This window comes from Parvivirga hydrogeniphila (genome assembly GCF_023371205.1).
GTDB lineage: Bacteria > Actinomycetota > Coriobacteriia > Anaerosomatales > Anaerosomataceae > Parvivirga > Parvivirga hydrogeniphila.
In genome coordinates this window covers 113408-228750 of sequence record NZ_JAMCCO010000001.1, presented here as the reverse complement: position 1 = coordinate 228750, position 115343 = coordinate 113408, and the positions used below count along the sequence as shown (strand labels likewise).

110 protein-coding genes, 3 tRNA genes and 2 pseudogenes (1 of these 115 cut by a window edge) are annotated in these 115343 nt (G+C 68.8%); 77 read left to right on the top strand and 38 right to left on the bottom strand.

Annotation, left to right across the window (positions count from 1 at the left end; all coding sequences use genetic code 11):
* A protein-coding gene (locus MX659_RS01115; RefSeq protein WP_267191648.1) for a 4Fe-4S dicluster domain-containing protein crosses the window boundary here: on the top strand, positions 1-585 show its 3' portion. Its footprint begins 255 nt before the window's first position; the window shows 585 of its 840 coding nt (coding positions 256-840); the start codon falls outside the window, past its left edge; the stop codon is at positions 583-585.
* Positions 586-598: 13 nt separating this feature from the next.
* On the opposite strand, the gene MX659_RS01110 is transcribed toward MX659_RS01115, so the two are convergent.
* The gene (locus tag MX659_RS01110) at positions 599-2635 is read right to left on the bottom strand and encodes a sensor histidine kinase (RefSeq protein ID WP_267191647.1); all 2037 of its coding nucleotides are present in this window, start codon (positions 2633-2635) and stop codon (positions 599-601) included.
* Between the two features lie 37 nt (positions 2636-2672).
* Here MX659_RS01110 and MX659_RS01105 point away from each other — a divergent pair, with 37 nt between their 5' ends.
* Positions 2673-2945 carry an acylphosphatase gene (locus MX659_RS01105; RefSeq protein WP_267191646.1) on the top strand — a complete coding sequence of 91 codons (273 nt, stop codon included), beginning with the start codon at positions 2673-2675 and terminating at the stop codon, positions 2943-2945.
* Here the strand turns inward: MX659_RS01105 and MX659_RS01100 are convergent.
* From MX659_RS01100 to MX659_RS01085, 4 genes and pseudogenes are all read right to left on the bottom strand, one after another.
* Entirely contained in the window at positions 2932-3825 is an 894-nt protein-coding gene (locus MX659_RS01100; protein WP_267191645.1) for a DMT family transporter, read from the bottom strand. The genes MX659_RS01105 and MX659_RS01100 overlap by 14 nt on opposite strands.
* A gap of 83 nt (positions 3826-3908) precedes the next feature.
* A tRNA-Ala gene (locus tag MX659_RS01095) sits at positions 3909-3984 on the bottom strand.
* Between the two features lie 345 nt (positions 3985-4329).
* A pseudogene (locus tag MX659_RS01090) lies at positions 4330-4557 on the bottom strand (thioredoxin family protein); the annotation flags it as partial.
* A 12-nt stretch (positions 4558-4569) separates the two neighbouring features.
* Positions 4570-5091 carry a rhodanese-like domain-containing protein gene (locus MX659_RS01085; protein ID WP_267191643.1) on the bottom strand — a complete coding sequence of 174 codons (522 nt, stop codon included), beginning with the start codon at positions 5089-5091 and terminating at the stop codon, positions 4570-4572.
* A 151-nt stretch (positions 5092-5242) separates the two neighbouring features.
* Between MX659_RS01085 and MX659_RS01080 the strand changes: the two genes are divergently transcribed.
* The gene (locus MX659_RS01080) at positions 5243-14005 is read left to right on the top strand and encodes a GH36-type glycosyl hydrolase domain-containing protein (protein WP_267191642.1); all 8763 of its coding nucleotides are present in this window, start codon (positions 5243-5245) and stop codon (positions 14003-14005) included.
* Positions 14006-14011: 6 nt separating this feature from the next.
* On the opposite strand, the gene MX659_RS01075 is transcribed toward MX659_RS01080, so the two are convergent.
* Positions 14012-16192 carry a S8 family serine peptidase gene (locus MX659_RS01075; RefSeq protein ID WP_267191641.1) on the bottom strand — a complete coding sequence of 727 codons (2181 nt, stop codon included), beginning with the start codon at positions 16190-16192 and terminating at the stop codon, positions 14012-14014.
* 121 nt (positions 16193-16313) lie between these two features.
* Here MX659_RS01075 and MX659_RS01070 point away from each other — a divergent pair, with 121 nt between their 5' ends.
* The 3 genes from MX659_RS01070 to MX659_RS01060 are packed head-to-tail and all read left to right on the top strand — an operon-like array spanning position 16314 to position 18673.
* Positions 16314-16973: a YbhB/YbcL family Raf kinase inhibitor-like protein gene (locus MX659_RS01070; RefSeq protein WP_267191640.1), complete on the top strand. Its 660-nt coding sequence runs from the start codon at positions 16314-16316 to the stop codon at positions 16971-16973.
* A 27-nt stretch (positions 16974-17000) separates the two neighbouring features.
* Positions 17001-18149, top strand: a complete 1149-nt coding sequence (locus MX659_RS01065; protein ID WP_267191639.1) for a baeRF7 domain-containing protein — start codon at positions 17001-17003, stop codon at positions 18147-18149.
* Positions 18150-18163: 14 nt separating this feature from the next.
* A complete protein-coding gene (locus MX659_RS01060; protein WP_267191638.1) occupies positions 18164-18673 on the top strand; it encodes a hypothetical protein in 510 nt (169 codons plus the stop codon).
* A 14-nt stretch (positions 18674-18687) separates the two neighbouring features.
* On the opposite strand, the gene MX659_RS01055 is transcribed toward MX659_RS01060, so the two are convergent.
* Positions 18688-18764 (bottom strand) — tRNA-Ile (locus MX659_RS01055).
* A gap of 54 nt (positions 18765-18818) precedes the next feature.
* On the bottom strand, positions 18819-19214 hold the full coding sequence (locus tag MX659_RS01050; RefSeq protein ID WP_267191637.1) for a secondary thiamine-phosphate synthase enzyme YjbQ: 396 nt from the start codon (positions 19212-19214) through the stop codon (positions 18819-18821).
* A gap of 74 nt (positions 19215-19288) precedes the next feature.
* On the opposite strand from MX659_RS01050, the gene MX659_RS01045 reads away from it, so the two are divergent.
* Positions 19289-19786 carry a bifunctional nuclease family protein gene (locus tag MX659_RS01045; RefSeq protein ID WP_267191636.1) on the top strand — a complete coding sequence of 166 codons (498 nt, stop codon included), beginning with the start codon at positions 19289-19291 and terminating at the stop codon, positions 19784-19786.
* A 38-nt stretch (positions 19787-19824) separates the two neighbouring features.
* Here the strand turns inward: MX659_RS01045 and MX659_RS01040 are convergent, their stop codons facing one another.
* From MX659_RS01040 to MX659_RS00985, 12 genes are all read right to left on the bottom strand, one after another.
* Positions 19825-21018, bottom strand: a complete 1194-nt coding sequence (locus MX659_RS01040) for an ABC transporter permease (protein ID WP_267191635.1) — start codon at positions 21016-21018, stop codon at positions 19825-19827.
* Positions 21015-21779, bottom strand: a complete 765-nt coding sequence (locus tag MX659_RS01035; RefSeq protein ID WP_267191634.1) for an ABC transporter ATP-binding protein — start codon at positions 21777-21779, stop codon at positions 21015-21017. Before MX659_RS01035 ends, MX659_RS01040 begins: the two co-directional genes overlap by 4 nt.
* Before the next feature lie 5 nt (positions 21780-21784).
* A complete protein-coding gene (locus tag MX659_RS01030) occupies positions 21785-23305 on the bottom strand; it encodes an efflux RND transporter periplasmic adaptor subunit (protein ID WP_267191633.1) in 1521 nt (506 codons plus the stop codon).
* Positions 23306-23343: 38 nt separating this feature from the next.
* Entirely contained in the window at positions 23344-24054 is a 711-nt protein-coding gene (locus MX659_RS01025) for an HAD family hydrolase (RefSeq protein WP_267191632.1), read from the bottom strand.
* Complete coding sequence (gene gyrA, locus MX659_RS01020) at positions 24041-26617, bottom strand: DNA gyrase subunit A (protein ID WP_407674444.1); 2577 nt, start codon at positions 26615-26617, stop codon at positions 24041-24043. Before gyrA ends, MX659_RS01025 begins: the two co-directional genes overlap by 14 nt.
* 3 nt (positions 26618-26620) lie before the next feature.
* On the bottom strand, positions 26621-27154 hold the full coding sequence (locus MX659_RS01015) for a hypothetical protein (RefSeq protein WP_267191630.1): 534 nt from the start codon (positions 27152-27154) through the stop codon (positions 26621-26623).
* A 29-nt stretch (positions 27155-27183) separates the two neighbouring features.
* Positions 27184-29097 (bottom strand): DNA topoisomerase (ATP-hydrolyzing) subunit B, encoded by a 1914-nt coding sequence (gyrB, locus tag MX659_RS01010; RefSeq protein WP_267191629.1) that lies wholly within the window; start codon positions 29095-29097, stop codon positions 27184-27186.
* 100 nt (positions 29098-29197) lie between these two features.
* Positions 29198-29716 carry a DUF721 domain-containing protein gene (locus tag MX659_RS01005; protein WP_267191628.1) on the bottom strand — a complete coding sequence of 173 codons (519 nt, stop codon included), beginning with the start codon at positions 29714-29716 and terminating at the stop codon, positions 29198-29200.
* Entirely contained in the window at positions 29709-30821 is a 1113-nt protein-coding gene (gene recF / locus MX659_RS01000; RefSeq protein WP_267191627.1) for a DNA replication/repair protein RecF, read from the bottom strand. The genes MX659_RS01005 and recF overlap by 8 nt, the downstream gene beginning before the upstream one ends.
* A 3-nt stretch (positions 30822-30824) precedes the next feature.
* Entirely contained in the window at positions 30825-31922 is a 1098-nt protein-coding gene (dnaN, locus tag MX659_RS00995; protein ID WP_267191626.1) for a DNA polymerase III subunit beta, read from the bottom strand.
* Positions 31923-32138: 216 nt separating this feature from the next.
* Positions 32139-33515: a chromosomal replication initiator protein DnaA gene (gene dnaA / locus MX659_RS00990; protein WP_267192480.1), complete on the bottom strand. Its 1377-nt coding sequence runs from the start codon at positions 33513-33515 to the stop codon at positions 32139-32141.
* Positions 33515-34345: an ATP-binding protein gene (locus MX659_RS00985; protein ID WP_267191625.1), complete on the bottom strand. Its 831-nt coding sequence runs from the start codon at positions 34343-34345 to the stop codon at positions 33515-33517. The genes dnaA and MX659_RS00985 overlap by 1 nt, the downstream gene beginning before the upstream one ends.
* A gap of 727 nt (positions 34346-35072) precedes the next feature.
* Here MX659_RS00985 and rpmH point away from each other — a divergent pair.
* From rpmH to MX659_RS00930, 11 genes are all read left to right on the top strand, one after another.
* Positions 35073-35216: a 50S ribosomal protein L34 gene (gene rpmH / locus MX659_RS00980; RefSeq protein WP_267191624.1), complete on the top strand. Its 144-nt coding sequence runs from the start codon at positions 35073-35075 to the stop codon at positions 35214-35216.
* Between the two features lie 25 nt (positions 35217-35241).
* Positions 35242-35577 (top strand): ribonuclease P protein component, encoded by a 336-nt coding sequence (locus MX659_RS00975; RefSeq protein WP_267191623.1) that lies wholly within the window; start codon positions 35242-35244, stop codon positions 35575-35577.
* Positions 35574-35795 (top strand): membrane protein insertion efficiency factor YidD, encoded by a 222-nt coding sequence (gene yidD, locus MX659_RS00970; RefSeq protein ID WP_267191622.1) that lies wholly within the window; start codon positions 35574-35576, stop codon positions 35793-35795. The genes MX659_RS00975 and yidD overlap by 4 nt, the downstream gene beginning before the upstream one ends.
* Before the next feature lie 88 nt (positions 35796-35883).
* Positions 35884-36597, top strand: coding sequence for a YidC/Oxa1 family membrane protein insertase (locus tag MX659_RS00965; RefSeq protein ID WP_267191621.1), 714 nt, complete (start codon positions 35884-35886; stop codon positions 36595-36597).
* Positions 36594-37319, top strand: coding sequence for an RNA-binding cell elongation regulator Jag/EloR (gene jag / locus MX659_RS00960; RefSeq protein ID WP_267191620.1), 726 nt, complete (start codon positions 36594-36596; stop codon positions 37317-37319). The genes MX659_RS00965 and jag overlap by 4 nt, the downstream gene beginning before the upstream one ends.
* A gap of 56 nt (positions 37320-37375) precedes the next feature.
* A complete protein-coding gene (gene rsmG / locus MX659_RS00955; RefSeq protein ID WP_267191619.1) occupies positions 37376-38110 on the top strand; it encodes a 16S rRNA (guanine(527)-N(7))-methyltransferase RsmG in 735 nt (244 codons plus the stop codon).
* 67 nt (positions 38111-38177) lie between these two features.
* Positions 38178-38984 (top strand): ParA family protein, encoded by an 807-nt coding sequence (locus tag MX659_RS00950; protein ID WP_267191618.1) that lies wholly within the window; start codon positions 38178-38180, stop codon positions 38982-38984.
* Positions 38977-39846 (top strand): ParB/RepB/Spo0J family partition protein, encoded by an 870-nt coding sequence (locus tag MX659_RS00945; RefSeq protein WP_267191617.1) that lies wholly within the window; start codon positions 38977-38979, stop codon positions 39844-39846. The genes MX659_RS00950 and MX659_RS00945 overlap by 8 nt, the downstream gene beginning before the upstream one ends.
* Positions 39843-40145 carry a YtxH domain-containing protein gene (locus MX659_RS00940; RefSeq protein ID WP_267191616.1) on the top strand — a complete coding sequence of 101 codons (303 nt, stop codon included), beginning with the start codon at positions 39843-39845 and terminating at the stop codon, positions 40143-40145. Before MX659_RS00945 ends, MX659_RS00940 begins: the two co-directional genes overlap by 4 nt.
* Positions 40146-40187: 42 nt before the next feature.
* The gene (locus tag MX659_RS00935; RefSeq protein WP_267191615.1) at positions 40188-42995 is read left to right on the top strand and encodes a PD-(D/E)XK nuclease family protein; all 2808 of its coding nucleotides are present in this window, start codon (positions 40188-40190) and stop codon (positions 42993-42995) included.
* The gene (locus tag MX659_RS00930) at positions 42992-46438 is read left to right on the top strand and encodes a UvrD-helicase domain-containing protein (protein ID WP_267191614.1); all 3447 of its coding nucleotides are present in this window, start codon (positions 42992-42994) and stop codon (positions 46436-46438) included. Before MX659_RS00935 ends, MX659_RS00930 begins: the two co-directional genes overlap by 4 nt.
* On the opposite strand, the gene rlmN is transcribed toward MX659_RS00930, so the two are convergent.
* On the bottom strand, positions 46392-47423 hold the full coding sequence (gene rlmN, locus MX659_RS00925) for a 23S rRNA (adenine(2503)-C(2))-methyltransferase RlmN (protein WP_267191613.1): 1032 nt from the start codon (positions 47421-47423) through the stop codon (positions 46392-46394). The genes MX659_RS00930 and rlmN overlap by 47 nt on opposite strands.
* A complete protein-coding gene (locus MX659_RS00920) occupies positions 47420-47929 on the bottom strand; it encodes a ferritin family protein (RefSeq protein ID WP_267191612.1) in 510 nt (169 codons plus the stop codon). Before MX659_RS00920 ends, rlmN begins: the two co-directional genes overlap by 4 nt.
* A gap of 98 nt (positions 47930-48027) precedes the next feature.
* Between MX659_RS00920 and MX659_RS00915 the strand changes: the two genes are divergently transcribed.
* A complete protein-coding gene (locus tag MX659_RS00915) occupies positions 48028-49374 on the top strand; it encodes a multiheme c-type cytochrome (RefSeq protein ID WP_267191611.1) in 1347 nt (448 codons plus the stop codon).
* Positions 49375-49431: 57 nt separating this feature from the next.
* Here MX659_RS00915 and MX659_RS00910 read toward each other — a convergent pair whose 3' ends face one another.
* Positions 49432-50745, bottom strand: coding sequence for a S1C family serine protease (locus tag MX659_RS00910; protein ID WP_267191610.1), 1314 nt, complete (start codon positions 50743-50745; stop codon positions 49432-49434).
* A 160-nt stretch (positions 50746-50905) separates the two neighbouring features.
* On the opposite strand from MX659_RS00910, the gene MX659_RS00905 reads away from it, so the two are divergent.
* Positions 50906-51277, top strand: a complete 372-nt coding sequence (locus MX659_RS00905; RefSeq protein WP_267191609.1) for a hypothetical protein — start codon at positions 50906-50908, stop codon at positions 51275-51277.
* 23 nt (positions 51278-51300) lie between these two features.
* On the top strand, positions 51301-52257 hold the full coding sequence (locus tag MX659_RS00900) for a D-alanine--D-alanine ligase family protein (RefSeq protein ID WP_267191608.1): 957 nt from the start codon (positions 51301-51303) through the stop codon (positions 52255-52257).
* On the opposite strand, the gene MX659_RS00895 is transcribed toward MX659_RS00900, so the two are convergent.
* The 4 genes from MX659_RS00895 to sdaAB all read right to left on the bottom strand — a co-directional run bounded on the left by MX659_RS00895 (position 52224) and on the right by sdaAB (position 58864).
* Positions 52224-54353, bottom strand: coding sequence for a sensor histidine kinase (locus MX659_RS00895; protein ID WP_267191607.1), 2130 nt, complete (start codon positions 54351-54353; stop codon positions 52224-52226). The genes MX659_RS00900 and MX659_RS00895 overlap by 34 nt on opposite strands.
* Before the next feature lie 66 nt (positions 54354-54419).
* On the bottom strand, positions 54420-57161 hold the full coding sequence (locus tag MX659_RS00890; protein WP_267191606.1) for a calcium-translocating P-type ATPase, PMCA-type: 2742 nt from the start codon (positions 57159-57161) through the stop codon (positions 54420-54422).
* Between the two features lie 126 nt (positions 57162-57287).
* Positions 57288-58178, bottom strand: a complete 891-nt coding sequence (sdaAA, locus tag MX659_RS00885; protein ID WP_267191605.1) for an L-serine ammonia-lyase, iron-sulfur-dependent, subunit alpha — start codon at positions 58176-58178, stop codon at positions 57288-57290.
* 14 nt (positions 58179-58192) lie between these two features.
* Complete coding sequence (gene sdaAB, locus MX659_RS00880) at positions 58193-58864, bottom strand: L-serine ammonia-lyase, iron-sulfur-dependent subunit beta (RefSeq protein ID WP_267191604.1); 672 nt, start codon at positions 58862-58864, stop codon at positions 58193-58195.
* A gap of 117 nt (positions 58865-58981) precedes the next feature.
* Here sdaAB and MX659_RS00875 point away from each other — a divergent pair, with 117 nt between their 5' ends.
* Positions 58982-59518, top strand: a complete 537-nt coding sequence (locus MX659_RS00875; protein WP_267191603.1) for a hypothetical protein — start codon at positions 58982-58984, stop codon at positions 59516-59518.
* An 80-nt stretch (positions 59519-59598) separates the two neighbouring features.
* Positions 59599-62469: a helicase C-terminal domain-containing protein gene (locus MX659_RS00870; RefSeq protein WP_267191602.1), complete on the top strand. Its 2871-nt coding sequence runs from the start codon at positions 59599-59601 to the stop codon at positions 62467-62469.
* On the opposite strand, the gene MX659_RS00865 is transcribed toward MX659_RS00870, so the two are convergent.
* Both MX659_RS00865 and MX659_RS00860 read right to left on the bottom strand, forming a co-directional pair.
* Positions 62466-63401, bottom strand: coding sequence for a helix-turn-helix transcriptional regulator (locus MX659_RS00865; protein ID WP_267191601.1), 936 nt, complete (start codon positions 63399-63401; stop codon positions 62466-62468). The two genes, MX659_RS00870 and MX659_RS00865, sit on opposite strands and share 4 nt — an antisense overlap.
* The gene (locus MX659_RS00860) at positions 63394-64359 is read right to left on the bottom strand and encodes a helix-turn-helix transcriptional regulator (protein WP_267191600.1); all 966 of its coding nucleotides are present in this window, start codon (positions 64357-64359) and stop codon (positions 63394-63396) included. Before MX659_RS00860 ends, MX659_RS00865 begins: the two co-directional genes overlap by 8 nt.
* 126 nt (positions 64360-64485) lie before the next feature.
* Here MX659_RS00860 and MX659_RS00855 point away from each other — a divergent pair, with 126 nt between their 5' ends.
* From MX659_RS00855 to MX659_RS00845, 3 genes are read left to right on the top strand one after another with little or no spacing between them, the layout of a single operon-like run.
* Positions 64486-66015, top strand: a complete 1530-nt coding sequence (locus MX659_RS00855; protein WP_267191599.1) for a sensor histidine kinase — start codon at positions 64486-64488, stop codon at positions 66013-66015.
* Entirely contained in the window at positions 65994-66914 is a 921-nt protein-coding gene (locus tag MX659_RS00850) for a hypothetical protein (RefSeq protein WP_267191598.1), read from the top strand. The genes MX659_RS00855 and MX659_RS00850 overlap by 22 nt, the downstream gene beginning before the upstream one ends.
* Before the next feature lie 37 nt (positions 66915-66951).
* A complete protein-coding gene (locus tag MX659_RS00845) occupies positions 66952-67701 on the top strand; it encodes a hypothetical protein (RefSeq protein ID WP_267191597.1) in 750 nt (249 codons plus the stop codon).
* A gap of 18 nt (positions 67702-67719) precedes the next feature.
* Here the strand turns inward: MX659_RS00845 and MX659_RS00840 are convergent, their stop codons facing one another.
* On the bottom strand, positions 67720-68424 hold the full coding sequence (locus MX659_RS00840) for a Crp/Fnr family transcriptional regulator (protein WP_267191596.1): 705 nt from the start codon (positions 68422-68424) through the stop codon (positions 67720-67722).
* Positions 68425-68526: 102 nt separating this feature from the next.
* On the opposite strand from MX659_RS00840, the gene MX659_RS00835 reads away from it, so the two are divergent.
* The 15 genes from MX659_RS00835 (at position 68527) to MX659_RS00765 (ending at position 80646) form a co-directional block, all read left to right on the top strand.
* Positions 68527-68982 (top strand): nitrous oxide-stimulated promoter family protein, encoded by a 456-nt coding sequence (locus MX659_RS00835; protein WP_267191595.1) that lies wholly within the window; start codon positions 68527-68529, stop codon positions 68980-68982.
* Positions 68979-69362 (top strand): ATP-binding protein, encoded by a 384-nt coding sequence (locus MX659_RS00830; protein WP_267191594.1) that lies wholly within the window; start codon positions 68979-68981, stop codon positions 69360-69362. Before MX659_RS00835 ends, MX659_RS00830 begins: the two co-directional genes overlap by 4 nt.
* 17 nt (positions 69363-69379) lie before the next feature.
* A complete protein-coding gene (gene hcp / locus MX659_RS00825; RefSeq protein WP_267191593.1) occupies positions 69380-71017 on the top strand; it encodes a hydroxylamine reductase in 1638 nt (545 codons plus the stop codon).
* Positions 71014-71328: a hypothetical protein gene (locus MX659_RS00820; RefSeq protein ID WP_267191592.1), complete on the top strand. Its 315-nt coding sequence runs from the start codon at positions 71014-71016 to the stop codon at positions 71326-71328. Before hcp ends, MX659_RS00820 begins: the two co-directional genes overlap by 4 nt.
* A 108-nt stretch (positions 71329-71436) precedes the next feature.
* Positions 71437-73116 carry a hypothetical protein gene (locus tag MX659_RS00815; RefSeq protein ID WP_267191591.1) on the top strand — a complete coding sequence of 560 codons (1680 nt, stop codon included), beginning with the start codon at positions 71437-71439 and terminating at the stop codon, positions 73114-73116.
* 42 nt (positions 73117-73158) lie between these two features.
* Entirely contained in the window at positions 73159-74406 is a 1248-nt protein-coding gene (locus tag MX659_RS00810; RefSeq protein ID WP_267191590.1) for a GGDEF domain-containing protein, read from the top strand.
* A complete protein-coding gene (locus MX659_RS00805; RefSeq protein ID WP_267191589.1) occupies positions 74403-75089 on the top strand; it encodes a lipoprotein intramolecular transacylase Lit in 687 nt (228 codons plus the stop codon). The genes MX659_RS00810 and MX659_RS00805 overlap by 4 nt, the downstream gene beginning before the upstream one ends.
* 115 nt (positions 75090-75204) lie before the next feature.
* On the top strand, positions 75205-75351 hold the full coding sequence (locus MX659_RS00800; RefSeq protein WP_267191588.1) for a DUF5679 domain-containing protein: 147 nt from the start codon (positions 75205-75207) through the stop codon (positions 75349-75351).
* Positions 75352-75505: 154 nt separating this feature from the next.
* Positions 75506-76147 carry a potassium channel family protein gene (locus MX659_RS00795; protein WP_267191587.1) on the top strand — a complete coding sequence of 214 codons (642 nt, stop codon included), beginning with the start codon at positions 75506-75508 and terminating at the stop codon, positions 76145-76147.
* 1 nt (position 76148) lies between these two features.
* Positions 76149-76814: a potassium channel family protein gene (locus MX659_RS00790; protein ID WP_267191586.1), complete on the top strand. Its 666-nt coding sequence runs from the start codon at positions 76149-76151 to the stop codon at positions 76812-76814.
* Positions 76815-76819: 5 nt separating this feature from the next.
* Positions 76820-76978, top strand: a complete 159-nt coding sequence (locus MX659_RS00785; RefSeq protein WP_267191585.1) for a hypothetical protein — start codon at positions 76820-76822, stop codon at positions 76976-76978.
* The gene (locus MX659_RS00780; RefSeq protein WP_267191584.1) at positions 76978-78477 is read left to right on the top strand and encodes a TrkH family potassium uptake protein; all 1500 of its coding nucleotides are present in this window, start codon (positions 76978-76980) and stop codon (positions 78475-78477) included. Before MX659_RS00785 ends, MX659_RS00780 begins: the two co-directional genes overlap by 1 nt.
* Before the next feature lies 1 nt (position 78478).
* Positions 78479-79057 (top strand): hypothetical protein, encoded by a 579-nt coding sequence (locus MX659_RS00775; RefSeq protein WP_267191583.1) that lies wholly within the window; start codon positions 78479-78481, stop codon positions 79055-79057.
* Complete coding sequence (locus tag MX659_RS00770; protein WP_267191582.1) at positions 79054-79701, top strand: lysoplasmalogenase family protein; 648 nt, start codon at positions 79054-79056, stop codon at positions 79699-79701. Before MX659_RS00775 ends, MX659_RS00770 begins: the two co-directional genes overlap by 4 nt.
* Before the next feature lie 93 nt (positions 79702-79794).
* Complete coding sequence (locus MX659_RS00765) at positions 79795-80646, top strand: VanW family protein (RefSeq protein ID WP_267191581.1); 852 nt, start codon at positions 79795-79797, stop codon at positions 80644-80646.
* Here the strand turns inward: MX659_RS00765 and MX659_RS00760 are convergent.
* Positions 80625-81323: an SdpI family protein gene (locus tag MX659_RS00760; RefSeq protein ID WP_267191580.1), complete on the bottom strand. Its 699-nt coding sequence runs from the start codon at positions 81321-81323 to the stop codon at positions 80625-80627. The genes MX659_RS00765 and MX659_RS00760 overlap by 22 nt on opposite strands.
* Positions 81320-81604, bottom strand: coding sequence for an autorepressor SdpR family transcription factor (locus MX659_RS00755; RefSeq protein WP_267191579.1), 285 nt, complete (start codon positions 81602-81604; stop codon positions 81320-81322). The genes MX659_RS00760 and MX659_RS00755 overlap by 4 nt, the downstream gene beginning before the upstream one ends.
* Before the next feature lie 116 nt (positions 81605-81720).
* Here MX659_RS00755 and MX659_RS00750 point away from each other — a divergent pair, with 116 nt between their 5' ends.
* From MX659_RS00750 to MX659_RS00675, 16 genes are all read left to right on the top strand, one after another.
* On the top strand, positions 81721-82212 hold the full coding sequence (locus MX659_RS00750) for a GNAT family N-acetyltransferase (protein ID WP_267191578.1): 492 nt from the start codon (positions 81721-81723) through the stop codon (positions 82210-82212).
* A gap of 76 nt (positions 82213-82288) precedes the next feature.
* Positions 82289-82364 (top strand) — tRNA-Gly (locus tag MX659_RS00745).
* Between the two features lie 172 nt (positions 82365-82536).
* Positions 82537-83520 (top strand): M23 family metallopeptidase, encoded by a 984-nt coding sequence (locus MX659_RS00740; protein WP_267191577.1) that lies wholly within the window; start codon positions 82537-82539, stop codon positions 83518-83520.
* 141 nt (positions 83521-83661) lie between these two features.
* Positions 83662-83955: a 30S ribosomal protein S6 gene (rpsF, locus tag MX659_RS00735; protein WP_267191576.1), complete on the top strand. Its 294-nt coding sequence runs from the start codon at positions 83662-83664 to the stop codon at positions 83953-83955.
* A 55-nt stretch (positions 83956-84010) separates the two neighbouring features.
* Positions 84011-84418 carry a single-stranded DNA-binding protein gene (locus MX659_RS00730; RefSeq protein WP_267191575.1) on the top strand — a complete coding sequence of 136 codons (408 nt, stop codon included), beginning with the start codon at positions 84011-84013 and terminating at the stop codon, positions 84416-84418.
* Positions 84419-84507: 89 nt separating this feature from the next.
* Positions 84508-84768, top strand: a complete 261-nt coding sequence (rpsR, locus tag MX659_RS00725) for a 30S ribosomal protein S18 (protein ID WP_267191574.1) — start codon at positions 84508-84510, stop codon at positions 84766-84768.
* Positions 84752-85726, top strand: a complete 975-nt coding sequence (locus MX659_RS00720) for a DUF2232 domain-containing protein (protein ID WP_267191573.1) — start codon at positions 84752-84754, stop codon at positions 85724-85726. Before rpsR ends, MX659_RS00720 begins: the two co-directional genes overlap by 17 nt.
* A 108-nt stretch (positions 85727-85834) precedes the next feature.
* Complete coding sequence (rplI, locus tag MX659_RS00715) at positions 85835-86386, top strand: 50S ribosomal protein L9 (protein WP_267191572.1); 552 nt, start codon at positions 85835-85837, stop codon at positions 86384-86386.
* Between the two features lie 18 nt (positions 86387-86404).
* Positions 86405-87805, top strand: a complete 1401-nt coding sequence (dnaB, locus tag MX659_RS00710; protein ID WP_267191571.1) for a replicative DNA helicase — start codon at positions 86405-86407, stop codon at positions 87803-87805.
* 28 nt (positions 87806-87833) lie between these two features.
* The gene (locus tag MX659_RS00705) at positions 87834-89219 is read left to right on the top strand and encodes an NAD(P)/FAD-dependent oxidoreductase (protein ID WP_267191570.1); all 1386 of its coding nucleotides are present in this window, start codon (positions 87834-87836) and stop codon (positions 89217-89219) included.
* A 76-nt stretch (positions 89220-89295) separates the two neighbouring features.
* Complete coding sequence (ord, locus tag MX659_RS00700; RefSeq protein WP_323745439.1) at positions 89296-90315, top strand: 2,4-diaminopentanoate dehydrogenase; 1020 nt, start codon at positions 89296-89298, stop codon at positions 90313-90315.
* A 5-nt stretch (positions 90316-90320) separates the two neighbouring features.
* Positions 90321-90647 carry a 2-amino-4-oxopentanoate thiolase subunit OrtA gene (ortA, locus tag MX659_RS00695; protein ID WP_267191569.1) on the top strand — a complete coding sequence of 109 codons (327 nt, stop codon included), beginning with the start codon at positions 90321-90323 and terminating at the stop codon, positions 90645-90647.
* 1 nt (position 90648) lies between these two features.
* Positions 90649-92061: a 2-amino-4-oxopentanoate thiolase subunit OrtB gene (ortB, locus tag MX659_RS00690; protein ID WP_267191568.1), complete on the top strand. Its 1413-nt coding sequence runs from the start codon at positions 90649-90651 to the stop codon at positions 92059-92061.
* Between the two features lie 167 nt (positions 92062-92228).
* Positions 92229-93416, top strand: a complete 1188-nt coding sequence (locus MX659_RS00685; RefSeq protein WP_267191567.1) for an MFS transporter — start codon at positions 92229-92231, stop codon at positions 93414-93416.
* A 102-nt stretch (positions 93417-93518) separates the two neighbouring features.
* A complete protein-coding gene (locus MX659_RS00680) occupies positions 93519-94484 on the top strand; it encodes a cation diffusion facilitator family transporter (RefSeq protein ID WP_267191566.1) in 966 nt (321 codons plus the stop codon).
* Between the two features lie 7 nt (positions 94485-94491).
* On the top strand, positions 94492-95340 hold the full coding sequence (locus MX659_RS00675; protein ID WP_267191565.1) for a metallophosphoesterase family protein: 849 nt from the start codon (positions 94492-94494) through the stop codon (positions 95338-95340).
* A gap of 11 nt (positions 95341-95351) precedes the next feature.
* On the opposite strand, the gene arsB is transcribed toward MX659_RS00675, so the two are convergent.
* Positions 95352-96428: an ACR3 family arsenite efflux transporter gene (arsB, locus tag MX659_RS00670; protein WP_323745437.1), complete on the bottom strand. Its 1077-nt coding sequence runs from the start codon at positions 96426-96428 to the stop codon at positions 95352-95354.
* Between the two features lie 5 nt (positions 96429-96433).
* Positions 96434-96748 carry an ArsR/SmtB family transcription factor gene (locus tag MX659_RS00665; protein WP_267191563.1) on the bottom strand — a complete coding sequence of 105 codons (315 nt, stop codon included), beginning with the start codon at positions 96746-96748 and terminating at the stop codon, positions 96434-96436.
* 145 nt (positions 96749-96893) lie between these two features.
* Here MX659_RS00665 and MX659_RS00660 point away from each other — a divergent pair, with 145 nt between their 5' ends.
* The 11 genes from MX659_RS00660 to MX659_RS00610 all read left to right on the top strand — a co-directional run bounded on the left by MX659_RS00660 (position 96894) and on the right by MX659_RS00610 (position 104829).
* Positions 96894-97208: an ArsR/SmtB family transcription factor gene (locus MX659_RS00660; protein ID WP_267191562.1), complete on the top strand. Its 315-nt coding sequence runs from the start codon at positions 96894-96896 to the stop codon at positions 97206-97208.
* Positions 97209-97244: 36 nt separating this feature from the next.
* Positions 97245-98222 (top strand): permease, encoded by a 978-nt coding sequence (locus tag MX659_RS00655; protein WP_267191561.1) that lies wholly within the window; start codon positions 97245-97247, stop codon positions 98220-98222.
* 13 nt (positions 98223-98235) lie between these two features.
* Positions 98236-98478, top strand: coding sequence for a thioredoxin family protein (locus tag MX659_RS00650; protein WP_267191560.1), 243 nt, complete (start codon positions 98236-98238; stop codon positions 98476-98478).
* Entirely contained in the window at positions 98475-99002 is a 528-nt protein-coding gene (locus tag MX659_RS00645; RefSeq protein WP_267191559.1) for a thioredoxin family protein, read from the top strand. The genes MX659_RS00650 and MX659_RS00645 overlap by 4 nt, the downstream gene beginning before the upstream one ends.
* Positions 99002-99706, top strand: a complete 705-nt coding sequence (locus MX659_RS00640; RefSeq protein ID WP_267191558.1) for a cytochrome c biogenesis CcdA family protein — start codon at positions 99002-99004, stop codon at positions 99704-99706. Before MX659_RS00645 ends, MX659_RS00640 begins: the two co-directional genes overlap by 1 nt.
* Positions 99707-99722: 16 nt before the next feature.
* Positions 99723-100184 (top strand): DUF2703 domain-containing protein, encoded by a 462-nt coding sequence (locus tag MX659_RS00635; RefSeq protein WP_267191557.1) that lies wholly within the window; start codon positions 99723-99725, stop codon positions 100182-100184.
* A 93-nt stretch (positions 100185-100277) separates the two neighbouring features.
* Entirely contained in the window at positions 100278-100499 is a 222-nt protein-coding gene (locus MX659_RS00630; protein WP_267191556.1) for a hypothetical protein, read from the top strand.
* A gap of 119 nt (positions 100500-100618) precedes the next feature.
* Positions 100619-100981, top strand: a complete 363-nt coding sequence (oraS, locus tag MX659_RS00625) for a D-ornithine 4,5-aminomutase subunit OraS (RefSeq protein WP_267191555.1) — start codon at positions 100619-100621, stop codon at positions 100979-100981.
* Positions 100978-103230 carry a D-ornithine 4,5-aminomutase subunit OraE gene (gene oraE, locus MX659_RS00620; RefSeq protein WP_267191554.1) on the top strand — a complete coding sequence of 751 codons (2253 nt, stop codon included), beginning with the start codon at positions 100978-100980 and terminating at the stop codon, positions 103228-103230. The genes oraS and oraE overlap by 4 nt, the downstream gene beginning before the upstream one ends.
* A 196-nt stretch (positions 103231-103426) precedes the next feature.
* On the top strand, positions 103427-104176 hold the full coding sequence (locus MX659_RS00615; protein ID WP_267191553.1) for an MBL fold metallo-hydrolase: 750 nt from the start codon (positions 103427-103429) through the stop codon (positions 104174-104176).
* A gap of 233 nt (positions 104177-104409) precedes the next feature.
* On the top strand, positions 104410-104829 hold the full coding sequence (locus tag MX659_RS00610) for an ABC transporter ATP-binding protein (RefSeq protein ID WP_323745436.1): 420 nt from the start codon (positions 104410-104412) through the stop codon (positions 104827-104829).
* A gap of 33 nt (positions 104830-104862) precedes the next feature.
* On the opposite strand, the gene MX659_RS00605 is transcribed toward MX659_RS00610, so the two are convergent.
* On the bottom strand, positions 104863-105486 hold the full coding sequence (locus MX659_RS00605) for a hypothetical protein (RefSeq protein ID WP_267191552.1): 624 nt from the start codon (positions 105484-105486) through the stop codon (positions 104863-104865).
* 181 nt (positions 105487-105667) lie between these two features.
* Between MX659_RS00605 and MX659_RS09130 the strand changes: the two are divergent.
* The 7 genes and pseudogenes from MX659_RS09130 to MX659_RS00570 all read left to right on the top strand — a co-directional run.
* A pseudogene (locus tag MX659_RS09130) lies at positions 105668-105976 on the top strand (glutamate mutase L); the annotation flags it as partial.
* Between the two features lie 431 nt (positions 105977-106407).
* Entirely contained in the window at positions 106408-106734 is a 327-nt protein-coding gene (locus MX659_RS09125) for a hypothetical protein (protein ID WP_407674461.1), read from the top strand.
* On the top strand, positions 106735-107868 hold the full coding sequence (locus tag MX659_RS00590) for a chorismate-binding protein (protein ID WP_267191551.1): 1134 nt from the start codon (positions 106735-106737) through the stop codon (positions 107866-107868).
* 34 nt (positions 107869-107902) lie between these two features.
* Positions 107903-109249 (top strand): glutamate mutase L, encoded by a 1347-nt coding sequence (locus tag MX659_RS00585; RefSeq protein ID WP_267191550.1) that lies wholly within the window; start codon positions 107903-107905, stop codon positions 109247-109249.
* Between the two features lie 92 nt (positions 109250-109341).
* Entirely contained in the window at positions 109342-110421 is a 1080-nt protein-coding gene (locus MX659_RS00580; RefSeq protein ID WP_267191549.1) for an alanine/ornithine racemase family PLP-dependent enzyme, read from the top strand.
* Between the two features lie 117 nt (positions 110422-110538).
* Positions 110539-111201, top strand: a complete 663-nt coding sequence (locus MX659_RS00575) for a pre-peptidase C-terminal domain-containing protein (RefSeq protein ID WP_267191548.1) — start codon at positions 110539-110541, stop codon at positions 111199-111201.
* Complete coding sequence (locus MX659_RS00570) at positions 111141-112100, top strand: cell wall-binding repeat-containing protein (RefSeq protein ID WP_267191547.1); 960 nt, start codon at positions 111141-111143, stop codon at positions 112098-112100. Before MX659_RS00575 ends, MX659_RS00570 begins: the two co-directional genes overlap by 61 nt.
* 165 nt (positions 112101-112265) lie before the next feature.
* On the opposite strand, the gene MX659_RS00565 is transcribed toward MX659_RS00570, so the two are convergent.
* The 3 genes from MX659_RS00565 to MX659_RS00555 form a co-directional block, all read right to left on the bottom strand.
* On the bottom strand, positions 112266-112595 hold the full coding sequence (locus tag MX659_RS00565; RefSeq protein WP_267191546.1) for a hypothetical protein: 330 nt from the start codon (positions 112593-112595) through the stop codon (positions 112266-112268).
* Between the two features lie 213 nt (positions 112596-112808).
* Positions 112809-112949, bottom strand: coding sequence for a hypothetical protein (locus tag MX659_RS00560; protein WP_267191545.1), 141 nt, complete (start codon positions 112947-112949; stop codon positions 112809-112811).
* 35 nt (positions 112950-112984) lie between these two features.
* Positions 112985-114436, bottom strand: a complete 1452-nt coding sequence (locus tag MX659_RS00555; RefSeq protein WP_267191544.1) for a DUF2779 domain-containing protein — start codon at positions 114434-114436, stop codon at positions 112985-112987.
* Between the two features lie 122 nt (positions 114437-114558).
* Here MX659_RS00555 and MX659_RS00550 point away from each other — a divergent pair, with 122 nt between their 5' ends.
* Positions 114559-114957, top strand: a complete 399-nt coding sequence (locus MX659_RS00550; RefSeq protein ID WP_267191543.1) for a DUF7670 domain-containing protein — start codon at positions 114559-114561, stop codon at positions 114955-114957.
* Between the two features lie 6 nt (positions 114958-114963).
* Positions 114964-115266: a hypothetical protein gene (locus MX659_RS00545; protein WP_267191542.1), complete on the top strand. Its 303-nt coding sequence runs from the start codon at positions 114964-114966 to the stop codon at positions 115264-115266.
* The last annotated feature ends 77 nt before the right edge of the window (positions 115267-115343 follow it).

The following is a 115343-nucleotide window of genomic DNA, read 5'->3' as shown; positions in this document are numbered from 1 at the left end:
CTTGAGGACTGCGCCGCGATCCTCGACATCGCCACGAGCGTCGTCCGTGTCCCGTGCGTGTGCCGGCACTTCGCTCGAACGCCCGACGACGGCGTGTGCCTGGCGATCACCACCCGGCCGACGGACGACGTCATCGAAGAGGCGTTCGCGGGCCACCTGTCGGAACCGGACACGCCCGGGCTCCAACGCCTGTCACGAGCCGAGGCGCTCGCGCTCTTGTCCCGCTGCGAAGAGCAGGGGCTCATGCACTCCGTGTGGACGTTCAAGACGCCGTTCATCGCAGGCATCTGCAACTGCTCGCTTCAAGCCGGATGCATGGCGATGCGCAGCACGCTCGAGCTCGGCGTGAAGGTGATGTGGAAAGGCGAGCGCATCGCCCGCCTGGACGCCGACGCGTGCACGGGCTGCGGAGCATGCGCCCAGCGCTGCCCCTTCGTGGCCCTCTCGCTCGACCGCGCGCGCCGCGTCGCGGTGCTCGACGCGGCGCGCTGCTACGGGTGTGGGCTGTGCGCTGGCACGTGCCGACCGAAAGCGATCGGCCTCGTCGACCGGAGCTCGGTGCCCGCCTTCGCGAACGACTGGTAGGCCGCGCACGCTGTCACGCGCCCGCCTCGTAGCGGACAGGGAACCAGACCCGGAACGTGGATCCCTTCCCGCGGGTGCTTTCCACCTCGATCCGCCCGCCGATGGTCTGCGCCAAGCGCTTGCACAGCGCGAGGCCGAGCCCGGTCCCGACGTGCGCGCCTCCCTCGCCTTCGCGCAGGTGCCGGAACTCCTCGAAGACGTGGGGCAGGCTCTCTGGTGAGATGCCCACGCCCGTGTCGGCGACCTCCACCGCGACCTGGCCGCCCGTCGGACCGACGACGCGCACCGTGATCCCGCCCGTCTCGGTGTACTTGAGCGCGTTGGCGAGCAGCTCAGCGAGGATCTGCTCGACCTTCGTGCGGTCGGTCTCGACGCCGACCGGTTCCCCAGGAACCTCGGTGCGCACGGACAGGCCCTTCGTAGACGCTTCCGCCTGCACGCTCACGGCAACGGACTCCGCCAGCTGACGCAGGTCGAACGGCTCGAGGCGCAGGTCGACGGCGCCGGACTCGAGACGCGTGAGCTCGAGGATGTCGTCCACGAGCTCGTTCAGGCGCTTGGCCGCTTCCCCGATCATCGCGACCTGCCGCATCTGCTCAGCGCTCAGCTCGCCCGCAAGCCCCGACGCGAGCGCCTCCGAGAAGCCGAGAATCGTCTGGAGCGGCGTCCGGACTTGGTGGCCCATGTCCCGGTACAAGCGCGACCGCCGCTCGCGTTCCTGCTCGAGCGCGCTCGTCGCGTCCAGCAGATCGGCCGTGCGGCGCTGCACCACCGTCTCGAGCTCTCGGCGATACCGGGCCACCTCGGCTTCTGCCCTGCGCTTCTCGGTGATGTCGTGCAGCACAGCGTACACGAGCGTGCGGCCGCCCATGGAGAGCGGTCCCGCGAAGACCTCGACGTCCCTCACCTCACCTCCCGCGACGACCTGCCGGGCGATGAAGTAGTCTCGATGCCCCCGCGCAACTGCGCGCAGATCCGTGTGAAGCGCCTCTGGCGATTCGGCAGCAAGCTGCAAGAAGCTCATCGTCGTGAGCTCGCGCTCGTCGAGCCCGTACAGGACGCACGCCGCTCGATTCGCTTCGACGATCTGCGTCGAGTCCGGCTCGATCAGCACGATCGGCATGTGCCCGTGCGCGAACATCGCCGCGTAGCGCTCCTCGCTCTCGCATAAGGCCCGCTGCGCCTTCAGGGCGGCGATCGACGGAGCGACCGTCGCCGCGAACAAGCGCAGCATGCCTCGCACCGCGGGCTCGCGTTCGATGGGATGGGCGAAGTACGCTCCGATGACACCGATGCGCTCGCCCTCCTCGTCGAGGAGCAAGGCCCCGGCGAACGCGCGATATCCATGCCCCGTTGCCACGGGGTCATCGCTGAACCGCTCTGCGAGGCCATCGCGCACCACGACGATGGGTTTCGCGGGCGCGATCGGCGCAGGCGAGGTGCCAAGGTCCCAGTCGCGGTCCGGCCGTTCCTCTCCCTCGATGATTGCGGCCAGCGTGCGAGAGAGACGCGGCCGGTCGGGCTCGATCTCGGCGATGAACACGCTCCCAGCCCCAGCGGCCTCAGCAAGCTCTCGGGCCGCTCTCGCGAACGTCCTCGGTTCGACGGGCAGCGCAGAGCTCGGCCGGCCCCCTGCAAGGCGCTCGTCGGAAGCGTCGTACACCAGGACCACCGCGCCCGTGAGCGCCCCGGCCTGCGTGGCGGCGGGAAAGCCTGCGTACCAGATGAGGGCCGCCGCGCCATCAGAGAGACGCACCTTCGCGCTCCCGTCCAGAAGCGAGCCCCCGATCGCCGCCTCCGCGCACAGCGCCTGCCAGAAGTCGCCTCCATCGGCGAGCAGCACCCGTGGCGTTCCGTCAGGAGCGCTTCGGCTCACGAGCAGATCGGCCCGCGCGTTGGCAATGACCACGCGACCGTCGCCGCCGAACTGCACGACAGGGCACGGCATGCTCTCTGCGAGCATCGCGAAGTAGCGCGACACCTCGGACGCTTCGTCGTGCCGCGTGTGCATCAGCTGCTGCTCCGTTCCTCGCTCGTGCGGTATCTTCATGATGATGCCCGTTTTCCCGTCCGGCAATGGAGCGCCTATGGAGACTGTCCACGTCCACGTATGGGTCTCGGGCGTCGTGCAAGGCGTCTTCTATCGCGCGGCGACCGTCGAGCAGGCGCGCGCGGCCGGCGTCGCCGGGTGGGTCCGCAACCTGCCCGACGGACGCGTGGAGGCCGTGCTCGAAGGGCCGCGCGACGCAGTAGAGCGCGTGCTCGCATGGATGCGCATCGGCCCTCCCCGCGCCGTGGTCGACCGCGTCGAAGTCGCGAGCGAGCCGGTCGAAGGGCTCGCGGGCTTCAGCGTCCGTTGAGCTTCGGCTGTCTTCCTTTCGTCGTCACGAGCGTCACACCGGCGAGCGCCACCGCCCCTCCGACGACGGTCAGCGCTTGCGGCACCTCTCGGATCCACGCCCATGCGATGACCGCCGCCATGACCGGCTGGACGTACAGGAAGCTCGAGGCGACCGAAGCCGGCAGCTTCGCGAGCGCGCGAGAGTACAGCAGGTACGCGATGGCTCCTGGAAAGACGCCGAGGTACAGCACGGCGAGAAGCGCGGAGCGCGGAGCGGAGCCGATGCTCGCCGCGAGCCCGGGCGCGAACACGAGCATCGGGAGGGTGCCCAGCCACATCGAGTACGCCGTGTACTCGAGCGGGGTGTAGCGGACGAGCAGCGGCTTCGTGACCACGAAGTAGCCGGCCGTGGACATCGCGGCGGCGACGACGAGGGCAGCGGCCGGCTCGAACGAAAGGCCCCCGCCTTCCGCCAGGGTGATGATCGCGACGCCCGAAAAGGCGATGGCGATGCCGAGCCATCCCCACCGCGTCAGCCGCTCGTCGAGGAAGATGCGTGCGAGGATCGCCGTGAAGACCGGGCCGGAAGCGATGATCAGGCTCGCAGCGCCCGCCGAGACCGCCGTCTCGCCGAAGTTCAGCGAGAGGTGATAGATCGTGATGCCGAAGAGCCCACCGAGCGCGATGCGCCCGACGTCCTCGCGGCGGGGCAGCCGCATGCGCGCGCCAAGGGCATAGATGCCGAGGGAGGCCGAGGCCGTCAGGAACCGCAGCAGCGCGAGCTCTCCCGGTCCGAACCCACGGAGACCGGCCTTGATTCCCGCGAACGCGGAGGACCACAGAAGCAGCGCGGTGCCCACAGAAAGGAGCGTGCCCGCCTCGATCCTCTCACGCGACACCGGCCATCTCCCTCATGGACTGCGGCCGCAACCGCCCGTAACCACGACGGAGCGGGCCTTCCGGCCCGCTCCCGCTTGCGCTTTGGTGGAGACGAAGGGGCTCGAACCCTCGACCTCAGGCTTGCAAAGCCCGCGCTCTCCCAACTGAGCTACGTCCCCGCAACCGCGCAGTATAGCATCGAAACGAGAGGCCCGCATGCGCGGACCTCTCGAAGCCGTGGCCGGGACGACCTTCGCACCGCCCGAGCCGCCCCTCCATAGGGCTATCCTCGGAAGCTCTTGGCCGACTGAGCGTTCCCTGTCGGCCGCACCTCCCGGATCGCCAGGGGCTTATGCCCGGCCGCCTGTGCCCGCACCGTCGCGATCGGCGAAGGCACCGGCGCCTTCATCTGCCGCCCCGACCGAAGCCTGGGATTCCATCTCTGCCACCGGTATACCCTCACCTCCGTCGGTCAGGCTGAGAGGAGAACGCTCCTCTCGACTTCTTATACCCTCGGGACCGCGTCACTTCAAGGAGTCGAGGATCTCCCGCATCTTCGCTTCTGTCATCTCGCCGACGACCTTCTGGACGATCGAGCCGTCCGAGGACACGAACACGAACGTCGGCACGTACTGCAGACCCAAGGAGTCAGCGAGGCGCGAGCCCTCCTGATCCTTCTCCACGTCGTAGAGCTTGAACTCGACCTTGCCTTCGTACTGGCCCTTCAGCCCGTCGACCACGGGCGCCATCTTCCGGCAGGTGGGTCACCAGTCGGTGAAGAACTCGTACATCGCCGGCAGGCCGCTCGCAAGCGGCTGGAGCCCATCGGCCGTCTTCGTCGACGAACCGGAGTCCACGTCGCCGTCCCACGCGACGATCCCCGCCTTCAGGTTGTACAGGTGCTGGAACCCCGCCTGCGAAAGTTGCTGGAACACGTATGCAGAGCGCTCGCCCGTGGCGCAGTACAGGAGCACCGGCTCGGTCTTGTCCCACGACTGGGCCTGCGCCACGACCCGATCCATCGGGACGTTCTCGGCGCCGGGGATGTGCGCCGCCGCGAACTCCTCGGGGGTGCGCACATCGACGATTCTTGCCCCGCGCTTGATCAGGGACTTCGCCTCGACATTCGAGACGTCTCCCGAGGCAGGCAGCGGCCCCGAGCGCCCGAGCGCTCCGATCGCCACGATCGCCGCCAGCGCGAGCAGCACGACGCCCGCGACGATCCACCGGGCCTTCGGGCTCCGCTGCGTCTGCGTGCTTCCCACCGCCTTCTTGCCGTTCGCCATGGATGGCTCCGTCCTCTCGCTATCGTGCTAAGTATACCCCGTTGGGTATGCTATAGCAATCTCCATGCCGTCGTCGTGCCCCTGTCGTATGCAAACGCCATGCCGTCTGCGTGCCCGTTTCGTGGCAGAATACAAGGGATCGGCCATGTCGATGAGCGGTGGAGACGATATGCGCGACGCGCGGTCGGCCCTGTGGGAAGCGGTCGAGAAGGGGGCGCCGCTCCGCATCGAGCTCATGAGCGCGCAACGCCTTGCCGACGAGGGGCGGGCGCTCGCTGCTGCGCAGTCATGGGAGTCCAAGCGGCTGGCCGTGCGCACCCCGCTGCTGGGCCTCCTGGACGAAGCGGAGCGCTCGGTGGCCGCGACGCATCGCCGGCTCGCTGAAGACGCCCACGCGCAGGTCTCGGTCTCCGTCGCAGCGGAGTGGCTGCTGGACAACCACTACCTCGTCGAGGAGCAGATCCGCGTCGCCCGCCAAGACCTTCCGGCGGCGTTCGGCGCAGAGCTGCCGCGGCTGACAGAAGGGCCGCTTGCCGGTCTCCCGCGCATCTTCGAGGCCGTGGCGCTCCTCGTGGCTGGCACCGACGCGCGGCTGGACAAGGGGCTGCTCGAGCAGTTCGTCATGGCGTACCAAGACGTCTCGCCGCTCACGATCGGCGAGCTGTGGGCCGTCCCCATCGCCTTGCGGATCACCCTCGTGGAGAACCTCGCACGGCTCGGCCGCCGGGTGCTCGCCGCCCACGTCGCGAGCGTCGAAGCCGACGAGTGGGCCAACCGCGTGATCGAGGCCGCGATCCGGTCCGGCGAAGGAGTCGGGTCCGTCGTCGAGGAGCTCGCCTCCTCTGTCCGCAGGCCTTCGGCGTCGTTCCTGCTGCGATTCTTGCAGCGCCTGCGCGACCAGGACCCATCGGTGGATCCGGCCGTTGCGTGGGGAGACGAGCGGCTAGCGGAGCTCGGGGTCTCGTTCGAGGAGCTCGCGCACGAAGAGCAGCACCGCCAGGCGGTCGACCAGGTCTCGGTCGCCAACACCATCACGGCGATGCGCTTCTTGTCGGCCCTCGAATGGCGCGACTTCTTCGAGGACTGCTCGGTCGTCGACCACGTCTTGCGGCAGGACCCGGCAGGCGTGTACGACCGCATGGACTTCGCGTCGCGCGACCGCTACCGCAAGGCCGTGGAGCAGATCGCCAAACGAAGCCCGCTTACCGAGATCGAGGTGGCGGAGGCGGCCGTGAGCCACGCGCTCACGGCCCTCGACGACGACCCGACCGACGCTCGGGGAGCGCACGTCGGCTACTACCTCATCAGTCGCGGCCGGTACCGTTTCGAGCAGAGCGTGCAGTACCGGCCCCTTGTGCGCGAGCTCATGTATCGCGGGCCGCTCGCGAGCAAAGGCGTCATCTACTGGGGGCTCATCGCCCTGTTCACGGTGCTCCTTTCGTGCGGATTCGCGCTTGTTGCGACCGGCCTCGGAGCGACGGGGTGGCGCGTCGTCGCGGCCACCGTGCTCGCTCTCATTCCTGCATCCGACCTCGCGCTCAACCTCACGAATCGCATCGCAGCGTGGATCTGGCCGCCACGCGTGCTGCCGAAGCTCGACTTCCTCAGGCCGCTCCTCCCTTCGCACAAGACGCTCGTCGTCATCCCCGCTCTGCTCTCGTCACCGGAATCGACGCAGCGAGTCATCGACAACCTCGAGGTCGCATACCTCGCCAACACGGACGAGAACCTCACCTTCGCCGTCCTCGGCGACCTGCCGGTCGCGCCCGAGCAAACGATGCCGCGCGACGCTGCCATCATCGACGCTGCGCGCAACGGCATCGCGGTCCTGAACGCACGGCACGGGGCTTCCGGGCGCGCGCCGTTCGCGCTCCTGATCCGCCAGCGGGGCTTCAACGAGCGCGACGGCGTGTGGATGGGCCGCGAGCGCAAGCGAGGAGCGATCGAGGACCTCGTCAGGTTCGTGCGGGGCGGGAACGGAAGCGGCTTCATCGTGAAGGAAGGGCCCCTCCACGAGCTCGCTGACGTGGCCTTCGTCATCACGCTCGACGCCGACACCGTCCTGCCGCGAGACGCTGCCCGCAAGCTCGTGTGCACCATCGCCCACCCGCTCAACCGGGCCGAGGTGGACGTCTCGCGGCGAGCGGTGGTGCGCGGGTACGGGCTCGTGCAGCCGCGCGTCGGCATGTCGCTCGAGGGGTCGCTACGCTCGCCGTTCGCGTGGCTGTACTCCGGAGCCACCGGCATCGACCCGTACGCGGGCGCGGTGTCTGACACGTACCAAGACGTCTTCGGCGAGGGCTCGTTCACGGGCAAAGGCGTCTTCGAGGTGGACGTCTACCACGCGGTGCTCGCCGACAGACTGCCCGAGAACCTCCTGCTCTCGCACGACCTGCTCGAGGGAAGCTACCTCAAGACCGCGCTGGCGAGCGACATCGAGGTGCTGGACGACCAGCCCTCGACGTACATCTCGCACACGGCGCGCCTGCATCGATGGGTGCGCGGCGACTGGCAGACCATCTTGTGGCTGCTCCCACGGGTGCCGTGCAAGGGCGGTCACGAGCGAACGCCGCTTAAGGGCCTGCATCGCTGGAAGATCGCCGACAACCTGCGGCGCAGCCTGTTCCCGCCTGTCATGGTGGCGCTCGCGGCAGGCGGCGCGGCGCTGCTGCCGGGCCCGGACTGGGCGCTTCTTTTGGTCGTCCTCGGCGTCGTGTTCTTCCCCGTGTACTTCAGCGTCGCGGACTCGCTCTTGTTCCGGCCTCGCGGCGCAGACGTCCGCGGCGACGTCCCCTCCATCGTCCGCGACTTCTGGCGCGATTCCGCCCGCGCGCTGTTCAGCCTCGCTGTCCTGCCGCACCAAGCGTGGGTGATGCTCGACGCCATCGGCCGTGCGGTGTGGCGACTGTTCGTCTCGAAGCGCGGCCTTCTCGAGTGGGAGACCGCCGCGGAGTCAGAGCGCCGTGCAGCGCGCGACCTTCCCGGCCACCTGAAGCGGATGCTCCCGGCGCAGGGCGGCGCCGTCGCGCTCCTCGCCGCGGCAGCGGTCGCGGACCCGGCGTCGACCGGCTCGCTCGTTCCGCTCGCGCTCGCGTGGCTGGCCGGCCCCTACGCCGCGTGGCGGATCAGTCTACCCGCGCGTACGGCCGCGCTGCCGCTCGACGAGCCGACGAAGGCGTCGCTTCGCAGCATCGCACGCAGGACGTGGCGGTTCTTCGAGACCTTCGTGACGGCCGAGGACCACTACCTCGCTCCGGACAACTTCCAGGAAGACCCGGCACCGACGGTCGCGCACCGCACCTCGCCGACGAACATGGGGCTCCAGCTCCTGGCGACGCTCACGGCCCACGACCTCGGCTACGTCACCACCTCGCAGGCCGTCGACCGCACCTCGCGCACGCTCGCCACCATGGTCGGCCTCGAGCGGTTCCGGGGCCACTTCTACAACTGGTACGACACGCTCACGCTCCAGCCGCTTCGCCCCACCTACGTGTCCACTGTCGACAGCGGCAACCTGGCGGGACACCTCATCGCGCTCGGCGTCGGGCTTCTCGAGATCTCAGAAGGCCCGATCGTCTCGCCCCGAACGCGCGCGGGGATCGCCGATACCGTCCGCGTCGCGCTCGAAGACGTGATCGACGCGCGCCACGCGTACGGCGATGCGCGCGCGGCGACGGCGGTACGAACGACGCTGGAGGAGCTCGCGCGACGCATCGAGCTCGACACGGACCCGCGCGACCTGGCCGAATGGCGCTCGACGCTCGCAACGTGGCGCCCGCTCGCGAAGAAGGCGTCCGACCTCGCCTCCGGCCTCGTTCCCGCGGACGACGCCCGCTGCGAGTGCGAGGCGGTCCGCGACGCCGTCTCCGCCGTCGTCCGGCACATCGATGCAGTGCTCGCGGAGATCGACGCCTTCGCACCGTGGGCGTCGCTGCTTGGCTCGGCCCCGGCGTCGGTGCGCGAGGACGAAGCGCTCGCACCCATCGTGCAGCACGTCCCGAGCCTGGTCGGCCTTGCCGAAGGGCTCGACGTCGTCGAGCGCAGGCTTCAGGAGCTCGCCTCCGACGGCACGGCCGGCGCGTGGGCATCCGCTGTCCTCGCGGCCCTGCGAACGGCGCGCCCTGAGTGCTCCCGGGTCTTGGCGGAGCTCAGGCTAGATGTCGACATCTCGCAGCAGATGTGGCAGAAGATGGACTTCCGCATGCTTTTCGACGAGAACCGCAAAGTCTTCTCGATCGGATTCAACACCGCGGAAGGCCGCCTCGACGCGTCGTTCTACGACATGCTCGCGAGCGAGTGCCGCCTGGCGAGCTTCGTGGCCATCGCGAAAGGCGACGTGCCGCAGGAGCACTGGTTCCGCCTGAGCCGCGCGATCACCGAGACCGGCGGCGGCAAGGCGCTCGTCAGCTGGAGCGCGAGCATGTTCGAGTACCTGATGCCGCTTCTGGTGATGCGCTCCTATCCCGGAACGCTGCTCGACCTCACCTGCCGTGCGGTGGTGCGGCGGCAGGTCCAGTACGGCCGGCAGCGCGGCGTGCCGTGGGGCGTGTCGGAGTCCGCCTTCGCGGCGCGCGACGCGAACATGACCTACCAGTACCAGGCGTTCGGCGTTCCAGGCCTGGGCCTCAAGCGCGGGCTTTCCGACGACGTCGTCGTCGCTCCGTACGCCTCGATGCTTGCGCTCCTCGTCGACCCGCTCGCGGCCGCGCAGAACCTCGCTGTGCTGGCGGACCAGGGCGCACGCGGTCGCTTTGGGTACTACGAGGCGATCGACTACACCCCCGGGCGCGTCCCGCCCGGACAGGAGCGCGCGATCGTGCGGGCGTACATGGCGCACCACCAGGGCATGGGTCTTGTGGCGCTCGGCAACGCCCTCACGAACGGCGCGATGCAGGAGCGGTTCCACCGCGACCCGGTGGTCCAGACGGCCGAGCTCCTGCTGCAGGAGCGCGTGCCTCGGCGTGTCCAGACCGCCAAGCCGCACGTCGAGGAGGTGGAGTTCGTCCGCTCCGTCCGCGAGGTGCCGCCGCCCGTCGCCCGCTCGTACCCGACGCCGCACACGCCGGTGCCCGCGACGCACTTCCTGTCGAACGGCTCGTACTCGGTGATGGTCACGAACGCGGGCGGCGGATACTCCCGCTGGCGCGACCGCACCGTGACGCGCTACCGCGAGGACCTCACGCGCGACTGCTGGGGCTTCTTCGTGTACCTGAAGGACGTTGAGAGCAAGCGGGCGTGGTCGGCGGCATACCAGCCGACCTGCACGGAGCCCGACGAGTACCACGTCGTGTTCTCGCCGGACAAGGCGGAGTTCCGCCGCATCGACGACGGTATCGAGACGCACACCGAGATCGTCGTCTCGCCGGAAGACGACGTGGAGGTGCGCCGCCTGACGGTGACGAACCGCCGCCGAGAGCCCGCGTACCTCGAGATCACCTCGTACGCTGAGATCACGCTCGCGGTGCGGGGGGCGGACCGGGCGCACCGCGCATTCAGCAACCTGTTCGTGGAGACGGAGGCGCTCGACGAGCTGGGCGCGCTGCTCTTCTCCCGCCGCCCGCGCTCTTCTGAAGAGCCGCGCGTCTGGGCGGTCCACACGATCGCGTGCGACCTCACGTCGCGCTGCACGTGGTCGTACGAGACCGATCGGGCCGCGTTCCTCGGGCGCCTCGGGACGCCCGCCGCGGCGCAGGCCATCGTCGGCGATGGGCGCCTGACGGGCGCCACCGGCGCGGTGCTCGACCCGATCTGCGCCATCCGCCAGACGCTGGTGCTGGAGCCCGGGCAGTCCGCCCGGCTTGCGCTCGCGCTCGGGGTCGCGGACAGCCGCGAGAGGGCCGTCGCGTACGCGGAGAAGTACCGCGACATCCGGAGCGCCCAGCGGGCGCTCGACTTGGCGTGGTCGACGAGCCAGATCGAGCTTCGGGACCTGGGCATCACGCCGCAGGAGGCCGTCGTGTACCAGCGGTTGGCGTCGCGGCTGCTGCTCACCGACCCGTACTCGCGCCTGAAGGTCTACACCGAGACGGAGAACCGCCTCCCGATCTCCGCGCTGTGGTCGATCGGCATCTCGGGCGACTACCCGATCCTGCTCGTCGAGATCGAGCGGCTGGAGGACACGCCGCTGGTGCGCCAAGCGCTGCTCGCCCACCAGTACTGGCGGAGCCGGGGCTTCGAGTGCGACCTGGTCGTCCTCAACACCAAGCCGAGCGCGTACTCGTCTGCCCTCGACGGCCGGCTGCGCGCGCTCGTGCGCACCGGGCATGCGCTGCAGATGCTCGACCGGCCCGCCGGCGTGCACCTGCGCGCCGCCGACCAGATCGCGCCGGAGATCGTGGACGCGCTGCGCAGCGTGGCCCGTGCCGTGCTCAAGGCCGATGCGGGACCGATCGCGCTCCAGCTCGAGCAGCGCGCGCTGCGCCCGCTCCCGCCGAATCCGCTCGTGCCGACAGACCCGCCCGCGAACGACCCGCTGCCGCCCTTCGAGCGGCCACGGCTTGTGCTCGACAACGGCATCGGCGGGTTCGACCCGGCGACCGGCGAGTACGTGATCGTCCTGGAGCCTGGGCGGACGACCCCCGCTCCGTGGATCAACGTGTTCGCGAATCCGGCCTTCGGGGCGTACGTCTCGGAGGCCGGCGTCGGGTGCACATGGGCGCTCAACAGCCACGAGAACCGCATCTCCACGTGGAACAACGACCCGGTGAGCGACGGCACGGGCGAGCTTCTGTACCTGCGCGACGATGCGACCGGCGAGTACTGGAGCCCGACCCCGGCGCCGGCTCGGGCGGACGCGCCGTATGTCGTTCGGCATGCGCCCGGGTGCACCTCGTTCGAGCACGAGAGCCACGGGCTCGCTCAGCGCGTCGCGTACTTCGTCTCTGCCGACAGGCCCGTGCGCATCGTGCGGGTGAGCGTCGAGAACCGCTCCGGCCGTCCGCGACGCATCTCCCTGTTCCACGTGGTCGAGTGGAGCCTCGGCGACTCCCGGAGCAAGGCGCAGCAGCGCGTCGTGACGTGGTGGGACGACCAGGCCCAGGCGCTCATGGCGCACAACTGGTTCAACCTGGACTTCCCGGGCCGCCCGGCGTTCTTGGCTGCCGATCGCAAGGTCGCGTCGTTCACCGCCGACCGGACCGAGTTCCTGGGCCGGAACGGCCACCCCGCCTGGCCTGCTGCCATGCGCAACGAACGCCTCGCGGGGACGACCGGGCGGTTCCTCGACAACTGCGGCGCGCTGCAGGTCTCGTTCGACCTCGCTCCCGGCGAGCGCGCCGAGACGGCGTTCTTCCTCGGACAGACGGAGACCGTCGAGGACGCGCACGCGCTCCTGCACGCCCTGCGCGAGCCCGGCTCGGTCGAGCGCGAGGCCGAACGCGCGCGCTCCTTCTGGCGCGACCTCCTCGGCCGCCTCGAGGTGCGCACGCCCGACGAGACGCTCGACCGCCTCATCAACGGACCCGTGCTGTACCAGGCGCTCGCGTGCCGCTTCTGGGGCCGCACGGCGCTGTACCAGTCGAGCGGCGCGTTCGGCTTCCGCGACCAGCTCCAGGACTGCCTCGCGCTGCTGTACGTGCGCCCGGACCTCGTGCGCGAACACATCATCGAGGCCTCGCGGCGCCAGTTCCGCGAGGGCGACGTGCTGCACTGGTGGCAGCCCGTGAGCGGCCGCGGCGTGCGTACGCGCTTCGTGGACGACCGACTGTGGCTGCCGTTCGTGGTGGCCGAGTACGTGAACGCGACCGGCGACGAGAGCGTGCTGGATGTGGAGACGCCGTTCGTGGAAGGGCCACCCGTGCCTCCCGAACGCGAAGACCTGTACTTCGAGCCGAAGCCGTCGGTGGAGGTCGCCACCGTCTACGAGCACTGCGTGCGCGCGATCGAGGCAAGCGCGGGCACCGGCCCGCACGGCCTCCCGCTGATGGGCGGCGGCGACTGGAACGACGGCATGAACCGCGTCGGTATCGGCGGGAGCGGCGAGAGCGTGTGGATGGCGTGGTTCCTCGACGTCGTGCTTCGCTCGTTCGCGAACGTGGCCGATGGGCGCGGAGACGTCGAGGCCGCCGAGCGCTGGCGACAGCGCGCCCGGGACCTTATCGCCGCCGTCGAGCGCGAGGCGTGGGACGGCGCGTGGTACCGCCGCGCGTACTTCGACGACGGGACGCCGCTCGGCAGCCGCTCGTCGGAGGAGTGTAAGATCGACGCGATCGCGCAAGCGTGGGCGGCCATCTCCGGCGCGGGCGACCCCGCTCGCATGCAGCGCGCCCTCGAGAGCGTGGAAGAGAAGCTCATCCGGTGGGACGACGGGCTCGTGGCGCTGCTCGCTCCGCCGTTCGACCGCATGCCGCACGACCCCGGCTACATCAAGGGATACGTGCCAGGAGTGCGAGAGAACGGCGGGCAGTACACCCACGCCGCCGTGTGGGTCGCATTGGCGTACGCTGCGCTCGGCGACGGTGACGAGGCGGTGGCGATCCTCGACCTCATCAACCCGCTCTCGCACGCCGTCGATGCAGAAGCGGTGGCGCGCTACAAAGTCGAGCCGTACGCCCTGGCGGCGGACGTGTACTCCGTCGAACCGCACGTCGGTCGTGGCGGCTGGACGTGGTACACCGGCTCAGCAGCCTGGTACTACCGGGTCGCGGTGCGTGACGTCTGCGGGCTTCACCTGCTCGCGCGCGACGGAACGCGCTTCTTGGCCTTCGAGCCATGCGTCCCGAAGTCGTGGAGCGCCTGGACGGTCACCTACCGATTCGGATCGAGCAGCTACGAGATCTCGTTCGAGAACCCGCGGGGCGTCAACCGCGGCGTCGAGCGGGTCGAGTGCGATGGCGTCGTGACTGCTGACGGGCTCGTGCCGCTTCTCGACGACGGGAAGGCGCACCTCGTCCGCGTCGTCATGCTCGGCGGCTGAGAGCGCTCACGGCATCGCGCGGATGAGGTCGGCCTGCACCGTCCACGAAAGCGCCGAAGCCCCTCCGAGCACCCATCCGGCGCTCGCGGGCCCAAGCGAGCGGGACACGAAGCCGCGCGCGTCCTCAGACAGCGACAGCGGCCGCGACAGCACGACCGCGCCCCGCCGCGCCCCCGCGGCCGTCCCGCCCGACAGCGCGTCGGGGAAGTCCACGCCGCTCGCGACAGCCACGAGGTCGGTGCCGCACAGGCCGCTTTCGACCGCTCCTGTCGCGATGGCGGCGGCGGTGGCGTAGCGGTCCACGCCGCCCCAGCGCGTGACACCGATGACGCCCGGAATCGCGGCGATCTCGCGGCGCACCGCCTCGCTCACCGCGGCCTCGCCGCCGAGCACGACCACCGAGCACGGCGCCGCGGCGGCGATCGCGTCTTTCGCAGGCCCGGGAAGCGCTGCAGTCCTGACGAGCACGAGCGGGCTTCCCGACGATGCCGCCGGCCCAGAGGCCGCCACTCCGTCGGGGAATTCGTCTCCGCGCGCGACGAGCACGGTGATGGTCTCCGCACTCGACGCCAGCACCCGGCGCGCGACGAGCGCCGCGGTCTCGTAGCGGTCGGCACCCCCTATGCGCTCGACGGCAAGCCCGGCGCCCTCGAGAGCCGCGACCGTGCCGCTCGCGACCGCTGCGGGTCCGCCGACGACGACCACGCGGGTCACGCCGAGCCGTTCGATCTCCGCGAGCGTCACGTCAGGCACCGCGTCCCGCCTCACGAGCAGCACCGGCGCATGGAGAGCGCCTGCCAGCGGAGACGCCGCGAGCGCGTCCGGGAAGCGCTCGCCGCTCGCTATGACGACCGTGGCGCACTCGCCCGAGCCGAAGACCGCCTTCGAGGCGGCGACCGCCGTGGCGTAGCGGTCTGCGCCCCCGATGCGGAAGACGCGCCCGAGCCTGTTCACGGCGGCGTCGGCCTGCACGAGCCCGTAGCCGGACTGGGCGTCGACCCCCGGGGCGCCGACGTCCTTGGCGCTCGCTTCGAGGGCCGCCTCGAGCTCCGCTGGGCTCGTGCTCGGCTTCAGTGCCAGCAGCAGCGCTGCGACGCCCGCGACGTGCGGCGAGGCCATCGAGGTGCCCTGCGCGTAGGCGTATCCGCCGCCGTTCCAGGTCGAAAGGATGCCTTCGGCCGGCAGCCTCGCCTGGTCAACCGCCCACCCGCCGGGAGCTGCCAGATCAACCTGAGGCCCGGTGCTCGAGTACGGAGCGAGCGAGCCATCGCGGGCCGTGGCGGAGACTGCGACGACCCCATCGCACGCTGCCGGGTACCACACCGGCGGGCCGCTGCCGTTTCCGGACGCGGCCACCACCAGCGCGCCCTTCGCCCGGGCGTAGTCCACCGCTTCTTGCAGGACTGCGATCTCCGCAGCATCGTCAGGAACCGCAGGATCCAACGCCTCGCCGAGGCTCGCGTTGACGACCCTGGCGCCGACGTCGGCAGCGTAGCGAAGCGCATCGACGAAGTCGGCCGTGCTGGCGACGCCGCTCCTCCCGATGACTTTGAGCGGCAGGACCTTCGTGGACGGAGCGACGCCAGCAACGCCAGTGGCGTTGTCGGCAACCGCCGCCACGATGCCGGCGACGTGCGTGCCGTGCGGGTACTCCTCGTCCGCTACAGCGTCGTTGTTGACGAAGTCCCAGTCGTGGGCCGTATCGAGATTGGCCGCCAGATCCGGGTGCGACAGGTCGACGCCGCTGTCGATCACCGCGACCGCCACGGAGGCCGAGCCGCGGGTGAGGTTCCACGCCGCAGGGACCCGGATCGACGCGAGCGCCCACTGCTGCGGGTAGAGGGGGTCGTTCGGCACCCACGCGGGGCGCAACATGCCGTTGGGCGCGACGCGGCGGACCGCCCCGGAGCGCGTCAGCCGCTCGCCGATCGCGCGCATCGTCGCCCGTTCCGGGAAGACCACGAGCGCGTCGTGCCCGCTGCGCAGCAGACGGAGCACGCGCCCGCCTTCCGCACGCACCGACGCGAGCGCCTCGCTTTGCTTGGCAGGGTCGAATGAGACGATCGCTTCGGCCCCACGCTCCGCTCCCGCGCTGGACGGCGTCGCGAGCACGGGCGACGCTCCCGCGCACACGAACGCGGCCACGACCGCCGCCGCGACCCATCGCCGAACCGCTCTTGCCGACACCAGCCGCTCCTTCCTAGGCGTGTGTGGAGCTTGGCACGCACCGGCACGCCGCGCAAGCCGCGCGGTGTCCGTTCGTCCGGTCCGTCGTCGAGTCTCCGCTCGAACGGGGTATCAAGTCGGTATGACTCCGCGCACCTATGACCGACGGAGGGCCGTCAGCGCCGTCCGGCGCGCGGCGGCCGTGTGCGCTGCGTTCGTGCTGGCGTGCGTCATCGCGGGGTGCGCCGACCAGGCAGGCAAGGCCCCGGCCGGGGCCCCGGAGCGGCCCGGCCCGCAGCAGGCCGCCCCCGTGCAAGAAGGAGGTGCCGCGACGATGGTCGTCACGTCTCCAGCGTTCACCGACGGCGGCAGGATCCCGGTCGAGCACTGCATGGAAGGGGTCCCCGGCGGCAAGAACGTCTCGCTCCCCCTCTCCTGGAGCGATGCGCCGCCGGGAACGGCCTCGTTCGCCGTCTTCGTGATCGACCGCCACCCCGTGGCCCGGAACTGGGTGCACTGGGCGGTCGTGGACCTCGCGCCGTCGACGACGAGTTTGCCGGCCGGCGCCTCCGGCTCGCTCGCATCGCCCGCGCGCGAGCTCGTCAACACGTTCGGCGACCGCGGCTACGGCGGTCCGATGCCGCCGCCAGGCACCGGCGACCACCCGTACGAGGTCACGGTGTACGCCCTCGACGTCGCGCGGCTCGAGGTGCCTGTTGCCCCGACCGCGGCCGACATCGAGCGCGCCGTCGAGGGCCACGTGCTCGGAAAAGGCGTCATCACCGGCGTCTTCTCACGCTAGGTCCTGCGCTTCACGAAAGGAGCACTCATGGACGTCTTGTCGTCAGAGACCGTGCGAGAGCTCGCTTCTGCACATGGCGGGATCCGCGTGTCGCTGTACATGCCCACTAAGCGCTTCTCCCCCGACGCGGTTTTCGAGAACGCCACGCGCCTCAAGAACCTGCTCAAGGAAGCACGCGCCGAGCTCATCGCCCGCGCGGTGCGCCCCGCTTCTGCAGACGAGATGCTCAAAGACGTTCATGCGCTGGCAGACGACCGGCAGTTCTGGCTCGGCGCTCGCGATGGGCTCGCCCTGTTCATCGACGGCGGCACCCGCGCGTTCAGGCTTCCCGTGGCGTTCGAGGAGTCGGTGTACGTCGGGGAGCGGTTCCGCGTCCGTCCCCTTCTTGCCGCGCCTCGAGCAGACCAGCGCTTCTACGTCCTGTCGTTGTCGCTGAAGCGCCCGCGCCTGCTGCTCGGTGGGCCGGACGGGCTGCGCGAACTCACGGTCGAGGAGATGCCTGAGGGCCTCCAAGACGCGCTCCGGTGGGACGACTTCGAGAAACGCTCGCTGCAGTTCCATACGCGCACCGCAGCGGCGCCGGGCGGACGGCGGCCTGCGGTGTTCCACGGCTCCGGCGAACCGGACCCGAAAGAAGAGATCGCGCGCTACTTCCGCGGCATCGACCGCGTGCTCGTCGAGCACCTCGACGAACGCACGCCTGTTGTGCTTGCTGCGGTGGACTACCTCGTACCTCTCTACCGCGAGGTGAGCGGCCTGAAGACGCTTGCCTCTGAGGCCGTGACTGGCAGCCCGGACGAGATGGCGGACACCGAGCTTCACGCTCGAGCGCTCGCCATAGCCGAGCGGGTGTTCGACCGGGAGAAGCGTGCCGCGCTGGAGCGCGTCGTCGAACAGTGGACGTCTCCGAAGGTGGTGACCGACCCGCTCCAGCTTCTCGAGGCCGCATCCGAGCACCGGGTGGACACGCTCTTCGTGGCGACCGACGCCGAGCTCTGGGGCGCCTGGCGCAACGGCGGGCCCGTGCCTGAGGTCCATCCCGTGCAGCAGCCAGGCGACGAGGACTTGCTCGACGTCGCAAGCGTGCTTACGCTGCGGAGCAACGGTGCGGTGCACGTCCTTGCGGCCGATGAGATGCCGCACCAGGAGCCTGCCATCGCGATCCTGCGCTACTGAACGAAGGAGATCCAGTGACCCCTCGGCGCTTCCTTGACCTGGTCATCACGATCTCGATCGGCGTCGCGATCGTGGTGGGCCTTCTCGCTGGGATCCGCGCGCTCGTGGGCACGACCGGGATAGGGCTTCCCGCGATCGACGTGGTGTTCGTCCCCGGCGACTGGTTCACGCCGACGCGCGTCACGCTCATCGATGAGACCACTGTCCAGGTCGAGGGCGTCACGTCTCCCCTTTCCTGGTCGTCCGAACAGCGCGAGTTCGGCGTCTCGGGCGGGACGCTCGTCCTGTGGGAGGGCACGGGGGAGTCCTACCCGGCGTCGGACGGCGGCACGCTCGCGGTGCGGCACGCCTTCAGCAGCAGAGGAGGGCTGAGCCGGCCGGTGGGATGGCGCGTCGTTCGGATCGAGCGGCGGGACGGCGGCACGACGGTCGAGGCGGCCTACGTGCTGATGGACCTCACCAAGATGGTGTGGCTGAAGCGGACCGGTCCGCTCGAGTGGCGGAGATACGCGATCGAGCAGTGAACGCCTGAGGATGCTGGTGGGCCCGAGTGGATTCGAACCACTGACCTCACGGTTATCAGCCGTGCGCTCTAACCGACTGAGCTACGGGCCCCTGGACAGCCACGATACCATAGCCCAGCCCTTCGCGAGCGTCAAGACGCGGGCCTCATCCCGCGAGCACCGAGATCGCCATCCGCCGCTGTCTCGGCCCGTCGAACTCGCAGAAGAACACCGCCTGCCACGTCCCGAGCGCAAGCGCTCCGTCGTGTACGGGGATCGCCACGCTCGATCCGACGAGCGTCGCTTTGACGTGCGCGTCGCTGTTCCCCTCGCGGTGCTCCCACGCCGACGAGAGCGGTGCCAGCCGCGCCAGAGCAGCAAGCAGGTCGCGAGCAACGGACGGGTCGGCTCCCTCGTTCACCGTCACGCCGGCGGTGGTGTGCGGCACCCAGACGACGGCGACGCCTTCGCGGATCCCGCTCCGGGCGACTGCCACCTCCACGTGCTCGGTGACGTTCACGAGCTCTTCGCGCCTGGTCGTGCGTACCAGCACGGTGTCCACCGCTGCCTCCTCGCGATGCGCCGGTTAGAGTGCACGCAATCGTGGTACCGTAAGCGTGAGGAGATGTGCAAGCCATGATCGAGGTCCGCATAGCCAGCCTGAACGCCGACGCCGCCACGGGGCAGCCGATCGTGCTGCTCAAGCCGCTCGAAGACGAGCTGCTGGGTTTCGATGGCCGGCTGCTTCCCATCTGGATCGGCCACCCTGAGGCCACCGCGATCCTGCTCGCGCTCGAAGGCGAGGAGTTCCCGCGGCCGCTCACGCACGACCTGCTCAAGAGCGTGATCGACGCATTCGGCGCGCGCGTCATGCGCGTCGCGGTGACGCGGCTCGAGGCCGGCACATACTACGCCGAGATCGTGCTCGCGACCGACGAGGGCGAAGTCGTTGTCGACGCACGGCCCTCGGACAGCATCGCGCTTGCGGTCCGGTGCGGCTGCCCCATCTACGTCGCTGAGGACGTGTTCTTGGAAGCAGCGGTCCACATCGAGACGGAAGACGACGTCGAGGAGGAGCTCAGGCGCTTCCGCGAGTTCCTCGACCACGTCGACCCGAGCGATTTCACCTCGTAACGCGTCTCGCGCCGCTGGCCCCTGCGGAGGGCGCAGGCTCACTCGTACCTCAGCGCCACGATCGGGTCGAGGCGGCTCGCCTTCCAGGCCGGATAGACGCCGAAGAACACCCCGACGCCCGCGGAGAAGAAGAACGCCAGCGCCACGGCCCACGGCGTGACGTCGGTCGGAACAGGCGTGAACCGCGCCATCGCAACCGCGCCGCTCCACCCGAGCGCGATGCCGATCGTGCCGCCGAGCACCGACAGCGCCACCGCTTCGATGACGAACTGCGACAGGATGTCGTAGGTCCTCGCGCCGACGGCCTTGCGGATGCCGATCTCGCGCGTGCGCTCGGTGACGCTCACGAGCATGATGTTCATGATGCCGATGCCGCCGACAAGAAGCGAGATTGCCGCGATGCCCGCGAGCATGTAGGTCAGCGTCCCCAGCAGGTCGGAAAGCAGCCCGAGCGTCTGCTCCTGGGTGAAGACAGTGAACTCCTCGCCGTAGCGGGGCGTGAGCACCCGGCGGATCTCCGCTTTCACCCGCTCCACGTCCTCGGCGGTCGCCGCCTTCACGACGATGGTGTTGATGAAGTTCACGCCGAACAGGCGCTGTGCTGTGGTGACCGGAATGTATACCTGGCTGTCTTGATCGCCCGACAGGCCTCCGCCGAGCGACTCGTAGTGTCCGATGACCGTGAAGCGCTGCCCGTTGATGCTCACCCGCTGCCCCACCGGGTCTTTGCCCGGGAAGAGCGTCTCGGCCACTCGCGACCCGAGAGCGCACACGCGGGCCGCTACTTGCACCTCGCTGCGGCGATAGTGGCGGCCGCCGGCGAGCGTCGAAGCGAACACCTCGGTGCCCTGCTCGTTGCCCGCGGCCACGACGACACGCATCGAGCGGTTGCCGGCCTTGATGGTCGCCCCGCCCTGCAGCACGGGCACCACGGCCGAGAGTCCCTCGACCTTGCGCGCGATGAGGTCCGCGTCCTCCAACGTGAGCCGCCGGGCCGGCGGCGCCTGGTCTCCGCCCATGCCGCCGCTGTACTGACCGGGCACGATGAACAGCAAGTTCGAGCCGAGGCCCTCGATCTGCCCGGTTATCTCGCCTTGCACGCCCGTTCCGATGGCCACCAGCAGGATCACTGCGGCGACGCCGATGATGACGCCGAGCATCGTGAGCGCGCTTCGCGCCTTGTTGGCCGCGAGCGCTCGCATCGCGATGCGGAACGCCTCTGGGAAGTTCACCCCGCCACCTCCTCAGGAGGCATCGCGCGCAGCTCCTCGGCGGCGAGCACGCGCTCGGCCACGATCTCCTCGCTTCGGACGCGGCCGTCGAGGATGTGGACGATCCGCTCAGCGTGCCGCGCGATGCGATCGTCGTGGGTGACGACGACGACCGTGATGCCTTGCTTGTTCAGGTCCTGCAGCATCGCCATGACCTCCACGCCCGAGCGCGAGTCGAGGTTGCCCGTCGGCTCGTCGGCAAGGACGATGCTCGGGCGGTTCACGAGCGCCCGCGCGATCGCCACGCGCTGCTGCTGGCCGCCCGAGAGCTGGCTCGGGAAGTGGCCGATGCGGTTGCCAAGCCCCACCCGTTCGAGCGCCTCGAGCGACCGCTTCGCGCGCTCGGCGCCGCTCACGCCACCGTACACGAGCGGCAGCTCGACATTGGCCTGGGCGGTGGTGCGAGGAAGGAGGTTGAAGGCCTGGAACACGAAGCCGATGTGCTTGTTGCGCAGCGCTGCGAGCTGGTTCGGCGACATGCGCGAGACGTCTTCGCCCTCGAGCAGCACCTGGCCGCTCGTCGGCGTGTCGAGCAACCCCACGATGTGCATGAGCGTCGACTTGCCCGAGCCGGACGGCCCCATGATCGACACCATCTCGCCACGATGGATGCGCAGGTCCACACCGCACAAGGCGTTCACGACGACGCCTTCCAGCGGGTAGGACTTCGAGACGCCGACCGTCTCGAGCACGACCTCGCGCGCCGCTGCTGGAGCGCTCACGGCAGTCACTTCACCTTGACGGCGGCGCCGTCTTTGACGGAGGACAGCCCGCCGACGATGACCTCGTCGCCGGCCGTGAGGCCCGAGACGATCTCCGCCCGCGTCTCGGTCATGCGCCCGGTCGTGACCTCGACGCGCTTCGCCTTGCCGTCCCGGACCGTGTACACGTAGCTCGTCCCAGCGTCGTCGAGCACCGCTTCGATGGGCACGCTCAAGACGTCCTGCAGCGACTCGACGACGATCTCGGCGGTGCCGTTCATGCCGAGCAGCACCGTCTCCTTCGCGTTCGCCAGTCGGAAGACCACGGGGAAGGCCGTTCCGCCCGTCGGTGTCACAACCGACGCCGTGCCGATGCGTTCGACCGTGGTGGCGAACGAACGGCCAGGCAGCGAATCGAGCACGACTGTCGCCTTCATGCCCGGCTTCACGTTGACGACATCAGCCTCGTCTACCTGCGCCTCGAACGTCAGGTCGTCCAAGGCGACCACGGTGAACGGCGCCGACGCCGGCGACACGGCGCTGCCGACGACCGGTTCGCCTCCCGCCGCGCCCCCGCCCGAACCACCGAGCGCGCTTGCGGGCAGTGCGGCCGTCGCGCTGTTGAAGAGCACGGTCCCGTCGATGGGTGCGCGAAGCGTCGCCCGCTCGAGCACGCCAGCGGCGTACTCCAGCGCCTGCCGGGCCGCCTCCACCCCGGCCGCCGCAGAAGAGCGGGCCTTTCTCGTGTCGGCCCTGGCGAGCTTCTCCTGCTGCGCGAGCGCCGCCTGGTATGCCGCCCACGCCTGGTCGCGTGCCGCTTTGGCGCTCGCCACGGCCGTCGGGTTCGCGCCAGCGGACGTCAGCGCCGCGAGGTTGGCCTGCGCTGCCGCCAGCGCGTCGGCCGCCTGCTGCTTCGCGGACTCGAGCGCTTCGAGGGCCTCGACGATCGTCGGGTCCTTCGGCTCGGGGGCCGGATCGTACACGCTCGCCTTGTAGGCGTCGTAGGCTGCTGCGGCTGCGTCGTAGGCGGCCTGCGCGAGCGTGACCGCGGTCTGCGCCTGCTGGAGCGCCGCCGGGTCGCTCACGCCGCCAGAGCTCACGAGCTCGTACTGCTTCGCTGCCGCCTGATAGGCCGACCACGCTGCGGTGACGGCCGCCGACGCCGCCTTCTCGTCGGCCGATGAGGGCTGCTGCTGGCCGACCGCGTCGGCCTGCGCGAGCGCGGCGTCGTATGCCGCCTGCGCCTGGGCGACCTGGAGCTCGAGCGGGCGCGTGTCCATCACCGCGATGACGTCGCCGGCCTTCACCTGCTGGCCTTCGGAGACTTCGATGGAGGCGAGCGTCCCCGCGGCCGGCGGGAAGATGTCGGCCTTCGTGCCAGGCGCGACCGAACCGGCTGCGCTCACCGTCACCTCGAGCGGCCCTCGCGCGGCCTTCTCGACAGAAACCTCTACGGCCCCCGCGCCACGGCCGACGACGGCCCAAGTCACGCCTGCCGCGACGAGCACCACGGCCGCGGCACCGACGAGCGCCTTGTTCTTCGACATACGAGCCTCCGTAACGGTCTTCGGTCCTGTGCGGATTCCTACCCGTCCGTACCGTCGCTCTCGCAGGCGACCGCTTCGAACCCGAGCGCAGCAAGGAGCTCGTCCAGCGAGTCCACGATGAGGTCCGGCTCCGCTTCCATCAGGCGCTCGCGCGGCGCGACTCCCCAGGTAACGGCCACGGCGAGCACTCCGGCCGCCTTGGCTGAGGCGACGTCTGCGGAGCTGTCGCCGACGTAGGCAGCATCCGAAGCGTCCACCCCGAGCCCGGCGAGCGCGTGGAGGACCGGCGTCGGGTCCGGCTTGTGAGCCGCCACGTCGTCCGCTGTCACCACCACGTCGAACGCGTCGCGCATGCCGAGAAGCTGGATGCCGCGCTCTGCGATCGGCCTGCTCTTCGAGGTGACGAGCCCGAGCCGCGCCCCTGTCGACCGGATGGCCGCTAGCGCTTCGTGCGCGCCAGGGAACGCGCGCACCATCTCGTCGTGCGTCGCGTGGTTGTACGCGCGGTAGGCGTGGAGCAGGCGCTCGGCGACCTCCTCGTCGTCTGTCAAGATCCGCATCTGCTGCGCGAGCGGCATCCCGACGTTGCGCAGCAGCACCTCGTCGGGGATCTCCTCGCCGAGCACCTCGCGTACGGCGTGCTGGAACGACGCGCGGATGTGCGGGATGCTGTCGGCGAGCGTCCCGTCGAAGTCGAACAGGACCGCCTGAAGCGGGCCGTCCGGGGCGCCAGCGTCACTCCTCTTCATCGAATTCTTCGCCCACGAGCTCCTCGGCCTCGGCCTCACGGTCGTCTGCGGCCGGCGCAGCAGGGCCCTCCACCAGAAGCGACTGCTGGCCTTCGGGAACTGGCTTGCGCTTCGCCTGCGTGCGCACCCGCGCGATGGCCGACACGCGGTCCGTCTCGCCCACGTTCATGACCTTCACGCCTTGCGTGGACCGCCCGAGGCGGCTGATGTCCTCGACCTTCACGCGGATGACGACGCCTTCTTCGGAGATGAGCATGAGCTCGTGGTCGCGGCCGACGACCTTCATGCCGGCCAACCGGCCCTTCTTCGGTGTCACCTGGATGGTCTTCACGCCCATGCCGCCGCGCTTCTGCACCGGGTACTCTGCAAGCGGCGTCCGCTTCCCGTAGCCGCGCTCCGTCACGACGAACAGGTCGCTGCCCTCGGTGGCGATCTCCATGCCGAGCACCTGATCGCCCTCTTTCACCGACATCCCGCGCACGCCGGTCGTGCCCCGGCCCATCGGGCGGACGTCGGACTCGTCGAAGACGATGGCCTTGCCCTCAGCGGAGACCATCACCACTCGCTGGCCCTTCTGCACGCGGCGGACCGCGATGAGCTCGTCGCCCTCGCGGAGGTTGATGGCGATGATGCCGTCGCGGCGCGAGCGGTCGTAGGCCTGCATGGCGGTCTTCTTCACGAGCCCGCTCGCGGTGGCGAACAGCAGGTACTCGTCGTCGCGGAACTCGCGCGTCGTGATGACGGCCGCGATGCGCTCGTCTTGCTCGAACGGCAGCAGGTTCACCACGGCGGTGCCACGGGCGTGCCGCGAGCCGAGCGGAAGCTCGTGCACCTTCATCCGGTAGACCTTGCCCTTGTTCGAGAAGAACAGCACGTAATCGTGCGTCGAGCTGATGAAGAGGTGCTCGACGAAGTCGCCGTCTTTCAGGTTCACGCCGCTGATGCCCTTGCCGCCGCGACGCTGCTGGCGGTAGGTCGCCACCGGCAGGCGCTTCACGTAGCCGCGCTTCGTGATGGTGACCACCATGTCCTCTTCGGCGATGAGGTCCTCGACGTCGAGGTCTTCGACGGTGCCGGTGATCTCGGTGCGCCGAGGATCGGCATGCTTCGCCTTGATCTCGGCGAGCTCGTCTTTGATGATCTGCAGCACGAGGCGCACGTCCGCGAGCACCTTCTTGTACCACGCGATCTTCTCGCGGAGCTCGGCCAGCTCCTCTTCGATCTTGTGGCGCTCCAGGCCGGTGAGGCGGCGCAGGCGCATCTCGAGGATGGCCTCGGTCTGCGCCTCGGAAAGCCCGAACCGCTCGATCAGGCGCTGCTTGGCCTGCGCGTCGTCTTCGCTCGACTTGATGATCGCGATGACCTCGTCGATGTTGTCGAGCGCGATGATGTAGCCCTCGAGGATGTGCGCCCGCTCTTCGGCCTTGCGCAGGTCGTACCTGGTCCTGCGGGTGATGACCTCCTTCTGATGCTCGATGTAGTAGTGGAGCATCTCTTTGAGAGTGAGCGTGCGCGGCACGCCGTCAACGAGCGCGAGCTGGATGATGCCCATCCCCGTCTCGAGCGGCGTGTGCTTATAGAGCTTGTTGAGCACCACCTGCGGCACGGCCGACTGCTTGAGCTCGATGACGACCCGCATGCCTTTGCGGTCGGACTCGTCGCGCAGGTCTGAGATTTCCGGCAGCTTCTTCTCGCGCACCAGGTCGGCGATCTTGGTGACGAGCTTGCTCTTCTGCACGCCGTACGGGATCTCCGTGATGATGATCCGCATCTTTCCGGTCGAGGTCTGCTCGATGTGCGCCTTGCCCCGGACCTTGATGCTGCCCCGACCCGTCTCGTACGCCTGGCGGATGCCGTCGCGGCCCATGATGATGCCGCCGGTCGGGAAGTCGGGGCCGGGCAGCACCGCGAGCAGGTCGTCGACCGTCGCGTCAGGGTTGTCGATGAGCAGCGTCGTCGCGTCGATGACCTCGCCGAGGTTGTGCGGCGGGATGTTGGTGGCCATGCCCACCGCGATGCCGGCGCTGCCGTTGACGAGCAGGTGCGGGAAGCGGCTCGGGAGCACGAGCGGCTCTTGCAGCGACTCGTCGTAGTTGGGGCCGAAGTCGACCGTCTCCTTCTCGATGTCGCGCAGGAGCTCCATCGCTGCCCGGTGCAGCCGCGCCTCGGTGTACCGCATCGCCGCAGCGCTGTCACCGTCCACCGACCCGAAGTTCCCGTGTCCGTCGATGAGCGGGACGCGCATCGCGAAGTCCTGCGCCATGCGCACCATCGTGTCGTACACGGCCTGGTCGCCGTGCGGATGGTACTTGCCGATGACCTCGCCGACGGTCCACGCGCTCTTCTTGTACGGCCGCGTGGGTGTGAGCCCCGACTCGTTCATCGCGTACAGGATCCGCCGGTGCACCGGCTTCAGCCCGTCGCGCACGTCGGGAAGAGCGCGCGCCACGATGACGCTCATCGAGTACTCGAGGAACGACGTCCTCAGCTCTTCTTCGATGTCGACGGGAAGTACGGTCCCGGCGCCCGGAATCTCGTCAGACACGCTTCCGCTCCTCACCATCTGTCATCGGACGTTGTGCCTCCTCCAGAGAAGCACGCCGCCCCCGATCATCATGAAGCCCCACAACATCATCAGAAGCGACGCGATGGTCGTGACCAGCGGAGATGCCGCCGCCACCGCGTCTGATGCCCGCGTCCGTGCGAACAGCACGGCCGACCACACCACGAACCCGAGCCCCGCTGCCGCCATCGCCGCTGCGACCACCGTCGCGACCGCCGATACGTGCTCGGAGGCCCGCGGCTCTTCGAGCGAGAGCTCGATCAGCATCCGCTCGATCTGCCGCTCGTCGATCTGCCCCGCCGCCGGAACGGCAGGCGCCGCTTCGGGCCGCTCCGCTTCGGGCCGCTCGGCCGCGGGTTGGCCTTGGGCCGCCTGCTGCGCCTGCTGCGTTGCAGAGAGCCGCGCCCGCTCGAGCGCTTCTTCCAGCTCGCGTTCCGCCCGCTCCTGCTCCTTGCGGCGCCGGAGCTCCTCGAACGCGTCGCGCTCCCAGGGAGGCGGCTCGAACTTCCGTGGCTCTCTGCGCGGGACATCGCCCATGTCGTGTCGCCCGCCTCCGCGTGCCGGCCTCACACATCCAGGAACCTGACGTTCTTGGCGTGCCTTTGGATGAACTCCTTGCGCGGCTCGACCTGCTCGCCCATGAGATCCACGAACGCTTCTTCTGCCGCAAGAGCGTCGTCGAGCGTGACCTTGAGGAGCGTCCTGCGCTCCGGATCCATCGTGGTCTCCCACAACTGCTCGGGGTTCATCTCGCCGAGACCCTTGTAGCGCTGGAGCGTGTACTTCGTGCCTTCAGGCAACCGCGCCAGGATCTCTTGGAGCTGCTTGTCGTTGTACGCGTACTCGTGCTTCTTGCCGATCGTGACCTTGTACAGCGGCGGCTGCGCGATGTAGACGTACCCGCGCTCGATCATCTCGCGCATGTACCGGTAGAAGAACGTGAGGATGAGGCACCGGATGTGGCTGCCGTCCACGTCGGCGTCGGTCATGATGATGGCCTTGTGGTAGCGCGCCTGCTCGATGTCGAAGTCGTCCGCGACGCCGGTGCCGAGCGCCGTGATGAGCGCTTGGATCTCCTCTGAAGCCAACGCGCGGTTGATGTTGGCCTTCTCGACGTTCAGTATCTTGCCTCTGAGCGGCAGGATCGCCTGGAACGACCGGTCGCGTGCCTGCTTGGCAGACCCGCCCGCCGAGTCGCCCTCCACCAAGAAGATCTCCGTGAGCTCGGCTTCCCGGATCGAGCAGTCTGCGAGCTTTCCGGGCAGCGTCGTCGATTCGAGCAGCCCCTTGCGCCGCGTGAGCTCGCGGGCCTTTCGGGCCGCAGCGCGCGCCTTGGCGGCCTGTGCCGCCTTCGTCACGATCAGCCGTGCCGGCTTGGGGTGCTCCTCGAGGTAGTCTGTGAGCGCCTGAGTCACCGCGGTCTGTACGAACGAGCGCATCTCGGTGTTGCCGAGCTTGGTCTTCGTCTGCCCCTCGAACTGCGGTTCGCGCAGCTTCACGGAGATGATGGCCGTCAACCCTTCGCGGATGTCCTCACCCGCGAGGTTCTCATCCTTCTCTTTCAGCAGGCCCTGCTTGCGCGCGTAGTCGTTGATGGTGCGCGTAAGCGCGTTCTTGAAACCCTCCAGGTGCGTACCGCCCTCGTGGGTGTTGATGTTGTTGGCGAACGCAAGCACCGTCTCCGTGTAGCCCGTCGTCCACTGCATCGCTACCTCGACCGCGCCCTCCGGCCCTTCGGTCTCGAAGTAGATCGGCTTGGCGTGGAGCGCCTCGCGCTTCTCGTTGAGGTAACGCACGAAGTCGACGATGCCGCCCGCGTAGCGGAACTCCTCGCGCCTCGGCTCGAGTTCCCGCTCGTCGACGAGGGTGATCTTCAGGTTCTTGTTCAGGAACGCCGTTTCGCGAAGCCGTGTCGCCAGCGTGTCCCATGAGAACTCCGTGGTCTCGAAGATCTCGGGGTCCGGCCAGAACGTGATCTTCGTGCCGGTGGCCCTGCTCTTCCCCACCGCCCGCAGCGGTCCGGTGGGCTTGCCGCGCTCGAAGACCTGCTGCCAGACCTTGCCGTCGCGCTTGACCTCGACCTCGAGCCGCTTCGAGAGCGCGTTGACGACGGACACGCCGACGCCGTGCAGACCGCCTGAGACCTTGTATCCCTCGCCGCCGAACTTGCCGCCTGCGTGCAAGATGGTGAGCACCACCTCGACGGCCGGCTTGCGGTACTTCGGAACGTTGTCGACCGGGATGCCGCGGCCGTTGTCGATGCAGGTGACGGAGTTGTCGGGGTGGATGATGACCTCGATCGTGGTGCAGAAGCCCGCGAGGGCCTCATCGACCGAGTTGTCCACCACCTCGTACACGAGGTGGTGGAGCCCTTTGGGGCCGGTGGAGCCGATGTACATGCCCGGGCGTTTCCGGACCGCTTCAAGGCCTTCGAGGACCTGGATGTCCTTGCCTGAGTACGAGCTGTTCGAGACTGCCACGAAGGTCCCTTCTTCGCACGCATGCGGAACCACGACATGTTGAATGTGTCGGTACATTCTAGCACAACCGGTAGTGCTGGCGCGGCTTCGCGCGGACGCATCACCGCTGGTCGCGGGCCGTGTCGGCACCGTTCAAAGACCCCGCCTTGCGGAGCGCGGCCAAGGCTCGCGCGATCGCCTCTTTGAGCGCCGGATCCGAGATGCTCTCAGGCACCTCCGTCAGCGCTGCCCGGACCTCCTCGTCCGACGGCAGGGCCACAGGCTGCCGGTGCCGCCGCTCTGGTTTCGTGCTGGTGCGGGACCGCGCGCTTCGAGAGACAGTGAAGCGGATCGCCCTTACTGAATCCTTGCCGACCCGCCGGTGTAGCTCGGTAAGATACGAGCCGCTCATCAGCGCCAGCTCGTTCGCCCACGCCGGGGAGTCTACAGCGACGAGGAGCTCGCCTTCTGTCACCCGGACGGCCCGGGAATGGGCGGCCACGGCAGGCCCCGCCACACTTTCCCAGGCAGCGCAGACCCGTGCGCCAGCGAAGCCGCCGCTCCGGTCGCTGCGCCGCAACACCTCCTCGGCGAGCTCTCCGATGCGCGCCACCGACCCGATGCGCTTCTTCCTAGCCATCGCTTCTTCCCAGGTCGACCACGCTGACCGCTTCTCCTGTTTCCGGGACGTGCGACCTGTCTGTCGTCGTGATCATCGTCTGCACCGCTTCACCGATGCACGCCTGCAGCGCTGCTCGCCTTCGCTCGTCGAGCTCGGACATCACGTCGTCGAGCAGAAGGATAGGCTCCGCCCCTGACACGTCAGCGATCGTCCGCATCTCGCCGATCCTCCACGCGAGCGCGATGCTCCGTTGCTGGCCTTGTGACGCGAACCGCCTGGCCTCTCGCCCGTCGAGCAAGAGCACGAGGTCGTCTCTGTGAGGCCCGACGACGGTCGTCGCCCTCTCTCGCTCGTCGCTCTCGCGGTTCACGAACTCGGCCGCGAGCGCGGCCTTCGCCTCGTCGAGAGAAACCTCGACGTGCGGGTCTGTGATCCCAAGACCGCACCGGTCGTGGTACTCGACTGACAGCACAGCAGCCTCACTCAAGTTCTCGTGCTGTGCCGCCACGTGATCGAACAGCCGCGCGACGAGCCTCCGCCGGTGCACGAGCAGGCGAGCGCCGAGCATGACGGCCTGCTGCGTCCACACCGCGAGGTCGGTCTTGGTGGCCTTCCACTCCCGAAGCAGCGCATTCCTGTGACGGACGACCTTCAGGTACTCCCGCCGCGTGTGCGCGTACGCGTCCGACAGGCGGCCTCCGAGCGCGTCGATCGCGTCGCGCCGTACGTCTGCGGAGCCCTTCACGAGATCGAGGTCGTCTGGGCGGAACACGACCGTGTGCGTGCCTCGCAAGGCCTCGCTTCTGCGCTTCTTCTCGATCCCGTCGATGAGAAGGCGTCTGTCGCCGTCGAACGCGATCCTCTCTTCGACCTCGGTCTGTGCACCGTCGCGCGTTCCGAACAGGCGCACCTGCGCGCTGGCTTCCCCCCATTCGACGACGTCTTCGAGGCGCGCTTGCCGGAAGGACCTCCCGCTTATCACAAGGTCGATAGCCTCGAGCACGTTCGTCTTCCCTGAGCCGTTCGGCCCGATGAAGACCGCCGTGCGTGCAAGCGTCCCGGAATCGAAGAACCGGTGGTTCCGGAAGTGCTCGAGCGTGATGCGGCCAATGTGCAGCGGCACGTCTCACCCGAGTCGAACAGGCATGAGCAGGTAGGTGTAGGAGATGTCCTCCCCTGCGCGGATCACGCCGGGTTTCATGGGGCTCACGATGTCGAGCGTGATCTTCTCCGAATCGGCGCCGGTGATGCCGTCCGTAAGGTACGCGTGGTTGAAGGCCATCTCGACTGGCTGGCCCTCGACGTCGGCCTCGACGACCTCGGTCGCATCGCCGACGTCGTGCGTCTGTGCCGAGAGCACGAGCGTCCGCTCCTCTGGAGACACCGTCACTCTCACAGGTGCACTGTGCTGCGCCATGAGAGACACACGGCGCACGGCGGAGAGCATCTCTTCTTTGTTCACAGTGACGCGCGTCTCGTACTCGGAGGGCAGAAGCTGTTTGTAGTTCGGGAAGACGCCTTCTATCCTCCGTGTGACGAACGTCGTCCCTCCGAACACGAACACGATCTGATTCTGTGCTGAGGCGATCGTGACGCCCTCGGATCCGGCGACCAGTTTCGACACGTCGTCGAGTGCTCGACCTGGGATGACTGCGCTGAACTGCCGTGACTCGTTCTGTCCGCTCGCTTCTGCTAGACACAACCGGTACGAGTCGGTCGAGACCATGGTCACGTTCCCGTCGCTCACTTCGACGAGGGCTCCTGTCAACACAGGTCGCGTCTCGTCCTTGCTCACCGCTCGGGCCACCTTCTGCACCATCGTCGTGAACAGCCCGACCTCGAGCGTCACTTCGTTCTCGGAATCGACCTCTGGGAAGCGCGGGAACTCGTCCGGTGAGAGCGTCTTCAGCGTGAACGAGCTCGTGCCAGACACGACACGTACGCTCGTTCCTTCAGTCTCGACGCTCACCGCGCCTTCAGGAAGGCTCCTGATGATGTCCCCGAACAACCTCCCCGGTACGACGGTGCTGCCGGCTTCATCGACTCGTGCTTTGACTCCGGTCTTCACCGACACGTCGAGGTCTGTCGAGTTCAACACGAGATCGTCGCCCTTGGCTGTGAGCAGCACACCCGAGAGGATCGGGAGCGTGGTTCGAGAAGAGAGACCACGGTTGATGATGAAAAGCGCGTCTGCCAGTTCGGTTCGGGCGAGCGAGACCTTCATGGTTATTCCTCTCTTCTCTCAACAAACCTCATCGTAACAGTCAGGGCTGTGGATAGTGTGGAAAACCACGGTCTTTCGAGTTCGGAGCGGGTGTGTCCATGAGGACGGCACCTGTGGATAGAACAGAGGTTCTCCCACAGGACGTGTACACACCGACACCTGTCAACACATCAGACGTGTTATCCACACCTCCCTCACCTGTTCTCCACACGGTTATCAACTCCGTTTCTTGATCTGGTTCGTGAGCGTCTGCACTTGATTGTAGACTTCGCGCTGCTCGTTCATGAGTTTGCGGATCTTCGCAGTGGCGTGGATGACGGTGGTGTGGTCACGCCCACCGAACTCCTGTCCGATGCGAGGAAGCGAGAAGTCAGTGAGCTCGCGCGCAAGGTACATGGCGATCTGACGAGGGTACACGTAGGCCTGCGAGCGCTTGCTTCCTGTGAGATCGGCCTTCGAAATCCCGTAGAACTTGCAGACCTCCTGCTGGATCGTCGCGATGGAGATCGGTCGAGCGGAGCGCTCAGGGAAGATGTCTTTCAAGACCGCCGAAGCAAGGTCGAGATCGATCGGCGCGCGCGTAAGCGAGCTGAAGGCCACGATTCTGATGAGTGCACCCTCGAGCTCGCGGATGTTGCTCGCGATGCGCTCTGCGATGAATGAAAGGACCTCGTCGGGCACGAGCAGGCGCTCGGCTTCCACCTTGCGCCGCAGGATGGCGATACGCGTCTCGAGCTCAGGCGGCTGGATATCCGTGATAAGGCCCATCTCGAACCTGCTGCGCAGCCGGTCTTCGATGTTGCCGATGTCCTTCGGGGGCTTATCTGAGGACAAGACGATCTGTTTTCCTGCCTGCTGCAACGCGTTGAAGGTATGGAAGAACTCTTCTTGGGTCTGCTCCTTGCCCGCGATGAACTGGATGTCGTCAACGAGCAGCACGTCGTTGGTGCGGTACTGTCGCCGGAAACCGTCGATGCGGCTCTTGTCGCGATCACCGATGGAATTGATGAAGTCGTTCGTGAACTGCTCGCTTGACACGTACTTGACACGTTTGTGGGGAAAGCTCGCTGAGACGTAGTGGCCGATGGCTTGAAGCAAGTGCGTCTTGCCAAGGCCGACCCCGCCATAGATATACAAGGGGTTGTACGCGCCGCCCGGCGTCTCCGCGACTGCGAGCGCTGCGTGGTAGGCGAATTCGTTCGACGAACCGACGACGAACGAATCGAAGGTGTACTTCGGGTTGAACTCGACCTCGTCTGTGTGCCGGGAGCGGCGCCCATCCGGGCGATCCGGTTCCGCGGCCTGCTGCTCGACGACCGCGCGCTCCACCACGACGGCGGGGCTGTCCGAGACCTCGAAAGAGACCCGAAGCGGCCGGCCGGCGACCTGGCTCAGTGCGGCAGCGAGCAGCCCGGAGTAGCGAGAATCCAGCCAGTCGCGAGCGAACTCGTTCGGAACGCCCACGACGAACACGTCCTCATCGAGGCGGAGCGGCGCCGTGTGCTCGAACCACGTCTTGAATGTGGGTGTGTTGAGCTCTGAGCGCACGATCTCGAGCGCGTCTGTCCACAGAGCGGCGGTGCCAGCGACCATCACAGCCCTGCCCCTCCGTCCAGCAGCCGGACCAGCACCCGTTCTCCGAGAGGTGTCAAGGAGCGCTTACCGGTGTCGTCGCTCGCGAGCAACGAGAGCCGCTCGAGCGCCTCAAGGTCGCGGTACGCCGTGGACAAGGCGATGCCAAGCTCGCGGGAAACAGACGATGGGCCGATCGAGCCGAGTTCGAGCGTGAGCGACAAGATCTGCTTCTGCCGGGTCGAGAGCCGTGGAAACGACGAGGCATACGGTTCTTCACGCGCAGACGCGTGCCCGTGGTCGCCGGAGACCGTAAGCGTCACGACGGTTCCGTGCCCGAGGTTGTCTTCCAACGACAGCGAACCGCCGCTGAATGACAGGCATTCCCGGGCGACCGGAAGACCAGAGCCGACCCCGCGGATGATCGACTTCATGCTGGCAGACGCCGTGGAGAAGCCTGGAAGAACCGCGCGGTCCTTGTCGCGGATGCCGGGGCCCTGATCGGAGAAGCGGATGGTGTTGCCGCCATCGGTGATGGTGACGACGGCCTCCCGGAAATCGGCGTGAATCAGGTTCTCGGCGATCTCGCGAATCACGACGAACGGGATCGACCCGCCTGCTTGGTGAGCGAGCTCGTACACGGTAGACGAAAGCGTGTCGATGAAGGCGCGCGCCCCCTGAGCGACGACGTCTTCCACGCGGGGAGGAGCGGCCGGGGAGTCGTAGACCGCGATCCGGGCGCGAAGTGCGCCGAGGTCGTCGTGGGCGTCCGCAGCTGTCTGGGCGGACGAAGGGTAGTCCACAACGGCACCGCCAGAGGCGGTCTCAGTGGCCGCGTAGAACTGCCTCATCACACCCCCTCTCGCCCGGAAGCGCGGAATATCCACATCGTCGTCCACAACGCCGTCCACACCCCTTCGCGCCGAAGCGAGCGACAGTCGTGGCGCAGCGTCTGCCCGCTTTCAGCTTCCGGCATCAGCCAAGACACCAGCCAGCGAGCGGTTTTCCGGGAGTATCCACAGACCTTTCCACATCTGTGGACAAGCCCGGAATCCTGTCTTCGAAAAGCCCCGATCGGCACGCACACGAGATGGGTCCCCGTGGAAAACGGGCGTCGGAGTCGTCCGCGCCGCCGATCCTCGAGGCCAGCGGTGTGGATACGCGAGAAAACCCGTTCCGTACGATCTCGCTGGTGGCGTCGGCGGTGCGGCATCCACCTGTGCGAGATTGCACGAACCGACACAATCAGGGCTTCTACCTGCGGTTTTTCAAGGTCTTGAGCCAAAGACGGTCGGCTCGGCGACAGCGGCGATTCTACCAGAGGGCCGACGGGCCCAACAATCGAGCGAAACGCGTTATCCACAGGTTCCACACGAGAGAATCCTGCGTTTTCCCCACTATCCACAGATTTCGAAGAATTTGTTTCCGGGGCTTTGTGTGCAGAGGTTGTCGAAACGCCGAAGCCTGCCACGGGGTGCGATCGCGCCGCCGGTCCTTGACCACGAGGAGGCCAGACGGGTAGTATCATGCGGCTTACTACTGTGCCAGCCATGTGCTCGGCGTGAACGGAGGATCACTGTGAAGCGGACATACCAGCCGAACAATCGCAAGAGGGCGAAGACCCACGGGTTCAGGGCGCGCATGTCCACCAAGGGCGGGCGTGCCGTTCTCGCGGCGCGACGTCGGAAGGGCCGGAAGGTCCTCGCTCCGAGCGCGGCCTGACGGCGAGGATCAGGCGGTGCCCGCGATGCGGGGCACGCTGACCAAGAAGGCGGATATCGAACGGCTGTTCGATGAAGGCAGGGCCGCGAGAACCCATTTTCTGACAGTAATTGTGCGCGAGTGCGGCGGCGAGTCCGCCCGAGACGGGCGCCTCATGATCGTGGCAGGCCGAAGTATAGGGAACGCGGTGCGTCGCAACCGGGCGAAGCGCGTCTTGCGAGAGGCGGTGCGCCGCGCCGGCGGTCCGTGGCCAGGACACCACGTGGCTGTGATCGCCCGACCCAGCGCGCTCTCTGCCAGCCCAGCGGACCTGGATGAGGCCCTCAGCAGCGCGCTCGACCGAGCGGGTGTGAAGCGATGAGGTCGCCGGGCGCACAGCTCGCCATCTGGGTCGTCCGGGCGTATCAGAGGGTCGTCTCCCCTGCCCTACCGTCTTCGTGCAGGTACTATCCGACGTGCTCCCAGTATGCAGTGGAGGCGCTCGAGCGGTATGGGCTCGTCAAGGGCTCGTGGCTCTCGCTGAAGCGGATAGCACGGTGCCACCCATTCCACCCAGGCGGGTTCGATCCAGTGCCATGAGCGACAGAGCCAATACAAAGAGCGCGCGTTTCCGCGCAGACCGGAGATGCTTCGCGGCAGCAGGCCGTGACGGACAGAGGAGTGAACAGTGCAGGCCTTAGAGAACGCGCTCTTCGCAATCCTCAACTACTTCTACGGGTGGGTGCACGACTACGGGTTCGCCATCGTGTTGCTCACCGTGGCGGTGCGCGTCGTGCTCCTGCCGCTCACGGTCAAGCAGATACGGTCGATGCACGAGCTGCAGAGGATCCAACCGAAGCTGAAGGCGCTGCAGGAGAAGTACAAGAACGACAAGGAGAAGCTGCAGGCCGAGACGCTCAAGTTCTACGAGGAGCACAAGGTCAATCCATTTGGCGGATGCCTGCCTACGCTCCTGCAGTTCCCCATCTTGATCGCGCTGTACCGAACCCTCGGCGGTACACCGGAGAAACCGGGCCTCTTCTTGAAGCACATCGCCTCCATGGGGCCCGCGCAGGCGGAGGCCGCGAAGCGCTTCTGGGTGATCCTGCCCGACCTTACATCGACGCCGAAAACCGTCTTCGGTGAAGCCGGCTTGGTCGGTGCACTCCCCTACATCTTGCTCGTCGTGCTCTTCGGACTCAGCGTGTATCTGCCGCAGGTGACGCAGTCGAAGGACCGTCAGCAGCGGATGATCGGGCTGTACATGGCGGTCATGATGCTGTTCTTCGGGTGGAGCGTGCCCGCCGGCGTCCTCGTCTACTGGGTGACGTCGAGCGTTCTTCAACTCGTCCAGCAGTATGCACTGACGCGTGCGTATTCCGAGAAAGAGGTCGAGAAGTGACGGAACGAGAAGTGATCCAAGAAGGCCCGTCCGTGGCGGAGGCGATCGATGCCGCGCTTGAGCGTCTCGGGGTCCAGCAAGACGCCGTGCGCTACGAGGTCCTGGACGAAGGCGCTCACCGCGTGATCGGTCACGACCGGCCGGCGAAGGTGCGCGTCTGGCTCAAAGACCCGGTACCTGTGTCGGAATCGCACGATGCGGAGGTTCCTGGCGACGTCGTCGAAGATCAAGGTGACGAACTCGAGCTGTCCCCAGAGGACGAGGAGCTGGACGCTCTGGCCGACACCGCAAGCGACGTCATCACGCGCGTATTGGGATTCATCGGGATGTCCGCCGAGATCGAGGAGTACGAGGGCGACGAGGGTGAGCTCATCCTCGACGTCGTGGGAAGCGACGACCTTGGCGTTCTCATCGGACGGCACGGCCGGACGCTCGATGCGCTCCATGTCTTGGTCGCGGCCATCGCACACCGCGTGAGCGAGGTCCGGCATCCGCTGATGGTGGACGTGTCCGGCTACCGGTACCGCCAGCGCATGAAGATCGAAGAGATCGCGAAGCGGGCGGCCGAGCGCGTAGCTCGCACGGGACGCCCCGTGACCCTTCGGCCCATGTCGGCGTTCGAGCGCAAGGCCGTGCACGTCGCGCTGCGAGACGACAAGCGCGTGACGACGGCGTCCGAAGGCGACGAGCCGGCCCGCCAGGTGGTCATCTCTCCGCGCTAAGAGCTTCGCCGGTGTTTCACGTGAAACACCTGGGTGCAACGAACGGACGGTTTCACGTGAAACATGCAGAGCGCTGGCCGACGACGGTGGATGCGGAAAGCGTGCGCTCCGCACTCGACGCGGCCGGCGTTCCCGTTTCTCTCGAACAGGCAGAGGCGCTCGCGCATCACGCCGATCTCGTGCTTGCTGCGAACGAGCGCATGAACCTCACCGCGATCAAAGACGTTCAGGAGTTCGTGGAGCTCCACATTGTCGACTCGGTTGCGGCCGTCCACGAAGCGGTCGGGGGACCTGAGGGCCCGATGGTCGACATCGGCACAGGCGGGGGGTATCCGGGAATACCGCTCGCCATCGTGACGGGACGCCCGTGTGTCTTGCTGGAGGCCACGCAGAAGAAGGCAGGTTTCCTCGAAGAGGTCGTCGAGACGGTCGGACTCCCAGGCGTGAGCGTCGTGAACGCGCGCGCAGAGGAATACGCCGATGCGAGCCTTGGCCTCTTCTCGCTCGCAGTGGTGCGCGGAGTAGGGGAGCTTGCCACGGTGGTGGAGCTCGCGGCTCCGCTGCTGCGCGTCGGAGGCTGGCTGCTCGCGTACAAGGGCCGACCGACGACTGACGAACTCGACCGGGGCGCGCGCGCTGCGAAGCTGTGTGGGATGGCGATCCGCTCGGAACGCCGGTACGAGCTTCCCAGCGGACACCAGCGGGTCGCGATCGTGTACGAGAAGATCGCCGAGCCGACGGTTCGCCTGCCGCGCCGACCAGGAATGGCGGCCAAACGCCCGCTCGGATGACGGCGCCTTCTTCCCTGCCCCCACGCCGTAGCATATACTGCGGAGGGGTTCGTGAAGAGGAGCGTCCATGGGAGCAGATCTGGGAACGGAAGCGACGGGCGGGGAGTCTCGCAAGGCTCGCGTGCTGGCGGTGGTGAACCAGAAGGGCGGCGTCGGCAAGAGCACGACCGCGGTCAACCTCGCGGCCGCCCTGGGCGACATGGGCAGGGGGGTCCTACTGGTCGACCTCGATCCGCAGGGAAACACGACTTCCGGCTTCGGGCTGGACAAGAACCAGCGCCAAGAATGCGTGTACAACGCACTTCTGTCAGGAACGCCCGTAGAGACGCTGATCGAGCCGGTATCTGTCGAGAACGTCTTCGTCGTGCCGGCGACCATCCAGCTCGCGGGGGCCGAGATCGAGCTCGTTTCTGCATTCAGCCGGGAGACCAAGCTCAAAGGCGTGCTCTCCCCCATCCTGCACGACTTCGACTTCGTACTCATCGATTGTCCGCCGTCTCTCGGTCTGCTCACGGTGAACGCGCTCACGGCCGCAGATGGTGTGATCATCCCCGTCCAGTGCGAGTACTACGCGCTCGAAGGCCTCAGCAAACTCCTGGAAAGCTTCAAGCTTGTGAAGACGCACCTCAACCCCGGCCTGGAGATCTTCGGTGTCGTGATGACCATGTACGACTCGCGGACGAAGCTCTCGCAAGCCGTCTTAGAGGAGGTGCGGGACTTTTTCGGCGACAAGGTGTTCGAGACGGTGATTCCGCGAAGCGTGCGGGTGTCAGAAGCGCCAAGCTTCGGGCAGCCGGTGACGGTGTTCGATCCCACTGGGCGCGGTGCCGAAGCGTACCGGTCCTTGGCTGCGGAGGTGTTGAGCCGTGTCTAAGAGAGGTCTCGGCAAGGGTCTGTCGGCGCTGATTCCGGGGGCCGGGCAGGAGTTCACGGGTACAGAGCCGCAGGAAGTGGCGATCGAGCTGATAAGCCCGAACCCCAGCCAGCCGCGGACAGCCATCGACGAGCAGCAGATCGACGAACTTGCGGACTCCCTGCGGAAGGTCGGCCTGCTGCAGCCCATCGTCGTGCGTCCGCACGCCGAGGGCTACCAGATCATCGCAGGGGAGCGCAGGTGGCGCGCGGCGCGGGCAGCGGGCTTCGACAAGGTCCCGGTGCGCATCATCGCGTGCTCTGAGACCGAGGCGCTGGCGCTGGCGCTGATCGAGAACCTGCAGCGCGAGGATCTGAATCCCATCGAAGAAGCGAGAGGTTATCGCCAGCTGTTGACCGACTACCAGATGACGCAGGCAGAGCTCGCCGACAAGGTCTCGAAGTCCCGCTCGGCAGTCACCAACGCGCTGCGATTGCTCGACCTTCCTGACGAGGTGCAAGAGATGGTCTACGACGGACGCCTCACGGCAGGCCACGCCCGGGCCATTCTCTCCGTTCCGAACGAAGAGCAGAGGATCGCGCTGGCGCACCGCATCGTTCAAGGAGGGCTCTCTGTCCGCGAGGCCGAGAACCAGGCACGGCTGATGGCGGCCGGCCAGGCCCCTCGCGAGCCACGGCCGCCGATGCCGAGGACGTTCAAGATCATCGCGCGCAGGTTGCGCCGCATGCTGGGATCGCCCGTGCGCGTCAGGCAGGCGAGAGGGAAGTGCAAGATCGAGATAGAGTTCCAAGACGAGAGCGACCTGGAACGCATCACGAGCATCCTGTTCGCGGGCGAGGAAGGGAAGAAGACTACACCATGAGCGGCCGGAGAGTAACATATTTTGCTATAGGTGCAGCGGCCGGGCTGGCGGCGGGCGTGATCATCGGGCTGATGGTCGCGCCAGACAGCGGGGCCCGAACCCGCAGGCGTCTCGCCAACGAGGCCATGCGCGCAGCGGACCTCGCTCGTTCGGTCGCCGATCGGGCAGAACGCGTGGCAGCGCTCATCGGGACGCAGGTGGATCACGCCCTCGGTCGCGAAGAAGAGGCGGCGTGGAGGCGGGTGGCTCGGCTGCGCGACGGTGTCCAGCGCTACTCCCGGACCGTGATGGCGCCATGATGTCAGGGCCCCGTGCTATCGTCCCTCGGTAGAGGAGGCGGCATGGGGCTCACGATAGTCATCGGCGATCGCAGCGCCGGCAAGACCGGCGTCCTGTACGAGCGGGTGAGAGACGCGGCGCGCCGCGGGCTGAGCGCTGCCGTCCTGCTGCCTACGATCCCTGAGCGCGAGCGGGCGCTGCGCGAGCTGTGCACGTCGCTGCCCGTCGGCGTCTCGATCGAAACGATGGACGCGTTCCTCGACGGGCTCTGGAACACCCTGGGAGACGGTCGGCGGCGTATCAGCGAGATCGAGAGGCTCGTCGTGCTTGAAGAAGTCGTCGACCGCCTCGGATCCCTGGTAAGCGAGGCGATTCCGAGAAGCGCAGCGATGCGCATCCTCCCGGTGCTCGTGCAGCGGGCAGCTGAGCAGCCGACCGGCGTGCAGCACGCTGCTGCGAGCGACCCGCAGGCCCGCGCGCTCGCCGCTGCGATCGCTGCGTACCACGAGGAGATAGCCGCCCGAGGGCTCATCGAGGCGGCGGCGGCCCGCACGGCCGTCGCACAGGCCGTCACGCGCGATGCGCTCCCGGACGTGGTGTGCATCAACCGGTTCGAGACCTTCACGCCGCCGCAGATGGCGTTCATCGAGTCGGCCGCACGGGCGGACACCGACGTGATGGTCGCGCTGACGTACGTGCCCGGCTCGGACGCGACCAGGGCGGTGACGGGGCTTCTGGAGCGGCTCCAGCGGTTGCCCGCCACACAGACAGTCGAGGTGTCCGGCTCACCGCCCGGCTCGGCAGAGGAGATGCGGGCGCTGCAGTCGTCGCTCGCACGAGGCTCGCGAGACGCGATCGCGACAGGAGCGGTGCGCCTGGTGGCGGCTCTGGGGCTGCGCGGGGAAGCGGAGGCCGCAGCCGCCGCCGCAGCAGAGATGGTAGATACTGGCATTCCAGCAGAAGAAATCGCCGTGGTGGCGCGGGGCATGAGTCGACGCGCGCGACGCCTGGGAGCGGCGCTGGAGGCTGCTGGGATCCCGTGGTGCTACGAAGGCACGTGGCACCTCCGCGACAGCGGCCTTGGGCGCGCCGTCGTCTCGCTCGTGAGGCTGGTGGCGGAGGGGAGGCGAGAACACCTCGCCAGCTTCCTGCAAAGCGGCTACGCAGGGCTGAGCCACGAAGAGGCGGACGGGTACCTGAGAGACGTGCGAACGCGGCGCACGCCTCACGGGGTCGAGATGCGGCGGGAAGCGGAACGGGCGCCCGACGAAGCGGGACGGCTCCTGCGCGAGGCGTTCGCTGCGTTCGAGGCACTCGATGAGGCTACCGCCGTCGAAGCGCTTCAACGGATCGCCGACCGGATGCTGCGCAACCGGCACGGGGTATCTCCCGTGCTGGATCGCGACGGCCGGCTCGACGCGCGTGCGCGGCAGGCGGTCCTGGACGCCGCCTCCGCCGTTCTGGAAGCCAAAGGCCGCCTCGATGCCGCCTCGCTGGCGCGCGTGCTGGAACAGGCGCGGATCCCCGCGGACGAAGGCCTGGCTGCGGGCGTCGTCGTGACTTCCACGGAGCGCGTGCGGGCTCGCCGGTTCGACGCCGTGATCGTGCTCGGCATGACAGGCGACGAGTTCCCGCGCGTGGACGCGGGGCTCGGCCTCCCGCGCCGGACCACGCACGACTTGGAGCGTCTCGGTATCGACGCGGCCCCGCGTGCCGGGTTGGACGACGAGCGCCTGCTGTTCTACCAAGCCGTCACGGGAGCGCGGCGGCGGCTCGTGCTCGTGTGGCAGGCGGTCGACGACGACGGCAACGAGAAGGACCCCTCGCTGTTCATCGACGAACTCCTGGACGCCTACGAACCAGGCCGTGGCCCGCAGATCGTCCAGTCTCGAGCGGACGCGCCGGCGCTGGCGCCCGGGACAGAGGCCTTGCGGTCGCAGGCCGGCACGCGCGGGAGCGCTCCGCACGCGGTCCTCCACGAGAGTGGCCGCGGCCTGCCCGAGGACGTCGCGGAAGAGCTCGCGCGCCGAACGGCGTTCTCCGCGAGCGAACTCGAAGCGTACTTGAGGTGTCCTCGGCGCTGGTTCTACGAACGGGAGCTCAGGCCTGCGGGCATCGACGTGGCGATCGACGCGCGCGAGAGGGGTCGCGTGGCGCACCGGATCCTGCAGCGGTTCTACGAGGCATGGCAAGAAATGGGAAATGCACGCGTGACGCCCGCGCTCCTTGCGCGAGCACTCGAGGTGCACGCCAAGGTCGCAGACGAAGTCGTGCAGTCCGAGCCGCCGCCGGAATCGCTCGACGAGCAAGCGGAGATGGACCGCGCGGTCGTCGGGACGCGGCGGGTGCTCGAGCGCGACGCCGTCAGCTTCGAGGGGTTCGCTCCGGTGGCTCACGAGATCGCCTTCGGCGTGGGGGAGAGCGGCGCGGTCGAGCTCGACGGATGGCAGCTCAGGGGCAGGATCGACCGTATCGATGCGGGCGAGGCCGGTCTCATCGTGTGCGACTACAAGACCGGAGGCGGCGTGAGCGCAGCGCGGTTCGAGGAGGACCGCATCTTGCAGGCACCGCTGTACTCGTACGCGGCCGCCAAGCTGTACGACCAACCGGTGGTCGGGATGATCTACCGTACGATGTCTGTGGGGCAAGACCGGGGCGCGTACCTCCCCCTCGTCGTGAGCTCCCCGTGGCTTGCTGCCGGCGACGCGCGTGACGCCGAGGGGATCGAGGCGCTCATCGCGAGGGCCGTCGAGCGGGCAGCCGAAGCGGTGAAGGGCATCCGGTCGGGGAACGTGAAGCCCGAGCCGTACCAAGACCAGGCGTGCGCGAGCTGCATCGCGCGGACGTGGTGCGAGGGAAGCAGAGCATGAGGATCGAGCTGTCAGACGAGCAGAGAGACGCCGTCGAGGCCGAAGCGCCGCGCGTCGTCGTGTCGGCCGGCGCGGGCGCCGGCAAGACGCGGGTGCTCACGGCGCGGTTCCTCCGCCGCCTCGAGCAGGGGCTCGACCTCGACAACATCGTTGCGGTCACCTTCACCGAGAAGGCGGCCGGCGAGCTGAAGCGCCGGATACGGGATGCGTTGGTGGCCGAGGGAGACCGGGCCGCTGCGCGGCGGGTCCCAGACGCGTGGGTCTCGACGATACACGGGCTGTGCCGCCGGATCTTGCGGGAGCACGGGCTCGAGATCGGCGTCGACCCGGGCTCCCGGGTCCTTTCGGAGCACGAAGCGCTCATCCTCGCGGCCCAGGCGATGGAGACAGCGATCTCGTCGTGCGCGGACGAGGGCGACCCCGACGTGCTGGCCGTGCTCGACGTGTGGGGCGTCGCGACCGTTGCGCGCACCGTCAGGAGCGTGCACGACCAGGTCGCCTCCGCAGGGCTCGACCCGCGCAACGTCGTCGCGCACAATCCGCCGGCTCCACTTCACGTCGAGCGCATGGCCGAAGGCCTGCGCGAGCTCGGCACGTACATGGAGCGATTCAGGCAGACCGCGACGAGGGACGCGAACGTCGAAAGCGCGCGGCGGGCAGCAGAGCTCCTGGAAGCAGTTGCCAGGAGCGCTCGCTTCGGCGATCCGAGGCAAGCGCTCGATGCGCTCGACGAACTCGAGGAGTGTCGAATCGAGGCCCGCGGAAACGAGGAGTTCAAGGAAGCCGCGCGCGCGGCGAAAGACCTGCTCGGGTCGGCGAAGGCGCTCCTGGCGCAGATCGCGTGCGCGCCGTACGAGCGCGGCATCGCCACGCTGGTGGCGCGGTTCGCCGAGACGTATGCGAGCGCGAAACGCGCGGCCTCGGCGGTGGACTTCGAAGACCTGCAGACACTCGTCGCGCGGCTCTTGAGCCAGAAGCCGGACGTCGCCGACGAGCTCCGCGAGCGGTTCGTGGAGGTCATGGTCGACGAGTTCCAAGACACGAACCGCCTGCAGAGCCGCATCGTGAGCGCCTTGCCAGGCCGCAGCCTGGTGGCGGTGGGGGACAAACGGCAGTCGATCTACCGGTTCCGATTCGCCGACGTGACGGTCTTCGACGAGCTCGCGAGAACGGGCGTGGTGAAGACGCTCACCGAGAACCGGCGGTCGCACCCGGACGTTCTGGCGGTCGTGAACCACGTGTTCGGCGCCCCGGCGCTGTTCGGCCCAGCGCACGACAGGTTGCGTCCCGCACGCCAGCAGGAGCGGGTCTCGTGGCCTGCGCACGAGCCGCGCGTGCGCGTGCTGCTCGCGGTGGGCGAGGGCGCTCGAGCGCACGAAGCGCGGCGTGCAGAGGCCGCGCTCGTGGCCGAGGAGATCGCGCGGCTGTGCGACGCGGGCATCGTGAAGCCCTCCGACGTGGCGATCCTTTCGCGGCAGCTGAGCGGCCGGGCGCGCGTGTTCGAGGAGGCGCTGAGGCGGCGAAGCATCGAGTCGGTGAGCACGGCCGGCGACTTCTTCGCGACGCCAGAGGCGCAAGACGGCGTGATGCTGCTGAGGGTCATCGACAACGTGCACGACGACGAAGCGTGGGTGCACGTGCTCGCGGGCGGTCTCGGCGGGGTCAGCGACGGCGGGCTGTACCGTCTCCGCCACGCCTCTGGGAAGGCCGGCCTGTGGTCGGCTGTCCGCGAGGCAGAATCCGTGCTCGCAGGGACGGATCTCGAGCGGGTCCGCCGGGTGCGCAGCGCCGTCGAGTCCGCTCGATCGCGGCGCGGCGCGCTGTCTCCAGGCGACGTCCTCGTGCACGCCCTTGTGGCGATGGGGCACGACGCCCGCCTCGCCGAGCAAGGTGCGGCGGGCGCGCGGGCCTGGCAGAACCTGCTCTTGCTTGCCCGGCTCGCCGACGAAAGCGACGCGTTGTCGGGGCGCGGCATCCGGGGGTTTCTGGCCGACCAGAAGGACCTCGCCGCGCTCGGCGTCGCGCAGGCTCCGGTCCCAGAGGGCACCGAGGCCGTTCGCATCATGACTGTGCACGGAGCCAAGGGCCTCGAGTTCCCCGTGGTGTTCGTCGTGGGCATGACCGAGCAGGAGAAGTCCGACAGCCCTGACGCGATGGTGGACTGCTCGGGGGAGGTGGCGAGGGTCGCGACCAGGATGCCGACCGAGCTGCTGAGCGGGACAGAGACGCTGTCGAGAAGCTCCAAGAAGCCGAAGCCGTTCGCGTACGCCTTCCTCGAAGAGAAGGAGAAGAAGGAGCGCGAAGAGGAGGAGAAACGGCTGCTGTACGTGGCGTTCACCCGTGCGGAAGAAGCGCTCTTCGTGGTCGGCGCGGCGCCAGGGCGTCCCGGGGGCGCGCGGCGGGCCGTGCTCGAAGCGCTCGGCATCGAGCTGGAGGCGGCTTCCGACCAAGACTCAGTCGTCGCCGGCGGGGTCGCGGTTCCCGTCGTGCGCCGAGCGCTTCAGACAGCAGGAGGGCCGGCACCGAACGGGCGGCAGGATGACGCCGCGGCCCGAGGCGCTCGTACGGTCCCGGATGCGGCCGCGGAGCGCAACGCCGACGGTGCGCGGGACTTCGATGCTGCGCCTCTCAGGAGCGGCCCGCTCGAGAAAAAGCGCAGCCCACGGCCGCCGCTCGAGCAGGCGGGCCACGCGCCGCGCCGCGTGTCGCCGTCGGGGCTGGAGGACTTCGAACGGTGTCCCTACCGCTACTACGCAAGCCACGTGCTCAGGCTGGCGGATCCGCACGCCGACCGCGGCGCGACCGAGTTCGGCACGATCGTCCACGAAGCGCTCCGCTACGCGGTGACAGGCACGTGGAACGCCGACAGGCGTGCGGCCGTAAGCCGCCGGCACCGCATGTCCCACGAGGACGAAGCGCGCCTCGTCGAAGCGGTGCAGACCTTCGACCGAAGCGAGCTTGCCGCAGCGCTCCGGGCGCACGAGCGCGTGCTGGCAGAAGCGCCGTTCGCCTTCGCGCTCGGTGAGACGGTGCTGTCGGGACGCATGGACGTGTTCGCCACATCCGACGACGAGGCCCTCGTCGTGGACTTCAAGTGGCATGCGAGGCCGGCGTCAGGCTCTGGGCGCGACGACGCGCAACGGTATCGCCGACAGATGGGCTGCTACGCCCTCGCGGGGTTTGCAGCCGGAGCGAGGAGCGTCGAGGCGCTCGTCTACGACGTCGGCTCAGGCAGCGTGAGCGCTTCCTGGTCGTTCGGGGCCGCAGACGCTGCCGCTCTGGACGCCGAGGCGCGCGACCTCGTAGGGCGGATCGCCGCGGGCGGGTTCCGGCCGCTCGGGGCGTACCGGCACGACGCGTGCGTCGGCTGTCCGGCTCTCGGGGGCCTGTGCTCGGTCAGGCCCCCGAGACGCGTTGCCGGAGCTGGCCGCACGCAGCGCTGATGTCGGCGCCTCGCTCGGCGCGCACCGAGGTCTCGATGCCGGCATCCGAGAGCGCGTGCAGCACTTTCCGCACGCGCTCGTCGCTCGCGCGCGAGAACGGCGAGCCCTCGACGGGATTCATCGGGATGAGGTTCACGTGCACGGGCATTCCTGTGCAGAACGCGACGAGGGAGTCGATCTCCTCGTCGGTGTCGTTCACGGCTGAGATGAGCGCGACCTCAAGCGTCGGGCGGCGGCCGGTCGCCGCGAAGTACCGAAGGAGTGCGTCCTTGAGCGCGGCAAGCGGGTAGCGACGCACGCCGGGCATCAGGCGGTCGCGCGTCGTCTGGACGGCCGAGTGCAGCGACACTGCGAGCGTGAACTGCTCCGGCTCGGCCGCGAAGCGCTCGATGCCGGGAACGATGCCGCAGGTCGACACCGTGATGTGCCGTGCGCCGATGCCGAGCGCGTCCGGGTCGTTGAGGATCCGGAGCGCGGCAAGCGTCGCGTCATAGTTCGCGAACGGCTCGCCCTGACCCATCGCGACGGCGTTCGACACCCGCGCGGAGAAGTCGCGCGCAACGCCGGCGACCTGCGCGGCCATCTCGCCAGCGGAGAGGTTGCGTGTGAATCCTGACGCGCCTGTTGCACAGAACGCGCAGCCCATCGCGCACCCTGCCTGCGTCGAGAAGCACACCGTGAGCCGGTTTCCCGAAGGGATACCGACCGATTCGACCGTCGCTCCGTCGGCGAGGCGCCACAGGTACTTCCTGGTGCCGTCCGAGGAGACCTCGCGTGCGACGAGCTCGGGCCGGCCGATCGTGAAGCGCTCAGCCAGCGTCTGGCGCAACGACGCCGCAAGGTCGGTCATCTCCTCGAAGGAAGATGCGCCGCGCACCCACAGCCAGCGCAGGACCTGCCGGGCCCGATAGCGCGGCTCGCCCATCTCTGAGAACAGACGCTCGAGCCCGGCACGGTCGTACGCTGCGATGTCAGGAAGGCTCACTCGCCGCCTTCCTTTTCGAGCACCTCGTGGTAGCGGTCGCGGTGCTTCCGCTCGAAGCCGCCGACCGCCCGGAAGTACTGCGCGATCTCCGGGAAGCCCTCCTGCTCGGCGATCTCGGCGAAGGACGGGTACATGTCGACCGTCTCGTAGTTCTCGCCCTCGGCTGCGGCTTTGAGGTTGTCCGCCGTGGAGCCGAACGCGCGCATGTACGCGAGGTGGCCGAGGGCGTGCGCGGTCTCCTCCTCGGCCGCGTGCTCGAACGCAGCGGCAGCTCTCTCGTCGCCCTCAAGGCGGGCGATGCGCGCGAAGAGCGTGTAGCGGCGGTTGGCCTGCGACTCGCCGGCGAACGCCGCCTTCAGGTTCTCGAGCGTCTTGGTGCCAGCAAGGTCGCCGGGACCTTCGTACGGCACGAAGAACGACTGGGGCGCGCCGCACACCGGGCAGCGCTCCGGTGCGGGTCCGACGTGGTAGTAGCCGCAACCCTTGCAGCGATAGCGCTCGACCATGGCGTCTCCTTCCGATTGTAGGGAATAAACGGTCACGACAGATGATACCCGCGTCCGTACCATCGCGGCCGCCAAGGGAGAGCGAAGGGAGCGAGCCTATGAGATCCAAACAGGCGCTCGTCGGCGCCGCAGCAGCGCTGCTGCTGGTCGGCGCAGCGTCGGCGGCGTGGGGCCTGCCCTCGATACCGAGCAGCAAGTTCCAGCCGGCGGAGGGGTGCGGGTGCCACGCGGGGCTCTACGACCAGTGGCAAGCGTCGATGCACGCGAAAGCGCTCACGGACCCGCTGTACCTCCACAAGGTCGCGGAGGCCGACAAGGCGACCAAGGGCGCTCTCGGCCCCTACTGCACCGGATGCCACGCACCCGTGGCCGTGATGGGGGGCGAGATCTCTGGGCTTGACATAAGCAAAGTCTCGCCGCAGGGCAAGCAGGGGGTGGGCTGCGACCTGTGCCACCAGGTCGTGGGAACCGAAGGCGCGCTTGGCAACACCTCGCTCAAGGTGCAGGCCGACGGAGCGAAGCACGCGCAGCTCAAAGATGCCGTGTCACCCGTCCACGCGACGGCGTACTCGGCGTTCCATGAGTCGGCGGAGTTCTGCGGCAACTGCCACAACGTGGATCACCCGGTGAACGGCATGCACCTCGAGATGACGTACTCCGAGTGGAAGAAGGGCCCGTACGCCAAGGAAGGGATCGTGTGCCAGGACTGCCACATGACCCCAGGCCCTGGCGTCACCAAGCCGAACCCCGGGAAGGCCGCGGCGGGCGGCCCTGAGCGCGAGCACATCTACACGATGACGTTCGCGGGCGGCAATGTCGGACTCGGCGATGCGGCGAGGGCCGAGGAGCGCCTGAAGGCGGCGGCGAAGGTCGAGATCGACGTTCCTGACGTGGTGGAGCCCGGGAAACAGACGAAGGCCGTGGTGACGGTCACGAATGTGGGCGCCGGCCACTACATCCCGACGGGGCTCACCGAGGTCCGCCAGATGTGGCTGGAAGTGAAGGCGCTCGACGCTGCCGGCAAACAGATCGCCAGCACGAAGCACGAGTTCGGCACCGTCCTTGAGGACGCGAAGGGCAACCACCCCGTGGAGCTGTGGGACGCCGTCGGCATCTACAAGGACGACCGCATCCCGCCGCGCGGCTCGAGCACCGACGAGGTCGCTTTCACGATGCCGGACGGCGCGGTGACCCTCAGCGCGGTCCTGTACTACCGCTCTGCGCCCGAGGAGATGGCGAAGGCCGCAGGCGTGGAGATCCCGACCACCGAGATGGCGAAGGCCGAGAAGGTCGTCTACACGTCCGCAGAAGAGAAGTCGAAGGCCGCGGTGCCCGCGCCAGAGGGCGACGGCGGCATGGGCGGTCTAGCCACGTGGATTGCGGCGGCCGTCGTGCTTGCTGCGGGCGTCGCAGCGGCGATCGTCATCGCTCGGAGGAAGGCGTAGGCAAAACGCCACAAGAAGCGCGAAGGGCCGGCAGCGCAGCGGTGCCGGCCCTTCTGCTTAGAGGTTCTTCGGTTTGACGCCGACTTTCATCGTGACCTCGATCTGCTTGCCGTTGCGCCACACCGACAGCGTGACCGTGTCGCCGATGGCGTGCCGCCGCACGGCGAGCAAGAGGTCGTCCATCGAGCGGATCGGGGTCTCGTTGAGCTTGACGATGACGTCGCCGGGCTTCAGGCCGGCCTTCTCGGCTTCGGTGCCCTTCGTCACGTTCACGACGTACGCGCCTTCCTCGACAGGCAGCTTCTTCTCGGCGGCGAGGTCGGCCGTCACGGTCATGCCCTCGATCCCGAGGAAGGGGTGCTTCGCGGAGCCGGTCTCGATGATCTCGGTCGCGACGCGCACGGCGGTCTTCACGGGGATCGCGAAGCCGACGCCGTCATCGGCGCCCGTGTCGGTGAAGATCGCGGCGGGGATCCCGACGAGTGCGCCGGTACGGTCGACGAGCGCGCCGCCGGAGTTGCCCGGGTTGATGGCGGCGTCGGTCTGGATGACGTCGACGAGCGGGTAGCGCTTCGCGTTCTCCGCGAAGTCAGGAAGCGAGCGGTGGATGGCCGAGACCACACCGGCCGTCACGGAGTGCTGCAGCCCGAAGGGCGAGCCGATGGCCACCACGAGCTGCCCCACGACGAGCTTCTCGGAATCACCGATGGTGATGAGCGGGATCTCGGCGTCGATCTTCACCACCGCGATGTCGGTCTCCTCGTCCGCGCCGACCACGACGCCTTTGATGCGCTCGCCGGTCGAGTCCGTGACGACGATCTTGTCGGCATCGGCGACGACGTGCTGGTTGGTGACGATGTAGGTCCCTCCGTCCTCGGCGCGCTTGAACGCCACGCCCGAGCCGTTGCCGGTGACGGGCACGGCCGGGTGGTCCTTCGGAAGCCCGCTCCCGGAGTCTGAGGTCTCGTTGGTCGTGACGTCGATGTTGACGACGCTCGGCACGGCAGCAGCAGCCGCCGCCGCGACCGCCTCCTCGGTCGCGCCCGACACCACGCGCACGGTGCCGGTCGCCGGGGCTATCCGCGCCTCTCGCGCGAGGAGCCACCCGCCATAACCGCCCGCGACGCCGAAGAGGGCCGAGACGAGCGCCGTGACGACGAGGATGCGGCCCCATGGGGTCCGCGCTCGCTCGAGCGGCGCCGGCGGTGGCGGCAGGACGGGCCCTGCTGGCAAGACGGGCTCTGCTGGCGGCTCGTCGCTCGTCGGTCCAGCGGCGGCGTCCTGCGAACGCAGGGCCTCCTCCTCGGCCGAGGTCTCAGCGGGCGCCACGTCCGCGCCGCGTTCGTCAGGCAGGCGAGGGTCGAGTTCCATGGCTGTCCTCCCTATCGTTCAGCCCTGCCACTAGACTACACGACGGACGGCCTGCCCGTCCGGGCCGGGCGCTCGAACGCACAGGATTCTCACAGGTGCCCGCGAGTTGTGCGTCGAGCCAGCGCTCCTCTAGACTGGCTCAAGCAAGAGGAGGCCCGTGATGTTCGAAGACGAAGTCGCTTCGCCTGCTGGCCCGCGCGGCGTGAGCCTCGTGCCGTTCTCGCTGTACCTCCTGGCGTGGGTGGTGCTTGCGATCTCGTCGTTCGTGCTGCTGAAAGACGATGCGGCCGCAGGCGCGGTGCTGTGGTCGGTAAACTACGGGCGCGTCGCGGCCGCGGGGCTCGTGCTGGCGGCGATGGGGCCGGCGCTCGCGCTCGCCGTGTGGATCGTGACGCGCGCGGTGCGGCCCCCGGAGCACCGGAGGGGGCTGCTCGCAGACGCTCTGCTCAAAGGCGGCGGGGCTGCGCTCGTGGGAGCGGTGCTTTGGCTCGTCGCGTTGTTCGCGCTCGACATGTGTTGCAGAGGCGCGTGAGCGCTCGTTCGAGGAGGGTCCTTGTGCAAGCGCCTGACATAGCGGGTGTGCGGGTGGCGGTGCTGATGGGCGGGCGCTCGGCCGAGCGCGAGGTGTCGCTCAACACGGGCGAGCAGGTGGTGGCAGCGCTGCTCGAGCGGGGAGCGGACGCGTTTCCCATCGACACCGCGCAGCCGTCGTTCATCGACGAGCTGCGGGTCACCAAGCCAGACGTCGCGTTCATCTGTCTGCACGGCAGGTACGGCGAGGACGGCACGGTGCAGGGGCTGCTCGAGCTTCTCGACCTTCCGTACGTGGGGTCAGGAGTGCTGGCAAGCGCGCTCGCGATGGACAAGGTCGCGTCCAAGCACGTGTTCTCCGCGTGTGGCGTGCCGACGCCCCCGTACGTGGTGGTGCGCGAGGGCCGGCCGTGGAGCGACGAGGAGGTGGTCGACGCCGTCGGGCCTCGGTGCGTCGTCAAGCCAGCGTCCGAAGGCTCCGCGATCGGCGTGACGATCGTCCACGACCCGTCGGAGCTCGCCCCGGCTATCGCGGAGGCCTTCCGGCACGACAGCGTGGTGCTCGTCGAGCGGTTCATCGACGGGACCGAGGTGACTGTCGGGGTGCTCGGCGTCGATCCGCCGTTCGCGTTGCCGACGCTCGAGATCGTCCCAGCGCACGAGTTCTACGACTACGAGTCGAAGTACGTGCCCGGCATGAGCCGCCACATCATCCCCGCACGCGTGCCCGAGGAGGCGCGGGAGCTGTGCGCCAAGCTCGCGGTAGCCGCGCACGAAGCGCTCGGGTGCAGAGGCGTGTCGCGGACCGACATCATCGTCGAGCCGAGCGGCGAGGCGTGGGTGCTCGAGGTGAACACGATACCGGGCATGACGCGCACGAGCCTGCTGCCGGACGCGGCGCGGGCCGCCGGCATCGAGTTCCCCGAGCTGTGCGCTCTGCTCGTGGGTTACGCGCTCGGGGACTCGTCTTCGGAAGCCTGAGCCGAGCGGGGCCGGCGGGCCTTCTGCGCGAGCGGCAGCTCGATCACGAATCGCGCCCCGCCTCCGGGGGCATCGTCGACGTACGCGCGACCGCCGTGCGTCTCGGCTATCGTCTTGACGATGTACAGGCCGAGTCCCGCGCCTCCGGTACCCTCTTCCAGTTGCGCGAAGCGCTCGAAGACCGCCTCGCGCGCGTCCGGGGGCACGCCAGGGCCGGTGTCCTCGACGGCGAGCAACGCCCGGTCCTGCGCACGCTCGACGACGATGCGGACCTTCGCCTCGGCTGATGTGTGCTTGATGGCGTTGCCGACGAGGTTGTCGAGCGCTTGGCGGAGCCGCTTCGGGTCACCGTCGGCCTCCACCTGCGAGCGCGCGACCACCGTCACCTCTCGTCCGAACGCCACCCGCGCGGCCTGGGCGGCCTGCGCGGCGAGAGCGGCCAGGTCGACCGGCTCGACCGTGCTAGGACCGAGCGCCTGCTGGGCTCGCGCCGAGTCGAGCAGGTCTTCCACCAGCGACCGCATCCGTTCGGTCGACTCGCGCATCGAGGCGACGATGCGCACGCGCTGCTCGTCGGTGAGGTCGCGCTCAAGCATCTGCACGTATCCGGAAAGCACCGTGAGCGGCGCTCGCAGGTCGTGCGACACGAGCGAGAGGATCTCGGAGCGCAGCTTCTCGAGCCGGTACTGCTCGGTGATGTCTCGCACAGAGAGCACGAACGCATCAGGCGCGGCTGTCACGTCAGCGCGCACCTCCATCCAGCGCTCGCCGTGGCTCGGGGCGTTGCAGCGCACCACGACCTCGTTCTCCAGCGCGCGCTCCACGAGCTCGGCAGGCGAGAGCGGCTCGCCTTCGGGCGTGGCGATGTCCATCGCTGCGAGCAGATCCTCGAGCGGTTTGCGGAGGATGAAGCCGAGGGGGCGCCCGACGCAGACCGCGAAGGCGGGGTTCGCGACCTCCACGACGCCTCGCTGCACGAGCAGCTTCGCCTCTGCCGACTCGTCGAGCACCGTCCTGAGCGCCTGTTCGGCTGCCAGCGCCTGGTCCGTGGCTGCGGCAAGCTCGCGCTCACGGACGGCCAGCAGCCTGACGAGCTCGCGCACGGTTTCCGCGAGCTCGCGGAACTCGGCGGGAAGCGCGGGGTCGATCGGCGGCGTCTCCGCGGGCGGCTCGCCGTGCACCGCGCGCAGCCCTTCGTCCCGCAGCACGGCGAGCGTCGCATCGAGCGGGCGCACGACCGTCCGGGAGAGCGCTGTTCCGAACGCCAACCCGAAGAGCAGCGATACGAGGCCCATCGAGAGCGGGAAGGTCCAGCTGGCCAGGACGGGGTCGCCGCGCAGTGGCTCGGTGAGGACGAGCGTGCCTGCGGGCCGGCCGTCGAGCCCGGCGAGCGTGCCGCGCGCCTCGAATGCATCTCCGCGAAGCCACGCCGCAGCGGAGACGAACCCCGGCACCGTGCCGAGCGCGCCCTCGCCGGTGACCCGTTCGCTCACCGGCTCGAAACCGGCCTGGACGCCGAGCGTCTTGCCGAGCTCGGCAAGGTCGAGGTGACGGGCTACGACGAGCCACCCTGCGGGACTCGCGGTCGGCGACCCTCCGACGATCGGGCGGACGGCCGCGATACCAGGCCCGGACGGAAGGAGCACGACGCCGGCGCGCGGGCCTGTGGTGCCCGAAGCGACCGACCGAAGCGCATCGAGGTCTGGTGCGTCTCCGTACGAGAAGACCGGGACCCCCGACGAGCGTACCCACAGCACGTCATCTGCGCCGGACTTGTCCCGCAGCCACGGGTCGAATTCCTCAGTGATGAACGCGTCGCTCGGACGGAGCGTTCGCTCGTAGAACTCGTCCCACTCCGTATAGGCCACGACGTAGGAGTCGAGCACGTCTGCCTGCGCGTCGAGGATCGCGTGGGCGGTGACGAGGGTGCGGCGTGCGTCGTGGGTGACGGTCGCGCGCGTGAACGCCGCTGTGGCGACGCGCGTCGCGCCGAAAACGACGAGGAACAGAAGCAAACTCCCCAGAACAAGGGAGCCGGAGAGCCGCGCCTGCAACGTGGCAGGCAGAAGCGGAAGCCGTGTGCGGAGACGAGCCACGGGCAACTCCCGATAACCGGTCGTATCACGCCGATTATCGGCGCATTCGCGCAGTCAATCAAACGGTCAGGCCGAAACGGGCTCCGTCGGAGCCGAGCGGGCGGACGACCGCGCGACCAGGCGCTTCGTGATGTCGATGAGCACCGTCGGCACGATCGCGGCGGCGATCACCGCGAGCCAGTCCGAGACCGAGAGCGGCTGCGTCTTGAACACGCGCTGCAGCGGCGGCAGGTAGACGACACCGAGCTGCAAGAGGAGCGAGCCCGCGAAGGCGACGTTCAGCCACCGGTTCTTGAGCGAGTACGCGCTGAATATGCTGCGGCTCTCTGACCGGAACGAGAACGCGTGGACGAGCTGGGCCAGCACCATCGCCGAGAAGAGCATCGTCTGCGCGCGCTCGAACGAGTGGCCGGGCATGAACAGGTCGGCCCACACGTACATGATGAGGCCGGCGACCGTGATGAGAGCGCCCTGCCAAAGCACCTGCGCCTGACGTTTGCGGGCGAGCACCGACTCGCTCGCATCGCGGGGAGGCCGCTCCATCACCCGCGGCGAGGCCGGATCCACGCCCAGCGCGAGCGCGGGGAAACCGTCGGTGATGAGGTTGATCCACAGGATCTGCAGCGGCAGGAGCGCCGGCCGATCGGCGAAGAACGTCGTGACGAAGATGATGAGGACCTCAGAGACGTTGCACGAGAGCAAGAAGAGGATGAACTTCTTGAGGTTGTCGTAGACGGCGCGGCCCATGCGCACCGCCTCCACGATCGTCGCGAAGTTGTCGTCGGCGAGCACCATGTCGGCCGCCTCGCGCGAGACGTCCGTTCCGACGCGGCCCATCGCCACACCGATGTCGGCCCGCTTGAGGGCAGGCGCGTCGTTCACGCCGTCGCCGGTCATGGCCACGATGTGCCCGTGCCGCTTCAGGGCCTCGACGATGCGCAGTTTGTGAGCGGGGTCGACGCGGGCATAGAGGCGCGTCCGAGCCACCGCTTCATACAGCTCGTCGTCGGACATGCGTTCGATCTCGACACCGGTGAGCACCTCGCCATCGTCGCTGAGGCCGACCTGTTGAGCGATGGCGCGTGCGGTGAGCGCGTGGTCGCCGGTGACCATCGCGACCTCGATGCCCGCGCGGCGGCACGTAGCGATGGCCTCGGCGGCCTCGGGGCGAGGGGGGTCGACGAGGCCCACGATGCCGACGTAGGTGAGGTCGCGCTCCACCGCGCTCGGCTCGTCGACTGTCGCGTCGTCGAGCTCGCGGAACGCGATGGCGAGCGTACGGAACCCAGACGCGGCGAGCTCCGTGTTGATAGCAAGGATGCGGTGGCGCATGGTCTCATCGAGCGCGACGCGCTTCCCGCGAACGAGCGCGTGGGTGCACAGGCCGAGCACGACGTCGGCGCCGCCCTTCACGTACGCGACTGGCCTGCCATCGACGACATGCACGGTCGTCATGCGCTTGCGCTCGGAGTCGAACGGGATCTCCGCGACGCGGCGGGGTCGCCGGCGCGACTCGGCGAGCGCGTCGGCGGCCACGACGAGCGCCGTCTCGGTGGGGTCTCCTACGAGCGTGCCGTCGGCCGTGAAGTGGGCATCATTGCACGACGCCGCGATCTCGAGGAGCAGGTCGAGGCCGGCGGGGTCCGGCGTCAGGTCGTCTGGCTGGAGCGCCCAGTCGGGCAAGATGTCGGCCCCATCCAACCCAACGACGACGCGCCTGACGGCCATCTCGTTCCTCGTGATGGTGCCGGTCTTGTCCGAGCAGATGAAGGTGGTGGACCCGAGCGTCTCCACCGCGTGGAGCTTCCGCACGATCGCGTTGTGCTCGGCCATCTTGCGGACCCCGAGCGAGAGAGCGACGGTCACAATCGCGGGAAGCCCTTCCGGGATGGCCGCGACTGCGAGCGAGATCGCCACGAGCAACGCCACGGTCAGCCGTGCGCGGAAGGCCTCGTGGGCGAGCGCGGCGAAAAGCGATGTCTCGCCCGACGCGTTGTAGGCCTGCCACGCGCCGACGGCGAAGACGATCGTTGCGATGGCGAGGATGAGCGTGGCGATGCGCTTGCCCACGCCTTTGAGCTCGCGCTGCAGAGGGGTCGCCTCCTCCTCCTGCTGCGCGAGGAGGTCGGCGATGCGGCCCATCTCGGTGGCCTGACCGGTCTCGGTGACGATGAAGCGGCCGCGTCCGACGGCGACCGTCGTGCCCGCGTACACCATCGTCGAGCGGTCGCCGAGCGCGCAGTGCAGCTCGCACTCCGCATCAGCGTGCTTGGAGACAGGGCGGCTCTCGCCTGTGAGGGAGGACTCGTCCACCTTGAGCGAGGCCGCCTCGATGAGCCTGCCGTCGGCCGGCACCTTGTCGCCGGCCTCGAGGATCACGACGTCGCCCGGCACGAGCTCGGCAGCGGGCACCTCCTGCTCGACGCCGTCGCGCACCACGGTCGCCGTCGGTGCCGCCATCTGCTTCAGCGCCTCGAGCGCCTGCTCGGCGCGGTACTCCTGGATGAAGCCCAGAAAGCCGTTCAGAAGCAGGATCGCGGTGATGGCGAAGGCCTCGAGCAGCTGATGCTCGATCGCCGAGATCACGACCGCTGCCATGAGGACCCAGATCATGAAGTCGTTGAACTGCGCGAGGAACTTCTTCCAGGCGGGGACCTTCACCGGCGGTGCGAGCAGGTTCTGCCCGTGCTCGGCCAGGCGTCGAGCCGCCTCCTCGGCCGAAAGGCCGCACTCAGGGTCGGTCCCGAGCGCGGCGGCGACCTCGCGCACCGGCATCACGTGCCACGCGGTCTCGCGGCTCTCGTCCATCAGCGCCTCCTCAAAGGAAAAGACCTCCGGCGTCATCGCCGAAGGTCTTGCGTCGCTTCTCGCGTCGGCAGGACCGGGGCCGAAGCCCGGGATTGTCGGCCTGCCTCCCTCGCACGGGCGAGGTCGCTACTCCCCTTCGTCACTGTGCGGACGATACCCGCTGGCAAGCGAGGATGCAAGGGTGCGCCCCGTCGGCGTCGCCGCCAGGCCGCCGAGCGCGGTCTCGCGAAGCGAAGGGGGAAGGCTGCGACCGACATGCCCCATCGCATCGATGACCTCGTCGACAGGAATCGGGAACGCCAGGCCGCCGAGCGCCATCTCGATCGCGGCCAGTGCCACGGCCACCGCAGTCGCGTTGCGGGCGACGCAGGGCACCTCCACGAGCCCGCCGACCGGGTCGCAGACGAGCCCCAAGAGCCCTTGGAGCGCGAACGCGGCCGCGTGTCCGGACTGCTCCGGCGTGCCGCCCGCGAGCTCGACTGCGGCCGCCGCCGCCATTGCTGCCGCGGCCCCGGTCTCGGCCTGGCATCCACCGGCGGCTCCCGAGAGAGTGGCCCGCGCCGCGATCACCCCGCCGACGGCTCCGGCGGCAGCGAGCGCGGCCACCACCCGCTCGCGCGGCGCGCCCAGCCGTTCGGCAGCGGTGAGCAGCACGGCCGGCAGCACGCCCGAGGCGCCGCCGGTTGGCGCGGCGACCACACGCCCCATGCACGCGTTCACCTCTGCGCCTGCGAGGGCCCGCGACAGCGCGGTCGCGAACGTCGCATCGGTCAGGCGCGGCGCGGATGCTGCGAGCGCGCGCCCTGATCTGCCGACAAGGTCGGAGCGGGAGCGCAGCTCCTCGCTAAGCCCGCGCTCGACTGCCGCTTCCATCACCGCGAGCGCGTCCGACAACCGGGCGATCACCTGTGCTTCGTCAGCGCCCGTCTCCTCGCATTCGAGCGCGATGGCTGCCGCAGAGATCGAGCCGTGGTCGTCGGCCGCAGCGAGGAGTTCGGCGAAGGACGCGTACGACATGCGGGAACCTTCCGTCACACGGCCGGCACGGAGCGCACCTCGACGACGCCGTCGATGGCCGCGATGCCGGCGATCGCCTCGTCGGGGACGCGCTCGTCCGTCTCGATGAGCATGAGCGCACGGGCGCCGCGCCGCTCACGGGAGACCTGCATGGACGCGATGTTGATGACGTCGGCCGCCAGGCGAGCGGTCACGGCCGCCACCACGCCAGGCTGGTCGTGGTGGACGACCACCAGAAGCGGCAGCTCGCCGGTGACTTCGACGGGGAAGTCGTCGATGAGCGTGACGACCACATCGCCGCCGCCGAGCGACGAGCCCTGCACGAGGTGGGCACGCCCGAAGGCGTCGGTGAGCTCGAGCCGTGCGGTGTTCGGATGCACGTCGCCGAGATCGCCCGATACGAACGTGACCTCCAGCCCGGACGCGTTTGCGAGCTCGAGCGCGTCCGGGAGGCGTTCGTCGTCGGGGCGCATGCCAAGCAGTCCTGCGGCGAGTGCTCGGTCGGTGCCGTGGCCACGGCCGGTCGTGGCGAAGGAGCCGTGCAGCGTAACCCGGGCCCGCCGCGGCGTGCCGCCGACGATGGCGCGCGCAAGCGCACCCAAGCGCGCAGCACCCGCGGTGTGGCTGGACGAGGGTCCGATCATCACGGGCCCGATGATGTCGAACAGGCTGCGTTGGCGTGGCATGTGCTGATTGTACTCGCCGAGCGCGGTGTGCGCGCGTGGTTGCCCGGATGCAGCCAGGGGCGTATGCTCGTGCGGCGCGTCTCGCGCTGTTCAGGCAAGCGATCGAAAGGAACGCACATGTCAGAAGCACCACAGGCCGCCAGCGGCGGTCAGAGCAAAGTCGTCATTGCGCTCGCTGCGGTGGTCGTCGTGCTCGTCGGGGTCATCGTCGGACTGGTGGTGTTGAACAAGCCGGCCGCGCCGGCCGCGCCCGCCAACGGCACGGCGGCCAACGGCACGAGCGGCATGCCGGCTGGCATGCCTGCCGATGTGCCGTTCGATCCGAAGACCGCGACCAAGGTCGTAGCAGGCAAGACCCCTGAGGACCACGTGAAGGCGTACTTCGACGCAGTGGTGAAGGGCGACTTCGCGACTGCCTACGAGCTGCTTCCTGCCGACAAGAAAGCCGCGCAGGACGAGGCCGCGTTCGCCGAGCAGCTCAAGGGCTACGGCATCAGCTCGTACACGATCGACAACGTGACGGAGAAGGACGGCGAGACCCAGGTGCTCGCCACGGCCTCGATGGCCGGGGGCAGCTTCCAGTACTTGTGGACGTTCGTGAAGGACGGGAACGACTGGCTGCTCAAGTCGCGCACGCTTCCCGGCATGAACTAGCTACGGACCGCATCGCGCGCATCACGGGGCGGCGCCACGCGCCGCCCCGTTGCGTCAGACCGGCGTGATACCCTTCGGACATGAGGACCGAGGCGCTTCTCGAACTGCTCCAGCCCGGCACCGATCCGGACGTCGCTGCCGCGTACGCGTCATACGGGGAGCGCGCCCGCGACGCGGTTTTCGGCTTCGAGGACGAAATCGCGTTCCTCGACGTGGAGACCACGGGATTCGATCCAGGGCGCGACGAGATCATCGAGGTCGCTGCCGTCGTGGCGAAAGGGCCAGAGATCCGCGCCCGCTTCTCGACGCTCGTCAGGCCCGAGCGACCCGTGCCGCTCGAGATTGCAGAGCTCACGGGAATCGACGACGCGATGCTCGCCGACGCTCCTCGCGTCGACGAAGCGCTTGCAGGCGTTGCCGAGCTCGTCGGCGACCGGGATGTCGTCGCGCACAACGCAATCTTCGATAGGACCTTCACAGAGGCCGCCGGCTGGAAACACCCACGCGGCGAGGCTGCGTGGCTGGACAGCCTGGACCTCGCGCGGATCGCCCTTCCCCGCATGCGGAGCCACCGCCAGACCGACCTCGCTCGCGCGTTCGGGCTTCTCGTGGAGCCGGTGCACCGCGCGGTGGGGGACGTCGAGACGCTCGCACGGCTGTGGCGGGTTCTGCTGGTGGCGCTCGACGACTTGCCGCCTGGCGCGCTGGCGGGCGTGCTCGGACTCTTCACGGGCTCCGGGGATTCGCTCGCGCGCGTGCTCGCGCACGTGGCGGCCGCGCGCCCGCAGACGAGCTTCGACCTCAAGCGACTACGCCAGGAACGGTTGCGCGCGGAGCGTCCGAGCACGCTCAAAGACGCGCGCGAAGCCGAGATCGCGTCGCTTTCCGTGGACGAGATCGCCGCTGAGTTCGACGCGGCGGGCGCGGTGGGCCGCATGTATGCGGACTACGAACGGCGTGCGGAGCAGGTCGAGATGGCGCGCGCCGTGACCGAGGCGCTGAACGAGGGCCGGCACCTGGCCGTCGAGGCAGGTACTGGCGTCGGCAAGTCGGTGGCGTACCTGGTCCCGGCCGCCCGGTTCGCGCTCGAGAACAGCGTGCCTGTCGGCGTCGCCACGAAGACGAATGCGCTCATGGACCAGCTGCTGTACCGCGAGCTGCCGGCGCTTGCGAGAGAGATGCCGCGCCTGCGGTACGTGGGGCTGAAGGGATACGAGCACTACCTGTGCCTGCGCAAGTTCCGACGCCTGATCGGCGCGGGCGGGCCCGCAGAGGCGGAGGCCCGTGCCGTTGCGGCGATGCTCGTCTCGTGGGTCGCCTCGACGTCATGGGGCGATCTCGACGCGGTGAACGTCCACTGGCGGCAGGATATCAGGCGGGCGGTCGCGGCGAGCGCGCCGGAGTGCACGAAGAAGCGCTGCCCGTACAACGCCGTCTGCTACATCCACGGCCAGCGCCGGCGTGCACGAGACGCGCACGTGGTCGTGACGAACCACTCGCTCCTGTTCCGCGACGCGGTCTCAGGCAACCAGATCCTGCCACCGATCCGCCACTGGGTGGTCGACGAGGCGCACGGCGCGGAGGCCGAGGCCCGGGAACAGCTGTCGAACGCCGTATCGTCGTCCGCCTGCACCTCGTCGCTCTCTGCGCTCTCGACGCGAGGTCGAGGAGGGCTGCTGGAGTCGGTCCGGGCGCAACTCGACGCCGGGGACGACGCACGCGCGCGAGCTGACGCGCTCATCGCGCTCGTCCACGAGGCGACAACGATCGCGGAGTCGTTCTTTTCCGAGCTCAAAGAGATCGTCGTGCCCGGGGAGTACGGGCGCGAAGCCGAACGCATCACGGCACGCGAGCGCGCTGAAGGGCCGTGGAGCCGTGCAGCAGCGGTGGGCTGGTCGCTCGTCAAGCGGCTCGACCGGCTGCTCGCCGAAGGCGCGGCGGTCGTCACCGCCCTCGAGGCCGCCGAGGACGACAGCGAGCTCAAGGCCGATCTGGTCGGCCAGCTTACGGCGCTCGCCGATGCGAGGGAGGCGCTCGTGCTCATCTTGGAGGGGGACGACGAGCGCTTCGTGCACGTCGTGCGGTCCGAACGTCGGGGCGAGTCTGTCGAGGTGACGGTCGAATCGCTCCTGTACGATGTGGGAGAAGCGCTCGCCGAGCTGTTCTACCCCGAGGTGATGAGCGTCATCTACACCTCTGCCACCATCGCTGCGGGCGACGACTTCTCGCACTTCGAGCATGCGGTCGGCCTCGACCGGCTGCCGGATGGCTCGTACACGACGTTGCGTCTCGCCTCATCGTACGACTTCGACCGGCAGATGACCGTGTACGTTCCGACAGGCATTGCCCCACCCCGCTCGTCCCGCTATCTCGAGGACCTGGAACGCGTGCTCTTCGACGTCCATGTGGCCATGGGCGGCTCGGTCCTCACGCTGTTCACGAACACCAAGGACATGCGCACACTGTATGGGACGCTCGCCGAGCGGTTGCGGAGCGAGGGCCTGCGGCTCATCGTGCAGTCACGCGGGACCTCCGCGAAGCGCGTGGCAGACGAGTTCATCGCTGACGAGCAGCTGTCGCTGTTCGCCACGAAGTCGTTCTGGGAGGGCTTCGACGCCAAAGGCGACACGTTGCGCTGCGTGGTGGTCGTGCGCCTGCCGTTCGCGCAGCCCACCGACCCGCTCATGGAAGCGCGCAAGGAGCGTGAGCGCTCAGTGTGGTGGGACCGCTACTACCTGCCGGAGGCGATCATCGAGCTCAAGCAGGCGGCGGGCCGTCTGATCCGGTCGTCCACGGACACCGGCTGCCTCGTGCTCGCGGACAGCCGGCTGTCCACTGACGTGCCCTACGCGCGCCGCTTCCTCTCCGCGCTTCCCGTGAGCGATGTCGAGCGCGTGCCGGTGGAGCGCTTGCGGGAGACCATCGCAGCGCGGTTCGGGAAGGGGTGCTAGGCGGTCAGATCGGCCAGCAGCCGCTCCGCCATCGCCCGCACCTCAGCACGGACGTCCGCCGGCTCCACGACCTCGATGGCCCCGAGGCCGGAGCAGACCTCGCGCGCGATCCAGTGGGCGGATGCGAACGGGAGGCGGACGACGAGCGATCCGTCCGGCTGTGGCTCAACCACCGCACCCGGCCAGTCCCGGTTCTCGATGGAGCACCCGGGCGCGACGCGCAGCGTAGCCACCGGCTGCGCCGCCAAGTCCGGGACGACGCTCCGCGCCGCGGCTGCGGGCCGGGCGAAGCGCTCGGCGAGCCCCTCGGCGTCGCGGATGCGGTCGAGGCGGAAGGTGCGTTCGGCTCCGGCGGACTCGCAGAACGCGATCAGGTACCACACGCCGTTGCGGTTCACGAGTTCGAGCGGTCGCACCACCCGCTCACGCGGCGTCTCGTCGTGCGCCGAGAGGTACGCGATGCGCACCTTGCACGACGACTCGATCGCGTCGGCGAGCGTTGCGTAGGTCTGCGCGGCACCGACCGCAGGGCTCGTGCACAGCGTCTGGGCGAGACGCTCAAGCGACCCGGCTGCTGCGGCTGCTCCTGCAAGCTTCGTGGCAAGCGGGTCGTCGGCGTCCGCTCCTGCTGTCTCGAGGGCCGCGATGAGCGCTCGCAGCTCCGCATGCGTGAGTCGGAGCGGTCGGTCGAGCGCCGGCGGGTCCGCAAGCACGGTGACGCTGTCGGTCTGGATGTCGAGGTCGATGAGCGCGTCGGGGCTGAACGGCGGGACGCCGCAGAGCACGATGTCTTCCAGCAGGCCGGCGACCTCCTCGGTAGAGGCGCCGAGCGTCGCTGCGAGGTCCGAGAGCCGCAAGGTCGCGCCGCGGCGAAGGTGCGGGATGAGCGCAAGCATCATGCGCGCCCGCTGCGAGGACGAAGCTCTACTCATGGCGCGCAGCCACCTCCTCAAGACCGACGCGGTACGCGCGGACCGCCGACGCTGGTGCGAGCGGGACGATGCCGGGGCCGTTCGCGATGCACCAGGAGGCGAATGCGCGCGGCGAGGCGATCTCGACCTCCCACCGGAGGCCGCCGTCCGCGTCGGCGTTCAGGCGCCCCTTGCCCTCCGTGAGATGCGCGGCTCGCCACGCCGCATCGGGCTCGAAGCGCGCCGAGCCCTGAACGCGGTCGCTCCCGATCTGGAACGGCAGCACCAGGCAGTCCTCGATGCGGAAGCCCGCAGGCGGCTCGAAGTCAGGGTTCTTGGGGCTTGCGGCGTTCACCTCGAGCCCGCTCGCGCGCACGAGCGCGTAGATGCGCACCTCGCCGATTGCGACATCGCGTCCGACGAGGTACCAGCGCCCGCGACGGAACGCGAGGCCGTATGGCTCGACCTCGTGAAACTTGCTCTCGCCGCGCGCGTTGGTGTAAGCGAACCGCACGCGCTTGCGCCGTGCGACCGCGTCAGCTGCGGCGCGGGCCAGCGAAGATTGCCGCTCCGGATCCTCCAGCGCGAGGGTCGAGCGTGCCGGCTCGTCGGGGAACGGGCCGAGGTCCATCTTCGCCACTGCCAGGGCGAGGTCGTCGCCGAAGGGGAAGGAAGGATCGTTCACGAGTGCTGCAGCGAGCACCCGCACCTCCGCGCACTCCGCGTCTGTGAGATCGACCTCCGCGGCGAAGCTTTGCGCGGCGTCTATGGAGTAGCGGCCCTCCTCGTCAACGACGATAGCGATGCCGGCTGCCCGAAGAGCGTCCTTGTCGCGCTCGAACATGCGTTGGAACGCGGCATCGTCGGCGTCGTCCGGATACCCCAGGCCCGCTTCGCGGCACTGCTGGATAGTGACGGGACGCGCGCGCGACGCGAGGTACAGCGCCAGATTGACGAGCCGTTCGTGAGCTGCAGTCATGGCCCTCCCTTCGTTTCTGCGATTGTACGACGAGAGCCGAGCGGGAGGCTCGCCAGGCGACGACGCTATCCTGTGCTTGCCCTCGAGCCCCAAACGGGATACAACAGGCCAGGACGAGGGAGCGACATGGCGAACGTCATCAGGCGAGTGCGCGGAAGACCCACGGGCGCATCCGGAGCGCTTGCAGACGGCGTGCACCGGCTCGCGCGCGCGTACGGGTGCGCGTCGGTGTTCGGCTTCCTGCTTGGCCGAGACGGCAAGCTCCGGCTCAAAGCGACGCTTCCGCCTGCGACCGCAGCGCCAGGCGCTCTCGGTCCGGACGAGGCGCCAGAGCTGTTCGAGGCGCTGTACGCCGACGCGCCCGCGCGCCTCGATCCGGGCGCGTGCGCGGCGCTGCCGCGGAGAGGGGCCGCCTGCGTGGCGATCCCGCTTCGAGGTCCCGACGGACCGGTCGGCGTGGCGGTCGCTGCGTTCGACCGCGAGGTGGACGAGCGCGCCCTCGCACAGCTCGCGTTCGCCGGCGAGGCGATCGCGTCCGACATCCATTCCGCCCGGAGGATCGAGGCCCTGGAGCGCAGGCTTCAGGCGAGCGAACGCACCGCGCGGCGTCTCGTGTCTGGCATGATCGGCAGCGGGGCCGCGTGCTTCGTCGTCGACCTGGACGGGCGCGTCGTGCGGTGGGGCACAGGGGTGGAGGAGCGCTTCGGCTACCGCGAGCAGGACCTTCGCGGGCGGAAGCTGCCCGTCGCGGACAACGCGATGGAGCGCGTGCTCCTCGACCTTCGGACCGGCGCAGCGACGGAGGAGCCGTTCCCGCTTCAGATCGACCTCGCGTGCGCGGACGGAAGCGTTGTGCGATCGCAGGGGGTCGGGCTTGCCGTCGCGAGCGAGGAGGAGAGCGCGACTGCGGTGCTCGTCGTGTGCCAGCACGCGCAGGCCGCCGAGCAGACCGGCTCGCTCCGGCAGGCGTACCTCGCGTCGCTCGTAGAGCGCGAGCTCGCAAGCCCGCTCACTGCGATCAAAGGGTACGCCGAGCTCCTGTCGCGAACGTCGATAGCAGAAGACCCGGCCCAGCGCGACCGCGTGTGCCGGGCGCTTGCCGACCGCGCTCGAGAGATCGAGCGCCTCCTGAAGGACCTCTCCCTCCTCGCCGGGCTCGAGCGCGCGAGCGGGCTCATCGTCGAGACCGCCGACCTGCGTGAGATCGTGGCGCAGGCCGCGTCGCGCGTGAACGCCGAGCATGGGTCGGCGGTGCTTCGCGTGGAAGAGACGGGCGAGAGCGGCAGCGTTCTCGTGGATCGGCTGTGCGCGACCCACGCCTTCGAGAGCTTGTTCCGCTGCATCGCGCGGGCCGCGGACCACGGCGACCCTGTCCGCGTGGGCGTCCGCACGGAGCAGCAGTCGGTGGTCGTGACGCTCGATCCGCCGGCCGGCGTCACGGAGGAGGCCGGTGTGCGGACGGTGCGGCAGGCGGGTCTTCCCGAGCAGGTGCTTTCCGAGTCAGGCGTCGGGTTCCACCTCGCCCGCATAGCAGTCGAAGCGCACGGCGGCGACCTGCGGCTCGAACCTGCCGCCGCGATCGTCCCGCGCATCGAGCTGCGCCTGCCGTTGCACGATGGGCACGAGGAGGCGGCATGGCTGGTACCGATGATGTGAGCCGGACGCGCTGGCGGCGGGTGCTCCTGGCCACTGTGGTCGTGGCGCTGGTGGCGGCGGGGGTCGTCGCGTACCGCGCTGCGACCGCTTCGAGCGCCGCACGCACGATGCTCGCGGACGCTTCGGGGCTGATCTCGCAAGCGGAGCCGGCGGTGCTCGCCATCGACCAGGCGGTGCGGAGCGAAGTGACGACGGCCGCTGCCGAGACGGCGCGCGACGCCATCGACAGGATCGACGCGGCCGCGAGCACGCTCCGCGAGGCGCAACAGACGGTGCGACGCGCGCGGCCTCGCCTTGCCGAACGCGACGTCGCGCTCGCCGACGCGCTCGAGGACTCGATCGAGGCGCGGCTGGCGATGCTGGAGCGCGCACGCCCCATCCTGGAGACGGACGCGAAGGTCGCTTCGGCGCTCCAGGCAGCGACGGAGTCCTGGGCCCTCGTCGCGCAGGCGGAGAAACGGGCGGACGAGGCAGTCGCCGCGTTCAACAAGCACACGAAAGACGGCGTCACGCGCTCGACGCAGCTCACCACGGAAGCAGACAAGCTTCTCGCGCGCGCCCGTTCGTTGCTCGAGACGGCGGCGGCCGACGTGCCGGAGGCCGATCTCGCCCCGTTCGTGGCGTACATCGATGCCAAGCGGGCGCTGCTCGCGGAGTCGCGGAAGATCGACGCTGCCTGGCTGGCCGGGAAGGTGGCCGACGCGAACGCCATGCTCGGAGCGTACAACACCAAGGAGAAGCAGGTGGCCGAGCAGGCCAAGAAGCTGCCCGGCACGCCGGCCTCTGCGCTCGCGAACGCCTACAAACGCATCGTGGAGCCGGACGTGACGGCCTACTTCGAGGCGCGCGAACGTGCTCGGTCGGCGGACGCGAAAGTGCGCTCGCTCAGCGGGGAGTGACGGCACGGTCAACGGTCGGCTGGCGAAGGAGGCGCAGATGTCGGAGGCGTTCTGGTCGGGCTGGTGGTGGCCCGCGGCGACAGGGCTCATCGGGTTCGTCTACGTTGCGTTGCTCGTGAGGCAGTGGCTCCAGCGCAGGAAGCCGCACCAGCTGGCCTGGGCGATCGGCTTCCTGTTCTACGCCGTCGCCGCCGTCATGGAGGCGTGGTCGGAGCGGACAGGCGCGTGGGACCCGACGGTGTACCGCATCTACATCGTGCTCGCTGCCTCGCTCGTCGGATTCCTCGGGCTCGGTACGCTCTACCTCATCAGCAAGCGTCCGATCTGGGGGCACGCCTACCTGGCGTTCCTCGTCGTGTGCCTGGCGGTCTTCTTCTACGGCACCTTCACGACCGAGCTCCTGTACGACAAGCTCATCCCCGGCATCACGGTCGGCGGCACGGCGCTCGGTCCCGGCGGCTCGTTCCCGCGCGTGATGTCGCTGCCGTTCAACATCACCGGAACGCTCCTTCTGCTCGGAGGCTCGACCCTTTCGGTGATCCGGTTCCTCCCGAAGCGCGAGTACCGCTACCGGGTGTGGGCGAACGTCCTCATCATCGTCGGCACGCTGGTCATCGCGGGTGCGGGCTCGATGGCGCGCGCCGGGCGGACGGTGGGGCTGTACCCCGCTGAGATGATCGCGAGCGCGATCCTCCTCGCGGGCTTCCTGATGGCTGGAACGCTCGAGAAGGGCGCGCAGGCGGTCAAGCAGCGTCTTTCGGAGGAGCAGGCGGCCGGACGCTCCTGACGCGCTGCCGGCGGCCGATCACTCCTCGTATCGCGAGCCGAGGCGTGCGAGCGCGCCCACGTCGTGCACGACGACCTCGCTGCCACGCACGGTGATGACACCGTCGTCGCGCAGGCGCGCGAACGCGCGCGAGAGCGTCTCGGGCACCGTGCCGAGCGAGGCCGCGAGCTCGCTCTTGGTCATGCCGAGCGGCACGCGAAGCCCCTCCGGCGTGGCTTCGCCGACGGCGAGCGAGCGCTGGAAGAGATAGCGCGCGAGGCGTTCCGGGACGTCGAGCGCGAGCGTCTGCACGACGGACGTGAGGTCGACCACCCTGGCGGCGAGGTCCGCCACGAGCGAACGGAGCACGTGCGGCTCGGTCTCGAGCATCGTGAAGACGCTCGCAGGCTCCACCCACGCGATCGTGACAGGGGTGGCGGCCTCGACCGTCGCAGGATAGCGGCCACCAGCAAGCGCCGAGACCGCGGCGAACGCCCCGCCGGACTCGACGGTCTCGAGGACGACGGTCCTGCCGTCGGCCTGCACGTGGCACACGCGCGCCTTTCCGGCGACGACCACCCCGAAGCGGACGGCCGGCTCCCCCTCGGTCACGAGCACTGTGCCGCGCGTGGCGTCCGTCACGCGAGCGGACGAAGCCAGGCGCTCGATCGCCTCGGTCGAGGCGCCACGCCAGAGGCGGCACGCGCGCATCGCTGCGACGACGTCTGGTCGGGTCCCTGCCACGAGCCTCCTTCGTTCGATCCGGACCGGCCGATTTTGACATGAGTCAAGGAACCGCGCGAGCACGGGCGGTACGGTCGTGGCGTCGGAGACGAAGGAGGCACGATGGCTGACGCCCTGACCGTGCGTGAGAGGATCGCGGCGCGGATGCGCGACCGGAAGGTCGCTCACGACGTCCGCACGCTCGGAGACTTCATCGAGATCTTCTGCGCCGGCACCCACAAGGACCGCGATCGGCGCCCGGCGGCGACGCTCGCAGCCGAGCTGGGCGTGTACGGCGCGCGACCGCCGCGGCTGTGCGAGGAGTGCGAGGCGCACCTCGCGTACGGCGAGAAGCGGCGCGCGCTCTGCCCGAAAGACCCGAAGCCGTTCTGCGCGCACTGCGACACGCACTGCTACAAGAGCGATGAGCGCGAGTGGCAGCGGCAGATGATGCGCTACAGCGGGCCGCGGTCGGTGCTCAGGGGGCATGCGATCGATGCGATAAGACACGCGCTCGAATCGCGAGCGCACCGCGCGGCCCAGCGCCGGGCGACATCGGCTGGAGAGGACGCGAGATGAACACGGTACGGCGGCAGATCGTGCGGATCGACGAGGAGCGGTGCACCGGGTGCGGGCTGTGCGTGAGCCCGTGCGCTGAGGGCGCCATCGAGATCGTGGACGGAAAGGCGCGCGTCGTGCGCGAGGAGCTCTGCGATGGGGCGGGGTTCTGCCTCGGCGTGTGTCCGACGGGGGCGCTCACCATCGAGGTGCGCGAGACGGTCCCGTTCGACCACGAGGCCGCGGAGCCTGTAGCGGCGGCCAAACAGCAGGAGTACGTCCCGCAGACCTGCTTCCGCTGCGGGACGGACGAAGACGCCGCGCCCCTGCTTCCCGTCCGGCATCAGGGTCGCAGCGAATGGGTATGCACGCATTGTCTGCCGGCGCTCATCCACGGCTGAGAGAGGGAGCGAGAGCGATGTTCTGCAACCAGTGCGAACAGACGTCAGGCGGAACAGGGTGCACGCGCGTCGGCGTGTGCGGCAAGACGCCGGAGGCAGCGGCCCTCCAGGACCTGATCATCCATCAGCTCAAAGGCATCGCTTCGATCGCGATGGCCGGGTACGAAGCGGGCGTGTCTGACAGGACGGCCCAGATCTTCACGGCAGAGGCGCTGTTCTCCACGGTCACCAACGTCGATTTCGATCCCGAGCACCTCGCCGAAGTCATACACGCGGGGGATCGCATCAAGCGCGCGCTTCGCTCCGCGGTCGAAGCGGCAGGCGGTGTGGTCGACGACGCGAAGCCGGGCGTGGCGTTCACGCCGGCCGGCAGCCTCGCTGAGCTCATCGAACAAGGCGAGGAGGTCGGCCACTTCCCGGACGCAGAGCGGGACGAAGACGTCCGCGCGCTGCAGCAGACCGCCGTGTACGGCCTCAAGGGCATTGCAGCGTACGCGGACCACGCGCACATCCTGGGCCACGAGGACGAATCGGTGTTCCGGTTCATGCACGAGCTGCTCGACGCCATTTCGAACCGCTCGCTCGGGCTTGAGGACTGGGTCGCGCTCACCCTCAAGACAGGGGAAGTCAACTTGAAGGTGATGGAGCTGCTCGATGCAGCGAACACCGGGGCATACGGCGACCCCGTTCCCACGACCGTCCCGTTGGGCCATCGACCGGGCAAGGCCATCCTGGTGTCCGGGCACGATCTGAAGGACCTCAAGGACCTGCTCGAGCAGACTGCAGGTCTCGGCATCGACGTCTACACGCACGGCGAGATGCTGCCGGCTCACGGCTACCCCGAGCTCAAGAAGCACCCTCACTTCTACGGCCACTACGGGACGGCTTGGCAGAACCAGCGCAAGGAGTTCGATGCATTCCCGGGCGCGATCCTCATGACGACGAACTGCATCCAGGCTCCGCGCGAGAGCTACGCCGCCAACATCTTCACGACCGGCCGCGTCGCATTCCCTGGCACGACGCACGTCGCGAACGGCGATTTCGGCCCGGTCATCCAGCGGGCGTTGAAGCTGCCGGGCTTCACGGACGAGGTCGACGGCGGAACCGTCACGGTCGGCTTCGCGCACGAGGCTGTGCTGTCTATCGCCCCCAAGGTCGTAGAGGCGGTCAAGAGCGGCGCGATCCGGCACTTCTTCCTCGTCGGCGGGTGCGATGGGGCCAAGCCCGGGCGGAGCTACTACACGGAGTTCGTCGAGGGAGCGCCGCATGATACCGTCGTGCTCACGCTCGCGTGCGGGAAGTTCCGCTTCTTCGACCGAAAGCTCGGCGACATCGACGGTATCCCGCGGCTCATGGACGTGGGGCAGTGCAACGACGCCTACTCCGCGATCAGGATCGCACTCGCGCTGGCCGACGCGTTCGGCATGTCGGTGAACGAGCTGCCGCTCTCGCTGGTGCTGTCGTGGTACGAGCAGAAGGCCGTGGCGATCCTGCTCACGTTGCTGCACCTTGGCATCAAAGACATCAGGCTCGGTCCGACGCTTCCAGCGTTCATCACCCCCGCCGTGATGGACGTGCTCGTGAAGAGCTTCGGCATCCGGCCCATCGGGGCGAGCGCGAACGACGACCTGCGCGAGATACTGGGGGCAGCGTGAGCCAGCGCCCAGGGACGCTGACCGGCTCCGCTCCAGCACCCTCACGGCGCCGCCGCTGGCCGCGGATCGTCGGGTGGTCGGCCCTCGCCCTCGTCCTGGCCGGCGTCGTCCTGTACGCGTTCGGCGGGATGTGGGTGAGGACGTCTGAGATGCGTGCCGCGTACCAAGCGATGGTCGAGCGCCACGAGCAGCCGGCCCTTCCCGCGCGGTTCGTCGTGCCCGTCCCGGGCTGCGTCTGCCACAGCAACGACCCGGTCCTTCAGGCCCAGCACGCGCGCAGGCGGCTCCGGGAGTGCTCCTCCTGCCACTGACCGCTGCGTTCAGCGCGCACGTGCGCGGTATACTGGCAGGCGACCGCGCACAGCGCGCGGCCGCCGGCCTGCGCGCCGGCTCGTTGCGAGCGACGTTGGGGAGGCTCGATGTCGCAGCTTGCTGAGCACGTGCGAGAGCTCGCGGGCGAGATCGGCCCGCGGCCAGCGACCACAGACGCCGAGGCCCGAGCGGCCGACTACCTCGAGCGCGTCATGCGCACGCGCGGTCTTGACGTGGAGCGCCAGGAGTTCGACGCGCCGCGCAACGACGCGCTGGCGTTCGCGGTCGAGCACCTGCTCTCGATCGTCGCGGCCGTGCTCGTGCGCTGGGCGCCGTGGGCGAGCCTCCTTGTGGGGACCGTTGCGGCAGTCGCCCTCTGGCTCGACCTCGACCTTCGCCGCGGCGTCGCCCGCTTCCTCCCGAAAGGCCCCAGCCAGAACGTCATCGCGCGTCACGTGCCGAAGGCCCGGCGCGGCGAGCGTCCGCGCAAGGTCGTGATCGTCGCGCACTACGACACCGCATTCGCGACGCTGGACGCGCGGCCGGCGCTCGTACGGAGAGCGAACGGGCTTCGGGCCCTCACGCTCGGGGCGACGGCGCTCGTCCCCCTCGTCGCGCTCCTCGCCGTGCTGCGCGTGGCGGCGGGGACCATGGCGGTGTGGTACGCGGCGCTCGTCGTCGGAGCGGCGCTGCTGCTCCCGCTCGCGATCCGCGCCCACGCGCTTGTCGCGCCGCCCGTGGACGGCGGGAACGACAACGCGTCGGGCGTCGCGGCGATGCTCGGCGTGCTGGAGCGCATCGTGCCGGAGCCGGACGCCACGACCACGATGGCGATGGACACCGCGCCGATGCGACGCACGCCGGAGGCGGCGAGGGAGGCCGACGTCGTCATCGACGAGGCCCTGCTCGAGTACACGCCGGTGTCGCCCGCGCCCGCGCCGTTCGGCGGCTTCGGCGACGTCGACTGGGACGAGGCCCGCGAGCCGTCAGGGCCTGCTTCAGGCCAGGCGTCGCTCGACTTGGACGCCGCGTGGGGCGGGGAGCCGGCCGCTCAAGCCCGCCCGCAGGCCGAGGAGCCTGAGCGGAAGCCGAGGCGGCTGTTCGGGAAGCGTCGCGAGGACGGCGAGCGAGCGCATCGCGTGAGCGACTGGCTCGGCCTGCGCGGAGAGTTCGATCCGCGTCAGGAAGGCAAGAAGATCAAGAGCTGGGACCGGCTCGAGCTCGAGGACGAGGACGACGAGGACGGCTTCGGGTTCCGAGGCGGCACCGCTGGCGGCGACCCGTTCGCGGCGGAAGAGGCGGCCCGCATCCGCCGCAAGGTGACGGCCGGCGTGGACCGCGCGCTCGCGGAGAAAGAGGTGTGGTTCGTCGCGACCGGCGCCAAGGAACCTGGGGGCTGGGGCATGTGCGCGCTCCTCGACGCGTACGGCCCAGACCTGCGCGACGCGCTCATCATCAACCTCGACAGCGTCGGCGCAGGCTCGCTCGCGTGGCTGGAGCACGAGGGCGACGCCCGGACCTACCACGGCGACAGACGTCTCGGCGCGATCGTCAAGCGTGTCGTGCGCGAACGCGAGCTGCCCATGAAGCCGCGCAGCGCGCCTGTCGGCATGACCGACGCGACGGTCGCGCTCGCGCGCCGCTTCCGGGCGCTCACCCTCATGGCGTTCGACATAAACGGGCGCGTCGCCAAGCGCCATACGCTCGGCGACACCGCGGACGCCGTGAGCGAAGACGCTCTTCTGGCGGCCGTCGATCTCGTCACCGAAGTCGTGCGCGAGCTGTAAGAAAGCGCCGACGCCGCACCTCTCTGAGACAGGAGACGACGCTTGGGCACCGGCAGGATCGTGAAGCGCATCGCTCGCGCGGCGAAGGTCGCGTGGCGCGAGCAACCGACCCAGTACGACATCGAGGCCATCCGCGCGAACATCGAGCGCGTCGGCACCGTCATCCGCGTGCGGTGGGCGATCGTCGCCGCGCTCGCGACATTCTCGATCGTCGCAGCATTCGTGTACACGCGCGCGGTTCGGATCGACGTCTTCCTCGACAACATGGTCGTCCCGGCGATCGCGCTCGCGTTCGTGGTCGCGTACAACGCGATGTACCAGGCCACGTACCGGAAGCTCGGCAACGTCGCCTTCCTCAACCACGCGCAGCTTTTGCTCGACATGATCGTCGTCACCGTGCTGGTGTACTACAGCGGCGGCGTGTACTCGTGGTTCACGACGATGTACCTGCTCTTCGTCCTCGAGGCCGCGTTCATCCTGCCCCGCCGCAGCGACGTGTGGTTCGTGGTAGCGGCCGCCTCGGCGATGTACGGCGGCGTGCTGCTCGCCGAGTGGGCGCGGTGGCTCCCGCACATCCAGATGCCGTTCGTGGAGAACGACCTGTGGCATCACGGCACGTACGTGCTCGTCCGCTACCTCTGGGAAGTCACCATGCTGTGCGGAGCGGCCACCGTCGGCATGCTCATGATGCGCCGCATCCGCGAGCGGGAGCTGGAGCTGCAGGAGTGCTCGTTCACCGACGAGCTCACCGGCCTGTTCAACCGGCAGTACTTCCATCGCGTGCTCGACGCCGAAGTCGAGCGAGCGAAGCGGAGCGGGCGCGAGCTCGCGCTCGTCCTCGCGGACGTCGACGGGCTCGCGGCGATCGACGGCCGCTTCGGCATCGACATCGGCGACGAGGTCATCGCGCGCGCAGGCGAGCTGCTGCGCGCGGCGATTCGCACCGGACGGCCCGACGCGCCGCCCGGTCCGGAGGTCGCCTGTCGCGTCGGTGGCGACGAGCTTGCTGTCGTCGTCCCATCGGTGGCGGCCGAGGACGGCGACGCGCAGAGCGGCGCGACGAGCCGGGCCGTCGAGATCGCGGAGGGGTTCCGGGCGGCCATGGAGCGCGCTGTGACGCACGGTGTGACGGCCACCGTATCGGTCGCGGTCGCGGTGCTGCCACGCGACGGGCTCACGGCCGACGCCCTTCTCGATGCGGCGGACGAGCTGCTCGCCGAGGCCGTACGCTGCGGCGGCAACCGCGTCGTGCTGCCTGACGCGCAGTGCGACGAGGAGGGCGCTTCGTGAGCGGGCAGCTGCGTTCGCTGCTGACGGCGGTCTCTGCCGCGGTGGCGGCCGCTGGCCTGGCGGTCGCCGTGTTGCTGATGCCGTGGTTCACGAGCGTGGGGGTCCGCGTCGCGGGCGCCCCTGCGGTCGTCCAGCTCGGGAAGGGCGCCGCACTGGAGGCAGCGGAAGCGGCGCGCCGGTACGCGACAGGACGCACCGACGTCCTTCCGGAGCGCATCGGCGAGTCCCTCGCGTTCGACGTTGCGACTGCGAAGCACCTCGATGACGTCAGACGCGTTGTGGCGACGGTTCGCTGGGTCACTATCGCCGCACTCGTGGCGTTGTCGAATCTCGTGGCGCACGCGGTCGCGCACGGGACGCAGGCGGAGCTTGCGCGCGGGCTGAAATGGGGCGGTCGCGCGCTGCTTGTCGTGGCGGCAGCGCTGGCGTCTGCGGGTCTCGCCGATTTCTCCTCGGCGTTCGTGGCGTTCCACAAGGTCTTTTTCCCGCAGGGCGGGTGGCTGTTCCCTGACGACGCGCTCATCATCCGGCTGTTCCCAGAGCGGTTCTGGACGATGGCAGGGGCTGCGTTCGCCGTGCTGGTCGCGGCGGGCGGCGTCGTTCTGCTGCTCGTGTCCCGGTTCGTGCGGAGGCTGTTCGATGAGCGTCCCGCCCGTGCGGGGCATGCGCCGTTCGGCGATTAATATTCACAAATCGGCAAGAACATGTACACTTGCTTCGGGATGTCCGTTCGAGGAGGTCCCGAGCGGTACGGGGGATCGCGTCGGGTGTCAACGGAACAAGGAGGTGAGCGGTCGAGTGGCTGCGAAGGAAGGGTACTGCGTCAAGTGCAAGGCCAAGCGTGAGATCAAGGACGCGCAGGAGATCACCATGAAGAACGGCCGTCCGGCCACGCAGGGCGTCTGCCCCGTGTGCGGGACGAAGATCTTCAAGATCGGCAAGTAGCGCAACGCTTGCAGACAGCGGCGGGCGTCGACCGGAAGGCGGCGCCCGCCGTCCTGTTCCGTGGCCCGGTACCGCTATTGACGGAGCATGTGGGCAGGGCTAGTCTGCGGGAATGTCCGAGGCGGAAGCGCATCGTAGGCGGAGGTAGCGCGAGGTGAACATCATCGTCGTGGGGTGCGGACGAGTGGGTTCGCAGTTGGCCACGATGCTCTCGGTCGAAGGTCACAACGTCACCGTCATCGACCGGGACGAGGCGGCGTTCAAACGGCTCGGAACCACCTTCAACGGCATCAGTATCCGCGGGCTCGGCTTCGACGAGGAAGTCCTCGAGGAGGCGGGCATCCACGAAGCGGACGTGTTCGCGGCCGTCACCAACCTCGACAACACGAACCTCATGGCAGCCGAGGTCGCGCGCAAGCTGTTCGGCGTTCGACACGTCGTCGCGCGGTTGTACAACCCGGTGCGCGAGCGCACGTACCAGCAGCTCGGGCTCGATTACGTGTGCGGCACCACGCTGGTGGCCGAATCGCTCGTCGAGAAGATCAAGGCCGGCCACGGGCACCACCTGAACGCGGTCGGCGATATCGAGCTCGTGGAGTTCAAGGCGAGCGCCGAGGTGGACGGCAAGCGCGTTCGCGACGTCGAGGTCGCTCGGGGCTTCCGCGTCGCGGCGATCCTGCGTGGCGCCAATAGCATCGTTCCGGACGAAGACACGCAGCTCAAGGCGGGCGACATCCTGGTCGGTGCCGTGCACACCGACCAGTATCAGCGCATCCAGCCCTACATGGAGGACTGACGTGTACGTGGTCATCAACGGCGGCGGGAAGGTCGCCTCGTACCTCGCGCGGACGCTCCTCGAGCGCGGGCACACCGTCGCGCTCATCGAGAAGCGGCGCGAAGTCGCAGAGAAGCTGGCCGGCGAGCTTCCCGGGGACCCGCTCATCATCCTCGGCGATGGCTGCGACTCGGTGTACCAGGAAGATGCGGGCGTCGGCCGAGCGGACGTCTTCGTGGCCGCGACCGGGGACGACGACGACAACCTCGTGTCCTGCCAGCTCGCCAAGACCGCGTTCGGCGTGCCGCGCACGGTTTCGCGTGTCAACAACCCGAAGAACGAACGCATCTTCAACGCGCTGGGCATCGAAGGCATCTCCTCGACGACGATCATCTCGCGGATGATCGAGGAAGAGGCCACCATCGGAGACATCCGCACGCTGGCGGCCCTGCGCAAGGGCAACATGGCGGTGGTGGAGATCGAGCTGCCGACCGACCGGTGCGTCGTGTGCGACAAGGCCGTCGCCGAGCTCAAGCTGCCCGTGGACTGCATCCTCGTCGCGTTGATCCGCGAAGACGAGGTCATCACCGTCCACGGCGATACGACGCTCAAGCCCGGCGACGTGGTCATCGCCTTCACGCGTGTAGAGCACGAGGCGATCCTCAAGCGAGCGCTGACGGGGGCGTGAGCAAGGTGGCTGCTGATCGCAGCAGCGAGATCCCCCGCAGCCTGACCGACCCTCGGCGCTGGCCGGGATACCTGGCGGGGATGATGACGGAGGCGGCGTACGTTCTGGCGCTGACCGTCGCCGCGTTCATCATCGCGCTTGTCGCGAAGGTGATCTGGCCGTGATGCTCAAACCGCGTCTCGAAGACCATCTCGTCATCGGGCGGTACACGGGCAAGGTCATCATCGGCGTGGGCCTGCTGATGACGATCCCGCTTCTGACCTCTCTCGCGTTCGCGGAGTGGGACACGGCGCTCGACTTCGTCATCGGCATGGCAGCGTGCTTCATCTTCGGGTTCGGGACGCAGCTCGTCTGCCGCACGGACAAGGACCTGGAGTGGAGCCACGGTCTCGTGGTGGCGTCAGGCTCGTGGATCGTCGCGACCGCTCTGGGCGCCTTGCCGCACTTCCTGTCAGGTCACGAGGGCTCCTACCTCGACGCGATGTTCGACGTCATGAGCGGCTACACCACCACGGGGCTGTACCTGCTGCAAGACCTCGACCATGCTTCCTTCGGGCTGAACATGTGGCGGCATCTGCTCACGTACGCAGGCGGCCAGGGCATCGTCGTTATCGCGCTCACATTCCTGTTCCGCGGCACGGCCGGCGCGTACAAGGTCTACGTCGGCGAGGGTAAAGACGAGCGGCTGCTGCCGAACGTCATCAACACGGCGCGGGCGATCTGGCTGGTCTCGCTCGTGTGGCTGGCGTTCGGCTGGATCGCGCTCGCTATCACGGGGGCCGCGCTCGGGCAGAGCCCTGTGCGTGCGCTCCTCCACGGGCTGTGGGTCTTCATGGGAGCGTGGTCGACCGGCGGGTTCGCGCCGCAGTCGTACAACACGATGTACTACCACTCGATCGTCTACGAGGTGCTCTGCGCGATCATCTTCATAGCCGGCTCATTCAACTTCGCGCTGCACTGGGCGGTCTGGACCGGCAAGCGAACGGAGATCCGGAAGAACGTCGAGACGGTGTCGTTCGCCATCACGCTCACCTCGCTCGTCCTGCTCGCGACGTTCGTGCTCGCACGCGCCCGCGTCTACACGGATGCCGTCATTGTGGTGCGAAAGGTCTTCTACCAGTTGGCGTCGGGCCACACGACGACCGGCTTTTCCACCATCTTCTCCCGTGCGTTCGTGACCCAGTGGGGTCCTGTCGGGATGCTCGCGACGACCATCGCCATGGCGATCGGCGCATCGGCGTGCTCCACGGCGGGCGGCATCAAGGGCATAAGAGTCGGCGTCATCGCGAAGGCGTTCTTCCACGACGTCCGCACGATGCTCTCGCCGGAATCCGCGGTGGTGCGCACGAAGTACCACCACGTGCGCGATGTGGTGCTCGAAGACGCGGTGGTGCGCACCGCGATGACCATCACGCTCGCGTACGTCGTGCTCTACCTCGTCGTCACGGTCGCCGGCGTGCTCTCGGGCTACCCGGTGGTCGAGGCGGCGTTCGAAGGGGTGTCTGCTGCGTCGAACACCGGGCTTTCGTGCGGCGTGACGCTTCCGAACATGCCTGCGGCGCTCAAGGCGCTCTACATCGTCGCGATGTGGCTCGGCCGCCTCGAGTTCATGTCGGTCTTCGCGCTCGTGGGATACGGCATCTCGATGGTGAGGGGGAAGTAGCGTGAGGCTCCGCCACGCGTTCTTCGGTGCGGTCGCGATCCTGCTGATCGCGCTCGCTGCCGGTTGTGTCGAGCGGCCTCAGGGCGGCGCAGCGCCTGACAGCCCCAACCGCCTCTCGAGCGGCGATCTCGTCGAGCACATGAAGGAATACGACGGCATGACCGTCACCTTCGAAGGCGAGGCGGTCGGCGAGGCCATGGCGCGCGGCAGCCATGCGTGGATCCACCTCAACGACGACGCGTACTTCGAGAAGAACATCGAGGAGGGCGCGCCGCTCGGCGGACAGAACAGCGGCATGCCGGTCTGGGTGAGCGCGGACCTGGCTCGGAAGATCGGCACGTTCGGCGACTACAAGCACGAAGGCGACATCGTACGCGTGACCGGCGTGTTCCATGCAGCGTGCCCGGACCACGGCGGCGACACGGACATCCACGCCCAGACGCTCGAGATCGTGCGCCGGGGGCACGCGGTGGTCGATCAGCCGAAGCCCGCCAAGCTCGTGTGGGCGATCGCTCTCTCGCTCGCTGCGGGCGCGCTGTTCGTCGCGGATCGTGCGATCACGGGCGGCTTGAAGGCGTGATCCCGCTTGCGGCAGGGGCCGCGGCGATGACGGCCGCGGGCACTGGCGCCGCGCTCCTCGCGGCACGCGCCGGGCGGCCGCTCGCGTACGGCATCGCGAAGGCGCTCGCGAGCGCGGGCTTCGTCGTCGTGGGCGTGTCCGCAGCGGTCGGCGCGCACCTGGAGGTGCCGGCGGCCCTGGTCGCGGCCGGTCTTGCGGTGGCGGCCGTCTCCGACGTGGCGCTCGCCGTCCCCGGTCGCACCGGTCTCGTCGCCGGCATGGCCGGCTTCGCGCTTGCGCACACGCTCGCGGCGAGCGGCTTCGCCGCGAGGGCAGGGCAGGCATGGCTCCTGCCCGCAGCCGTGCTCGGAGCTGCCGGCGGGATCGCTGTGCGGCGCTGGCTTTCTGGGCGCGCACAAGGAGCGCTTCCGGTCGCTGCGGGCGCGTACGCGTGTGTGGCGATCGCCATGGCTGTGGCGGCGGCAGGCGCGGCGCGTGCTGCAGGCGTCTGGCAGATCGGCCTCGGCGCTGCGCTCGTCGTCGGGTCGGACCTCGCCGTCGCGGCGGAGCGCTTCTTCGGCCGCGGTCTGGCGGCGAAGGCTATCGGGCTTCCGGCGTACTATGCAGGGCAGATCCTGGTGGCGTTCGGGATCGCGTCTCTGTAACGTTGCCGACCTGTGCTTCTTCCGTCGGCCGGATGTCGCCGGGCCCGCGTATCCTTCGCTCTCAAGGCGTGCGGCGAGGCAGAGGGGGCATCGATGCCATCGGATCGGTTCGCGGGGGGCAGCGGTCTTTCAGGCGCCGTCAGGAAGGTGGCGAGCACGACGGTCGGTGCGGCCGTCCGCCGTCTGCGGCGCGAACTGCAGTGGCGCGACAGACGCGTGGATTTCGAAGTCGTCCACGGTGCAGCGCCGTTCGAGCACGTCGTGGCCGAGCACGCGACCCCGCTCATGCGGCGGCTGGCGGGCGTCGACGAACGGTTGCAGCGCAACAAGGCCGTCAATCTGAGGATCGCGGCCGCGTGCCTCGACGGCGTGGTGCTTCAACCGGGGCAACGCTTATCGTTCTGGCGCGAGGTCGGCAAACCGACCGCTCGGCGCGGGTTTCTCGAAGGGCTCGTGCTGCGTCAGGGGCGGCTTGGGACGGGCGTGGGCGGCGGGCTGTGCCAGATGTCGAACCTGTTGTTCTGGATGACGCTGCATACGCCGCTCACCGTCGTCGAGCGGTGGCGGCACAGCTACGACGTCTTCCCCGACGCGGCCCGGACGCAGCCGTTCGGGAGCGGCGCGACGGTGGCGTGGCCGATGCTCGACCTGCAGATCGAGAACCGGACCTCTGTCCCGTACCAGCTCTCGCTTACGGTGACCGACACGCACCTCGTCGGCGCGTGGACGGCTCCGGAGCCTGCGTGCGCGCGCTACCGCATCGAGGAGCGCAACCACCGCATCACGCACGAAGGGCCCGGCGTCTACGTACGGCACAACGAGCTGTGGCGAGAGGCGGTCTGCCCCGACGGGCGCACTGAGATCGAGCTGGTGGCGGTGAACGATGCGCGCATGATGTACGCGCCGTTCCTGCCGGAAGCGGCTCAGTCCTCGCCGGTCGCCTGACTGCCGTCGGCCTCTGGGGGCGCCATCTCCTCCGGGTGGCGCTGCTTGTACAGGCGCATCGAGTACACGTACGTCACGGGCAGGATGCCGAGCACCCATCCCAGCATGATGACCACGTTGGCGGGCGGCGGCACGAACGCGCAGGCGATCGTCAGCAGGCCGCCTGCTGCGAACAGCCGCCCGCCCAGCCGGTTCGTCTTCACCCACACGACCTCGTCTGAAAGCGTCCACGAGTAGCGGACGCCCATCGTCCAGTTGGGCTTGACCCGGCCGAGGTGGTTGCCGAGCACGACGAACATCACCCCGGTCCCCACCAAGACCAGGCGGTCCATCCGGAAGGTCGGGTCGAACGCTGCAAGGACGGTGCCGGCGAAGATGGCGGCGAGCAGGCCCGTCACCAGTTCGAGCACGAGGAAGTACACCTGTTTCGAGCGCAGGACGTTCCGCCGGCGCGGGTCGAAGTACGGCATCACCATGAACAGCACGTACATGCCGAGCGCAAGGAGCGGCTCAGAGAAGACGCTTGCGAACGAACGCTCGGCCCACGCATCGATCCGCCCTGCAGCGTTCCAGTGCGTGGGGATGCGCGCTGGCAGGTGCGGGTAGGCGATCGCGCCTGCGACGAACATCGCGGCGATCAGCACGAGCGGGAGTCTCGGCATCTCTTTCGGGTTCACGGTTCGACTCCTCGTTCTCGGCTCTCGCCCACCAGATCGAGGAAGTAGGCGATGAGCTCTTCGAAAAGCGTCGCGTCCAGCGAGTACAGGATCTCTTGTCCTCGGCGCTCGGCCGTGACGAGCCCGGCATGCCTGAGCGAGGCCAGGTGGTGCGAGATCGACGGTTTCGAGATGTCGAAGTGCTCCGCGATCGCGCCTGCGGTGAGGTCGCCGTCTCGCAGCAGCCGCAGGATCTCGCGTCGCGTCGGGTCGGACAGGGCCTTGAACACGTCGCCTGGCACCGGTGCCGCTCCTGTGCGCGGTTAGAGATTTAGCCAAACGTCTAAATACCACGACTGCGGTATCGTATGCAACTGCGGGCAGCGAAGCGCAGCAGGAGGACGGGCAAGGAGGTCGCATGGTCATCCGGGAAGCGACAATCGAAGACGCGGCCGCCCTGGCGGAGTACGCCGCAGAGCTGTTCAGCGAAAAGCTGCCGGGTATATTCGCGCGGCCGGCGCCTTCGCTCGAAGACGAGACGGCGTTCATCCGGAGCAGGCTCGAGCCGGCGAACTCCACCCTTCTTCTGGCTGAGGAGGGCGGCACGGTGATCGGGCTGCTGGACTTCGCGGGCGGCACGCTGCCGGAGAACCGGCACGCCGGGACGTTCGGCGTCAGCGTGCGCAGCGGGTGGCGCGGGCGGGGCGTGGGCACCGCGCTGATCGAGCGGCTGCTCACGTGGGCGCCCCTGCACGGGGTCGAGCGCATCGAAGCGCACGCGTGGGCGACCAACCCGTGGGCCGTCGCGCTCTACGAGCGGCTCGGGTTCGAGCGAGAAGGGGTGCTGCGCGGCGCGATCAAGCGCGACGGGACGCCCATCGACGTGATCGTGCTCGCGCGGTTCGTGTAGGTCTCGCAGCGTCGGGCGAGAGCGGCCGCGCGTTGCGAGACGCAGCGTGGTGCCGTAGAATACGCGGGTGCCAGAGGCGGGCGTAGCTCAGTTGGTAGAGCGAGAGCTTCCCAAGCTCTAGGCCGCGGGTTCGAGACCCGTCGCCCGCTCCAGCGTGATGACCGGCCGCCCTTGGGCGGCCGTTTTCGTAGGCCGCTCGTCACCGCCTTCTGCCGTTCGTCGCGCGCTGCTTGCACGGCCGGCGCGAGCGCCATACCATACGAACAAACGTTCGTTCCGCCGCTCCCTCCCGTCTCCGCGGCGACCGGGCTACGGAGGCGTGGGATGAAGGGCATCAGTCACCGAGCGGTGCTCGCCGTTTTCATGTGTGCGCTCATCGCGCCAGCGCACGCGTCCGCTCTGGAGCCGCTTGCTACGCCGGTCCCAGGAGCCATCGCTCTGCGGTTCGGAGAGACCTACGTCGCTGCAGGATCGTGCTGCACGCACCGGGGGCTGGACATCCTCGGCACGGCCGGCGAGGCCGTCGCGGCCCCGTGCCGAGGCCGCGTGCGGTTCGCTGGGCTGGTGCCGGCCGACGGTGGGGGGCGGTGCGGCGCGGTCACTGTCGAGACTGCAGACGGTGCTCTCGTCACGGTCATGCCGCTTCAGGACCTCTGGGTGAGCGCGGGAGCGGAGGTCGTGCCCGGAACGGGCGTCGGCGAGCTCGCATCGGCAGGCGACGCGTCCTGCGAGTCGCCGCACGTACACCTGAGCGTGCGGGTCGAGGGGCGGTACGTCGACCCCGAGCCGCTGCTCGCCGCTGGCGGCAGCGCGGACGAGGAGGCGCCGGGCTTTCCGGTGACAGGTGATACGGGAGAGACGTCCGTGCAGCGGCCAACGCCATCCGGGTCGCCGGCTGTCGACGGCACTGCGGCGGCCGGTGAGGTTCCTGGCATCCAGCCGGCGAGCGAGGGTCAGGCGGAAGGTCTTCGTGCGGAGCGCTCTCCGCACGACCCAGCGCTGAACGGCGCGAGCCCTGGCGCGTGGCGGGGGACGGATGCCGCCTGCCCTGCTGCCGGTCAGCGGACGGTGCGGCAGTCCATCTTCCGCTCGATCCAAGCGATGCAGCAGACGAGCGCAGCGGCGAGATGGGGCGCGCGACCGGTCGCGGCCGAGCGCAATCGCGCCGTGCAGACGCTCGGCGTGGCGGCGCCGCCCTCAGCGCTCGCGACGCGCAGTGCGGTGCTGTCGATCGCGGCGGGCGTGCTATCGGTCGCCGCCACGATGCGCGCGCGGCGAAAGGTGCTGGGGGTGCAGCGTGTTGTATAGGGGGAAAGCGCAGCGTGTCAGAGCCGTGGGGTATGGAATTGTGGACGCGGCGGGACTCTGGTACACTGCGAGGGCTTCATTTCCTGCCCCGGGCTGACGCCTTCGAGTCCCGGGGCCGTCTAGCCCAGAGGAGGTGAACAAGTGAAGGCGTATGAAGTCATGCTCATCATCAACCCCTCGCTCGACGACGATGGTCGCGAGGCGCTTCTGAGCAAGGTCCGCGGAGTCATCACCGCCGCCGGCGGTGTCGTCGACTCCGAAGACGCGTGGGGCAAGCGAAAACTCGCGTACGAGATCGCAGGGCTTTCCGAGGCCGACTACCACGTGCTCATGTTCCACGCTGACGCAGCCACTGTCGCTGAGCTCGACCGCGTCCTGAAGATCACGGATCCGGTCGTCCGCTTCAAGATCATCCGTCGCGACGATCTCGACTGACGGGTCGGGAGCGGACCAGGAGCGGCTTCATGCCGCACGAACGAGGTGGGAACACATGAGCATCAACAGAGTCGTCATCTCAGGCAACCTTACCCGCGACCCGGAGCTCCGGGCCACGGCAGGCGGTACGGATGTGCTCAGGCTCGGTGTGGCGGTGAACGACCGTCGCAAGAACCAGAGCACAGGCGAGTGGGAAGACGTGCCGAACTTCATCGACGTCGTGCTCTTCGGTGCGCGCGCGACCGCGCTCGCGCGGTACCTGAAGAAGGGCACGAAAGTGGCGATCGAGGGCCGTCTCCGCTGGAGCCAGTGGGAGACGCCTGACGGCGACAAGCGAAGCAAACTGGAAGTCGTGGCGGAAGAGATCGAGTTCCTCTCCGCGCGCGAGGACGGTCCTGCGGCGTCGTCTGCGAAAGCACCGATGCCGGTCGAGGACATCGACGGAGAAGAGATCCCCTTCTAGGGGCAGATGCCGGCCGCGGTGCGGGCCCCTCCCGCCCCGGCGTGGCGCACGCGCGGCTCTCCCGAGCCGTGGGAAAGGAGGCAGAGCCAGTGAGCGATTACGCTCGTAAGCCCAAGCGGAAGTACTGCCAGTTCTGCAAGGACAAGGTCGAGTACATCGACTACAAGGACGTCAACACGCTCAAGAAGTTCATGACCGACCGCGGGAAGATCAAGCCGCGTCGCGTATCCGGCAACTGCGCACAGCACCAGCACCAGCTGGCGATGGCGATCAAGCGCGCCCGTGAGATGGCGCTCGTGCCGTACACGGTCCCGGTCGTGAGCGGAAGGGTCGATGGCAAGCGTCGCTGATAGCGGCGAGCCAAGGCGGGCTCGGCCCGCCGCAGCGCTGCTCGCGGTGGTGGCCGGTGCGCTCGTGAGCCTGGCGTTCCCGCCGATCGGGCTGCCGCTGGCGGCAGCAGGGCTCGTCCGGCTGCACGTCCGCCACGGAGCGCTCGCCGCGGCCGCGGCGGCGTTCGTGGCAGGAGCCGCGACGTTCGTGCTCGACCCGACCGGCCCGCTGTACGTGACGCTGTGGCTGCTCGTCGTGGGCCCCGTCACCGTGGGGCTGCTCAAGCGGTCCCGGTTCGAGTCGGCCGTGCTGGCCGTCGCGGTCGCGGTCGCAGCGGTGTGGGCAGGAGCGGTCGTCGGCGCGGCGGCCGCGCAAGGCACAGACGTGGCGACGATGTTCCGCACCACCATGCAGCAGGCAGTGAGCCAAGGTCTGGTCGGCGCCCCGCAAGCGGGCATCGGCAGCGCGGAGGCCAAGCGCCAGGTCGAAGAACTGGTCTCGACCATGGTCCGCATCCTCCCCGCGGTGCTGGCGTTCCTTGCCGGAGTGACCGCGGTGGGATCGGTCGGAGCCGCGACCGTGGTCCTGCGGCGCCTCGGCGTCGAGGTCCGCGGAGTCCCGCCGCTCGCGGAGTTCGACCTCGACCCGCGCGTGGTGTGGGCGCTCATCGCGGCGCTCGTGTTGATGGCGGTTGACAAGTTCAGCCACGGATGGCGCGGCGGGCTGCTCGGCGTGGTCGGAGAGAACCTTCTTCTCACGATGCGTTGGGTGCTGTTCGCGCAAGGCGTCGCCGTGTTCGCGGGCCTGTACGAGCGCGTGAAGGTGTCGAAGGCGGGCCGCGCGTTCGGGTATGCCACGCTTGCGATCACCGAGGCCTTCGTTCCGCTGGTGAGCCTGACCGGGCTCGTGGACGTCTGGCTGAACTTCCGGAAGCTGCCGCGCGACGGACGAACGGACGCAAGCCGACCGTCCGTCTGATAGGCTCGGCGCCACCGTCGCATCTCAGTGGCGGATGCGTCCGAGCAGCACTAGAGTGGAATGTGTCGCACGGCCCGTTCGGGCCATGGGGACAGAGTAGGAGAAGCGATGAAGGTCATCCTGTTGACTGATTTGAAAGGTCGCGGATCCGAAGGCGACGTGATCGAGGTCGCCCGGGGATTCGCGGTCAACTACCTCCTGCCGCGCAAGATGGCGGTAGAAGCGACGCCCGGCAACCTGAAGCAGCTCGAGGGCCGCAAGCACAACATCGCGAAGCGTGAGGCGGAGCGCCGGGCGGAGGCCGAGCGGGTCGCCGGCGCCATCGCTGGCAAGACCGTCGTGGTCGAGGCGAAGGCCGGCGACGAGGGCAAGCTGTTCGGCTCGGTCACCTCCGGCATGATCGCAGAGGCGATGAATGCGCAGCTCGGCGTCGATCTCGACCGGCGCAAGCTCGAGCTCCGCACGCACATCAAGACGCTCGGCGACTATCCGGTCACTGCGCACCTGTATGCTGACGTCGCGGTGGACGTCACAGTTCGCGTGGTGCGCGTGGGAGAGGGCGCCGCAGCGGTCGCGGAGGCGGCGAGCGCAACGGGTGCCGAGGCGGAGCCTGCCGATGAGGCTGCGGGCGCGGTCGAGGAGCAGCCGGCTACCGAGTAGACGCTGGGATGTGAGCGCGTGGCGCGAAGGACGAAGGACGAAGACGGGCCGAGGCCGGTCGCAGACCGCGGCGGCCGCGTTCCCCCGTACAACGAGGAGGCCGAGCAGTCGCTTCTCGGGGCGATGCTCATGTCGTCCGAGGCGGTCGAAGTCGGTCTGAGCGCCGTCGAGCCTGCCGACTTCGCCTTGCCGCGCCACGGCGTCATCTTCGGCGCCATCAGAGACCTCTACAACCGCGGCGAGGCAGTCGACCAGATCACAGTGGCCGACCGGCTCCAAGCCACCGGCAGTCTCGAAGAGGCCGGCGGCAAGCCGTACCTCATCGAGCTCGTGGATCGCGTCCCGCTCGTCTCCAACGCCGGGCATTACGCGGAGATCGTGAAACGCACCTCGACGCTTCGCGAGCTCATCCGGGCAGGCACCGACATCGCCACGCTCGGGTACGAGCGCGTCGACGACCTGGACGAGGCGATCGAAACAGCCGAGAAGCGGCTGTTCGACGTCACGAAGAAGCGCGTCTCAAGCAACTTCCGGCCGATGCGGGAGCTGCTCAAGACGAGCTTCGAGCAGATCGAGGTCCTCGCGGAGCGCAAGGAGCACGTCACCGGCGTCCCGACGGGGTTCCCGGACCTGGACAAGATACTCGCCGGCCTTCACCGGGGCGACCTGGTCATCCTTGCGGCGCGGCCATCGGTCGGCAAGACGGCGCTCGCGCTCAACATCGCCGTGGAAGCGGCCCGCAAGGGCTACCCCGTGGCGATCTTCAGCCTCGAGATGTCGTCAGAACAGCTGGTCCAGCGCCTGCTGTGTGCGGAGGCGCGCGTCGATTCGCACCGCTTGCGGACCGGGTACCTCAACGACGCCGACTGGCCGGCGCTTGTGGATGCGGCGGGACGGCTGGGCGACATGCCGCTGTGGGTCGACGACACGGCATCGACCTCGATCGTCGAGGTCCGCGCGAAGGCGCGGCGGCTGTTCCGCGACAAGGAAGACGGACTGATCGTGGTCGACTACCTCCAGCTCATGCAGCCGCAGAACCGGCGGTCCGAGAACCGGCAGCAGGACGTGGCGGACATCTCCCGCGGGCTGAAGATCCTCGCCAAGGAGCTGAACGTCCCGGTGCTTGCCCTCTCGCAGCTCTCTCGGGCCGTCGAGCAGCGCAGAGGGCGTCCAGTGCTCTCGGACCTGCGTGAATCGGGGGCGATCGAGCAGGATGCCGACGTCGTGATGTTCATCCACCGGGACACGTTCCCGCGAGGCGCTGACGAGGACGACACGCGCTCCCGCGACGACGTCCCCCCGAAAGGCGAGGCCGAGATCATCGTAGCGAAGCACCGCAACGGCCCGACGGGGGTCTGCCGCGTCTCGTACCTCGACCGCTACACGAAGTTCGTACCGCTGGCCAGGCAGGAGCCGTAGCTCGACGGGCGGGTTCGGAGGTGGTGGCATGAGTGCACGCGAACGGTTCGACGTGGTGATCGTCGGCGCGGGCCCGGCAGGCATCTTCGCGGCGCTCGAGCTGGCACGGTCCGGCCGCGCGGGACGGCTCGCGATCGTCGACCGCGGCAAGGCGATCGATAAGCGGCGTTGCCCGGCTCGCGAGACGCACTGCGTCGGGTGCGAGACCTGCGCGATCATGAGCGGGTGGGGCGGCGCGGGCGCGTTCTCGGACGGCAAGCTCACGCTGTCGGCAGAGGTCGGAGGGTGGCTCGGCGACTACGTGGGACGCGAGACGCTCGACCGTCTGCTCTCGGACGCCGACCGCATCTGGGTTCAGTTCGGCGCCACAGAGGAGGTCCACGGCCCGGACGAGGCGACCGCCGAGCGGCTGTGCCGAGCGGCGACGCTTGCAGAGATGCGCCTCGTGCCGATGCGCGTGCGCCACATCGGGACCGACCGCTCGCCGGCGGTGCTCCAGGCCATGCACGATTGGCTGGTCGAACACGGAGTCGAGGTCCGCCTCGGCACCGAAGCGGTGCGCGTGCTCGTGGACGCGGGTCACGTCGTCGGCGTCGAGCTCGCGGACGGCTCCACGCTCCTCTCGGAGACGGTCGTGCTCGCTCCCGGGCGCGACGGCGCGGACTGGCTGGCCGCGCAGGCGCGCGCTCTGGGCATCGGCCTTGCGAGCAACGCGGTGGACATCGGCGTGCGGGTCGAGGTGCCTGCCCCCGTGCTCGAGCCTCTTACCGAGCCGCTGTACGAAGCCAAGCTCATCTACTACTCCAAGCGGTTCGGCGATCAGGTCCGCACATTCTGCATGAATCCATACGGCGAAGTCACCACCGAGTCGTACGGCGACATCGTGACGGTGAACGGGCATTCGTATGCTGAAGAGCGCACCGCGTACACGAACTTCGCGGTGCTCGTGAGCCAGACCTTCACGCACCCGTTCAACGACCCGATCACCTACGGGCAGTCGATCGCCCGGCTTGCGAACCTGCTCGGCGGCGGCATCCTCGTGCAGCGCCTGGGCGACCTGCGCGCGGGGCGGCGCTCGACTCAGAAGCGCATCGCCCAGTCGGTCGTCGAGCCCACGATGCCCTCGGCGACGCCGGGCGACCTCTCGTTCGTGCTCCCGTACCGGCACCTCGCCGACATCCTCGAGTTCCTGGATGCGATGGACAAGCTCGCACCGGGCGTCGCAGCCGACGGCACGCTGCTGTACGGCGTCGAGGTGAAGTTCTACTCGTCGCGTCTCGAGCTCGGCGCGGACCTGCAGACGCAGATCGCGGGCCTGTACGCCATCGGCGACGGCGCTGGCGTGACCCGCGGTCTGCTGCAGTCGAGTGCGAGCGGTATCCACGCCGCGCGCGCCATCCTCCGCAAGGCCTGAAGCGTCTGGCACAGCGGCTCCCCGTGTGATTGCATAGCGGCGTACGGGTATTGCATACGACGAGAGGGGGCCTGCCGTGATCAGGGTCGCTGTGTGGGGCACAGGGATGATGGGGCAAGGGCTTCTCGGCTACTTGCTCGACCGTCCCGCAGACGTCGAGATCGTCGGAGCGATCGTCACCAACCCCGCGAAGGACGGCATGACGGTCGGCGAGCTCATCGGGCGCGACTGCGACGTCCGCATGACCACCGACGCGGCCGCCGTCCTCGCGAAGCGGCCCGACGTCGTGTGCATCTGCACCCAAAGCAATCTCGACGAGGTCGAAGGGCAGATCGTCCCGGCCATCGAAGCGGGCTGCAACGTGCTGTGCATCGCCGAGAAGCTCGCGTACCCGTGGGCGAGCGACGCCGATTGGGCGCAGCGCATCGACGAGCTTGCCGAGGAACACGGCGTGAGCGTGCTCGGCTGCGGCATCAACCCGGGGTTCGTGCTCGACGCGCTCATCGTGACGCTGACATCGGTGTGCCTGCGTGTCGATCGCATCGTCGCGGAGCGCGTGAACGACCTCTCGCCGTTCGGCCCGACGGTGATGGCGAGCCAAGGCGTCGGGACGAGCGTGGACGAGTTCGAGCGGGGCGTGGCCGAGGGCCGCATCGTCGGGCACATCGGCTTCCCGGAATCGATCGGGCTTATCGCTGACGCGCTCGGATGGCGGATCGACCGCGTCGAGGAGTCCCGCGAGCCGATCGTCTCGTCGGTGGAGCGCTCGACCCCGCACGTCCACGTGGCGCCCGGGCAGGTCGCCGGATGCCGGCACGTCGGGCGCGGGTACGAGGGCGACGTCCTGCGGGTGGAGCTCGTCCACCCGCAGCAGATCCGCCCCGAAGCCGAAGGCGTGGCCACCGGCGACTACATCCATATCTACGGCGACCCCGAGCTCCACCTACGCAACGAGCCCGAGGTCCCTGGCGGCAAGGGCACCTACGCGAGCACGGGCAACTACATCCCGCTCATCGTGGACGCGCCGCCGGGTCTGCTCACAGTGACCGACATGCCCGTCCCGCGGTACTGGGCGCCCTCGGCCGGCGCGAGGTGATCGCGGTGAACGAGCGCACGGGGTGCCAGGCGGGCGACTGGGTCGAGGTCGAGCGCGTCGTGCTCGAGCCGGGCGAACGCGCCGACGGGCTTCCCGAGGACACGGCGCGCCAGCCGCTGAAGATGTGGGTGAAGGGGTTTGCGCGCGCCGCGGCACGCATCGGTGAGAAGGTCGAAGTCGAGACCATGACCGGGCGTGTCGTCGAAGGCACGCTCACCGACGTCCTGCCTGGCTACACCCACACGTTCGGGCGTCCGCCAAAAGAGCTCGTCGCGATCGGGCGCGACCTGCGAGCTCGCGTCGCGGCGTACCGCGCCAGGGAGGGCCGCTAAGATGGGCGGCACGTCTGCGGCCGTCCTCGCTCGGCGCGGCGCCATCATGAAAGCCGCGCTCGGGTTCGACTACGCGGCCTTCGAGCGCTCGCCGATCGCGTTCGACTACGAGGGGCTCATGGCCTCGCACGGCCTGACGATCGAGGACGTGCGGGCCATCCAGCGAGCGGCCGGTGTCGGCGACACACCGCTCATCGAGCTGAGGAACCTCACCGACCTCGTGCGTTCGTACGCGCCGCCCGGCTTCGGCGCCCGCATCTTCGTGAAGGACGAGGCCGCCAACCTCGCCGGGTCCTTCAAGGACCGCCGCGCGAGTGTGAGCATCCACGTGGCCAAGGAGCGCGGATACGACGGCGTCATCGCCGCCACCTCGGGAAATTACGGCGCGGCCGTTGCGAGCCAGGCGGCGCGTGCCGGCCTGAAGTGCATCATCGTGCAGGAGGCGTTCGACTCCAGACACGTCGGCCAGCCGGAGATCATCGAGAAGTCGCGGCTGTGCGAGGCGTTCGGGGCAGAGGTCGTGCAGCTCACCGTCGGACCGGAGCTCTTCGTGGTGATGCTCGAGCTTTTGGAAGAAACGGGCTACTTCGCCGCCTCGCTCTACTCGCCGTTCGGCGTGGCGGGCATCGAGACGCTCGGGTTCGAGATCGCCGAGCAGATGCGCGCGCTCACGGGCGCTCCGCCCAGCCACGTCGTCGTCACCCACGCCGGCGGCGGCAACACCACCGGCACCGCTCGAGGGCTCGCGAAGGCGGGCGCGCGCGAAACGCAGGTGGTGAGCGCGTCGGTGGACCTGAGCGGGCTGCACATGGCGAGCGACACCGACTTCAACCGCAAGAGCTTCACGACGGGGCACACCGGCTTCGGCGTCCCGTTCGCGACCTGGCCGGACCGCGCCGACGTGCCGCGCAACGCTGCGCGCGCGCTCCGGTACATGGACCGCTACGTGACTGTGAGCCAAGGCGAGGTCTTCTACGCCACCGAGGCGCTGTGCAAGCTCGAGGGGCTGGAGCGCGGGCCGAGCGGCAACACGGCGCTTGCGGCGGCGATGGCGCTTGCGCGGGATCTGCCGCGCGAGGCGACGGTGGTCGTGCAGGAGACCGAGTACACGGGGGCGGGCAAGCACCACTGGTCGCAGATCGCGTTCGCGCGCGCGAACGGCATCGAGGTGCGCCTGGGGGATCCGGCTGAGAGCGTGCCCGGCACGAGCATCGTCGTCCCCGAGTGGCCCGAGCAGCTGTCCGTGCGCGACGTCGACCTCGAGCGCTTGCGCCGCTCGTACGTGCGCAACGCGCTCGCGCACGCTCCGGAGGGCTACACGCCCACCGAGGACGACGTCCGCTTCTTGGCCGAGGACGCCCACACGACGCCGGAGGCCGTGGAAGGGATCATCCGAGAGCTCGCCCAGGGCTAGAGGGGAACGCCCAGGGCCGAGGCGCGCTGCGCGCTGAGCGGGCGTGCCCGGAATCGAGCTCGCCGCGCCCCAAAGACGAGGCGACGGCGCGGCTTGCACACACATACCGCCAGGGGTATAGTATCCCATCATCGTTCGACAAACATCGAAGTAAGGAGTGCATCGTCGTGAAAGAGAACCGGCTCGTCGTGCTGCTCGGCCTCGCGGGCTTCATCGTGATGGCCGACAACTGGGTGGTCTCGCCCATCCTTCCCGCCATCGCCAAGAGCCTCGGCGTCCAGGCGGCCTCAGCAGGCGTCCTCATCGCGGCATACATGCTGCCGTTCGGGCTGTTCCAGCTCATCTTCGGCCCGCTCGCAGACCGGTACGGAAAGTCCCGGATCGTCTTGGGCACGCTCGCGGCGTTCACCGTCGCGACGGGCCTGTGCGCTACGGGGGCCACGCTCACCGGACTCGCGGTCTTCCGTGCTCTCACGGGCGTCTTCGCTGCCGCGACCATGCCGATCTCGCTTGCGCTCATCGGCGATGCCGTGCCGATGGAGCGCCGGCAGCAGGCCATCGGCTCGTTCATGGGCATCTCCTTCCTCGGCCAGGCCCTGTCGATGGGCATCGGCGGAGCGATCGCGTACTTCCTGGACTGGCGCGGCGTCTTTGTCGCGTACGCCGTCTTCTCCGCAGCGGTGACGGTCGTGCTGTGGCGCGGCCTGGCGGACGTGCGGGCGCAGGAGACCCGGAACCCGGAGGCCCGCTTCCTCTCGCCGTACGCAAAGCTCGTGAGCCACGGCCCCAGCGCGCGCACCTACGCCATCATCCTGCTCGAGGGGATCTTCCTCCTCGGCAGCTTCAGCTACCTGGGAACGGCGCTTGCCGAGCGGTATGGGCTGACCTTCCTCGCCATCGGCGGCGTGATGACCGCGTTCGGCATCGCCGCTGTCATCGGTGGCCGGACGAGCGGGAAGATCGCGGCACGTCTCGGGCGCAGGAACACCGCGGTGCTCGGCCTTGCCACCGCTGCCCTGGCGGACGGTCTCGTGCTGCTCGGTGCGCCGAGCCTGCTTCTGACGGCAGTCGGCATCTTCGCGCTCGGCTTCGGCTTCATGACCGCGCACTCGACGCTGCTCACGATCGCCACCGAGTTCGCCGAGAAGGCCCGTGGCGCCGCGATGTCGCTCGTGACGTTCTGCTTCATGCTCGGCGGCGCGATCGGCACCAGTGTCGGCGGGCGGATCGCGACGAGCGCTTCGCTCGATCGCGTGTACCTCGTGTACGGTGTCGGTCTGGCGCTGCTTGCGCTGCTCGCGGTGCCCGCGCTCGCGCAGGCCGAGGCGCGCCAGATGGAGCCGGTCGCGGCGTAGGGCTTCGCGCTGGAAGTCGTCCGCTCGCGAGACGGAACGGCCGGGCCGGGAAGAGGTCCGTCCTCTGCTAGACTTGCGGGCACGGTGTCCTGAAGGAGCGTCATGCCCTACGAAGACGACAGCCACGCTCACGGCGCCCATAGCCACGGCCCGCACGTGCACGCGCACCCTGCTCCCGAGAACATGAGCGCGAGGCTTCTTGCCAGCGTCGTCGTGAATGTCGCGATCACGGTCGCGCAGGTCGTCGGCGGCGTTCTGGCGGGCAGCCTCGCGCTGCTTTCGGACGCTGCGCACAACGCGAGCGACGTGCTGGGCCTCGTGCTCGCCTACGCGGCGAACCGCGCAGGGCGCCTCCCAGCGACCGAGCGCCGCACCTACGCCTTCAAGCGCGCGGAGGTGCTCGCCGCCTTCGTCAATGCGGCCGGCCTGCTCGCCGTGTCGGTGTGGGTGCTCGTCGAGGCGGTGGGCCGCCTGCTGCACCCGCAGCCGGTCGAAGGAGGGCTCGTCGCGGTCCTTGCAGGCGTCGGGCTCGTGGCGAACGCGGGCGCTGCCGTGCTGCTCCGCGGCGGGCGGGACTTGAACGTCCGGAGCGCGTTCTTGCACCTCGTGGCGGACGCCGTCACGTCCTTCGGCGTGGTCGCCGGGGGCGTCATCATGCTGCTCACGGGGTGGAGCGCCGTGGACGCGGTCGTCTCGATCGCACTCGCGCTATGGATGATCCGGGAGTCGTTCGGCATCGTCCGGGCGTCCACCGACGTGCTGCTCGACGCCGTGCCCGCCGACGTGGTGCTCGGCGAGGTGCAGCGCACGATCCTCGGCGAAGAGCACGTCGTCGAGGTCCACGACCTGCACGTGTGGTCGCTCTCCTCCACCGAACGCGCTCTGTCGGCCCACCTCGTCACGGACTGCACCGACTTGGCGGACCTTTCCGAGTCGGTCGCGCGCATCAAAGCGGAATTGGCGGCGCACCACGGCATCGCGCACAGCACGCTCGAGCTCGAGTGCGTTGGCGGCGAGTGCGCCGGGGCACAGTGTTTGCTCCCACACGAGGAAGCGTGGCGGAAGTAGGTCGGCCATGAGGCGCATCGCGCTGTTCTCCGACATACACGGCAACCTCGTCGCGCTCGACGCCGTGCTCGCAGACATGGAAGCGAGCGGGCTGGGGGCGGCGGTCGAGCGCTACTGCCTCGGCGACCTCATCGGCTACGGGCCCGATCCGGGCGGCGTCGTCGAGCGCGTCCGGTCGCTCGGCGTCCCCACGATCGTCGGCAACTACGACGATGGGGTGGCAGCGCACCGCGGGCAGTGCGGCTGCTACTACGGGACCGAGCAGGCGAAGGAGGACGGCGAGGCGAGCTATCGCATCACCGAGCGCCTGCTCTCAGCGGGTGACGCAGAGTGGCTGCTCGGGCTCCCGCACCACCTGTGGGTCGAGCACGAAGGGGCGTCCGTCCTGCTCACGCACGGAAGCCCGCGCCGCATCAACGAGTACCTCCTGCTCGACAGGACCGACGCGCAGCTCGCTCGGCTCGCGATCGAGGCCGGGGCGCACGTCGTCTGTCACGGCCACATCCACATCCCGTACCACCGCGCGCTCGACGCCGCAGCAGCAGCGGACATGCGCCTGCGAGGCGCGCGCGAGCTTCCGCCGACCGAGGGCCGCATCCACTACGTGTCGAGCGGGTCTGTGGGAAAGCCGAAGGACGGCGATCCACGTGCGTGCTGGGTGGATCTCGTCATGGGCGATGAGCGCGAGGTGCGCGACGCGGCGCCAGACGACCCCGCCGCTGGCCCCATCGGCACGACGGACGTCTGGCTCGGGCTCGTCGTGCATCGGGTGCCGTACGACGTCGAGGCCGTCGTGCGAGCGATGCTCGACGCCGGTTTCCCCGAGACGCTCGCAGACGCGCTCAGGCGCGGCTGAGGCGAGGGCGGCTACGCCGTCGTCACGGACGGCTCGGCATCCAGCGCTTCGGGCCACCACCTGCGACGGAGCGCGAACGCTGCGTTCACCAGCGTGATCAGCACCGGCACCTCCACCAGCGGCCCGACGACCGCGGCGAAGGCCTGTCCGGAGTTCAGCCCGAACGTCGCGACGGCCACCGCGATGGCGAGCTCGAAGTTGTTGCCCGCTGCCGTGAACGACACCGACGTTGCCTTCGGATAGTCCGCCCCGAGGCGATGGCTGAGCCAGAACGCCGAGAAGAACATGAGCACGAAGTAGGCGACGAGCGGGATTGCGATGCGCACGACGTCGAACGGGATGTCGACGATGAGCTCGCCTTTCAGCGAGAACATCATGACGATGGTGAACAGGAGCGCGACGAGCGTGATCGGGGATATCCTCGGCACGAACTCGCGCTCGTACCACGAAGCGCCCTTCGACCGCACGAGAACGAACCGGGTGAGCGCGCCGGCGACGAACGGGATGCCGAGGTAGACGAGCACGCTCTTGGCGATCTCCCACGGTGAGATGTGCACCGCCATGCCCTCGAGGCCCACGACCGGCGGCAGCACCGTGATGAACAGCCACGCCATCGGAGCGTAGAAGAGCACCTGGAAGATGGCGTTGAGCGCCACCAGGCCGGCCCCATACTCGGCGTCTCCGTGTGCGAGGTCGTTCCACACGAGCACCATGGCGATGCAGCGCGCCAGGCCGATGAGGATGAGGCCGACCATGTACTCCGGACGGTCGCGCAGAAGCGTCGTCGCGAGCGCGAACATGATGAGCGGACCGACGATCCAGTTGAGCGCAAGCGAGATTCCCATCACTTTCTTGTTGCGGAAGACGTCGGGCAGCTCCTCGTACTTCACCTTCGCCAAGGGCGGATACATCATCAGGATGAGGCCGATGGCGATCGGGATGTTCGTGGTGCCGACCGACAGCGTGTCGATGAACTGCGGCATCGACGGCACGAGCGCGCCGAGCGCGACGCCCGCTGCCATCGCGAGGAAGATCCAAAGCGTGAGGTACCGGTCGAGGAACGAGAGCTGCTTCGTGGTTCCGGGCATGCGGATCATCCTTTCGGTCGGTCAGAAGACTGCACGCAAGCCGCTGATCGGTCCGCGACGTCGCCGATCGCGCGCGCGAGCTCGCTGAGCGCGCTCGCGTCCAGGCAGTAGACGCGCGACGCGCCGACGGCGTGGTCCGTCACCACGCCAGCGTCCTTCAAGACTGCGAGGTGCTGCGACACCGTGGACTGCGCGAGGGGGAGCTCGGCGAAGACCTCCTTGCCGGCGCACTCGGGGTGCGATGCCAAGAGGCGCACGATGCGCACGCGCGCCGGATGCGCAAGCGCCTTGGCGAGCTTCGCGATGCGTGCGTCGTCCACGGGGCTCCTGTCGTGACAGACAATCGGTAATCGCCGATGAACGATACAGGGCGCAGCGGTTGCAGTCAACAGCGTCGAGATCGGGGCTTGCGCCACGGACGCCGGGCGGATATACTTCGACAATCATCGAACTAAGGAGTCACCGATGGCCGTGTTGCACGCACTCACCGAAGCCGAGCTCGACGCCGCGCTCAAGGCGCTCGCGTCGGCGCAGCGCCGCGAGATCGTGCGCATCCTTGCAGAGTCGCGCGTTGCTGGCACGGCCTGCTGCGCGATCGACGAGGTGTGCGCCTGCAAGATCTCCGAGCGGCTCGGACTGGCGGCGTCGACCGTCTCGCACCACATGGCGCTGCTTCGCGAGGCGGGCCTGGTGCGCGCTCGCAAGGACGGCACGTGGGTGTACTACTCGCTCGACCGGACGCGTCTTGAGCAGGTCGCCCGCGCCATCGCGGACCTGTGAGCTGACCTCTTCTGGTCACGATAGGAAAGGTGAGGTATGGACGTCTTCGCTCCGCTTCAGTGGCTTGCGGACTGGATAACGTTCGATCTTCTCGGTCTTGCGAAGGACAGCCGTCTCGGCTCTGCGCTCTCGTTCTTCCTGTTCGACGTGCCGAAGATCCTCATCCTGCTTTCCGTCATCGTCTTTGTAGTGGCGATCATCCGCTCGTTCTTCCCGCCGGAGAAGACGCGCAAGTACCTCTCGCACTCGCGCGAGTACGTCGGCAACGTGCTTGCAGCGCTCTTGGGCGTCGTGACGCCGTTCTGCTCGTGCTCGGCCGTTCCGCTCTTCATCGGATTCGTCGAGTCCGGGGTGCCGCTCGGCGTGACGTTCTCGTTCCTCATCGCGAGCCCGATGGTGAACGAAGTCGCGCTCATCTTGCTGTTCGGGATGTTCGGTTGGAAGATCGCAGCGCTCTACCTCGCTTCCGGCCTCTCGGTGGCGATCGTCGGCGGTATCGTCATGGGGCGGCTCGGTCTGGAGGACGAGATCGAGGAGTACGTCCGGCAGATCCGCATGGGCGAGGCCGAGGTCCCCACGATGACCTGGGCGGAGCGGATCGCGTACGCGCGAGGGTACGTCGGCGATATCGTGAAGAAGGTCTGGCCGTACATCGTGGTCGGCATCGCGATCGGCGGCTTCATGCACGGCTACATCCCGGCAGACGCGCTCGCGCACATCGCCGGGCCGAGCAACCCGTTCGCGGTGCCGGTGGCGGTGGCCATGGGTATCCCGCTCTATAGCAACGCCGCGGGCGTGATCCCGCTGGTGAGCGTGCTCACCGAGAAGGGCGTCGCGATGGGCACCGTGCTCGCGTTCATGATGGCCGTGACCGCGCTCTCGCTGCCGGAGTTCATCATCCTGCGCAAGGTCATGAAGCCGAAGCTCATCGCCATCTACGCTGCGGTCGGGTTCGTGACCATCACGGCCACGGGATACCTGTTCAACTGGGCGATACCGGCATTCGGCCGGTAGGGAAGGAGCAAGCATGGTCATCAAAGTGCTCGGATCGGGATGCATGAACTGCCAGCGGCTGGAGGCGGCAGCGCGTGAGGCCGCGGCGCGGCTCGGCATCGATGCGCAGGTCGAGAAGGTGACGGACTTCGCCGACATCATGGCCTACGGCGTGATGACGACTCCGGCGCTCGTCGTCGACGAGCAGGTGAAGCTCGCCGGACGGGTGCCGTCCGTCGACGACCTCGTCAAGATCCTCGCAGCGGCGCAGTCGTGAGCACCAAGGCCGACAACACTGAGGGCGGCCAGGAAGCGGCGCCGGCTTCTGCGGCCGGCACGCGCGTCGTGCTGCTCGCGATCGTGGTCGTGTTCGCCGCGCTCGTCGTGTGGAAGCTGGCGGGCGGCGGCACGCCCACCAGCGTGTCGGCGACGGCACCGACCGGCGGGGGCGCTTCGCTCACCTCGACGCGCAACGACGCGGTGGCGGACTTCGACAGAGCGATTGCTTCTGGAAAGCCGATCTTCGTGCTGTTCCACTCGCTCACGTGCCAGCCGTGCATCGAGATTTCGGCGGTGGCGGACAAGGTCGTGCCCGAGTATCGAGACCGAATCGCGTTCGTCAACGCGATCACCGACGATTCCTCGGGCGCGCAACTGGCGAACCGGTTCGCGTTCCAGTACATCCCGACGTCGTTCTTCCTGTCGCCGGGCGCCACGTCGGTCATCGACTCGTACACGGGGACGATGAGCGAGAGCGAGATGCGTGCCCGGCTCGATGCGCTGCTTGCGAAGGCGAAGTGATGGAGGCGCTCGCAGACAAGCTCCTGGCGGGCGTCGTGGCTGGTCCGGCGGCCTTCGCGGTCGCGTTCGTCGGCGGGCTCGTGGCGGGCTTCGGGCCCTGCATCCTGCCGATGGTCCCCGCCGTGTTCGGGTACATCACCGGTACGGTGGCCTCTGGCGAGCGCGATGCGCGACCGGCCGCGGGCCGGGCGCTCGTGCTCGTCGCCGCGTTCGTGTTCGGCATGAGCATGGTGTTCGCTTCGATCGGGGTGGTCGCCGGAGCGCTCGGCCGCGCCATCGTCATCGGGCAGTGGGCGTACTTCGCTGCGGCGGCGGTGTGCTTGGTGCTCGGGCTGCACATGCTCGGCATCGTCCAGCTCCCGGTCGACCGGTTGAACGCGCTCTTGCCGGTCCGTCGGCCTGAACGGCGCGGTCTTGCGGGTTCGTTCCTCTTCGGCATGCTGTTCGGGCTGGTGGCCTCGCCGTGCGCGACGCCGATACTCGCTGCCATCGCGACGATCGCGGCGGCGGGCCGTGATGCGGTGCGCGGCGGAGCGCTCCTGTTCGTGTACGGCCTCGGGAAGGGCGTGCCGCTCGTGCTGCTCGGCGTGGCGTCAGGCTCGATGGCCGTCATGAAGCGTCTCGGGCGCGGAGCGGACACGCTTGCGAAGGTCGGCGGAGCCGGTCTGCTTTTCGCTGCTGCATACCTGGTGTACATCTCGTAAGCGATACGGAGGGGACATGGGCTGCTGCTCACCAGAACGAGAGGTCGTCGTCGAGGTCAAACGGCTCGTCATCGACGGGCGCACGTGCGTCCGCTGCGGCGATGCGTGGGACGCCGCGCTTCGCGCCGTGCGCGAACTGGAAGGCGAGCTCGCGGGCGCGGGCATAGGCGTTCGCCTGATCGAGCGGCCGCTTCCGCCTGACCGGATCGACGAGTCCAACAGCGTCTTCATCGATGGCAGGCCGGTGGAGGAGTGGCTTGCTGATGAGGTGGCGGTGAGCGTGAGCGACTGCCCTTCGTGCGCAGACCTCGTTGGCGAGCCGGCGTGCTGCCGTACCTACGAGGTGGCCGGCGAGCCGGTCGAGGCGCTCACGGCCGACGTCATCGTCCGCGCCATACGGCAGGCCGCGGCGATGCCGGAACCTGTCTCAGAGAGCGCCATGCGCGTGCTCATCGTGACGACTCCCGAGTGCGGTTGAGGTGGCTCGCTTCTGTGCGACCCCGGTTCGGAGGTCGTTCCTGTCGTCCCAGAAGGCTCGACTTGAGACATGCCAGCCACGTGGCGTGCCCGCGTGATTCAAGCACGACTCGAAACAGAAGGCATCGAAGCCGCAGTCGACGAGAGGGGCCTGTTCGAGCTCGCCGACGAGGACCGTCATGCGGCGCTCGATGCGATGGTAGCGTTCGGCGCGGAGCCCCCGTTCGTGCTGGTGGGGGGCGAGCTTGCGTGTTCGGGAGGCATCGATACGCACGCGATCGTCGAGGTGGCGAGGCGCGTGGCCGGCGTCGCGTGAGGCGCCCCCCGCGCGTGCTTCCCTGAGCGCGATTCGCGGTATGATTGCATCAGCGGAGTGGGCGTGTGCATACACGCACGCATACGCCGCAACGCGAATCGCATGAAGGGAGGCCCCCGATGGTCCGTCCCGACACCTACCGTGAAGTGCGCGCGCACCTCGCGGACCTGAGCGACGCGGAGCTCGAAGAGCGCTTCTGGCGCCTGGCTCGCGAGGTCGTCGCTCCGCTCATCGAGCTCGCCCGGACGCACACCTCTCCCTCCATCGAGCGCAGCGTGCTCATGCGCATGGGCGTCGACTCGATCACCGCGAAGGCGGTCGTCGCTGAATGCGAAGCGCGAGGCCTGCTGCCGCACGGCGCGGGTCACGTGGTGCTCGTCTGCATGCGGGCGTGGGGCTGCGCCGCTCCGGAGGCTGCGCGTCGGCTCGCTGCCGGCGAGGGCTGGGAGATCGTCGTCGCGAGGTGGGGGGATGCGCGATGAGCGCGCAGCACGACGAGCGCTTCGGCGCTCCGCTCCGCGACCCGGCGCTCGACCCGAACGCCAAGCTCGACGTCGAGGCGCTGCTTGCGGGCCTCGACCGCTACCGGCCGCGCCGTCGCGGGTGGACGTGGCGCCGCCGGCTTCCCGCACAACGCCTGTACGAGTTCGAGTACCGCGAGACCTCGGAGCCGCTGGCGCGTGGCGTGCCGCTGCCGGCAGCACGCTACTTCGAGGGCATCGACCCGCAGCCGGACTGCGTCATCACCACCGAGATCGCCTCCGGGCGGCCGGAAGACGACGTGCGCCGCATGCGGATGGCGGCATGGCACGGCGCCGACCACATCATGGTGATCCGCACGGCCGGGCAGTCGCACATGGACGGCCTCATCGAGGGTACTCCGGAAGGAGTCGGCGGGACCGCGGTGACGCGCAAGCAGGTGCGGCTCACGCGGCGCGCGCTCGACCTCATCGAAGACGAGGTCGGCCGCCCGATCGACTTCCACAGCTACGTGAGCGGCGTGGCCGGGCCGGAGATCGCCGTGATGTTCGCTGAGGAGGGCGTGAACGGCGCGCACCAGGACCCGCAGTACAACGTGTTGTACCGCAACATCAACATGTACCGCTCGTTCGTGGATGCGGCCGAGGCCAAGCGGGTCATGGCGCACGTCGGGATGCTGCAGATCGACGGGGCGCACAACGCCAACGCAACGGCGGTGCGCGCGTGGAAGGTGATGCCCGAGCTGCTCGTGCAGCACGCCATCAACTGCGCGTACTCCGAAGCGGTCGGCATGCCGCGGGAGCTCATCGCGCTCTCGACCGTGCCGCCCGACGCGCCGCCTGCTCCGTGCATCCGCATGGACCTGCCGTACGCGATCGCGCTGCGCGACCTGTTCCGCGGGTTCAAGATGCGCGCTCAGCAGAACACCCGCTACATGGAGTCCGACGCGCGCGAAGCGACGGTCTCGCACGTGCTCAACATGGTGATCTCGCGGCTTACCTCGGCCGACATCCAGTCCACGATCACGCCGGACGAGGGGCGCAACGTCCCGTGGCACTACAACAACGTCGCCGCAGTGGACACCGCCAAGCAGGCGCTCGTGGGGATGGACGGGCTGCGCGAGATGGTGCGCGTCGACCGCGAGGCGCCGGAGCTCAAGGCGCGCGTTCGCGAGCTCAAGGAGCGTGCGGTGCTGTTCCTCGAGGCGATGCTCCGCGACGGCGGGTACTTCGCCGCGGTGGAGCAGGCGTACTTCGTCGATTCGGGCGAGTATCCGGAGACCAACGACGACGGCATCGCGCGCGCGAGCGACGGCGGCGTGGCGGCCGGCACGATCGTGAAGCGGGCGGAGGACTACCTCGCGCCGGTGTGCGCGCACTTCGGCGAGAACCACCTCGAACTGCTCGACCTTCCCGAGGGCGTCAAACCGTGCGACGCGGTCGGCGGTTGCACGCTGTGCGACGACACGAAGGTCCCCTACATCGACGAGCTCGACCCGGACGACAACGCCGCGGCGCGCCTCGCCGCCACGCGCGAGCTCCGCGAGCGCGGCCTCATCAAGCCGGAAGTCGAGTGGACGGGGGACGGCATCGTCGTCGTGACGATGTTCCTGCCCGCCTCCGAGCAGGTCGCGAAGGCCGCGGCGCTCGAGCTCGGGCGTGCGATGAACCTCGTGGAGTGCGAGGTCATACACAGCCGCGTGATGCACCCGGCGGAAGGAACCCTCGTCGAGCTCAAAGGCCGGCTCGAGGCAGCGGTCGACCCTGCGACGCTCGTGGTGCCGGAGCCGGTGCCCGCTTTGAGCGATGAGGAGATCCGCGAGTTCGTGCGCGAACACGGCATCAAGGCGGTGGCCGCCACCGTGGGCAACGACGAGCACTCGGTGGGTATGCGTGAGATCATCGACATCAAGCACGGCGGGCTCGAGAAGTGGGGCTTCACGGTCACCTACCTCGGCACGAGCGTGCCCGTGGACAAGCTGCTCGACGCCGCCATCGAGCACGCAGCGCAGGTGGTGCTCGTCTCCACGATCATCACGCACGCCGACGTCCACCGCGAGATGATGCGCAAGCTCGCCGACCTCGCCGTGGAAAAGGGCGTGCGCCAGCGGCTGCTGCTCATCGCCGGCGGGACGCAGGTCACCGACGAGATGGCGCGCGAGTGCGGGATGGACGCCGGCTTCGGTCGCGGCACGCACGGTATCGACGTCGCAAGCTTCATCGTGCGTGCGATGCGCGAGCGCGGGATGTAGTCGGCGCGCTCCCGGCACGCTACCAGGCGCGCTAAAGGGACCGCGCGAAGAGCGCCCCTTATAGCTCGGCGGTGCTGCGACAGGAGACCGGGTCGGGTCCTTCAGGGACCCGGCCTGATTTCGCTCGGTGCACACTGTGCACGGCAGATGCGCGCTCGGCCGCCATTGCGGCAGATCGATCGCGGATGGGGAGTCCATGGCACACGCAGAGGCGGGGAGTCGGATCCGGATCACGATCGTGTCCGACAACAACGGCCCGGTACCGGACGGAGAGCATCCCGTTCCTCGGCTCGGCACCGCATGGGGCTTTGCGTGTGTGGTGGAGACCGCTGACGACCGCATACTGTTCGACACGGGCAGCGATGGCGGGATGCTGATCGCCAACATGCATGCCCTCGGCATCGATCCGTCAGGCATGGACGCGCTCGTGATCTCCCACGAGCACTGGGGCCACGTGGGAGGGATCGACGCGCTGCTCGATGCGGGCGCACGGCCCGTGGCGTACGTTCCCCGCTCGTTCGCCGATGAGTTCCGCTATGGGTTGGCGGCACGGATCACCGTGGTGGGAGTCACGGGACCGACGAAGGTAGGCCTTCGCGCGGGTACCACGGGCGAACTGGGAACCTCGATCGTGGAGCAGGCGCTCGTGGTGCGATCCGCCGCGGGCCCCGTGGTGATCACCGGGTGCGCGCATCCCGGTATCGTCCGGATCGTGCGCTCGGCTGCATCCGGCAATCGCCCGGCTCTCGTGATGGGCGGCTTCCACCTCAAAGACGCCACAGAGCACGAGATCGCGGCCACGGTTGAGGAGTTGCGCACGCTCGGCGTTGTGCGGGTGGCGCCCACGCACTGTACGGGCGACGCGGCACGCACACGCTTCGCCCTCGAGTTCGGCGACGACTACGTCCCGGTTGGCGTGGGCACCGTCATCGAAGTGGGAGGCTGAGACCCTCTCGGGCGGATTCTGCCCACCATGCTTCTCCATCGTGTCGGGCCGCTGAGGATGCTCGGCGTGTTCGTACGTCGAGACGCTTCCGGGGGTTGGATAGGATGTGGGTGTGCGTCACGAAGGCGCACGCTGGTGGAGAAGCTCGCGGCCGCGTTCGCCACGGCCGCCATCACGTCGTTCCTCGGCGCACCCCTCTTCCTGTAGCTTCTGGTGGCGAGGAGGCGGTCGGCATGATGCTCCGGGTGGAGCGCGTGCTGGCCGAGTTGGGACTCGAAGACCTTGCGATGCGTCCGATCGACGAACTCTCCGGCGGCGAGCTGCAGAAGACGGTCATCGCTCGCGCACTCGCCCAGGAGCCCTGCGTCCTGCTGCTCGACGAGCCCACGTCGAGCCTGGACTTGCGCAATCAGCTCGACGTGCTCGCAACGGTGAAGCGCGTGACCTCGGCGCAGGGGGTGGCGGTGATCGCGGTGATGCACGACCTCAACCTCGCGCTCCGCTTCGCCGACGCGTTCTGCCTGCTGGCGGACGGCCGTGTGCATGCGTGCGGCGGGCGTGAGGTCATCACGTCCGAGAACGTCTCGCACGTGTACGGCGTGCCGGTGAGCGTGACCGCGGTGGGCGACGTGCCCCTCGTGGTGCGGCTTTAGCGCAGCCGTGCCGGTTCCGCCGGTGGTCGGCCCCTACAGTTCGTTGGTCATGTACGAGTAGCCGAGGTGACCCTCGCCATCGGTGGCGATGTGCAGGACCCGCTCGTCCCCGGGCTTACCGAAGAGGTAGTTGCCCTGCTTGATGCCATCGGCGGCTTTCCACGTGTACTGTTCCACCACGGTGGCGCTGTCGCCGCCCACGGCTTCCACCATGCGCCCGGCAAGCTCGAGGAAGCTCGCCCGCTCGGCATCGGTCATGGGGTCGGGTGTGACGCCCTCAACGCTCACCGTGTCGTCCACGTAGTCCCACCGCCAGTCGTTCTCAACGTCGCGGAGCGTGATGGTGATGACGTGGTCGCCCTTCGACCACTGCAGCGCGCCATACCCCTCCATGCTCTCCAGGACCACGACATCTCCGTCTGCGGGCGTGAGGTCGTAGAACTCAAGGCCGATCCCGAGCAGGGCGAGATACTGCTCTTCATGCTCGAGCGGCGGCAGTTCGGGCTCGGTGTCCGGCTCGGGCTCACCGGCCGGCGCGGGGGCTTCGGCTCCCGTGTCGGCGGGCGTCCCGGGGTCTTCGGGAGCGCACGCGCACCCCGGAAGCAGCAGCATCAGAATCACTGCGAGCGCAGCGGAAACGATCGTACGTGTACGCATCGGTCCTCCCTGTTCGGCCGGTACGGCAAGTCTAGCCGATTGGTGCCCCGGGCGCGCGCTTAATGCGTGCGTGTTCGGGTGGACACACCGCTGCACGGGAGTCGCATCCTTGGGGGAGGTGCCACGGGCCGCCTGACGGAAGGAGTCTTTCACGGCCAACGCCGCGCCGATCGACGCTCTCGTGGCCGAGATCGGCTCGACCACCACCGTCCTCTCGGCGTTCGCGGACCTGCGTGAGATCGACGCCGTGCGCCCCAACCTCGTGCTCCTGGCGGGCGGCGTCGAGGGCGGCGACGCCGACGTGGTGCTCTTCAAAGCCGAGCAGCTGGCGGGACTCGCTTCTCGGCCGGTCGTGGTGCACGCGGGCAACTCGGCCGTCGCCGAAGAGGCACGCGGACTGCTCGAAGCGGTAGGCTTCAGGGTGCGGGTCACGCGCAACGTCTACCCCGCCGTGGACGAGCTCGACATCGTTCCGGCACGCCACGTCATCCACGACGCCTTCGAAGAGCACATCACCCATGCGCTCCGCCTCGAGCGCGCCGAGGCGGTCTCGCTCTACAAGCAGTTCGTGAACCCGAGCCTGTGCACGTTGCTCGGCATCATCGGGTTCGACCGGCGTTTCGTGGCGGCGAGCGGCGTCACGGTGACGGACGACCGGGGCGTCGAGTACCTCGACTTCCTGGGCGGCTACGGTGCCCTCAACCTCGCCCGCATCAGCACCGGTCGCACGGACTTCGTCTACGCCGAGAACTCGTTCCACGGGAAGTCCTTCGGGGCGCCCTCGGTCACCGGGCGCGAGAAGTGCCGGGAACCGTTCCGACCGCTCGTGCCTGACTGCCATGCAGTGCCGTTCGGTGACGTCGCTGCGCTCGAACGGGTGCTCTGTTCGCAGCTGAGCACGACGGTGCTGCGCCGGACATCATGGCCACCGCCAAGATCCTGGGCGGTGGCGTCATGCCGCTTGGCGCGTACACGGCGACGGACGCGGGCTCGCGGGCACGCTCGCGGGTCTCGGCCGCACGCTGCTCACGCGGAAACGCTAGGATGCGTCCGCGGGGCGCGCGCTGCTACGTGCCCGTGCCGCAGAGGCTTCGCGCGATGGCGGTCAGATGCGCCCCGTGTTCCGAGTATGCCGCCACGACAGCGGCCGTGGAGGCTCGCTCCCACCCGCCCGGTGCGCTATCGTACAGGCGCCGCATGACAGCCGGCAGGCACCCAGCGGCTCAACCCGGACGGGAGGGCTGCTGAGTGCTGCAAGACATCCTGACTGCAGGCGGCGTGGTGCTGGCGCCAGCAGGCGCCGAGGGCTGGTTCGGCGGCACCGCTCTCGTTGCAGCATCGCCTGTCGAGCACCGTCCCGCGTGCGGGCTGCGCGAAGCGGCCGAGCTGCTCGAGCGAGTGTTCCGCGGCTGCGGCAGCGCGCTCGCGGTCGCAGTCCTCCCGTACGACGGGACGCCCGAAGTTGCGCTGTTCGAGCACGTCGTGCCGGCAGCCGATGTGGCGTGGCCCACGCCGCTGCCCGCGGACCTTCCGCTTCTTGCGGAGCCGTACACTGACATGGGCCGCGAGGAGTACATGGCCGCTGTCGACGCTCTGCACGAGCGCATAAGGGGAGGCGACGTGTACGTCGCGAACCTGACGCGCAGAATCACCGGTCGCCTTGCGCACGATTCCGCGATTGCGTTCTCGACGCTGCTGGCACGCGGAGCAGGCGCGATGTCGGCCTTCGTCGTGCTCCCAGACGGCCGGATGCTCGCGTCTGTATCTCCCGAGCGGTTCGTGCGGTTGCGAGACGAGCTGGAAGGTGTCTCGGTGGAGGTGTGGCCGATAAAGGGCACCAGGCCGCGCGGCCGCACGGCGTCGGAGGACCGTGCGCTTGCGGCGGATCTGGTCGCCTGTGAGAAGGAGCGCGCCGAGCACACCATGATCGTCGATCTGGAGCGCAACGACATCGGCAGGGTCGCGCTGCCCGGCTCGGTCGTGGTTCGTTCGCTGCGCTCGGTCGTTCCCACGCCGTACTGCTGGCAGATGGTCTCGTGCGTGCGCGGGCTGCTCTGTGCGGACGTACCGGTCGCAGCCGTGCTCGAGGCGGCGTTCCCGTGCGGGTCGGTGACGGGCGCGCCGAAACGCGCCGCGATGCGCGTCATCAGCGAGCTGGAGCGCTCGACGCGCGGTGCTTACTGCGGCTCGCTCGTGGTGGCGCGTCCCGGCGAGATCGACTCGTCGGTGCTCATCCGCACCTTGGAGATCACGCGAGACGGCCACGCGACGTGGGGGACCGGGTGCGGCATCACGATCGACAGCGATCCTCCGGCCGAGTGGGACGAGGCGATGCTGAAAGCGTGCCCGGTGCTCGGCTCGGCCGGCACGCTTCTCGCGTGATACGCTGCATGCAAGCACGCGAAGGGGGACCACTGTGAGCGCACGCCGCATAGACGCGCTGGTCGCCGAGATCGGCTCGACCACCACGGTGGTCTCGGCGTTCGATGGCCTTTCGGGCTTCCCGGAAACCGAGCCGACGCTGCTCGCGCAAGGAATGGCGCCCACCAGCGTGGCGGCAGGCGACGTCGGCGTCGGGCTCGTCCAGGCGCGCGCGGCGCTGGAGGCGCAGACGGGCCCGCTCGAACCGGGCGTCACGCTCGCTACCTCGTCTGCTGCGGGCGGGCTGCGTATGACGGTGCACGGGCTTACGGAGCGCATGACGGCTCGTGCGGCGCGCGAGGCGGCCCTCGGGGCCGGCGCCGTCGTCACGCTCACGACGGCGGGCGTCTTGCGCGAGCGCGACGTGCGCGCGATCCACGAAGCGCGGCCCGCACTCATCTTCTTGGCCGGCGGCGTCGAGGGCGGCGACACCGAGACGGTGCTCGCGAACGCGCGGGCGCTCGCCGCGCTCCCCGTACGCCCGGCGGTGATCTTCGGCGGGAACTCTGCCGTCGCCGACGAGGCGCGCGCTGCGCTCGAAGGCGCCGGGTTCCGCGTGTACGTCACGCCGAACGTCTACCCGGCGGTGGACGAGCTCGCCGTCGAGCCCGCTCGCCACATCATCCACGACGCGTTCGAGGAGCACATCACGCGCGCACCGGGCATGGAGCGCGTCGCCGAATTCGTGCGCGGCCGTATCCTGCCGACGCCGGGCGCGGTCCTGCTGGCCGCTGAGGCGCTGGCGGAAGCCGTGGGGGATCTCGTGGTGGTCGACGTCGGCGGCGCGACGACCGACGTGCACTCCGTGACGGCCGGAAGCCCAGAGCTCGCACAGCGCGCCACCGAGCCGCAGCCGCGTGCGAAGCGCACCGTCGAGGGCGATCTCGGCACGTACGTGAGCGCGCGCACCACCGCGTCGCTGTTGCCCGAGGCCGAGCGCCCGGATCCGCTTCCGCCCCCGATTCCGGGAAGCGGAGCCGAAATCGCGGCTGCGGCCGCGCTCGCACGCGTCGCGGCGCGCACGGCCCTGGAGCGGCACGCAGGGCGGCTCGCGCACCTCTACACGCCGCGCGGGCGCCAGACGGTGGTGCGCGGCAGGGACCTTTCGGCGTGCAGGCTCGTCATCGGCACCGGCGGCGGGCTCGTGCGGCTGCCTGGAGGCGAGGACGCGCTCCGGGGCGGGCTCGCGCGCGAGGGCGACGAGCGGCTGCTGCCGCCTGCCGACGCGCGGGTGGCGCTCGATCGCGACTACGTCTTCGCCTGTTGCGGCGCGCTGCTCGCGGCGTTCGACCCCGAGGCGGTCGTCGCGCTCATGCTCGCGAGCACGGGGCTCTCGGCGTAGCGGCACCGCCTCGCGTGGCGACGAACGGCTGCTTGCGGCCAATGAACGGCGTACACTAGGTCGCGACGGGCGACGAGAGGTGGGAGGAGCGCATGGTTGGGCGAGCCACGGTGACGGTCGACCTGGACGCGATCCGCGCGAACGCCGAACGCGTCGTGGCGGCGCTCGGTGGACGGCAGGTGGTGGGTGTCACGAAGGTCACCTGCGGAGACCCAGACGTCGCTCGCGCCATGCTCGACGGCGGCTGCACGGCGATCGGCGACTCGCGGCTGGAGAACCTCGAACGGTTGCGGGAAGCAGGCGTTCGCGCGCCGCTGTGGCTGCTGCGCTCGGCGGTGCCCGCCGCCGCTGACGAGGTCGTCCGGCTGGCGGACGTCTCCTTGGAATCGGAGGTAGCCACGCTCGCGGCGCTCGACGCCGCGGCACGGCGAGCGAGCCGCCGGCACGCGGTCGTGGCGATGGTCGACCTCGGCGACTTGCGGGAAGGCATGATGCCGGGCGCGCTGCCTGCGTTCGTCGAGGCGGCACGTTCGCTCGAGGCGGTCGACGTCGTCGGAATCGGCACGAGCCTCACCTGCTTCGGCGGCGTGGTGCCGGACTCCGACAACCTGGGCCGCCTGGTCGAGCTCGTGCGCGAGACGGAGCAGATGCTCGGGCGCCGTCTCATGGTGAGCGGCGGGATGTCCTCGTCGCTCGACGCGCTCATCGCAGGCGAGCTGCCGGACCGCGTCGACAACCTCCGTATCGGGGAAAGCATCATCCTCGGCGTCAGCACCGTCACGCGCACGCCCGTCCTTGGCTTGCGCACCGACGCGATCACGCTGGAGGTGCCCGTCATCGAGGTCGCGCGCAAGCCGAGCCTCCCGCAGGGCCGCATCGCCCAAGACGCGTTCGGACACACCCCCGCGTTCTCGGACCGCGGTGAGCGGCTGCGTGCGATCTGTGCCATCGGCCGGCAAGATGTCGTCCCAGAAGGGCTCACGCCCTTGGACGAGGGCGTGGAGGTCCTCGGGGCGTCGAGCGACCACCTCGTGTGCGACGCCGAGGAGATGCGCGTGCCGCCACGCGTCGGAGACGCGCTCCGCTTCCGTCCCGGCTACGCTGCGATGCTCGCATTGTTCACCTCGCCGTACGTCGAAAAGGTGCGCAAGAAACCGCGCGAGACTGTCTGAAACCGGGAGCCTTAGGGCAGCAACACTCAAAGGGGTCGGCGCATCAGCCGACCTGACAGGCATGGAGTGGGGGTCCTCCGGGATCGCCTGCCCGGGAGAAAAGGGAGGGTGTTGCGTATGGCAGGTTCATGGCGGAAGTCGGCCGCGCTCGTCGCGGCCATCGCGCTTATGGCGGCGCTTGCGGCGCCGAGCATGAGCGTCGCAGCGACGGCTGCGAAGCACGCGCCGGCAAAGGGCCTCGCGCCGACGACGGCGGTGTTCGCTCCGGACGCTTACGAGCCGGACGACACGACCGCCACAGCGCACGTGTACAACCCGGCGACGGACGGCAACTCGTGGACGAGCATGCGGACAGTGCACGGCTCAGGTTCGACGATCGAGGATCCGGCTGACTACGTGGCGATCTCTGTCGCCGAGACAGGCACCCCGATCTGGGCCGAGACCGAGTACGTCGCAGGGTACTACGATTCGTACCTGTATCTGTACGATGCTGACGGCAATGAGCTCGCCTCCGATGACGACCACGATTACTGGAGCGACACCTACTCGTCGTGCCTGTACTACGTGGCGCCGGCACCGGGCACCTACTACCTGGCGGCAGAGCCCATCGACACGAGCTACTACCCGTACTCGTACAAGCTCCACATCACGGTCGGTGACGCCCGGCGGATTTACGGCGCGGACCGGTTCGCGACGGCAGTCGCTGCGTCCAAGCTCCAGTGGGACAACACGACCAACCCGGGTACGGCCCCGGTCATGGGCCGGGCGCGATCGTCGTAGCGAACGGCCTGAATCCGGCTGACGCCCTTGCCGGCGGCGCGTTCGCGGCACAGATGGACGGCGTGCTGCTGCTCACGAGGCCGGATTCGCTCCCGAGCGTCACGCGCAACGAGATCAGCCGGCTTTCGGAGTCCTTGTACTGGGACTACGACGACGTGAAGGTCTACATCCTCGGAGGGACGGGCGCAGTCAGCAAGGCCGTCGAGGACGAGATCGCGGGTCTTAAGTACGTGACAGAAGTCGAACGGCTTGCCGGAGCCGACAGGTACCGCACGGCGGTCGCGATCGCTGACGAAACGGTGTCTGAAGCGTCGTTCAACAACACAGCGTTCCTCGTGAACGGGACTGCGTGGCCGGACGCGCTCGCGGCATCGACTGTCGCACCGTGGGATGGGGCGCCGGTGCTGATGAGCAAGGCGACCACCGTGCCTGCAGAGACGCTGCAGTGGCTTGAGGACAACAGCGTCACAGACGTCGTCATCGTCGGCGGCGAGGGCGTCATCAGCGCCGGTGTGGAGGCCGACCTCACGGACCTCGGATACAACGTCGAGCGTGTCGCCGGTGCGAACCGGTACGAGACCGCGGAGAAGCTCGCTGAGTACGGCGTGGACAACTTCGGGATGAATCCGTACCTCGCGACGCTGGCCAGCGGCGAGAACCCGCCGGACGCTCTCGTGGCGGCCTCGATCGGCTGGTGGACCGGAGCGCCCGTGCTCTTGACCCCGAAAGACTCGCTCTCGCCGTGGGTCGAGACGTACTTCGACGCAGCGGGCGGGATCGGCGAACCCTACGATGGCACGCAGGGTATCGGCTGCTACGTGCTCGGCGGCCCCGGTGCGATCAGTGCATCCACGTACGGACAGTTCAGAGATTTGTGGAAGCAGTACGTGTCTGACTAGCGGCCATCCGGGCTGCGCTCAGCGCAACGAGAGAGGGCCGGGTCTTCCCGGCCCTCTCTTCTACTGATGCAGCGCGGAGGTTCGCTGCGCTGCGCTCGTAATCGCCTCTGGCTGGCGTGTCAGCAGACGTGCGGCTCCGGCATCATTCAGGCGAGCACAGTGCGCTCATCGGAGCGCCTTGGACTTGAGCAGGACCACCTTGAGCTTGTAGCCGTGGCGGGCGCAGACCTGCTCCACGAGCTCGCGGGTCTTCGCGTAGTCCCACGCGTAGTCCACGGCCACGCCCTCGGGTCCGAGCACGGTCTCCTTCTTCGCTCCCGAGCGCTTCCAGCCGACAGTGGAGTACGCCTCCACTGACGAGCTTCCGAACGCGAGCCCGCTGCTCGACTCCTTCAGCGCCTCCCAGTACCGCACGGTCTTGTCGGCCTCCTGCACGGTCAAGACCGCCTCGAATAAGACCTTCTTCGCGCCGGTGCCCCAGTTCGCACTGGCCACCTCGCTTCCGATCTCGAGATCTGCGCGCGTGCCGGTCGCGACGGAGTACCCCGTCCGCTCAAAGAGGGCGGCCCGGACGTCTGCGATGAGCGCATCACGGCCGCTCGCGTGCGCGGCACCTTCGGTGGCTGCAGGCTCGTCTCGGGCAAGAGCAGGGGCGGGCGCGACGAGGTGCGCGAGCGAGCGCGCCCACTCCCGCGTCTCAGGTGACGCTCACGTGAGCAACCCGTTCTCGTCCCACGAAAGGACATCGCCAAGCGCGATCTCGTAGCCGTCGACGGAGAAGCGGCCCTCGTCCCACATCACGTGCTTCGTCTGCCCGCCGGCCGTCGTGTAGGACGCCACCTGCTGCATCGGCCTCTCCTTCCCGTCGTGGCTTTCCAGCGACTTTACCATGACGCGCGGGAGACCATCCTCCGGTAGATCTCCACCATGGCCAGCGTGTCCTGCTCGCAGTAGCGGAGCAGCGCCTTGCGGAGCTCGGCTCGGCGCTCGGGCGGCGTTTCGGGGTCGAGCATCTCCGCAGTCGCGAGCATCGCCGCGTCACCATCGGTGACGGCGAGCGACGAGTAGGGCGGCAGCGAGGGCGCGAGTATCGGCAACGCGGCCTTGATGCTCCAGGTGCCCGCGAGCGCCGGGTGCGACACGCCGCGGGCGACCGCCTCGCGGCCGAGGTCGAAGCTGGCAAGCCCGCCGCCGGTGTCGGGACGCGGTGGGAGCTCCTCCCCGCGGTCGGCAAGCCGCTGCGCGACTTTGTCGTACAGTCCGGGTAGGGTCGCGAGGAGCTGGTCTCGCATGTCGGGGAGCCGCGCCGCCAGGTCGACGAGCTGCGTGAGCTCGTACGGCGAGTAGTGCACGAAGGTGCCGCTTGTCCCGAGCGCATCGAGAAGCGTCGACAGGAACTCGGGCTGGGGGTCGGTCTCGGCGCTCGCAACCAGCCACTCGTCGTGGGTGAGCGCGCCGTCCGCTTCGAGACGGTGGACCGACCACTGGACCTTGACCACCTGGAACGGGCTGGTGCCCGGGAACAGCGGCAGCGCCGGGTTCACCGTCTCGAAGTCGACGAACAGGAGCGGGAAGCGCAGCTCCTCGAGCCGCTGTGCGGTGGCGGCGTCCACGGTCGGCTCCACGTCCAGGCCGTCGGGCGGCTCGATGCCGCGCGTGCAGTAGGCGTAGAACTCGCACTCGTACGGCCTGCGGCAGATCGAGTCCGACGGCTGCACCGAGGGCGGTTCGGCCGCCTCGAGGATCGCGATCATCTCAGCCACGTGCGGCGCCATGCTTCGCGCGTAGTCGAACGCCTCGGCCGTGACGTCCGTGGCGGCGAGGATCCGCTCGGGGTCGTACGGCCCTCCGGGCCACACGTAGGTGGTGTCGAGGTGCATGAGCGTCACCCGGCGGACATCGAGCCCGGCGCCCAGTGTGACGTAGGCCTGGATGCCGACGTCCGGAAGGTGCTTCGCCGGGTCGTAGCGGCTCGTCGACTTCACCTCGACGAGCTCGAAGCCGCCACCGTCAAGCGCGTGCAGCACGTCCGCTCTGATCTTCACGCGGTCGTACGTGAACGCCGCTTCGAAGATGTCGCGCGTGCCCGAGCGGATGAGATCCGCCGTCCGTGCCACGGCCTCAGCGTGCTGGTGGGGCCCCTGCTCGACGAGCACGCCGCCCGGGTACCGGGCGCGCGCGAGCGCCCCGACGCGGTGGCCGACGTCGAAGCGTGCCTGGACGGATGCGGCAGGCGGCGTGGCCAGCTCGCGGTGGTGCACGTCCAGGTAGAGCCTGAGCGGACACTGGAGCCACCGCAGGTATCGGCTCTTGGAAAGCGGCGCTTCGCTCAGCATCGGACCTCCTCGCATCGGTTGCTCCAAGTGTACAGGCTGGGTCTGACAGGACGTGTCGCGCAGGCCGGTCGCAGGGGTACGTAATAGAACAACGTGCCCGAGGACGACGGAAGGAGCTTCCCATGGAGCTGCTGGCGAAAGTCTGCAAGACCGAGGAGATGAACTTCGAGCGGCTGTTCGCGAGGATCTTCGTCGCGGGTGGCGGCCTTTTCTGGGTGGCAGGAGTGCTCGGGATGGACCTCGGCTATCGAGACAAGAGCGTCTTCGAGGCGGCGGGCAGCGCTGCCATCCCGCTCGCGATCACCATCGCCGCTCTTGCCATCGGCTGGTTCTACGAGAACCTCGCTGGCGTGCTGCTGCTGGCCGGTTCTATCGCCACTGTGGTGTGGGGCATCGTCGCAGGCTGGGAGTCCGGCGTTTGGTTCATCATGATGGCCGTCCTTGCAGCGCCCATGGCAATCGCCGGCGTGCTGTTCCTGCTCGCTGCCCGTATGCAGAAGATTTGCGAACTGAAAGGATAAGCGGCCATGACCTGGGTGTACCTCTTCTGGGCGCTCGCGCTCCTGGCGCTCGTCGGCATCATCGCGGACGTCGTCGCCATACGGCGCAAAGAGCGGAAAGGCGCAGCCATCGCGTCGCTCGTCATGAAAGGCGCCGTGGTGCTTGCGTACGTGGGGTGGGCGGTCTTCTTCGGGTTCATCAGGCGCGCCTCCGGGTGGGAGGACCTGGCGACGTTCGCGGGGATCCTCGTGCTGTCCGTACCGGTCCTGCTCGTCGCGCTGATCCTCGACGCGGTGCTCGCATTCCGGCTCTCGAACCAGAGAGGCTGACGAAGGCGAACCGAGCGCGAAGCGAGGGCGCGTCTGCATGGCGCTGCTTCACGGTCGTCCTGATGATTGTGGGGAGC

Bases quoted from the DNA above. Each gene is read 5' to 3' on its own strand.
- MX659_RS00935 (WP_267191615.1), top strand. From the start codon at position 40,188: ATGGGGCTCACGATAGTCATCGGCGATCGCAGCGCCGGCAAGACCGGC.
- ortB (WP_267191568.1), top strand. From the start codon at position 90,649: ATGGGCGGCACGTCTGCGGCCGTCCTCGCTCGGCGCGGCGCCATCATG.
- MX659_RS00640 (WP_267191558.1), top strand. From the start codon at position 99,002: ATGGAGGCGCTCGCAGACAAGCTCCTGGCGGGCGTCGTGGCTGGTCCG.
- MX659_RS01045 (WP_267191636.1), top strand. From the start codon at position 19,289: ATGATCGAGGTCCGCATAGCCAGCCTGAACGCCGACGCCGCCACGGGG.
- MX659_RS00660 (WP_267191562.1), top strand. From the start codon at position 96,894: ATGGCCGTGTTGCACGCACTCACCGAAGCCGAGCTCGACGCCGCGCTC.
- MX659_RS00750 (WP_267191578.1), top strand. From the start codon at position 81,721: ATGGTCATCCGGGAAGCGACAATCGAAGACGCGGCCGCCCTGGCGGAG.
- yidD (WP_267191622.1), top strand. From the start codon at position 35,574: ATGAGGTCGCCGGGCGCACAGCTCGCCATCTGGGTCGTCCGGGCGTAT.
- MX659_RS00635 (WP_267191557.1), top strand. From the start codon at position 99,723: ATGGGCTGCTGCTCACCAGAACGAGAGGTCGTCGTCGAGGTCAAACGG.
- oraE (WP_267191554.1), top strand. From the start codon at position 100,978: ATGAGCGCGCAGCACGACGAGCGCTTCGGCGCTCCGCTCCGCGACCCG.
- MX659_RS00865 (WP_267191601.1), bottom strand. From the start codon at position 63,401: ATGAGTAGAGCTTCGTCCTCGCAGCGGGCGCGCATGATGCTTGCGCTC.
- MX659_RS00975 (WP_267191623.1), top strand. From the start codon at position 35,242: ATGCGGGGCACGCTGACCAAGAAGGCGGATATCGAACGGCTGTTCGAT.
- MX659_RS00780 (WP_267191584.1), top strand. From the start codon at position 76,978: ATGCTCAAACCGCGTCTCGAAGACCATCTCGTCATCGGGCGGTACACG.
- MX659_RS00870 (WP_267191602.1), top strand. From the start codon at position 59,599: ATGAGGACCGAGGCGCTTCTCGAACTGCTCCAGCCCGGCACCGATCCG.
- MX659_RS00740 (WP_267191577.1), top strand. From the start codon at position 82,537: ATGAAGGGCATCAGTCACCGAGCGGTGCTCGCCGTTTTCATGTGTGCG.
- MX659_RS00835 (WP_267191595.1), top strand. From the start codon at position 68,527: ATGGCTGACGCCCTGACCGTGCGTGAGAGGATCGCGGCGCGGATGCGC.
- sdaAA (WP_267191605.1), bottom strand. From the start codon at position 58,178: ATGTCGTACGCGTCCTTCGCCGAACTCCTCGCTGCGGCCGACGACCAC.
- MX659_RS00850 (WP_267191598.1), top strand. From the start codon at position 65,994: ATGGCTGGTACCGATGATGTGAGCCGGACGCGCTGGCGGCGGGTGCTC.
- MX659_RS01005 (WP_267191628.1), bottom strand. From the start codon at position 29,716: ATGGCTAGGAAGAAGCGCATCGGGTCGGTGGCGCGCATCGGAGAGCTC.
- MX659_RS00940 (WP_267191616.1), top strand. From the start codon at position 39,843: ATGAGCGGCCGGAGAGTAACATATTTTGCTATAGGTGCAGCGGCCGGG.
- MX659_RS00560 (WP_267191545.1), bottom strand. From the start codon at position 112,949: ATGCAGCAGGTGGCGTCCTACACGACGGCCGGCGGGCAGACGAAGCAC.
- MX659_RS00985 (WP_267191625.1), bottom strand. From the start codon at position 34,345: ATGAGGCAGTTCTACGCGGCCACTGAGACCGCCTCTGGCGGTGCCGTT.
- MX659_RS09125 (WP_407674461.1), top strand. From the start codon at position 106,408: ATGGCCACCGCCAAGATCCTGGGCGGTGGCGTCATGCCGCTTGGCGCG.
- MX659_RS01105 (WP_267191646.1), top strand. From the start codon at position 2,673: ATGGAGACTGTCCACGTCCACGTATGGGTCTCGGGCGTCGTGCAAGGC.
- MX659_RS01070 (WP_267191640.1), top strand. From the start codon at position 16,314: ATGACTCCGCGCACCTATGACCGACGGAGGGCCGTCAGCGCCGTCCGG.
- MX659_RS00605 (WP_267191552.1), bottom strand. From the start codon at position 105,486: ATGCGTACACGTACGATCGTTTCCGCTGCGCTCGCAGTGATTCTGATG.
- hcp (WP_267191593.1), top strand. From the start codon at position 69,380: ATGTTCTGCAACCAGTGCGAACAGACGTCAGGCGGAACAGGGTGCACG.
- MX659_RS00705 (WP_267191570.1), top strand. From the start codon at position 87,834: ATGAGTGCACGCGAACGGTTCGACGTGGTGATCGTCGGCGCGGGCCCG.
- MX659_RS00650 (WP_267191560.1), top strand. From the start codon at position 98,236: ATGGTCATCAAAGTGCTCGGATCGGGATGCATGAACTGCCAGCGGCTG.
- MX659_RS00930 (WP_267191614.1), top strand. From the start codon at position 42,992: ATGAGGATCGAGCTGTCAGACGAGCAGAGAGACGCCGTCGAGGCCGAA.
- MX659_RS00680 (WP_267191566.1), top strand. From the start codon at position 93,519: ATGCCCTACGAAGACGACAGCCACGCTCACGGCGCCCATAGCCACGGC.
- oraS (WP_267191555.1), top strand. From the start codon at position 100,619: ATGGTCCGTCCCGACACCTACCGTGAAGTGCGCGCGCACCTCGCGGAC.
- MX659_RS01110 (WP_267191647.1), bottom strand. From the start codon at position 2,635: ATGAAGATACCGCACGAGCGAGGAACGGAGCAGCAGCTGATGCACACG.
- MX659_RS00720 (WP_267191573.1), top strand. From the start codon at position 84,752: ATGGCAAGCGTCGCTGATAGCGGCGAGCCAAGGCGGGCTCGGCCCGCC.
- MX659_RS00655 (WP_267191561.1), top strand. From the start codon at position 97,245: ATGGACGTCTTCGCTCCGCTTCAGTGGCTTGCGGACTGGATAACGTTC.
- gyrA (WP_407674444.1), bottom strand. From the start codon at position 26,617: ATGGTGAGGAGCGGAAGCGTGTCTGACGAGATTCCGGGCGCCGGGACC.
- rplI (WP_267191572.1), top strand. From the start codon at position 85,835: ATGAAGGTCATCCTGTTGACTGATTTGAAAGGTCGCGGATCCGAAGGC.
- MX659_RS01065 (WP_267191639.1), top strand. From the start codon at position 17,001: ATGGACGTCTTGTCGTCAGAGACCGTGCGAGAGCTCGCTTCTGCACAT.
- MX659_RS00845 (WP_267191597.1), top strand. From the start codon at position 66,952: ATGTCGGAGGCGTTCTGGTCGGGCTGGTGGTGGCCCGCGGCGACAGGG.
- MX659_RS00920 (WP_267191612.1), bottom strand. From the start codon at position 47,929: ATGGTCGAGCGCTATCGCTGCAAGGGTTGCGGCTACTACCACGTCGGA.
- MX659_RS00905 (WP_267191609.1), top strand. From the start codon at position 50,906: ATGTTCGAAGACGAAGTCGCTTCGCCTGCTGGCCCGCGCGGCGTGAGC.
- MX659_RS01080 (WP_267191642.1), top strand. From the start codon at position 5,243: ATGAGCGGTGGAGACGATATGCGCGACGCGCGGTCGGCCCTGTGGGAA.
- MX659_RS00550 (WP_267191543.1), top strand. From the start codon at position 114,559: ATGGAGCTGCTGGCGAAAGTCTGCAAGACCGAGGAGATGAACTTCGAG.
- MX659_RS00830 (WP_267191594.1), top strand. From the start codon at position 68,979: ATGAACACGGTACGGCGGCAGATCGTGCGGATCGACGAGGAGCGGTGC.
- MX659_RS00675 (WP_267191565.1), top strand. From the start codon at position 94,492: ATGAGGCGCATCGCGCTGTTCTCCGACATACACGGCAACCTCGTCGCG.
- MX659_RS00915 (WP_267191611.1), top strand. From the start codon at position 48,028: ATGAGATCCAAACAGGCGCTCGTCGGCGCCGCAGCAGCGCTGCTGCTG.
- MX659_RS00580 (WP_267191549.1), top strand. From the start codon at position 109,342: ATGGTTGGGCGAGCCACGGTGACGGTCGACCTGGACGCGATCCGCGCG.
- dnaA (WP_267192480.1), bottom strand. From the start codon at position 33,515: ATGGTCGCTGGCACCGCCGCTCTGTGGACAGACGCGCTCGAGATCGTG.
- MX659_RS00875 (WP_267191603.1), top strand. From the start codon at position 58,982: ATGTCAGAAGCACCACAGGCCGCCAGCGGCGGTCAGAGCAAAGTCGTC.
- MX659_RS00860 (WP_267191600.1), bottom strand. From the start codon at position 64,359: ATGACTGCAGCTCACGAACGGCTCGTCAATCTGGCGCTGTACCTCGCG.
- MX659_RS00950 (WP_267191618.1), top strand. From the start codon at position 38,178: ATGGGAGCAGATCTGGGAACGGAAGCGACGGGCGGGGAGTCTCGCAAG.
- arsB (WP_323745437.1), bottom strand. From the start codon at position 96,428: ATGCCCGGAACCACGAAGCAGCTCTCGTTCCTCGACCGGTACCTCACG.
- MX659_RS01085 (WP_267191643.1), bottom strand. From the start codon at position 5,091: ATGGCGAACGGCAAGAAGGCGGTGGGAAGCACGCAGACGCAGCGGAGC.
- MX659_RS00910 (WP_267191610.1), bottom strand. From the start codon at position 50,745: ATGGAACTCGACCCTCGCCTGCCTGACGAACGCGGCGCGGACGTGGCG.
- MX659_RS00615 (WP_267191553.1), top strand. From the start codon at position 103,427: ATGGCACACGCAGAGGCGGGGAGTCGGATCCGGATCACGATCGTGTCC.
- MX659_RS00555 (WP_267191544.1), bottom strand. From the start codon at position 114,436: ATGCTGAGCGAAGCGCCGCTTTCCAAGAGCCGATACCTGCGGTGGCTC.
- MX659_RS01030 (WP_267191633.1), bottom strand. From the start codon at position 23,305: ATGTCGAAGAACAAGGCGCTCGTCGGTGCCGCGGCCGTGGTGCTCGTC.
- MX659_RS00575 (WP_267191548.1), top strand. From the start codon at position 110,539: ATGGCAGGTTCATGGCGGAAGTCGGCCGCGCTCGTCGCGGCCATCGCG.
- MX659_RS01015 (WP_267191630.1), bottom strand. From the start codon at position 27,154: ATGGGCGATGTCCCGCGCAGAGAGCCACGGAAGTTCGAGCCGCCTCCC.
- MX659_RS00765 (WP_267191581.1), top strand. From the start codon at position 79,795: ATGCCATCGGATCGGTTCGCGGGGGGCAGCGGTCTTTCAGGCGCCGTC.
- MX659_RS00815 (WP_267191591.1), top strand. From the start codon at position 71,437: ATGTCGCAGCTTGCTGAGCACGTGCGAGAGCTCGCGGGCGAGATCGGC.
- MX659_RS00890 (WP_267191606.1), bottom strand. From the start codon at position 57,161: ATGGACGAGAGCCGCGAGACCGCGTGGCACGTGATGCCGGTGCGCGAG.
- MX659_RS00730 (WP_267191575.1), top strand. From the start codon at position 84,011: ATGAGCATCAACAGAGTCGTCATCTCAGGCAACCTTACCCGCGACCCG.
- MX659_RS00545 (WP_267191542.1), top strand. From the start codon at position 114,964: ATGACCTGGGTGTACCTCTTCTGGGCGCTCGCGCTCCTGGCGCTCGTC.
- MX659_RS01025 (WP_267191632.1), bottom strand. From the start codon at position 24,054: ATGAAGAGGAGTGACGCTGGCGCCCCGGACGGCCCGCTTCAGGCGGTC.
- MX659_RS00610 (WP_323745436.1), top strand. From the start codon at position 104,410: ATGATGCTCCGGGTGGAGCGCGTGCTGGCCGAGTTGGGACTCGAAGAC.
- sdaAB (WP_267191604.1), bottom strand. From the start codon at position 58,864: ATGCCACGCCAACGCAGCCTGTTCGACATCATCGGGCCCGTGATGATC.
- dnaN (WP_267191626.1), bottom strand. From the start codon at position 31,922: ATGAAGGTCTCGCTCGCCCGAACCGAACTGGCAGACGCGCTTTTCATC.
- MX659_RS00855 (WP_267191599.1), top strand. From the start codon at position 64,486: ATGGCGAACGTCATCAGGCGAGTGCGCGGAAGACCCACGGGCGCATCC.